The sequence below is a fragment of the Acinetobacter sp. CIP-A165 genome (assembly GCF_000367985.1).
Classification (GTDB): domain Bacteria; phylum Pseudomonadota; class Gammaproteobacteria; order Pseudomonadales; family Moraxellaceae; genus Acinetobacter.
In genome coordinates, this window is sequence record NZ_KB849200.1 from 70,853 (window position 1) to 161,938 (window position 91,086).

Annotated in this window: 73 protein-coding genes, 2 tRNA genes and 4 pseudogenes; 47 read left to right on the top strand and 32 right to left on the bottom strand. The window is 37.6% G+C overall.

Annotated elements, in window-relative coordinates; genetic code table 11:
* The first annotated feature begins 107 nt into the window (after window positions 1-107).
* The 9 genes from F991_RS17930 to F991_RS00335 all read left to right on the top strand — a co-directional run bounded on the left by F991_RS17930 (window position 108) and on the right by F991_RS00335 (window position 7,167).
* Complete coding sequence (locus tag F991_RS17930; RefSeq protein ID WP_416201908.1) at window positions 108-299, top strand: hypothetical protein; 192 nt, start codon at window positions 108-110, stop codon at window positions 297-299.
* Between the two features lie 514 nt (window positions 300-813).
* On the top strand, window positions 814-957 hold the full coding sequence (locus F991_RS16900) for a zinc ribbon-containing protein (RefSeq protein ID WP_004667998.1): 144 nt from the start codon (window positions 814-816) through the stop codon (window positions 955-957).
* A gap of 124 nt (window positions 958-1,081) precedes the next feature.
* Window positions 1,082-1,657: a DUF4126 domain-containing protein gene (locus F991_RS00305; protein WP_004668000.1), complete on the top strand. Its 576-nt coding sequence runs from the start codon at window positions 1,082-1,084 to the stop codon at window positions 1,655-1,657.
* A 148-nt stretch (window positions 1,658-1,805) separates the two neighbouring features.
* A complete protein-coding gene (locus tag F991_RS00310; RefSeq protein ID WP_004668002.1) occupies window positions 1,806-2,762 on the top strand; it encodes a carbon-nitrogen hydrolase family protein in 957 nt (318 codons plus the stop codon).
* A 170-nt stretch (window positions 2,763-2,932) separates the two neighbouring features.
* Window positions 2,933-3,820 carry a DMT family transporter gene (locus F991_RS00315; protein ID WP_004668004.1) on the top strand — a complete coding sequence of 296 codons (888 nt, stop codon included), beginning with the start codon at window positions 2,933-2,935 and terminating at the stop codon, window positions 3,818-3,820.
* A gap of 752 nt (window positions 3,821-4,572) precedes the next feature.
* Window positions 4,573-5,364, top strand: a complete 792-nt coding sequence (locus F991_RS00320) for a 4-hydroxy-tetrahydrodipicolinate reductase (protein ID WP_004668005.1) — start codon at window positions 4,573-4,575, stop codon at window positions 5,362-5,364.
* Window positions 5,365-5,496: 132 nt separating this feature from the next.
* Window positions 5,497-6,162, top strand: coding sequence for a pseudouridine synthase (locus F991_RS00325; protein WP_004668007.1), 666 nt, complete (start codon window positions 5,497-5,499; stop codon window positions 6,160-6,162).
* Between the two features lie 24 nt (window positions 6,163-6,186).
* On the top strand, window positions 6,187-6,672 hold the full coding sequence (locus F991_RS00330) for a GNAT family N-acetyltransferase (RefSeq protein ID WP_004668008.1): 486 nt from the start codon (window positions 6,187-6,189) through the stop codon (window positions 6,670-6,672).
* Window positions 6,673-6,798: 126 nt separating this feature from the next.
* Window positions 6,799-7,167, top strand: coding sequence for a ribonuclease E inhibitor RraB (locus F991_RS00335; RefSeq protein WP_004668009.1), 369 nt, complete (start codon window positions 6,799-6,801; stop codon window positions 7,165-7,167).
* Window positions 7,168-7,218: 51 nt separating this feature from the next.
* Here F991_RS00335 and F991_RS00340 read toward each other — a convergent pair whose 3' ends face one another.
* On the bottom strand, window positions 7,219-9,309 hold the full coding sequence (locus F991_RS00340; protein WP_004668010.1) for a TonB-dependent siderophore receptor: 2,091 nt from the start codon (window positions 9,307-9,309) through the stop codon (window positions 7,219-7,221).
* Between the two features lie 79 nt (window positions 9,310-9,388).
* Between F991_RS00340 and F991_RS00345 the strand changes: the two genes are divergently transcribed.
* Window positions 9,389-10,537, top strand: a complete 1,149-nt coding sequence (locus F991_RS00345) for an acetyltransferase domain-containing protein (protein WP_004668011.1) — start codon at window positions 9,389-9,391, stop codon at window positions 10,535-10,537.
* Between the two features lie 79 nt (window positions 10,538-10,616).
* Here the strand turns inward: F991_RS00345 and F991_RS00350 are convergent, their stop codons facing one another.
* A complete protein-coding gene (locus tag F991_RS00350) occupies window positions 10,617-11,087 on the bottom strand; it encodes an Lrp/AsnC ligand binding domain-containing protein (RefSeq protein WP_004668012.1) in 471 nt (156 codons plus the stop codon).
* A gap of 137 nt (window positions 11,088-11,224) precedes the next feature.
* On the opposite strand from F991_RS00350, the gene F991_RS00355 reads away from it, so the two are divergent.
* From F991_RS00355 to F991_RS00370, 4 genes are all read left to right on the top strand, one after another.
* Entirely contained in the window at window positions 11,225-12,481 is a 1,257-nt protein-coding gene (locus F991_RS00355; protein ID WP_004668013.1) for a D-amino acid dehydrogenase, read from the top strand.
* A 24-nt stretch (window positions 12,482-12,505) separates the two neighbouring features.
* Window positions 12,506-13,633 carry an alanine racemase gene (alr, locus tag F991_RS00360; RefSeq protein ID WP_004668014.1) on the top strand — a complete coding sequence of 376 codons (1,128 nt, stop codon included), beginning with the start codon at window positions 12,506-12,508 and terminating at the stop codon, window positions 13,631-13,633.
* Window positions 13,620-13,979 (top strand): RidA family protein, encoded by a 360-nt coding sequence (locus F991_RS00365; RefSeq protein ID WP_004668015.1) that lies wholly within the window; start codon window positions 13,620-13,622, stop codon window positions 13,977-13,979. The genes alr and F991_RS00365 overlap by 14 nt, the downstream gene beginning before the upstream one ends.
* 190 nt (window positions 13,980-14,169) lie before the next feature.
* Window positions 14,170-15,603, top strand: a complete 1,434-nt coding sequence (locus tag F991_RS00370) for an amino acid permease (protein ID WP_004668016.1) — start codon at window positions 14,170-14,172, stop codon at window positions 15,601-15,603.
* A gap of 73 nt (window positions 15,604-15,676) precedes the next feature.
* Here the strand turns inward: F991_RS00370 and F991_RS00375 are convergent, their stop codons facing one another.
* Window positions 15,677-16,558, bottom strand: a complete 882-nt coding sequence (locus F991_RS00375) for a LysR family transcriptional regulator (RefSeq protein WP_004668017.1) — start codon at window positions 16,556-16,558, stop codon at window positions 15,677-15,679.
* A 166-nt stretch (window positions 16,559-16,724) separates the two neighbouring features.
* Here F991_RS00375 and F991_RS00380 point away from each other — a divergent pair, with 166 nt between their 5' ends.
* The 8 genes from F991_RS00380 (at window position 16,725) to F991_RS00415 (ending at window position 25,986) form a co-directional block, all read left to right on the top strand.
* Complete coding sequence (locus F991_RS00380) at window positions 16,725-18,242, top strand: CoA-acylating methylmalonate-semialdehyde dehydrogenase (protein ID WP_004668018.1); 1,518 nt, start codon at window positions 16,725-16,727, stop codon at window positions 18,240-18,242.
* Window positions 18,243-18,253: 11 nt separating this feature from the next.
* Complete coding sequence (gene mmsB / locus F991_RS00385) at window positions 18,254-19,144, top strand: 3-hydroxyisobutyrate dehydrogenase (RefSeq protein ID WP_004668020.1); 891 nt, start codon at window positions 18,254-18,256, stop codon at window positions 19,142-19,144.
* A 95-nt stretch (window positions 19,145-19,239) separates the two neighbouring features.
* On the top strand, window positions 19,240-20,889 hold the full coding sequence (locus F991_RS00390) for an AMP-binding protein (protein ID WP_004668022.1): 1,650 nt from the start codon (window positions 19,240-19,242) through the stop codon (window positions 20,887-20,889).
* A gap of 11 nt (window positions 20,890-20,900) precedes the next feature.
* On the top strand, window positions 20,901-22,028 hold the full coding sequence (locus tag F991_RS00395) for an acyl-CoA dehydrogenase family protein (protein ID WP_004668024.1): 1,128 nt from the start codon (window positions 20,901-20,903) through the stop codon (window positions 22,026-22,028).
* Window positions 22,029-22,049: 21 nt separating this feature from the next.
* On the top strand, window positions 22,050-22,823 hold the full coding sequence (locus F991_RS00400) for an enoyl-CoA hydratase (protein WP_004668025.1): 774 nt from the start codon (window positions 22,050-22,052) through the stop codon (window positions 22,821-22,823).
* A gap of 12 nt (window positions 22,824-22,835) precedes the next feature.
* A complete protein-coding gene (locus F991_RS00405) occupies window positions 22,836-23,861 on the top strand; it encodes an enoyl-CoA hydratase/isomerase family protein (protein ID WP_004668026.1) in 1,026 nt (341 codons plus the stop codon).
* Window positions 23,862-23,983: 122 nt separating this feature from the next.
* Window positions 23,984-25,345 (top strand): MFS transporter, encoded by a 1,362-nt coding sequence (locus F991_RS00410; RefSeq protein ID WP_004668027.1) that lies wholly within the window; start codon window positions 23,984-23,986, stop codon window positions 25,343-25,345.
* A gap of 182 nt (window positions 25,346-25,527) precedes the next feature.
* Window positions 25,528-25,986 carry a GNAT family N-acetyltransferase gene (locus F991_RS00415; RefSeq protein ID WP_004668028.1) on the top strand — a complete coding sequence of 153 codons (459 nt, stop codon included), beginning with the start codon at window positions 25,528-25,530 and terminating at the stop codon, window positions 25,984-25,986.
* A 331-nt stretch (window positions 25,987-26,317) separates the two neighbouring features.
* Here the strand turns inward: F991_RS00415 and F991_RS16905 are convergent.
* Window positions 26,318-26,546: pseudogene (locus tag F991_RS16905) on the bottom strand (VF530 family DNA-binding protein).
* Between the two features lie 91 nt (window positions 26,547-26,637).
* Between F991_RS16905 and F991_RS17770 the strand changes: the two are divergent.
* Window positions 26,638-26,760: pseudogene (locus F991_RS17770) on the top strand (helix-turn-helix domain-containing protein); the annotation flags it as partial.
* A gap of 99 nt (window positions 26,761-26,859) precedes the next feature.
* Here the strand turns inward: F991_RS17770 and F991_RS00425 are convergent.
* The 4 genes from F991_RS00425 to F991_RS00445 form a co-directional block, all read right to left on the bottom strand.
* Window positions 26,860-27,408 carry a macro domain-containing protein gene (locus F991_RS00425; RefSeq protein ID WP_034595341.1) on the bottom strand — a complete coding sequence of 183 codons (549 nt, stop codon included), beginning with the start codon at window positions 27,406-27,408 and terminating at the stop codon, window positions 26,860-26,862.
* A gap of 125 nt (window positions 27,409-27,533) precedes the next feature.
* Complete coding sequence (locus tag F991_RS00430) at window positions 27,534-28,121, bottom strand: hypothetical protein (protein ID WP_004668031.1); 588 nt, start codon at window positions 28,119-28,121, stop codon at window positions 27,534-27,536.
* 358 nt (window positions 28,122-28,479) lie between these two features.
* A complete protein-coding gene (locus F991_RS00435) occupies window positions 28,480-28,704 on the bottom strand; it encodes an antitoxin (RefSeq protein ID WP_004668032.1) in 225 nt (74 codons plus the stop codon).
* Window positions 28,705-29,328: 624 nt separating this feature from the next.
* Window positions 29,329-31,614, bottom strand: a complete 2,286-nt coding sequence (locus tag F991_RS00445; RefSeq protein ID WP_004668035.1) for a dynamin family protein — start codon at window positions 31,612-31,614, stop codon at window positions 29,329-29,331.
* A gap of 153 nt (window positions 31,615-31,767) precedes the next feature.
* On the opposite strand from F991_RS00445, the gene F991_RS00450 reads away from it, so the two are divergent.
* On the top strand, window positions 31,768-32,718 hold the full coding sequence (locus F991_RS00450) for a hypothetical protein (RefSeq protein ID WP_004668038.1): 951 nt from the start codon (window positions 31,768-31,770) through the stop codon (window positions 32,716-32,718).
* A 23-nt stretch (window positions 32,719-32,741) separates the two neighbouring features.
* A complete protein-coding gene (locus F991_RS00455) occupies window positions 32,742-36,194 on the top strand; it encodes a dynamin family protein (protein ID WP_004668040.1) in 3,453 nt (1,150 codons plus the stop codon).
* A 91-nt stretch (window positions 36,195-36,285) separates the two neighbouring features.
* On the opposite strand, the gene F991_RS00460 is transcribed toward F991_RS00455, so the two are convergent.
* Window positions 36,286-40,290: a dynamin family protein gene (locus tag F991_RS00460; RefSeq protein ID WP_004668041.1), complete on the bottom strand. Its 4,005-nt coding sequence runs from the start codon at window positions 40,288-40,290 to the stop codon at window positions 36,286-36,288.
* Between the two features lie 211 nt (window positions 40,291-40,501).
* Between F991_RS00460 and F991_RS00465 the strand changes: the two genes are divergently transcribed.
* Together F991_RS00465 and F991_RS17775 are read left to right on the top strand one after the other, a co-directional pair.
* Entirely contained in the window at window positions 40,502-40,690 is a 189-nt protein-coding gene (locus F991_RS00465) for an ATP-binding protein (protein ID WP_034595319.1), read from the top strand.
* A 176-nt stretch (window positions 40,691-40,866) separates the two neighbouring features.
* A complete protein-coding gene (locus F991_RS17775) occupies window positions 40,867-41,649 on the top strand; it encodes a hypothetical protein (protein ID WP_228127760.1) in 783 nt (260 codons plus the stop codon).
* A 22-nt stretch (window positions 41,650-41,671) separates the two neighbouring features.
* Here the strand turns inward: F991_RS17775 and F991_RS17365 are convergent, their stop codons facing one another.
* The 4 genes from F991_RS17365 to F991_RS00485 form a co-directional block, all read right to left on the bottom strand.
* On the bottom strand, window positions 41,672-41,809 hold the full coding sequence (locus F991_RS17365) for a hypothetical protein (protein WP_155757134.1): 138 nt from the start codon (window positions 41,807-41,809) through the stop codon (window positions 41,672-41,674).
* Window positions 41,810-42,064: 255 nt separating this feature from the next.
* The gene (locus F991_RS00475) at window positions 42,065-45,238 is read right to left on the bottom strand and encodes a site-specific integrase (RefSeq protein ID WP_004668043.1); all 3,174 of its coding nucleotides are present in this window, start codon (window positions 45,236-45,238) and stop codon (window positions 42,065-42,067) included.
* Complete coding sequence (locus tag F991_RS00480; protein ID WP_004668044.1) at window positions 45,222-47,498, bottom strand: hypothetical protein; 2,277 nt, start codon at window positions 47,496-47,498, stop codon at window positions 45,222-45,224. The genes F991_RS00475 and F991_RS00480 overlap by 17 nt, the downstream gene beginning before the upstream one ends.
* On the bottom strand, window positions 47,498-48,172 hold the full coding sequence (locus tag F991_RS00485; protein WP_004668045.1) for a hypothetical protein: 675 nt from the start codon (window positions 48,170-48,172) through the stop codon (window positions 47,498-47,500). The genes F991_RS00480 and F991_RS00485 overlap by 1 nt, the downstream gene beginning before the upstream one ends.
* 297 nt (window positions 48,173-48,469) lie before the next feature.
* Here F991_RS00485 and F991_RS17370 point away from each other — a divergent pair, with 297 nt between their 5' ends.
* Entirely contained in the window at window positions 48,470-48,637 is a 168-nt protein-coding gene (locus tag F991_RS17370; RefSeq protein WP_005200775.1) for a class I SAM-dependent methyltransferase, read from the top strand.
* Here the strand turns inward: F991_RS17370 and F991_RS17375 are convergent.
* Window positions 48,605-48,799 (bottom strand): annotated as a pseudogene (locus tag F991_RS17375) (helix-turn-helix domain-containing protein); the annotation flags it as partial. The gene F991_RS17370 and the pseudogene F991_RS17375 overlap by 33 nt on opposite strands.
* Window positions 48,800-49,003: 204 nt before the next feature.
* Here F991_RS17375 and F991_RS00495 point away from each other — a divergent pair.
* The 4 genes from F991_RS00495 (at window position 49,004) to F991_RS00510 (ending at window position 54,431) form a co-directional block, all read left to right on the top strand.
* On the top strand, window positions 49,004-49,240 hold the full coding sequence (locus tag F991_RS00495) for a hypothetical protein (protein ID WP_004668047.1): 237 nt from the start codon (window positions 49,004-49,006) through the stop codon (window positions 49,238-49,240).
* A gap of 96 nt (window positions 49,241-49,336) precedes the next feature.
* Complete coding sequence (locus F991_RS00500; RefSeq protein WP_004668050.1) at window positions 49,337-50,629, top strand: type II toxin-antitoxin system HipA family toxin; 1,293 nt, start codon at window positions 49,337-49,339, stop codon at window positions 50,627-50,629.
* Entirely contained in the window at window positions 50,622-50,900 is a 279-nt protein-coding gene (locus tag F991_RS00505) for a helix-turn-helix domain-containing protein (RefSeq protein ID WP_004668051.1), read from the top strand. Before F991_RS00500 ends, F991_RS00505 begins: the two co-directional genes overlap by 8 nt.
* Before the next feature lie 183 nt (window positions 50,901-51,083).
* Window positions 51,084-54,431, top strand: coding sequence for a DEAD/DEAH box helicase (locus tag F991_RS00510; protein ID WP_004668052.1), 3,348 nt, complete (start codon window positions 51,084-51,086; stop codon window positions 54,429-54,431).
* Between the two features lie 28 nt (window positions 54,432-54,459).
* Here F991_RS00510 and F991_RS16920 read toward each other — a convergent pair.
* Window positions 54,460-54,633, bottom strand: a pseudogene (locus tag F991_RS16920) (transcriptional regulator); the annotation flags it as partial.
* 86 nt (window positions 54,634-54,719) lie between these two features.
* Here F991_RS16920 and F991_RS00515 point away from each other — a divergent pair.
* The 4 genes from F991_RS00515 (at window position 54,720) to F991_RS00530 (ending at window position 60,512) form a co-directional block, all read left to right on the top strand.
* On the top strand, window positions 54,720-54,983 hold the full coding sequence (locus F991_RS00515) for a hypothetical protein (protein ID WP_004668053.1): 264 nt from the start codon (window positions 54,720-54,722) through the stop codon (window positions 54,981-54,983).
* Window positions 54,984-55,308: 325 nt separating this feature from the next.
* Complete coding sequence (locus F991_RS00520) at window positions 55,309-56,193, top strand: DUF4007 family protein (RefSeq protein ID WP_004668054.1); 885 nt, start codon at window positions 55,309-55,311, stop codon at window positions 56,191-56,193.
* Window position 56,194: 1 nt separating this feature from the next.
* Window positions 56,195-59,650, top strand: coding sequence for a hypothetical protein (locus F991_RS00525; RefSeq protein ID WP_004668056.1), 3,456 nt, complete (start codon window positions 56,195-56,197; stop codon window positions 59,648-59,650).
* Window positions 59,643-60,512, top strand: coding sequence for a phosphoadenosine phosphosulfate reductase family protein (locus F991_RS00530; protein ID WP_004668057.1), 870 nt, complete (start codon window positions 59,643-59,645; stop codon window positions 60,510-60,512). Before F991_RS00525 ends, F991_RS00530 begins: the two co-directional genes overlap by 8 nt.
* A gap of 92 nt (window positions 60,513-60,604) precedes the next feature.
* Here the strand turns inward: F991_RS00530 and F991_RS00535 are convergent, their stop codons facing one another.
* From F991_RS00535 to F991_RS00555, 5 genes are all read right to left on the bottom strand, one after another.
* A complete protein-coding gene (locus F991_RS00535; RefSeq protein ID WP_004668058.1) occupies window positions 60,605-65,068 on the bottom strand; it encodes a hypothetical protein in 4,464 nt (1,487 codons plus the stop codon).
* Window positions 65,069-65,070: 2 nt separating this feature from the next.
* Complete coding sequence (locus tag F991_RS00540) at window positions 65,071-65,943, bottom strand: hypothetical protein (protein ID WP_004668059.1); 873 nt, start codon at window positions 65,941-65,943, stop codon at window positions 65,071-65,073.
* The gene (locus F991_RS00545) at window positions 65,940-71,045 is read right to left on the bottom strand and encodes an ATP-binding protein (RefSeq protein WP_228127761.1); all 5,106 of its coding nucleotides are present in this window, start codon (window positions 71,043-71,045) and stop codon (window positions 65,940-65,942) included. The genes F991_RS00540 and F991_RS00545 overlap by 4 nt, the downstream gene beginning before the upstream one ends.
* A 119-nt stretch (window positions 71,046-71,164) precedes the next feature.
* Window positions 71,165-72,736 carry a hypothetical protein gene (locus F991_RS00550; RefSeq protein WP_004668062.1) on the bottom strand — a complete coding sequence of 524 codons (1,572 nt, stop codon included), beginning with the start codon at window positions 72,734-72,736 and terminating at the stop codon, window positions 71,165-71,167.
* Window positions 72,737-72,740: 4 nt separating this feature from the next.
* Window positions 72,741-73,268: a hypothetical protein gene (locus F991_RS00555; protein ID WP_004668063.1), complete on the bottom strand. Its 528-nt coding sequence runs from the start codon at window positions 73,266-73,268 to the stop codon at window positions 72,741-72,743.
* A 77-nt stretch (window positions 73,269-73,345) separates the two neighbouring features.
* Between F991_RS00555 and F991_RS00560 the strand changes: the two genes are divergently transcribed.
* Window positions 73,346-74,314 (top strand): IS30 family transposase, encoded by a 969-nt coding sequence (locus F991_RS00560; RefSeq protein WP_081398964.1) that lies wholly within the window; start codon window positions 73,346-73,348, stop codon window positions 74,312-74,314.
* Here F991_RS00560 and F991_RS00565 read toward each other — a convergent pair.
* From F991_RS00565 to F991_RS00605, 8 genes are all read right to left on the bottom strand, one after another.
* Entirely contained in the window at window positions 74,305-75,546 is a 1,242-nt protein-coding gene (locus F991_RS00565) for a hypothetical protein (RefSeq protein ID WP_155757135.1), read from the bottom strand. The genes F991_RS00560 and F991_RS00565 overlap by 10 nt on opposite strands.
* Window positions 75,547-75,573: 27 nt before the next feature.
* Window positions 75,574-76,674 (bottom strand): cysteine desulfurase family protein, encoded by a 1,101-nt coding sequence (locus F991_RS00570; RefSeq protein WP_004668067.1) that lies wholly within the window; start codon window positions 76,672-76,674, stop codon window positions 75,574-75,576.
* Between the two features lie 87 nt (window positions 76,675-76,761).
* Window positions 76,762-77,575 (bottom strand): IS5 family transposase gene (locus F991_RS16925; protein ID WP_100223924.1). Its coding sequence is split into 2 segments (ribosomal slippage): window positions 76,762-77,187 and window positions 77,189-77,575, totalling 813 coding nucleotides; the frame shifts between segments, so codons are not numbered across the junction.
* A gap of 295 nt (window positions 77,576-77,870) precedes the next feature.
* Complete coding sequence (locus F991_RS00585; protein ID WP_004668072.1) at window positions 77,871-78,617, bottom strand: ATP-binding protein; 747 nt, start codon at window positions 78,615-78,617, stop codon at window positions 77,871-77,873.
* Window positions 78,618-78,627: 10 nt separating this feature from the next.
* Complete coding sequence (locus F991_RS00590) at window positions 78,628-79,176, bottom strand: DUF1376 domain-containing protein (protein ID WP_004668073.1); 549 nt, start codon at window positions 79,174-79,176, stop codon at window positions 78,628-78,630.
* Between the two features lie 68 nt (window positions 79,177-79,244).
* Window positions 79,245-79,493: a hypothetical protein gene (locus F991_RS00595; protein ID WP_004668074.1), complete on the bottom strand. Its 249-nt coding sequence runs from the start codon at window positions 79,491-79,493 to the stop codon at window positions 79,245-79,247.
* Window positions 79,483-80,667 (bottom strand): Arm DNA-binding domain-containing protein, encoded by a 1,185-nt coding sequence (locus tag F991_RS00600; protein WP_004668075.1) that lies wholly within the window; start codon window positions 80,665-80,667, stop codon window positions 79,483-79,485. Before F991_RS00600 ends, F991_RS00595 begins: the two co-directional genes overlap by 11 nt.
* 14 nt (window positions 80,668-80,681) lie before the next feature.
* Window positions 80,682-80,897: a hypothetical protein gene (locus tag F991_RS00605; RefSeq protein ID WP_001054887.1), complete on the bottom strand. Its 216-nt coding sequence runs from the start codon at window positions 80,895-80,897 to the stop codon at window positions 80,682-80,684.
* Between the two features lie 110 nt (window positions 80,898-81,007).
* On the opposite strand from F991_RS00605, the gene F991_RS00610 reads away from it, so the two are divergent.
* Window positions 81,008-81,226 (top strand): helix-turn-helix domain-containing protein, encoded by a 219-nt coding sequence (locus F991_RS00610; RefSeq protein ID WP_004668076.1) that lies wholly within the window; start codon window positions 81,008-81,010, stop codon window positions 81,224-81,226.
* A gap of 392 nt (window positions 81,227-81,618) precedes the next feature.
* Here F991_RS00610 and F991_RS00615 read toward each other — a convergent pair.
* Window positions 81,619-81,694: transfer RNA gene (locus F991_RS00615), tRNA-Gly, on the bottom strand.
* A gap of 41 nt (window positions 81,695-81,735) precedes the next feature.
* Window positions 81,736-81,808: transfer RNA gene (locus F991_RS00620), tRNA-Gly, on the bottom strand.
* Between the two features lie 189 nt (window positions 81,809-81,997).
* Here F991_RS00620 and F991_RS00625 point away from each other — a divergent pair.
* The 5 genes from F991_RS00625 to F991_RS00645 all read left to right on the top strand — a co-directional run bounded on the left by F991_RS00625 (window position 81,998) and on the right by F991_RS00645 (window position 84,834).
* On the top strand, window positions 81,998-82,306 hold the full coding sequence (locus tag F991_RS00625; RefSeq protein ID WP_004668077.1) for a BolA family protein: 309 nt from the start codon (window positions 81,998-82,000) through the stop codon (window positions 82,304-82,306).
* A gap of 9 nt (window positions 82,307-82,315) precedes the next feature.
* Complete coding sequence (locus tag F991_RS00630; RefSeq protein WP_004668078.1) at window positions 82,316-82,708, top strand: SirB2 family protein; 393 nt, start codon at window positions 82,316-82,318, stop codon at window positions 82,706-82,708.
* Between the two features lie 82 nt (window positions 82,709-82,790).
* Window positions 82,791-83,633 carry a ParA family protein gene (locus tag F991_RS00635; protein WP_004668079.1) on the top strand — a complete coding sequence of 281 codons (843 nt, stop codon included), beginning with the start codon at window positions 82,791-82,793 and terminating at the stop codon, window positions 83,631-83,633.
* 9 nt (window positions 83,634-83,642) lie between these two features.
* A complete protein-coding gene (locus F991_RS00640; protein ID WP_004668081.1) occupies window positions 83,643-84,035 on the top strand; it encodes a hypothetical protein in 393 nt (130 codons plus the stop codon).
* A 208-nt stretch (window positions 84,036-84,243) separates the two neighbouring features.
* Complete coding sequence (locus F991_RS00645) at window positions 84,244-84,834, top strand: LysE family translocator (RefSeq protein ID WP_004668082.1); 591 nt, start codon at window positions 84,244-84,246, stop codon at window positions 84,832-84,834.
* Window positions 84,835-84,856: 22 nt separating this feature from the next.
* On the opposite strand, the gene F991_RS00650 is transcribed toward F991_RS00645, so the two are convergent.
* Window positions 84,857-85,492: a DedA family protein gene (locus tag F991_RS00650; RefSeq protein WP_004668083.1), complete on the bottom strand. Its 636-nt coding sequence runs from the start codon at window positions 85,490-85,492 to the stop codon at window positions 84,857-84,859.
* A gap of 233 nt (window positions 85,493-85,725) precedes the next feature.
* On the opposite strand from F991_RS00650, the gene F991_RS00655 reads away from it, so the two are divergent.
* Both F991_RS00655 and F991_RS00660 read left to right on the top strand, forming a co-directional pair.
* Window positions 85,726-86,148, top strand: a complete 423-nt coding sequence (locus F991_RS00655; RefSeq protein ID WP_004668084.1) for a DoxX family protein — start codon at window positions 85,726-85,728, stop codon at window positions 86,146-86,148.
* Between the two features lie 131 nt (window positions 86,149-86,279).
* Entirely contained in the window at window positions 86,280-86,648 is a 369-nt protein-coding gene (locus tag F991_RS00660; protein WP_004668085.1) for a NirD/YgiW/YdeI family stress tolerance protein, read from the top strand.
* Window positions 86,649-86,698: 50 nt separating this feature from the next.
* On the opposite strand, the gene F991_RS00665 is transcribed toward F991_RS00660, so the two are convergent.
* Entirely contained in the window at window positions 86,699-87,925 is a 1,227-nt protein-coding gene (locus F991_RS00665; protein ID WP_171063381.1) for a DUF445 family protein, read from the bottom strand.
* 459 nt (window positions 87,926-88,384) lie between these two features.
* Between F991_RS00665 and guaA the strand changes: the two genes are divergently transcribed.
* Together guaA and F991_RS00675 are read left to right on the top strand one after the other, a co-directional pair.
* A complete protein-coding gene (gene guaA / locus F991_RS00670) occupies window positions 88,385-89,953 on the top strand; it encodes a glutamine-hydrolyzing GMP synthase (protein ID WP_034594860.1) in 1,569 nt (522 codons plus the stop codon).
* A 289-nt stretch (window positions 89,954-90,242) separates the two neighbouring features.
* Entirely contained in the window at window positions 90,243-90,830 is a 588-nt protein-coding gene (locus F991_RS00675; protein WP_004668089.1) for a hypothetical protein, read from the top strand.
* Window positions 90,831-91,086 lie beyond the last annotated feature (256 nt).

The window sequence follows — 91,086 nt, forward strand, 5'->3', positions numbered from 1 at the left end:
CATCCAAGGATTATCTCTTGAATTAAATAATTTTGCTGATTAATTTAAGATCAAATAAATTGTACGTTTTTTGATTTATGACGGAAGTCTAGTCTAATAGTATTTCAATTGAACAAATTATTGAAAGACGTGATTTATATCAAAAGGAATTGTTTGAAATTTATAAAGGAACACCGAGGACATTTAATAAAGCGTATAGTAAAGCGACAAAAGCTCTGAAGGAGTGTGAGGAGTTAACTTTTTCTGATTCTGAAATTGATATTTTACTTCCAAAATCTTTAAGGAAAATTAATAAATAATATAACTTAGTTCAGTAATCTTTGAAAATGATATATTTAAAATTACACTAAATTAAGTTTTAAAAATTCTATAAGCAAAGAAAGACTTCTTAAAGTTGAAGAAAAAATATTCTAAACGCAATTATTAAATTAGAAATGCTTTCAAAGGGATATTTATACCTAAAAATTTAAACAACAAACGACGCTGTGTATTGAGTATAAAAAAAGCCCGACATCCTGTCGGGCTTTTTCGTATTGGGTTGCTAGATATGACTCCTGTCGTATCTCACGATCCTGATGCATGAACCTATTATTGTTGTTTTATGTTCCGGAACATCCTGTTCCTGTATGACTTCATCTTATGGAAAAAGAAGAAGGCCTCCAATCCGCAAAATCCTTAGAAATTAGCAGGCAAAAAAATACAAATTTCATTCTTAACCTTTCCGCCACAACTACTCGTCAAAAAGGTCAATAAATAATCAATACTATCAAGTTATAGTATATGTACCATTTCTAAAATCTATGGAGAACAAAGATGGTGACTGCTGGCGAAAGACCCGGAACTGGTTTCTATTTTTGTGTCCAATGCGGACATCGCGCTTATTTAGAAATTGGTACTGATCGTTTACCTCCGTGTACCAAATGCCTTGGCAATCAATTTAACAGTAAGATTGCTTAAGCCGCAAACACCAAACAGTTATCCACTGTTTGAATAAAAGCCCTGTCACTTGATGGGGCTTTTTGTTACCTTAAAAACATGAAACAACAAGACCGATCATCGGCATCAAACAAGGAAAACCAATATGGAAACAATATTAGCTTTATGTATTGGCGTAGGCTTAAGTGCAGCCTGTGGTTTTCGAGTATTTGTTCCTTTATTGGTCATGAGTATAGCCACTCTAATGGGATGGTATGAACCCGCTAAAGGTTTTGAATGGTTGGCGATGCCCACCGTTTGCGCGGCGCTCGGTTTTGCGACGATCTGTGAAGTCGCGGCATACTATGTGCCATGGGTCGATAATTTATTGGATACGGTCGCAACGCCTGCGGCAGTGATTGCTGGAACGCTGACCACGATGGCAGTAATTAGTGGAGAAATGTCTCAGTTTGCAACTTGGGCAGCCGCGATTATTGTTGGTGGTGGAACAGCAGGTGCAGTTCAGTTAAATACCGTCGCTTTGCGTGGAATATCTACAGCCACTACCGGTGGTTTAGGAAATTTTATGATTGCAACTGGGGAATTGATTGGCTCAATTTTATTGTCAGTTTTGGCTTTTGTGATGCCTGTGGCGATTACGGTATTGGTGATTATTTTTGTTGTGGTGGCTGTACGTTGGGTGCGAGCAAACAAGCGAAAAAATATAAGCCCTTCATTGTAAGTTTATATATGGTGCGATGAATCTAGAGTTTATGGTCATTGCTGGAGTATTAGATAAATAAGCCGAAAATGTATCGAGCAGTGCCACAGTTTTTTTAAGATTTAATGCTAATCTTTTGAGAATAAAATTTCGACAAAAAAGGGTTCTCATGAAAATTGTGGCGATTCAACCTGCATTATTAGTTGGACAAGTCGAAGCAAATTTAAAAAAGCTTGAACAACTGATTTTAGCGGCATATCAGGAGCATCAACCTGATGTGATCGTGCTGCCTGAGTCCATGACTTCCCCAAATGTTTATTCACCACCGGCATTGCAGACACCACAACCATTACAAGGCGAACCGTTACAACTGTTAATTCGATTAGCAACGCAGCTCAATGTCGTTATCACCGGCGGATTTGTTGCAATTCGGGATGGGCACGCCTATGGCACTTATATCTTGGTCGAGGCGAATGGTGACTATCATCTGCATGACAAAGATATCCCAACGGCATGGGAGCAAAACTTTTATCGTGGTGGTGTCGATGATGGCGTAGTCGATTCAACCACCTTGAAATGCAAAGTTGCTTTAGTGTCAGGGTGGGAGTGGGCACGTTATGGTACTGCGAAACGCATCCGAGATCAGCGCGCACAATTGATTTTAGGCGGCATGTGTTGGTACTCCATGCCGATCAATTGGTATGGGGTGTTAGGTAAGTGGATGCGACACGAACATCAAATCTATAAACAACAAAGTGAAGCTTTGCCTGCCCAAATGGCACGTTTGACAGGCATACCTGTGGTGCATGCCGCACATGTGGGTGAGGTAATGAGTGATATGCCACTGTTACCGCATGTGAAATGGTTGACTGAAATGGTGGGTGAGACTCAAATCTGCGATGCATCGGGCAAGGTGTTGGCACGGATGAGTTTGGAAGATGGCGAGGGCTATATTGCCGCCGAAGTTGAAATCGCTGAGCCGCAGCCTTTGGATCAAGTGCAGCCGCGTTACTGGATTCCAGATATGACCGTAACTTCAAAATTGGCGTGGCATCTAGGCAATCTTCATGGTGGCTTAATGTATCGACTCCGTCATCGTCTTAAAAAGTTTCCATGGCAAAACTAAGCATCAGCCCGCTATTTTTGATTATTAGTAACGCTGTACTTTCGGTGATCTTTCACTTAAAAACAAGCAATTAAAACCGTATCAATCAAGGTGATTTTTCTAAACTAACGCTCGAAAAATCACAGTGAAGCGAGTAAATTACACGCATATTTGATTTTGCGCTCAAGCTTATGGCAATCACTTGGATCTTGTTCACCCTTATGGCTGCATTTATGCAGGCTTGGCGCAATGCATTTCAAAAACAGCTCAGCACCACTGTTGATGTGTATGGAACAACATTAGCGCGGTTCGTATTTGCTCCGATTTTTGCCTTTAGTTATCTGGCTTTTCTCTATTTTCACCAACCTGTTACTGCTGACGTGCATTTTTCCAATAAATTTTGGTTCTATGTAGTGATTGCAGGGATCAGTCAGATTTATGCCACAGCATTGATGGTCAAATTGTTTCAACAAAAAAACTATGCGATTGGGGTTGGACTGGCCAAAAGTGAAGCGATCTTGGCAGCCTTAGTCGGGGTATTGTTCTTACAGGAACATTTAAGCGTTTGGGGCTGGATTGGTGTTTCAATCGGTGCTGTAGCGGTTTTTCTCCTGAGTAAAGGTCATCAGCAGGCCCAATTATCACTCAAAACCTTGTTAATTGGGTTAGGCAGTGGTTTATGCTTTGCGATTACGTCATTGTTGGTGCGCGAAGCCAGTTTAGAACTGAGCATGTTGCCATTTCTACATCGTGCAGCTTGGGTGCTGTGCAGTCTAATCAGTTTTCAATGCATCATTATGCTGTTGTATTTAGGGTTATTTAGTCGAAAAACCTTGTATAGCATGTGGCAACGACTCGGGCTCACATTTAAGGTCAGTGTCTGTAGCTTCCTTGCTTCATTGGGCTGGTTCAGTGCTATGAGTATGCAGACGGTGGCGATTGTTAAAACGCTGGGACAGGTTGAGATTCTATTTAGCTTATTGATTTCAGTATTTTTCTTTAAAGAGAAACTGGCCAGAACAGATCATCTTGGTTTGTGGCTGGTGATCGTTGCTGCGATTATGGTGATTTGGGCGTAGTGGCGGTTTATCTTGGAAACATACCATTTCTCTAAGTCTTTTTTGATTCAAATTTCTATTAAATGTGGTTTATAGAGAATTTTAACTGTATTTAAAACTCAATAATGGTAAATAATTCTGATTTTAAAAATAAAGATGCAAAATTATTTCAAAACTGGCAAAAAATGACATTTTTTAGGAAAACAATCCCACACCGATCCCCCTAAACTATATCGCAAGGGTGTGAAAGGGATCGAAAAGAGTAGCATGCACCGAAGCTTATAAAGCAAGTGTGTACTTACCCAAAAGGTCTTGATTCGGCTTAGGACGCTATAAATCAAAAGTTTATAGGCAAAGGTTATGACTTACAAAGTCATAGGTGTTGAAGTAAACAACATGTTTTCCCTTAATACCCTTAAAAATTCTGCGAAACAACAATAAATAAGAAAAAAAACCATCTCACTTTTCCTCGCTGCAAAGCTCCTCCATCCTCTTCAATGATCGTATTTAAGTGATTGATTGTCAATAATTTGTCGCTGACTAAACATCATGTGACATTTTAATAAGTTAAATATTTTCAATTATTTAGCTCTCATTGTCTTTGCTTGCATGAAAGTACATTGATTGACAGGCTTATGTTGAGTTGTTAGTTTGGGCCTAACTTTGGCAGGCTGGAGATTTTTTACACTATTTATTTATGAGATGGTTTGCATCTGATAGATCTTTATAGGGGGATAGTTGGAAGCCCCTAAGTGCAGAAAAGGACAATTAAAATGAAAGTGGGTATCATGGGCTTTGGTAAAACAGGCCGTGCAGTTGCATCCGTATTATTAGAGTCAAAAAAGACCAGTTTACAATGGGTTATTCGTCAGTCTAAACAGCTTGAGCACCGATCTGTTCCTGAGTTTTTGGGGGTTGAGGCAGATGATCCAGGCATTATCCATTCAAAAGATGAGTATTCTATCGTTGAACTTCTCGATCGCTATCCAGTCGATGTGATTGTCGATTTTTCCTCAGAACAAGGCTTAGATTATTACGCTGAAGAAGCGGCAAAAAGAGGCATTACCATTGTCAGTGCCGTGTCCCAGTATCCCGATGCTCGCATCAATCAGCTCCATCAATTGGCTGAAAGCACCTGTGTCTTACATTCCCCAAATATCACCATCGGGATCAACTTCCTGATTCTTGCCGCCAAGATTTTAAAAAATATCGCCCCTTATACCGATATTGATGTCATTGAAGAACACTTTAAAGCCAAATCTGAGGTGTCAGGCACAGCCAAAGTGATTACACGTGAGTTAGGGCTGTCTGAAGACACGATTAAATCAGTACGGGCTGGCGGGATTGTGGGGGTGCATGAAATCTTATTTGGTTTTCCATTTCAAACCGTTCGACTCAAACATGAGTCAATTACCCGTGAAGCTTTTGGCAATGGCATCTTATTTGCGATCGAAAACCTAAAAGATAAGCCTAAAGGTTTTTATAGTATGGAAGCGCTGTTATTGCCATTTTTTAAATTGGATGAGTCCGATAGCAGTATGCACATACAGCCAACGCGTTCTTGAGCAGAGGATTAGCTGAGCTTGTTTCACGTGGAACACCTGCTATTATCATTGTGACCCCGCCAAAATGCTTTTGCCGAATGATGGGAATTTCTTTATGATTTGCGCTGATATTTGTTAGCCAATTGCGCCCTTATGCCTCTAAATGACAACTTTGTTTATATGCCACCGCAAGATCCGTTAGAAATCTTGTATGAAGATGAAGACTTGGTGGTGGTGAATAAACCTGCGGGGCTATTGTCGGTGATGGGGCGTTTACCTGAACATCAAGATAGTGCCTATTTGCGTGTTTTGGAAAAATATCCGACCGCCAAAGTCACCCATCGTCTGGATATGGCGACCTCTGGTTTGTTGATGTTTGCCAAGCATCGTGATGCCGAAGTTGCAGTCAGTAAAATGTTTCAGGCGCGTAGTGTGAAAAAACACTATGTGGCTTTGGTGCAGGGGCAGATTCAGGCTGAAGGCAGTGTCGAGGTTCCATTGATTACCGATTGGGAAAATCGTCCACGTCAGATGGTGCATTTTGAAATAGGGAAGGCTGCCAAAACCTTATTTCAATCGTTGCACTATGATGCAGAAACGGATCAAAGCCGTGTGCGTTTAGAGCCTGTGACAGGACGTTCGCATCAACTTCGGGTCCATATGATGCATATTGGGCATCCGATTATGGGGGATAAACTCTATCATCCTGAACCTGCCAAGTTTCATTTAAAACGGATGGCCTTACATGCCGCTCATTTGGCTTTTCGACATCCCTTAAATATGCAAAATATTGAGATTCATGCTGAGGTAAAGTTTTAATCATCATCAGCAAGAGGTAGAACCATGTATCCAGTTCAACATACATCATGGGTCGCATTATCCGCACAACAACAAGCCCAATTAAAGTTGTTGTTATTGGAAGCTGATCCCGATTGGGTGCAAATCTCGACTTATCTAGAACAAGCAAATATCTTTGTAATTGTTGATGAGCAGGGTCATATCATTGCGCAACTGTGTCTAACTCAAAATGACCATGAGGCGGAGATTCGAAATCTCGCAGTAGATCAACGGATGCAAGGGCAGGGTTTGGCGAAGGCTTTAATTCAATCTGCGATTGAATATGTCGCGCAATTGGCAGTGCAAACTTTATGGGTGAAAACGGGGAGTTCGAGTCTAAATCAACTCGGGCTGTATCAGAAATGCGGTTTTCGCATGTCGCGTATCGAGCGTGATGCCTTTAAAAACTATCCTGAACCTATTTTTGAAAATGGCATTCGGTGTCTTGATCAAGTGGTGCTTTCAATCGAATTTAATCACCTTGCGCGATAATTCACAGCGATGATTTGGTTCAAGTTCTGGCTACAATAATTATATTAATGCGTCTAAAAACTGACATAAAAATGGTTTAATCTATAGCCAAACGATCAAGTCAAATACATAACAAAGGATATTCTTATGACACGCGACCCTGAACAATTTCCTGATGACGACAACGGCAATGTGCTGTGGCAAATGTTTGAAGATGGCAACGACCTGAGCGAACCCCATGAGGTGGAGTTTTCGATTGTGTTTGAGAAACAAGAGCAAATTGAAAAATGTGCTTTGCATCTTTTACACCAAGAGCAAAAAATCTCAATGTTTCAAGAAGAATTGCACTCAGACGGTTCGGATATGTGGGTGCTGAATATTCATGTCAATATGATGCTTGAACATGAAGATATTGTAGATTTGGAAGAGTGGATGACTCGTATCGCTCAAGAGTTTGAGGGTGAGTACGATGGTTGGGGCTGTATGAGTTACATCTATGATGAAGAAGATGAATAATCATGGATAAAATATGACTCAGCTCGCTTGATACGGGCTGAGTCATATTGATTAGAATTTGAATTGAGCTGACACGGAGGCATTCAAAGGTTCACCCGGCTGAACCCATAAATCACTATAACTCGAAACATAATAGGTCTTATCAAATAGATTATTCAGGTTGAATTGATAGCGTAAGCGATCAGACGGTGCGTAATAGGCATTTAAATTAACCAATGTGTAGCTTGGCAGATTAAAACCATTATCAAGATTATGACCACTACGCTCACCGACATAAGTGAGGTTGGCACCTACACCTGCTGTTATCGCATCTTGTTGTAAAAGTTCATAATTGGTACTGATAGAGCCTTGGTGTTTAGGCACATTGCTGAGGCGTGCTCCTTTTGCTAAGTCTTGGTCTTTTTCGATCTTGGCATCGGTATAGCTATAGTTGGCATTGAGTGACCAGCGATCCGTGAATTGACTGTTGAGATCCAATTCAATACCTTGGCTGCTGACTTCACCCGCAGCGGTTTGAAAACTATTGTCGATCGGATCTGTGGTTAGTACGTTCTGCTTTTGCATTTTGAATAATGCGAGTCTGAGCAGACTGCGATCATTGAGCTGATATTTGCTTCCAACTTCATAACTTTGACCTTTTTCAGGAGCAAAGTTTTCACCATTGCGATCCATCCCACTGTTCATCGCAAATGAGCGCCCATAATTACTATAAAACGACCATTGATCCGATGCTTTGAAATTGACACCGACGCGTGGACTGGCTTGGTTAAGACTTTGCTTGTGCTGTGTTTGCCCCAGATGATTTTCAAAGTTTTGTTCGACTCGATCAAAGCGAGTCCCAACTAAGACGCTCCATTGATCATTAAAGAACATCTGATCTTGTAGGTTGAGCGCAAAATAACGTTGTCGCTCATCGGTATCAGTAAATGGCGCTAAGCTTGGTGAGTACTGTCCATAATTTGGCTGATAAATATCAATGGTATTGGGGTACTCAGAACTATGATTGCGACGTAATTGATATTGACGATAGTCCAATTGTCCTAATTCTGTTGAAACAACGACTTCATGACGTGCCCATGTGCTGTCTAATTTTCCCAGCAGTTCGGTTTGTGCCAGTACATCTTCGCTTTGATAATCACGATAACGACGTTGGCGTTCCAATGTTCGAGCATCGGCTTGCATACGCCGAGGTTCAGTTGAGAAACCAACCATTTGCGCATCTTTATAACTGAGTGCACTGTTGAGTTTCCATGCATCATTAAATTCATGGCTTAAACGCAATTGGTAAAAATGGTCTTTGACGCGCATATCGCCATCACTGGGTTCACCAGTGAAGGTTTTCGGATTCATCACAAATTGTTTCTGAACTGTGCTGATGCCACGGTCAAAGGTGCCCAAATGTTGGGTAAATTCACTGTCAAAATCGAGTTGGGTTTGGTCTGAAATTTTCCAAGTCAGTTGTGGTGAAAAGAACCAACGTTCGCTACTGACATGATCACGGAAGCTTTGATTGTCTTCATGAGCAACAGCAAAACGATAAGCCAGCGCATCATTGATCGGGGCAGTGTGTTCGAGGCTGATGCGGTATTGCTCTTGGCTATTGGCACGAAGATTAATTTCACTTTCGCTTTGCCACTGTGGTTTTTTACTATTGATATTGAGTAGCCCGCCTGTTTCTCCACGCCCATACAGTGCAGCCATCGGTCCTTTTAGAAAATCCAGTGATTCGATATTGACCATATCTTTGGGTGCGCTGACCCCACGATTCACGCTTAAACCATTACGAATGGTTGCAGCACCGAGATTGGGATCGCTACTAAAACCACGAAAGGAATAATTATCCCAAAATCCACCGCCATAGTTATTTTGATGAAACACACCACTGACCAAGGTTAAGGCATCGTCAATGCGTTGCACATCTTGTTGCTCGATCACTTGTTGAGAAATGAATGACCGGTTAAAGGGGATATCGAGGACATCGTGGGAGAATTTGCTTGCGCTACTGTTTTGCTGGATATCCTGTTGAGATGTATCCGCTTGAATACGGATGGTTTCAAGTACCGTGGTCGGGTCATCTGCCCATGTTGTTGTAGAGAAAAGACCAAGCCCCAAGCAAGACCAAAATCCAAGTGTGCGTTGCATAAATCATCAACCAAAGAAAGACAAAAGGAGTATTTTGTAATAGTATAACATTACATTAATTTTTAAATCTTTTTTTGTTATGTCCTTAGTGAAAACGAGCCAACGGTTACAGTCGATTGACGCATTACGAGGTTTGGTCATTCTGATCATGTTGCTCGATCATGTCAGAGAAACTTTCTATCTGCATAAACAAGTACCAGATCCAATGGATGTATCTGCGACTGAACCCGCTTTATTTGGCAGTCGTGTATTGGCACATCTTTGTGCGCCTATTTTTGTATTGTTAACGGGTATTTCAGCTTTTCTGTTTTATTCAAAAACACAAAATTTGCAACAAACACGGGCTTTTTTATTAAAGCGTGGTCTGTTTTTAATTGCACTTGAGTTGACGTTGGTCAATTTTGCTTGGACCGCGACCTTCCCGCCAGATGTGATTTATTTGCAAGTGATTTGGGCAATTGGGGTCAGTATGGTGGTGTTAGCGGCGTGTATTCGTTTGCCTTTACCTGTGATGGTCCTGAGCGGCCTGACTATTATTTTTGGGCATAATCTTTTAGACAGCGTGCATTTCTCCGAAGGAACTGCAATACAGACATTGTGGCTGGTTTTGCATGAGCGTGGCTGGATCGAGTTTGCAGGAATCAAATTACGTACTTCATATCCTATTTTACCGTGGATTGGCGTGATTTTATTGGGCTATGCCTTGGGACATTTCTTTAGTCAAAAATACACCGCTAAACAAAGAAATCAGTATTTATTGGGCATCGGCTTGATCAGTCTCGGATTGTTTATTTTACTGCGTTTGATCAATGTCTATGGTGATCAGCCTTGGCAGCATTTTGATAGTTTACAACTCAGTATCATGAGCTTTTTTAATCTGACAAAATATCCACCCTCATTACTTTTCCTTTTGTGGAATGTCGGTGTGGGGCTGATCCTTTTGGTGGTATTTGATCGTTGGCAACAACGACAATGGTTTAAACCGTTGGTGGTGTTTGGTTCAGTGCCGATGTTCTTTTATTTACTGCATTTGTATGTGTTGAAGTTGCTCTATGTGCTTGCGGTAAGTATTTGGGGTGTCAATCAAGGCGCTTATCTTTCGGTTGCGCATGTATGGATGCTGTGGCTGATTTCGATTGGGTTGTCTTTTGCGCTTTATCCTGTGGTGAAGTGGTTTTCAACATTCAAACATCAAAATAAACACATCGCGATTTTAAAATATTTTTAATCGTGAAATATCTGTATCTCTAAAGCGTGTCCGAGCCAGACGCGCTTTAGTTTAGGGCTGTCGTAAACGACTGTGAACGTCAGCTCCTACTCATATCTAAATATAAAGACTCTTTTACTTCCTCCATCACCACATAGCTATGTGAAGATGCAGATGCGGGTAGTTTTTTCAATAAGTCACCCAATAAGCGTCGATAAGCACTCATTTCTTTGAGTCGTGCTTTGACTAGATAGTCAAACTCACCTGAAATCAAATGACATTCTAATACTTCAGGAATATCGACCAGATCTCTCGCGACTTGATCGAATACATCACCTGATTTGGCAGACAGCTTAATTTCTAAAAATACCAATAAGCTGCGATCCACATATGCAGGGTTGAGCCGAGCGTAATAGCCCATGATCACACCTTCACGCTCCAATCGTTTCACACGTTCTGAGCAGGGTGTGGTCGATAAATTGACACGTGAGGCCAGCTCACTAATTGCAATACGACCTTCACGCTGCAAAATCTCTAAAATCAGGCGATCAATACGATCTAATGTACGCATAGATTATTTCCTTTTATTTTAATTTTTTCATGACAAATCGATTAAATTACCTAGATTATAAGTCTAAAAACAGTCAAAAAAACTATTGATACGAAAATATACTAGTTAAATAAACTAGTGGGCGAGAGGGACCTATTATGCGCGTTATCGTTTTAGGAAGTGGTGTTATTGGTGTGGCAAGTGCTTACTACCTTGCGCAACAAGGTGCTCAAGTGACTGTACTTGATCGTCAGTCTGGTCCTGCCCAAGAAACGAGTTTTGGTAATGCAGGGCAAATCTCGCCGGGCTACTCAACACCGTGGGCTGCACCCGGTATTCCGTTTAAAGCAGTGAAGTGGATGTTCCAACATCATGCACCTCTTGCAATAAGTGTGGACGGTAGTATGTGGCAGCTACAGTGGATGGCACAAATGCTAAAAAACTGTAATCCACAAAGTTATGCGGTCAACAAAGAACGCATGATGCGTGTGGCTGAATATAGCCGTGACTGTTTACGTGACCTCAGAGCGCAAACTGGTATTCATTATGAAAATCGTTCTAAGGGCACGCTACAAGTGTTTCGCAATGACGCACAACTTGAAGCGGTACAACGTGATATTCAAGTGTTAAAAGAATGTGGTGTGGACTTCAATTTGCTCAATGCTGCACAACTGGGCAGTGTCGAACCGGCATTAGCGCATAGCGATAAACTGGTGGGTGGTTTGCATTTGCCGAATGATGAAACAGGCGATTGTTACCTCTTTACCAATGCTTTGGCAAAAATCGCCCAAGACTTAGGTGTCGAATTCAAATTTGATCAAAATGTGGAAAAACTGATTGTTGAAGGCGATCAGATCAAAGGCGTGATGGTCAATGGTGCAATCCTGACCGCAGACCGATTTGTGCTGGCCTTTGGCAGTTATTCACGTGATTTCCTGAAACCACTTGAACTGAATTTACCTGTTTATCCAGTGAAAGGTTATTCACTCACCGTGCCGATTGTTGATCCTAGCCTTGCGCCACAATCAACTGTATTGGATGAAACCTATAAAGTTGCGCTGACGCGATTTGATCAACGGATTCGTGTCGGTGGTATGGCTGAGTTAAGCGGTTTTAATCTGGGCTTGAATGAAGACCGCCGTGGCACTTTAGAAATGGTGACACGAGATCTATTCCCCGGTGGAGATTTGGAGCAGGCATCATTCTGGACGGGTTTACGTCCGATGACCCCAGACAGTACTCCGATCATTGGTGCAACAAAATATAACAACCTATTTTTGAATACAGGACATGGCACGCTAGGTTGGACCATGGCTTGTGGTTCGGGCAAGTTGATCAGTGATTTGGTTATGAATCATCGTACCGAGATTAGTACCGATGGTTTGTCGATTCAGCGTTATTCACACGCGGCATAAGTTGAGTTTACAAGGAAGTTAATCATGCCTCGTCCAATAACTGCGGTGATTCACAGTCAAGCATTACGCCAAAATCTTGAGCGTGTTCGGCAATCTGTGCCGAATAGCAAGGTCTTTGCTGTGGTGAAAGCCAATGCTTACGGACATGGAATCGAACGTGTCTACGATGCTTTTAAAACAGCGGATGGCTTCGCCTTACTCGATATTGATGAAGCCAAACGTTTACGCGCATTGGGGTGGTCAGGACCGATTCTGTTGCTTGAAGGCATTTTTTCACCCCAAGACTTGTTTGACTGCGCGCAATATCAACTCAGTTTCACCATTCATAATGAACAACAAGTAGAATGGTTACAACAACATATCTATCCTGCCCAGTTCGATATTTTCCTAAAAATGAACAGTGGGATGAACCGTTTAGGCTTCAAGCCACAACAATATCGTCAAGTTTGGCGACATCTTCAGCGTCTGAGTAATGTCGCAAAAGTCACCCATATGATGCATTTTTCTGATGCGGATGGAGAGCGATTCGGTCAAGTCGGGGTGGATTATCAACTGACCGAATTCGAGAGCAATATTCAAGATATGCCCGGTGAAAGATCGATCAGCAATAGTGCCGCCATCCTCAGATACGCCACTCAACTGCAATCTGATTATGTCCGTGCTGGCATTATGCTCTACGGCAGTTCGCCTGATTATCCAAAACACACGATTCAAGATTGGGGACTCGCCCCAAGCATGAGTCTACGCAGTGAAATTATTGCAATACAACAATTAAATGCCCATCAAAGCGTCGGTTATGGCTCAAGTTTTGTTGCAGAACAGCCGATGAGCATAGGCATCGTCGCCTGTGGTTATGCCGATGGTTATCAACGTATTTCGCCGACAGGCACACCGATTTTAGTGGATGGTATTCGTACCCACACCATTGGTCGAGTCAGCATGGATATGTTGGCTGTCGATTTAACGCCCATCCCAAATGCTGTGATTGGCAGTGAAGTTGTGCTTTGGGGGACCTCAAAAACAGGAAGTATTTTACCCATTGATGATGTTGCAGCAGCCTCAGGCACCGTCGGTTATGAACTGATGTGTGGGGTGACCGCACGTGTCAAATTTATCAATCAAGACGAAGGAAATCATCATGTCACATTCTGATATTCAGAAAATCAACTCGACCGAAGTCATGAGTGCCGTCACTGTTTTTAACAAGGTGGTATATTTATCAGGACAAGTGCCTAAAAATCCAGACCTCGATATTGAAGGACAAACGCGAGACATTCTGGCGACGATTGAGCAGCTCTTGGCTTCGGCAAATACCGATAAATCACGCTTATTGTCGGTTCAACTGTTTTTAAAAGATCTCTCAGATTTTCCAACGGTCAATGCGATCTATGTGGATTGGTTAAAAGGTTGTGTCACACCGTCGCGTGCCACGATTCAAGCCGATTTGGTCAATCCGAACTGGCTGATTGAAATTGCAGTGATTGCAGCACAAAAATAAAGCAAACAGCGATCGTTTTGCTTAAATAATATTAAAAAAGATGAAAAGTAACGTATTTATTGTAGATAAAACAGCAGCAGATGCGTATTTTCTTGCAATGAATATGCGCCAGCCATTTTAACAGAGCGTGAATCAACGCAACAAAATAAAAAGGCTGGCTCATACAGGAATAAGAAAAAGGGAACTTTTTATGACGGTTACGCAACAGCATTCAGAAGATCAACACGCACCAAACGATTTACAACGCAAGCTTTCCAATCGTCATTTACAAATGATTGCCATTGGTGGTGCGATCGGCACTGGACTATTTATGGGTTCAGGCAAAACCATTTCTCTGGCAGGTCCCTCGATTCTCTTTATTTACATCATCATCGGGACCATGTTCTTTTTTTTGATGCGGGGACTTGGTGAGTTATTGCTTGCCAATTTACAGTATAAATCTTTCGTAGATATGGCACATGATCTGATTGGACCATGGGCAGGGTATTACATCGGTTGGACCTATTGGCTCGGTTGGGTGCTGGTTGGGATTGCAGATCTAGCTGCGGTGATCAATTATCTGGGTTTCTGGCTACCAGATGGGGTGTCATTTACGCCAATGGGTCAGGCCTTGATTAGTGCAGGTTGTGTGCTGTTTGTACTAGGTCTTAACTTGCTGACCGTACGCTTATTTGGTGAGATCGAGTTTTGGTTTGCCTTGATTAAGATCCTCGCGATTATTGGCTTGATTGGTGTCGGCGGTTATATGATTTTTAGTCATTTCCAAGCGCCTGAAGGTGCTGTGGCATCGTTAAGCAATGTCTGGTCACATGGTGGCATGTTCCCCAAAGGTTTGGATGGCTTTTTAGCGGGTTTCCAAATTGCAGTTTTTGCCTTTGTTGGGGTGGAACTGGTTGGTACCACTGCGGCTGAAACCAAAGATCCGCATAAGAATCTCCCGAAAGCCATTAATGCGATTCCGATTCGGATCATCTTGTTCTATGTCTTGGCATTGTTGGTGGTGATGGCGGTCACGCCGTGGGACAGTATCCGTGCGGATAAAAGCCCATTCGTGGAGTTATTTATGAATGCAGGGATTGTCACCTCTGCGATTATTATGAATTTAGTGGTGCTCTCGTCAGTGATGTCATCCATGAATAGTGGCGTGTTCTCGACCAGTCGGATGTTGTTTGGTTTATCTAAAGATGGTCAAGCGCCTGCGGCATTAGGGCGATTGTCGAAAAAAGCCGTACCTGCCAATGGCTTATTTTTCTCTTGTGTTTTTATCATGGGCGGTGCGGTGCTACAGTACTTTGTGCCGAATACGCTGGAAGCCTTTACTTTGGCGAGCGCACTGTGTGTGATTTTATTTATCAGTGTTTGGAGCCTGATTATGGTGTGCTATATCCGCTACCGTAAATTACGCCCTGAGTTACACTTGCAATCGAATTTTAAAATGCCGGGTGGGGTTTGGATGTCTTATCTGGTGATTGTATTCTTGCTGTTTGCCTTGGTGATTTTGGCACTTGAACCAGATACTTTAAAAGCACTCTATGTCAGTCCAGTTTGGTTGCTGATTTTAGCTGTGACCTACCAGTTCGTGTACAAACCACGGATGCGAAAACTGCAACGAGAGTTGGCATAATTTAGGTATCAAACGATACCTAAAAGAGCTGATCCTAAAGGATTGGCTCTTTTTTTATCTGCCATTTAAATCGTTAATCAATGAGCAAATGCTGATATTGATCAGCTTGTTTACGCAAATAATCCCAAACCAGTTTAATTCGTGGTTCATGCTGTAAATCAACAAAAGTCAGCATCCAAAAGGTATGGTTAAAGCGAACCTGTTGCTCTAAAACTTCTTCAAGCTCAGCTTTGTCGTCTGCCAAAAATTTGGGTAAAATCGCCAACCCTGCACCTGCACTCACCGCAATTTGTTGCGCCAAAATACTGCTACTGCGAAAGTTCGCATTCAGTTTTAGGGGTAAGCGTTCTAGGCAATACAATTCCGGGCTATACACCAGATCATCAATGTAGTTTACAAAACGATGTTGGGTTAAATCTTCCAGCCGACGAATCGGTGGGTTTTGCGATAGATAATTTTTGCTGCCATAAATTTTTAAACAGTAATCTGATAAGCGCGTGATGATATAAGGGCCAGAGGTCGGGCGCTCAATCGATACCACGATATCGGCTTCACGATGTGAAAGCTTAATCATTTTCGGTACAGGAATGAGGTCAATGGTCAGCAGTGGATATCGAATCGAAAATTCTGCCAATAAACGTGCAAGGAATGCCGTACCAAAGCCTTCAGGTGTGCCAATTCGCACACGACCTTGCAGCGGTTGATGTGGTTTTTCGATTTGTAAGAAGGCTTGTTCCATTTGTTCAACCTGCGGAACAAGCGCCAAACCCTCAAAGGTCAATTCATAGCCAGTGGCTTCACGTTTAAAGAGTGTGGTGCCTAAAGCCTGTTCCAAAGCCTGAATACGCCGTGCCACGGTACTGTGTTCGACACCAATAATACGTGCAGCACTGGTCAAGGTCTTGGTTCGTGCCAGAACCAGAAAAAATTGCAGATGATCCCAATCCACTTTCATTGTTATTGTATCCCTTGTGCATATTTGCACACCAATCGTGCATTAATTTGCGTTGGTGGTCAAAGATTTGTTTGCTAGTCTCAACCAATGGTTAAAAAAAGAAAATACGACGAATCGTTATTTTCGAACATCTGAACACAATAAAAATAGTGCCTATGGAGAGGTTATGAATACAATCCAAAAAATCGAATTGGAAACTGCTAAATTACTCATTAACGGACAATTCATCGAATCTGAAACACAGCAATGGCAAGACATCGTCAATCCTGCAACTCAGGAAGTGATTGGTCGTGTGCCTTTTGCGACGATTCAGGAAGTGGATGCTGCCATTCAAGCTGCACAAGATGCTTTTGCGACTTGGCGTCAAACCCCGATTCAGGCACGTATGCGTATCATGCTCAAGTTGCAAGATTTGATTCGTGCCAACATGAAAGAAATTGCACAGGTGCTTACCGCTGAACAGGGTAAAACTTTAGCAGATGCCGAAGGTGATATTCAACGTGGTTTAGAAGTGGTTGAGCATGCCTGTTCTGTCGGTACACTGCAAATGGGTGAGTACATCGAAGGTGTGGCACGTGGGGTTGATACTTATACCTTGCAACAACCGTTAGGGGTTTGTGCAGGTATTACCCCATTTAACTTCCCAGCCATGATTCCATTGTGGATGTTCCCAATGGCAATCGTCTGTGGCAATACCTTTGTATTGAAACCATCTGAACAAGATCCTTTAAGCACCATGATGTTGGTTGAACTTGCGATTCAGGCAGGTGTGCCAGCAGGTGTACTGAATGTGGTACATGGCGGCAAAGAAGTGGTGGATCGTCTCTGCACGCATCATCATATTAAAGCGATTTCATTTGTCGGTTCAACTGCGGTGGGGACCCATGTCTATAACCTCGCAGGACAACATGGCAAACGTGTGCAATCGATGATGGGTGCGAAAAACCATGTGGTGGTGATGCCAGATGCGAACAAAGAACAAACCCTCAATGCCTTGGTTGGTGCGGCTTTCGGTGCAGCCGGACAGCGTTGTATGGCGTTGTCTGTTGCCGTGATGGTCGGTGAGAGTAAGCAATGGGTTCAAGAGCTAGTTGAAAAAGCCAAAACTTTAACTGTGAATGCGGGGCATGAGCTGAATACAGATATCGGACCTGTGATTTCTCAACGCGCCAAAGCACGCGTGATTGACTTGATTAATAGCGGTGTCGAGCAAGGCGCAGCGCTGTTGCTTGATGGCCGTGATGTGCAAGTTAAAGGTTATGAATCAGGTAACTTTGTTGGTGCGACCATTTTTAATGGCGTGACCACTGATATGCGCATTTATAAAGAAGAAATCTTTGGACCAGTGCTCGCAATTATTGCTGTAGACACTTTGGAGCAAGCGATTGAGCTGATCAATGCCAATCCATTTGGCAACGGTGTCGGTTTATTTACTCAAAGCGGTGCGATAGCCCGCACTTTCCAAAACTTAATTGATATTGGTCAAGTTGGGATCAATATTCCAATTCCTGTACCTGTGCCATTCTTTAGCTTCACAGGTTCGCGTGGTTCAAAACTGGGCGATTTGGGACCATACGGCAAGCAGGCCGTGCAGTTCTATACCCAAACCAAAACCATTACCAGTCGTTGGTTTGAAGACAGCCACGAAGTGGGCAGTGTAAACACCACCATTAGTTTACGTTAAGGGGATCACGGATGAATATCGCCTTTATCGGTCTCGGAAATATGGGCGGCAGAATGGCCCATAACCTGCTTAAAGCAGGACTTACAGTCTATGGTTATGATCTCAGTGACGTGGCAAATCAGCACTTCGCTGAGGCAGGTGGTGTGGTCTGTGACAGTCCACAAGCAGCAGCGCAACAAGCGGATGTGGTGATCACCATGTTACCAGCAGCTAAGCATGTCAAAGAGGTTTATCTCGGTGAAGATGGTGTGTTGGAGGTCTTGAAAGCAGGTGCTTTGTGTATAGACAGCAGTACCATTGACCCACAAACCATTAAAGACATCGCTGCGCTTGCGCAAAGTAAAAATATTCACATCTGTGATGCACCTGTTTCAGGGGGCACCATTGGCGCGCAAGCGGGTACCTTAACGTTTATGGTGGGTGCCAATGATCAGACCTTTGAGGAAGTTAAACCTGTACTCAGTCACATGGGCAAAAATGTCATTCATTGTGGCGATGTTGGCGCAGGACAAATTGCCAAGATTTGCAATAACTTAATTCTCGGGATCTCGATGGCTGCTGTGGCAGAGGGCATGGCATTGGGTGCGAAACTGGGGATTGATCCACAAGCATTAGCAGGTGTGGTCAATACTTCAAGTGGTCGTTGCTGGAGTTCAGAGGTCTGTAACCCGTGGCCACACATCAATGAGAATGCACCCGCCTCTCGTGGTTATCAAGATGGTTTCGCGACACAGCTGATGCTGAAAGATTTAGGTCTCGCAGTCGAAGCGGCAGGGCAGGTTAAACAGCCGATTTTGTTGGGCGGCATGGTGCAACAGCTATATCAGCAAATGTGTATGCGTGGTAATGCTCACCTTGATTTCTCTAGCATTATCCAGCAGTACCTTCCAGAAGAAGTCTAAGTACCAAGCATTATTGTAGGCACGAAGCCATAGGATGGCTTTGAATCATGAAACTCTGTCGTGAATAACTACAAATCCAGACTGAGGGAATAGAGATGTTAAATTATAAAGATGTGGCACAAGCTTTTGATTTAGAAAGCACAGCTCAACACATGCTGTCAGGTTCATTAGATGCACTGAATGCGTGTTATGAGTGTTGTGACCGACATGTAGACGGTGAAAAAGTGGCCTTGTATTGGCAAGGCAAAGATGGGCGCAAGGAGCAATACACCTTTGCTCAATTACAACAGTGGTCCAGTCAATTTGCCAACTTTTTAAAATCACAAGGCGTACAGGCGGGCGATCGTATTTCGGGATTATTGCCAAGAACGCCTGAACTGATCGTGACGATTTTAGCCGCATGGCGAATTGGAGCCGTATATCAACCACTGTTTACGGCTTTTGGGCCGAAAGCCATTGAACATCGTATTCAGCTTGCACAAAGTAAGTTGGTGGTGACCGATGTGGGCAACCGTAGCAAGCTGGATGAGATTGAGCAATGTCCTGCGATTGTGACGGTTGCTGATGCTGACGGCACAGCACTTACAGTGGGTGATTTTAACTTTTGGAATGAGCTGAATCAGCACTCTGATCAATGTGAATTGGTCATGCGCAATATCCAAGACCCGTTCTTACTCATGTTTACTTCAGGCACAACTGGACCTGCCAAGCCACTCGAAGTACCACTAAAAGCCTTAATTGCTTTTGGACGATATATGCAAGATGCGATTGGCTTAACTGAAGACGATGCCTTTTGGAATATTGCCGATCCGGGTTGGGCTTATGGTTTGTATTACGCGATTACTGGGCCGTTATTCTTGGGTCATGCCACTTTGTTTTATGAAGGCGCTTTTAGCACCGACAGTCTGTGTCAAATCGTCAAAGATTATCAGATCACCAACTTAGCAGGTGCACCAACGGCCTATCGTATGATGATGGCTGCTGATCCAGCACAAATGGCAGTGTTAAAAGGTCAATTCCGTGTGGTCAGTAGTGCAGGTGAGCCGCTCAATCCAGAAGTGATTCGATGGTTTAAACAGGTACTTGATGCACCGATTTATGATCATTATGGGCAAACTGAAGTGGGTATGGTGGTGTGTAACCATCACGGTCTAAGTCATGTAATTCGTGCAGGTGCGGCAGGTTTCCCAAGTCCGGGTTATCGCGTTGCGGTGGTCAATGAACAAGGCGAAGAACTCCCACCAGACACCGCTGGAATATTAGCAGTGGATATCAGCCAATCACCGATGATGTGGTTTGGTGGCTACAAGGAAAGTCGTAAATCGCCTTTTGTCGGTCATTACTATTTGACGGGTGATACTGCTGAATTACATGCCGATGGGAGCATGAGTTTTGTTGGGCGAAGTGATGATGTGATCACCACATCAGGCTATCGAATTGGACCCTTTGATGTCGAAAGTGCGTTGCTCGAACATGATGCTGTGATCGAAGCCGCCGTGGTTGGTGTACCTGATCCAGATCGGACTGAATTGGTCAAAGCCTTTGTGATTTTAGCGGCAGGCGTTCAGCCTTCAAGTGTGCTGATTGAAGAATTGAGCCAATTTGTTAAAAAACGTCTTTCTGCGCATGCCTATCCACGTCTGGTTGAGTTTGTAACTGAGTTACCGAAAACACCAAGTGGCAAAATTCAACGTTTTTTATTACGTAATCAGGAAATTGCGAAACAACAAGCGAAAGCAGGTTAAAGGACGAAAATATGCAATTGACCGAAGAACAATTACTCATTCGTGACATGGCGAAAAGCTTCGCCCAAGAACAAATCAGACCGTATGCCAGTGATTGGGATCGAGACGGCACCTTTCCCAAAACAGCTTTGGCGCAAATGGGGCAGCTCGGCTTTATGGGCATGTTAGTACCAGAGCAATGGGGTGGTTCAGATACTGGCAATCTCGCCTATGTACTGGCACTGGAAGAAGTCGCAGCAGCAGATGGTGCGACCTCGACCATTATGAGCGTGCATAACTCGGTGGGTTGTGTGCCGATTTTAAAATTTGGCAATGACGAGCAAAAACAACGTTTTTTGAAGCCCTTAGCACAAGGTGAAATGATCGGTGCATTTGCTCTAACTGAACCACATACTGGTTCGGATGCTGCTGCGCTTAAAACCCGCGCGGTCAAAGATGGCGATGATTACATCCTCAATGGTGCGAAACAGTTTATTACCTCGGGTCATAATGCTGGGGTGATTATTGTGTTTGCGGTTACTGATCCGAGTGCAGGCAAAAAAGGGATCAGTGCCTTTTTAGTACCGCGCGATACGCCAGGTTATGAAGTTATTCGTGTCGAAGAGAAATTAGGTTTACATGCTTCGGATACCTGTCAGATCGCCCTGACTGATGTTCGTGTGCACAAAAGTTTGATGCTGGGCAAAGAAGGTGAAGGTCTAAAAATTGCACTCGCGAACTTGGAAGGTGGTCGTATTGGTATTGCTGCACAAGCGGTGGGTTTAGCACGAGCGGCACTAGAAGAAGCAACGCGTTATGCCAAAGAACGTCTGACTTTTGGCAAACCGATTTTTGAGCATCAAGCGATTGCCTTTCGCTTGGCCAGCATGGCCACCGAAATCGAGGCAGCACGACAGTTGGTGCACTATGCCGCACGTCTGAAAGAAGCAGGCCAACCCTGTTTGAATGAAGCATCCATGGCGAAACTGTTTGCCTCGGAAATGACGGAGCGCGTTTGCTCAAATGCGCTACAAGTCTTTGGTGGCTATGGCTATCTCAAAGATTTTCCGATTGAGCGTATCTATCGTGATGCACGAATTTGTCAGATTTATGAAGGCACCAGCGACATTCAGCGTTTAGTGATCGCACGTAGCCTATAAAACTCAAACAAGGAATGAATGATGCAGTGGCAAACTATTTTATTGGAAAAGCGTAATGGTGTCGGGTTAATTACCCTCAATCGTCCCAAAGCGTTGAATGCGCTAAACAGTAAATTGATCAGTGAAGTGAATCAAGCCCTCGATCAACTGGAAAAAGATCGTGAGATTGGGTGTATCGTGTTAGCGGGCTCTGAAAAAGCCTTTGCAGCAGGTGCGGATATTAAGGAAATGGCAGAGCTGAACTTTCCTGATATTTATTTTGATGACTTTTTCCACCTTGCTGATCGTATCGCACAGCGCCGTAAGCCTTTGATTGCTGCGGTGAGTGGCTATGCTTTGGGTGGTGGTTGTGAATTGGCACTGATGTGTGACTTTATCTACTGCGCTGACAATGCCAAGTTTGGTTTACCTGAAGTGACTTTGGGCGTGATTCCAGGGATCGGTGGTACACAACGTTTAACCCATGCGATTGGTAAAGCCAAAGCCATGGAAATGTGTTTGACTGCACGACAAATGGGGGCAGTTGAAGCTGAGCTAAGTGGTTTAGTTGCACGTGTATTCAACAAAGACGACCTACTCGAACAAACCCTACAAGCTGCTGAACAAATTGCGGCACGATCACTTACCGCCAATATGATGTTGAAAGAAACCATTAATCGTGCTTTCGAAGTCAATTTGACCGAGGGTTTACGTTTTGAACGACGCATGTTCCATTCTATTTTTGCCACTGTGGATCAAAAAGAAGGCATGCAGGCGTTTGTAGAAAAACGGCAAGCTAATTTTAAAAATCAATAAGAGATCAACAAAATGAACAAAGAAAATCACTTAATGATTGAGCAACAAGGTGGTCTTGGCATGATCAGCTTGGATCGAGTGACCCATCTGAATGCTTTGTCGCTAGAGATGATTGAAGGCATCCGTAGCCAGCTCGAACTTTGGCGAGATGATGATTCTATCCAAGCGGTTTTGATCAAATCGAATAGCCCAAAAGCTTTTTGTGCAGGTGGTGATATTCGCTATCTGTATGACAGCTATAAACAGGGAACAACCGATCATCAAGGTTATTTTAGTGCTGAATATAAAATGCTCACCACCATACGTGAATATGAAAAACCGGTCATGGTGTTGTTGGATGGTTATGTGCTGGGTGGTGGTTTTGGTCTCGCACAAGCCTGTCACATTATTGTGAGTAGCGAAAAATCTCGTTTCGCGATGCCTGAAACTGTGATTGGTTTTTTCCCAGATGTTGGGGCAACGCATTTCCTGTCCAGACTGGATGATATTGGCGTGTATATGGCGATCACGGGCGAGCAAATCAGCAGCAGTGATGCCCTTTATCTTGATTTGATTGACTATCACGTACCGAGCGAGAAGTTACAAGCGCTACAAGATGCACTGATCGATGCGTCAGATTTGAGTAAAGAATATATAGAACAAATTGTCAGCCGTTTTATTACGCGTCCTGTTGAAAGTGAATTAAAGCAATTGGCGGCAGCGATTCGTAAACATTTTGGTTTTCAACATTTGGATGAGATTGAGCAGAGCCTTGCGAATGAACAAGACGAGCAGCTACAACCGTGGGCAAACAAAATGCTCCATCTTCTGCAACAACGTTCTTTTGTCGCCAAACAAACCAGTTTAAAACTGCAACATTTAGGGCGTGGTCTTTCATTAGAGCAATGTATGCAACTTGAGCGTGATTTGCAGGATATTTGGTTTGAGCATGGTGACTTTATTGAAGGGGTACGTGCGCTGATTGTTGATAAAGACAAACAACCTCAATGGAAGAAAGCCAACACTGAACTGGAGCAAATTTTAGAAAAACTTGGCTAAACACATTATAAAAAAAATAAAAAAGTGCACAGAAAGACAGCGGGATTTGAAATGCTTATGGTCAGGGTTGCCCATAAGCATCAAAACGCAAAAACAAGAAGATCCAAGAAAGGAAAATTGTGATGCAAACAGCAAATGGAAACGGTTCAGCCCCTAAAAAGTCGTCACATCGATTGGCTGGGATTTCTAGCATGGTCGGTACCACCATTGAGTGGTATGACTTTTTTATTTATGGCGCGGCAGCAGCGCTGATTTTTAATAAGTTATTTTTTCCAAATCTTGATCCACTGACAGGTGTGTTGGCAGCATTTGGTACTTATGCCGTTGGTTTCATTGGACGACCGTTAGGTGGTTTAGTGTTCGGACATTTTGGTGACAAGATCGGTCGTAAATCCATGTTGTTACTGACCTTGATGCTCATGGGTATTCCAACGATTCTGATCGGGCTGTTACCGACTTATGAAACAATAGGTTATTGGGCTGCGGTCTGCTTGGTGATCTTACGCTTTGTTCAAGGTATGGCGATGGGTGGCGAGTGGGGCGGTGCAGTGCTCATGGCAGTTGAACATGCACCTGAAGGCAAAAAGGGTTTTTGGGGCAGTTTGCCTCAAGCCAGTACCGGTGGTGGTTTGATGCTGGCCTCGATTGCACTTGGGCTTGTGTCCTTGCTTCCTGAACCAGCATTGTTTAGTTGGGGATGGCGTATTCCTTTCCTAGCGAGCATTGTTTTACTCGGTGTGGGGTGGTATATCCGTGTCAAAGTGCCTGAATCACCTGATTTTGAAAAAGTAAAACAGCAAGCCGAACAAGTCAAAGTCCCTGCATTACAAGTGTTTAAGCGTCATCCTAAACAACTCATTACCATTATCGTGGCGCGTGCCGCTGAAAACGCATGGTTTTATATTGCCTCCACTTTTACTTTGGCCTACACCACTGCACAATTGGGGATTCCACGACAAGATATTTTATTTGCCACCATCTGTGGTGCAGCGGTGATTTTGTTTATGACACCGCTGTGTGGACACTTGTCAGATAAAGTTGGTCAGCGCAATATGTTTATGTTTGGCTTATGTGTGTTGGCACTGTTTAGCTATCCATTCTTTAGTATGTTAAACACCAAAGATCCTGTATTGGTCTGGACTGCGATTGTTTTGGCAATCGGTGTGGTTTTCCCGATTATGTACGCACCACAAGCACAACTATTTGCACGTCAGTTCCCTGCTGAAATTCGTTACAGTGGTATCTCGATCTCAGTGCAATTAGCAGGCGTATTGGGTGGGGGAATCGCACCATTAATCGCCACTAAATTATTGAGCGTCGGAGGTGGGAATCCTTATCTGATTATGATTTATATTGGCTCGATGGCGCTGGTGGCGATTGTCGCCACTACCTTTATGCCACGAGATCGAGTTTATCGAGCGGATGGTGCGTATATGCAATCAGAAGATTTAGATTTGAAAACCAAAATCACTGAACAATCATAGCGAATAGATGTATAGACAGAAAAAAGCCCTAATCTTTCGACTAGGGCTTTTCTTGAATCTGGAGCGGGAAAGAAGACTCGAACACCCAATCTAACTTTAGCTATAGTCACGGACATAAATTATGCTAGATGATAATCTATAGAACTACCATTTATTGCTAATCGTTGTTTTGAGGTTTGAATATGATTGAAATTGCTCAACAGCAAGATGCAAAAGTAATCTTAAATGTTATCAAAAAAAGTATAGTGTCTTGCTCTCTAGATCATCAAGGTAATCAAAATGTTATTGATGAATGGTTATCAAATAAAACTGAAGAAAATATTATTCACTGGATAAACAACTCTTATTCGTATGTGTATAAAAAGGACAATAAGATTGTAGGTTTTATTTTGATGTCTAAAGGTGGAGTCATCCTTCTAAATTATGTTTTGCCTGATTATCAAGGCGATGGCATCGGAAGTGCAATGATTGATTTCATCATTTCTCTTTCTCACCAACTCGATAAAATTACGCTTGAATCAACACTCACTGCGAAAAAATTTTATGAGCGTAAAAACTTTATTATTTTGGACGAGATCTACGAATACGAAAAGTTAGTCGGCTTTAAAATGCAATTAAGGCTAGCTGGCAATCTTGCTTAAAAGATAAGAAAAAAGCCCTAATCTTTCGACTAGGGCTTTTTTTGAATCTGGAGCGGGAAAGGAGACTCGAACTCCCGACCCCAACCTTGGCAAGAGTCACCGACATAAAATACACTAAATAACATAATTTGTATTTTAATAAACCCTATATATAACAGTTATATAGGGTTTTTATTTTGTGTGGTGTAATTTAAGGTAGGGTAGGGTACTTTGATTTTTGGTCACTAATTGCAATATAGTAATCAACAATAATAACCAACATAGAAATGCTTAATCTAAAGGTATTTTACTGACTGGTATAATTTTATGATGAGAGAGGGGGTGCCTGGGTCTACGGTTTCTGTTTTGCCTTTTGGCGTAAGACGTACAAATATAAGCTTTCTACTTTTTCACGTGCTTATGGTGTGGTACGCAAGAATCGTAATGATGATTTAAAACTTGGGTCTATGCCAAAAGCATCTAATTTCAATTTTACGATTCAAGCCTTCAAAGCCACTATAGTAATCTAGCAACTCATCCAAAATATCAGCAAGCTTTTTGCCGTGTAAGGGGTCTTTGATGTTTTCATATTGGATCAATCTATTTGGTAAGGAAAGTGGTGGCAGTCCAAGAATAGACGAAATTTGTCTAGGAGAGTGGTGGCAGTCCACTGATCAGGCCAAAGCGTTACAACAAGCCTGGAAAGAAGGGAAGTATTCATCCAAAGCTGATCTGGCAAAAGCGTTTGGTATCAGCCGGCAGGCTGTTTACCGATATTTAAAATTCATAGACTAAATTATTAGAACTAGCGTTAATGAGCTTTGGTCATTAGCCAATTAAAATGAAAGCAGATAGTATTGAATGCGGTAAAAACTCTAAAGTTGCCTTGATTGTTTAAAGCAAAATATCGATATGGGGATCTTCTAGTTGCAGCAGTATATTCCTGTACGTTTCATAATGTTCTCTTTCCTTAGAAACGAAGAAAACATGTTCTACTGTTCTATATGTCATCAAGGTTGATAAAACAGTTCCTATCGCAATTTCAGCAGCAAGTTGCGGTGGAAAAGAATAAATTCCTGTGGAAATGTTTGGAAAAGAAACGGTTTTTGCTGTGATTTTTTCAGCTCTAAGTAGTGCATTACTATAGGTATCGCAGAGCAATTGAGGTTCATCCTTAGTTCCGTCTAACCATCGAGGACCTACTGCATGAATGACAAATTTTGCTGGTAGATCGCCAGCAATAGTCACCTCTGCAGAACCAGTTTTGCACCCACCTTTTGCTTTGTTAAGCTCGATACAGGCATTTTTCATCAAAACGCCTGCTTTTTTATGAATGACATAGTCAAGCCCACCACCACCTAGCAGAGATTTATTGGCAGAATTAACCAAAGCATCTACCGGTAGAGTGGTGATGTCGCCATGCAAAAGGCTGACTTTTTTCATTTTCATAGTATTAACGGTCAGAATCTTTAAAGGTTAAAAAATGTCCTTTTTAATATAGATAGAAGCATATCTATTTTTCAGTTTAGGTCATTTAATACAGTATTATTTAAAAAAATTTCAATTACTTATACATTTATTAATGTTTTTACTTCCTGACCATTATCATTAAATAAAACAATTCCAATAGCTTTCAATCGATCTAATGGATCATCTACTCCTAAATGCCATCCTGTAGGCATGGCACATTTTAGACCTGTTTCTTTCCCGTCAAGTCGTTTAGCTTCATCTTGAGTAATATAAGCGATCCCCAGATGACTTTGTAGAAGACTACTTAGTTCCTGATCTGTATGGTTATCTTCTTCTATCAACCTCCATAATTCATACATTAAGTAGTTCATGGGAACGATATGTTCTTTTCTCCGAGCCAAGTTCATGTCATTGAATAGCGCCTGGGATTTTCCTTTATAAATCAGCTTATCTTCAGGATGTAACAAACGCTCAATAAATCTGGAGTGATATCCCCAGGGCATCTTTACCTTATCTTGAAAAGAGACAACATTCCTTAAGTGCTGAATGATCACATAGCTTGTTCTTTTAATATGTTCATCAATTACGATTTTATGATCAATTGTGTTTTGCTGTGTTTCAGGAACGAGGTTAGCTTGGTCATGTAATTCTTCAAAGAATAAATCACCTGAATTTAGTTCAGACATTTTTATATCCTGTTCTTAAAGTAAAAACAGGATAACAAGAAGAATAGTTTTAATCAAATAAATATATAAATATCAATAACTTATATTGGTAAAACAAGAAATAAATCTATCAACGGCTCGAAGAGGCTCGACCGTACTGGTTTTTTACAAAAAATTACATATTGGCTTGAAATCAGATTGTTTTCATAAGGTAGTGGACACTGCAGCCCCGTTCTTCATGCTGTGTATGATGTGGTTATCAATCTTAAATAAATTTATATTTTGTAGTGATGATCTGTTCTCATGCCTGAGCTGAATAGTTATTAATTTCTGATAATTATTGGACTAACTAAAAGATATCTACAAAACTGGTAGCTATTCAGTCCTCACGCAATTGCTCACCTTGATCAGCACGTTCCAGTTGAAATCCTACTTCAAACTCGTTAATTGCCTCGAACATAATGTCCCAGGGATTATCGATAGGTAGTAACAAGACACCACGACCAAAATGTTTAATAGCAACTTCGTTGCCATTAAAGCGAAATGCTTTGGGCAATCTAACAGCCTGACTTCGACCTGCTTGAAAAACTTTAGTAATTTCCATTTTTATTCTCCCAGCATGATATGCACCGTTGGTATATATCATGCCATTACTGTCCAAGTAGTTATTGATGCCACAACAATAATTCATACAAAAAGCTCAATCTGGTGTAATTGGGCTTTTTGTTATATAATTATACAATTGATTTTTAATGAAAAAAATTACGCATAACGTGTATTATGTTGATTTTAGCGAAATTAAATAAGCTAATAGATTTAGAGACGTTAAATGACGCTGACCCAAAGGTTCCTAGACCAGATCCTACTTAATATAGATAAACATCAGGCAGCTCTCATAAAAAATGAAAGTAAAAAACTGGTACATCTAGGTAATACCGATTTTAATGACTTGAATCAAAATCAAAAGAATCTTGTATTAAAAACAATAGATAAGTTTTTGAATAATAATTAAAAATTATTGAATAGTGACTTGGATAATTTTTTTAATAAAGATGCAAATTTTAGTAACTTTTTTACAGTAATCCGTCTCCCTAGAGATATTGAATTTTCTTTATTTTGGGATCATATTGCATATTCTCATTAATTTGAACAGGCATTCTTATATACACTTGAACACCTGTTCTTACTTTACTTGGACGCTGATTAAGTTTAGATATAAATTCAAGAATTACGAAGTAATATTTAAAGAAGATAGTGTTAGTCTAAACTGATGTAGATTCTCTAAAGTATTTTCTTTCTGTTCAATCTGTTCAATCAAACCTTGCAAATTATTTTGAATTTCACCAATAATTTTATTGACCAAGATTTGTTGCATACTCTCAAAATACTGCTCAAGGTCATGTTCAGCCTGTTTGGTTAATTGCACAACATGTTCAGAAAGCGTAGCGATTGCTTGGTGATGTGCCTGCTTTAACTGCTGAATTTCACTATTGGTTACCTTTCCTAAACCAAATTTATCCACAATACGATCAACAACTTGGCTTATATCAAGATTAAGCCTTGGGGGTTCATAACTTTCTAAACACTGGCTAACTTGGAGTTTAAAAAAATCCACATCAAAATCAGGGTCACTGGTGTCAAATAGGTTGATTGCAGCCATCACGATATTTTTTCTAAGTTTAGGCATATCAATAATGCTATTTAAGCTACGTTGTAATTGCCCTACAGCTGTACGTCCAAAAGTTTCAATCTGTTCAATACTATCCTGAACCTGAGCATAAGGTGTAACAATGACTTTCTCTCGTGTTCCAATCCCACCTACGCCAAAGAATCTAGCCACTCCAGACCAAAAACCACTTTTTTCGTATTGTTCATATTCAATTTTTCTCTCTTCCGAGATACTGATAGATAGAAAAGCTTGACGCTCTGATTGTAGTTGTAGGGATAATCCTCGCACTTGATGATTAACTGCTTTAGATTCTTGATGAATAGCATACTCAAGTTTAGAACGCCCATTTTTCATATTTTTTTCAATAAGTTGCTTTTGAGCATTTAATTGTTCAATACTTTGATTGTCTAATAAGTCAATTTTGTCATCAACTAACTTTAATACCTCTTGCTGAATCGCTTGAGTACGTTGTTGCACACCTTCTAATAATAAGGCTACTTTCGCTTGAGTTAGTTCCTGTTTACGTTCTTTTTGCTGTTCAATAACCTGACGTAATTCAATGATATTTGAAAACTGCTTAAGCTGTTCTACATTAAAATTAAAACTAGTATCAAAACACAGCGCATCATACTGTTCCTGCAATTCACTCGATAAATTTGGTAGATCTTCAGCAATTCGCCACGTTAAAGCAGAAATTAAATGGGGTTTTGTACTTTGAATGACCGTTAATAGAGATTTAGAAGCTTCATCTAGATCAGGATTGTTTAAATGTTGCTTGATTTGGGTTTCAGTCATTTGTTGAATTTTTTTATCAAGTAACTGCATCATTGCTGAAATAGTGGCTTGGGGGCGGACTTCAACAGGATATCGTTGAGCTAATAATTTTGCATCAGTCAAAATTTGTCTATCCATACGAAAGACTAAGTCACGCTGCGAACCCACTAAAAATACTGCTTTACTGTCGATACCCGATGCTGTTAATTGTTCTCGTAATAATCTTAAATCTGAAACTGTTAAAAATTGACTGACAATTGACAATAAAAACACGACATCACATTGACCTAAAAATGTTCTGGTCTGTTGTCCACGAGAAATAACAGGGTCATTAAATCCTGGGGTGTCATAAATCTCTATACCATGCAAACGTTCATCATTGATGTAAATAGAGAACATTTTAGTAATCGCTGTAAATTTACCTTGACTACCAACATAATTTTTTAACTCATTTGCTAATTCGACTAATGACGTAGCCTCGATCCGCTTTTTTGTACCTAAATATTGTTGTAAATTGAGTTGATGAGCCATATCAACTAGCTCACGACAAGAGCGAAATTCTTCGCTAATTTGGCTTTGAATAATGGCAGGGTCAATATTTTTAGGTTTGTTTGGTACTATTTTCTTCATATTACCAAACAGACTTTTAGGCATACTTTCTTGTTCTTCTTGGGATAATTGCTGTTCAATTGCCCGATATTGAATATGATATTCTTCAGCAGCTTGATTAATACTATCCCAATCATTAACACTATAAAACTCGATTTCAGCATATGGCTTTTCAGCATAACCAATACGAGTTAAAGCTGCAGTCATCGGAGTCGCAGCTTTAGGTAGGACATCGATTGGAAATAATAAAGCATTTAAGAATGAGGATTTTCCTGCTTTCATCTGTCCGACAATTGCGATACGTAAATTTCGACCTTCTTCCTGAGCAGCTAACAAATTTATATCTAGCATCTTCGCCATATTAGACAATTCTGAAAAATATTTTTGACTATCTGAAGCAAAGAGTAACGATTGATGATTTTGAATAAGAGTTAGTAATGGTTTAATTGTAGGTGATTGCATTGTCTTGTCCTATGTTCCACTTAAACCCTTATAAGGTTTATATAAACCATTCTCATATGATGGTTATTGGTTTAACAGTTATGTTAATATGCCACAATTTCAAGAATATTGCTTTTTCTTTATAAAAATAAGCAGTTTATGGGTAGATATTTCATGACATTTGATTTTGATTTTTCTGAGATTGAAAACTCCGCACAGCAAAAACCTTTAAATTCGGATGATCAGGCGATTTTAGGACTAATAAAAAGTTTATTAAGACGCAGTGATAATGAAAATGGTTTCTTTCTAGAAGAATTATCACAACAACTTGAAAGAGAATTTCTACCATGGTTAGCAATGTTTTGCGAAAAAACCATGATTCAAGCAGAATATCAACAGTTACAAAATCTTATGATGTCTTATCAATGGAATATCCGTCATCCTGATTTCTCTAAGTGTAACACTCTAAGTTTAGATGCATTGCTTCAACATGAAATAGAACAACTTTTGAATAATGTAAAAATAGATACTGATTTATCTGAATGGCAAACCTTAATACAACTTTGCACAAAAATCCCTTATGTTATTGGTTATCGAAAGCAATTTAGCTTAGTGGTTGTAAATAACTTCCATACCCATATTCCTTTACAGGTTGAGGACCTAACCAGTCTTGAAAAAATGTTAATTGGAGAAAAGAATATCAAGGTTGATTTAGCTAGTTTAATCACTCTAGAAATCGGCTTACCAACATGGATATGGAAAAATGTGGTTTTATTGCAGCAAAGCACTAGCTCGCCATCAAATTTATCTTATTCCCAGTTAGAACAACAATTACAGCAGGCTGATACACAAATTGCACTACAACATCCTAATGATCAACTCAAACAATTGTTCAAGCGTACTCAATCCCACGGACAAGAACATCTTGATGAAATGAAACAGCAGCTGTCATTACTCACACAAACTTTACTTGATGATGATAAATTTAATGCGTCTGAACTCAAGATGATTGCAGAATTGCAAGCAAATAGCCGTAAAGAAACCACCCTATTAAAAAATAAAATTAAGCAATTTGAACAGTTTACTCAAAATTTTGAAAGCACTTTAAACGCTGTATCCGTATAAAATTGGAAGTTTAGGAATTTACAATGCAACACCACACCTTAGAAACCATTTATACGTTATTATCGGCATCGACTACACCTAAACAAAATATTAGAGTAGAGATTAAAAAATTATTGCCATTAATTGCTCAACTCGACCCTATAAATTACCTTGATTATTATCAAGAAATAATGCTCTTAATACAGCAGATTGAACAAGAAACACAACAAAAACAAATTGCAGAGAAAACTATTATTGGTGTAGGTGGTGGTTTTAGTGCTGGAAAATCTAGATTTATTAATAGCTTGCTTGCAATTGAAGCTCTACCCGAAGCTTTGGAGCCATGTACAGCAGTTGCAACTTATCTGAGTGCTAGCCAGCAAGAGCAGACGCATGCCCTTAATTTATTGAATCACCATATCAGTTTGAAATCTGAACAACTAGGGCAGTTACGCCATTTTGTCGGGGATAATAGTACGCAAAATGACATTCAACTCGGTGAATTGATTCAATATGTTCATTTGGGGATTCCACAACTAAAATGGGAACATATCGCTTTTTTGGATACTCCTGGCTATAGCAAGGCAGATGCAGAACATCATCATCATAGTGATGAGAAATTGGCAATCAATCAGTTAAGTAAAGCAGATTATCTTATATGGTTGGTCAATGCTAAGAATGGTACGATTCGTGATGAAGATTTACAGTTCTTGCAAAAAATCACACCAAAAGAACCTATTTTTGTTGTACTTACCCAGTCGGATTTGGTCAATCGCAGTGATATTGAACCGATATTAAAAAGTGTTAGAAAAAATTTAAAAAGTAGAAATATTAAAATTGCGGGGCTTATGGCATGGGCTGCACCGATAATGCAGTTAAATGGAAGACGACTTGCAGGTGAGGATATTTTGCAATGGCTAGATAAAATTAATCAACCTGTACAACAACATGCAATTGAAAAATTAGATACCTTAATTCAAAATATTTTTTCTATTGGAATAAATCAAACCAAACAGTTACAGATAGAAATCGACATTTTAAACACAATTAGAAATAAACAAAAAGATGCAACAAAAACGAAGATTTTGATTCAATCAAAGGAACTGAATAAAAAAAATCAAATAGAGTCAAACAGTGCATTAGCGCTTGAAATGGCTAAAATATATGAACACCTATTTGAAAATTTACTTGGTGCTAGTAAATTTCATGTGATGATAATAGATTATCTATTAAGATTTTTAGATTCTTCAAACGATGATGGAAATATAAAATATTTTTTAAAGGAGCCTACATTAGGTTCGGCTTCTTTAAAGTGGTTATATACTAAATCTTTGTCAGACATTACGTCTGTGAAAACTGAATTTGAGCGACTGGTTAATCGTTCAGAACATAAGGAATTACAGTATAAATATGCAATCCTTTTAGAAAAACAGCAAAATATTGAATCTGCAATTGAATATATGTTTTTTTCAGCAAAACAAAATTTCAGTTTAGCTTATGACTGGTTAATTAATTATGCTGAAAAACTCAATATTGAAGCGCAATTTAAAATTACAGAATTATTCAAAATTGGGGTGGCAAAAGATACAAGTAATGTATTTAACTATTCTTATAATGCTATCCGATATAACAATGATCTGAGATTCCTAAAATTTTTACAATCACAGGCTATTGATGAAAAAAATGAAGATGCCCAATATTTATTAGCAATTTGTTATACTTTTGGTTATGGCACAAGTATTGATTATGAAAAGGCTTATAAACTTTATTGCAATACTAATATAGGGAACTCTATTTATAATAAAACAGTTATTGATTATTTTAATCAGGGCATACATAAGAAAAATGCTATTCAATTTATTAAAAAAAACAAAATAAAAAATAACATTAATGAGTTGAGAAAAATATTATGGTTTAGAACCTTTATAGATCCTATTCTACTTGATTATAGACAAAATGATGCGAAATTTAAATTAAAGTATTTTAATATAATTATTGGATTTATATTCATAATTTTAACTGCATATATTTTTATATTAACTTTTTCGAATCAAAAAGTTCAATATAATCTTGGTAGATACACTACTTTCCATGAGTATTGGTATGAAAAATCAGCATCACAAGGCAATATTGATGCAATGTTGGCTTTGGGGAAATATTATGAATTAAAAGCAGATAGCTTATCTATGGATAAAGCAATATATTGGTATAAAAAATTAGTTGACATGGATAATTCTGAAGCAATGTTTGCTTTAGCAAAAATATATGAAGATAAAAATGATAACAATCTGCTTGAAAAAGCTATTAATTTATATATCAAATTAGCTAATCAAGATAATAAAGAAGCTATTAAAGCATTAATTTTTATTGATAAGAAAAAAGGTCAATTTAAAAATGTAATTTTCTGGTATCAAAAGTTAGTTCGGGATGAGAAAAATAATGAAATTTATGAAAACATAAAAAAATATAAAAATGATTTTGAAAATAAAGTTTTATGGTTAATTAAAGCTGAAGAAAAAGGAGATATTTTTGCACAAATTACTTTAGCTTCTTATTATGAAATAAGAGGAAATGAGAAAAAAGCTTTTGATTTATATAAAAAACCAGTAACTGAACAGCATGCTCAATATATTATTGATATAGCAAAGTCGTATTATGCGTTAAAAGATATGAATAATTCGCTTCTTTGGTATAAGAAATCAGCTCATCTAGGGAATGTTGATTCTATAAACTTCTTAGTACGTTTCTATGAAAAAGAAAAAGAGCTCCAAAAAATGCTGTATTGGCTCAAAGTATTGGCAGATTTAGGCTATGTTGATGCTATTGAACAATTAGCACAGTTTTATACAATTAATAAAAATTATGATCAGGCAATCTTATGGTATAAAAAAGCATTTGAACTAGGCGAGGAATATCAATACTCTATTAATATTGGTGATTCTTATTACTCCAAAAATGATATTGATGAAGCAGAATATTGGTATCAGCAAGCTGCTAATTATGGTGTTGATAATGCGGAAGAAAAACTACTCTTGATAGAGGAAGCGCATCAAAAAATTTACGAACAGGAAGCTTTGCTAGAGAGAAAAGAGCAGGGAAAAATTGAGCGGACTGGTTTATGGAAAGACCCTTCAACAAATAAAACTTGGATGCGCTGTAGCCTAGGACAAATATGGACAGGAAATGATTGTGAAAATAATTCAAAACAGCACTATACTTGGGAAGAGGCCAAATCTGCTATTAATGAGTTAAATGAACAAGAATATGGTGGTTATAAGAATTGGAGGCTACCTTATCTTGTGGAATTAGAAACATTACAAAACAATGAAATAACTCAATTAATTTATCCGTCGAATTATATAAGTCGTTTTTGGTCTATTGATTCTAAGAATAGTTCTTATGCATTTACATCTGTCTATTCTGGAGGTCGTTTTTTTTCTGATGCATCATATAAAGGTGATCATAACAATTATGTACGTGCTGTCCGGAATCATTAAAAATAATATATTTGTTCTATATATGTAAAATGCATTAGAGGTTGCTTCAATCTGGCAATCTTTAATGCATTTAGCACCTGCAATTATATTATCAGTGGATAAACAACTTATTTAATTGCTCACACACCTCAGTAATTCGTTGCTGTAATGATTGACGAGCAATAGTATCTGTTTCGAGTTGTTGTTCAATTTTAATGATATTGTCTGACTCTGTCTGTAACCGTTCTTGAATTGTTTGATGAATTTTCTCAAGATGACTCTCTGCGATCTCTCGTAACTGTATAGCCACTTGTTGATTTAGATTATTTAGCACATTGACAATAACATTATCGATCTCAAAACGTAATTGCTCTTGCTTACGTTTTTCTGCAAAGAACATACCACCAAAAATACCAGGAATGATTAAGAAAGGTAGTGTCAATCCTAATGCCATAGACGCAACGATACCAGTTGCACCACCGACAACCATTGCTGTGTTAGCATTACTCTCATCCGTTGCATGTATATTCGGTAAATAAGATACAAGTGAAGTATTCTGATTAATTGGAATAATCGCATTGAGTTTTTTTGCAGAGCGCTCTATTACCGGGTATAAAGATTGCTCGGTCGCCAGTTGGAAGGTATTTTGTACATCTGCCTGAATTAAAGCTTGTAACTTGCTTTCTCCACTTTTTGCAACACTATAATAGTATGGCTTACGTGCATTCAACATAGTATCTATAGTGCTGATCACCTCGGTACGGATATAACTTTCAACTAAACGTAATAACACGACTTTTTCTCGTTCATATTCTTCTCTCACTCGTTGTTGTGAGTCATGTATAGCTTGTTTTTGTTGGTATAAAGTTTCTCTTGATGAGTCTGTAGCTAATTGTTGTTCCAGATTTTGTTTTGCTAAAAAAATTAAACTTTGAACTTGATATTTTAAACTCTGCTCAAACAGTTCTTCTTTTTGCTCCTCAATATGATTAAGTAGATCAGCTACTCCTTTCAAATCGTTTTCATGAGCAGAACATCCACGAACTAATGAATATTCTTCATCAATCGCTGACTGTTGTGCAATCGCTTTTCTAACTGCCAAGCGTTCCTGACTAGCGATTAAATCTTCCTGACAAACAAGTAAAGAAACCGGTTTACCCATCGTATACTGGCGTAATACGAATTGGCGTTCAGCTTCGCCCAAATGAGTACGAGCAACACATAGAATAAAACTGCTATTGGCTGTGCCTGAGTAACGAATTAAAGCTTCTTCATGTGAGCCAACATTTGATTCAAGCCCAGGAGTGTCCACAATAACTAAATCTGGATGTCTAGCTAAGGAAGCATTATGTAAATGAATTTCGACCCATAAAATATTTTGTTGTTCTAATGTGCCGTTACATAGCAACTGCTGATAAATATCTAGGGTGTATTCTTCTCGGTGAGTATTGTTTATATTGTCTTGCTCGGTGACCACAACTACCTTTTGTTGATCATATTCACTATAGTGAAACTCTGTCGGATACGAAGTGCATGCCCCTAAATCAGTAAGCTGGATATTCTGCTCTAGCCATGTATTGAGCAAAGTAGATTTTCCGACACTAAATTTTCCAATCAAAGGTACAGATAATTTAAAGGTTAAAATATTAGCTTTCACCTGATTGATTTGTGGTTGTAAAGCTGATGATAAGATGCGCTCATCTATTAACTGTTGCAACTGTCCCAAAGCAGCTAACCAATTCTGTTTTTGTTTATCGATTGAGGTTAGTCTATAGGGGGTAATCCCTGCTGTTTTTAAATGCCATAATATAAGTAAAGCTAGATCCCATGCAGAACTTTGCTTACCTGTCGTAAAGAGGGTGAGATTGTCTAAGTTAGCAATTTGCTCAAGACTAAAATCATGAATACTGTTGGAATATAATTCATCAAATAATAAAACTGAGGGCTGTTGTGCCGTTGCAAAAGAATCTTTCTGATTGATTTTTTTTAATTGGTGGAACAATCTATTTTTTAAGTTCGATTGCATATAGGCATCTTGTATAAAGTGTTGAGGGTCGATATTTTCCAAACCGACCTGATTTAAAAAAGCCTGTAAAAATTCTAAATCTTTCCATACCCAAACACCTTCGGTTTTATGAATAAATTCATTGATTGCAGTACATAAACGCAAGGATTCAGGCATTTGTTTATAGCTTAGTCCCTGAATTTTTTGGATATGAGAAAGCTGCAACCAATCTTGTAATTTTTCATGTTTTTCTAGGCGTTCAATGCGAGCTTCATGTTGGATAATACGCTGTCTAAGTGAGGTATAAGCCAAAGACATTGATTGAAAAACTTGTTCAAGGTCATTTAAACGAGTTTGTTCTTGCCGTAGTAGCTTGTCCGTAATCCCATGTAATTGGGATTGAATAAATGCTATAAATTCAACTGATAGGCGTTGTTCACTTTGCAAACCTTTTAACATGCGTAAAGCAGCAAGTTGAGCAGTAAATAATGTTCTAATCGGTTCATTGGCTTGGTATTCAAGAACATCCTGTGAAAATACTTTTAATTTTAATTTATCCAAAAATGATAAAGGAACGACCTTTCGATTGTCATACTGCAATAATTGCATCGCATCTAAAGCAGCATTTTCAATTATGTGTCGATTATTTTGGTTCTCAATCAAAAAGCGTTCGATACAATCTTGTAATTCAGGGTGACTTTTTGCCTGTTCAGCAATCAATAGATTTTGTGCCTGTAAATAATCCAGTGCCAATGGTTCATGATTTGTAGCAACGATTTTTATTTCTTGGGTGAAATCATCATTTTGAATAGTGTGATTAAAATCATGAATATCATGATTTAATTGTTGTTGATGATTCATATTTTTCCCTTGTTGTTCTTGCTGATGTGTAATTGCAAGTTGATGTCCTGAATAAGCAATTTGCCATTGCTGTGCGGTGATTTGTGCTGTTTCATTTACGCTACGCATCCAGCCATTTACAATATCTTTTAAACCATGCTCAAATTGCTGACGCTCTCTAACATTACTTACTAGCCATTGTGCCAAAATAGGGACTAAAACGCCTACTGTTCCTGCAACTGATACCGCAGCCACCGTAACTAAAGTCAAAATCCCACGATTTAAACCCGCTTGTTTAATTGCGGACATCATGGTTTCACGATTAATGTCACCATTTTGATAACGCTGATAAATTTGTTTCACATCCCATGCAAAGGTTACGATATAAGCTGATAAACCTGCATCCATATGAGTCACAAAAGTTAACCCACCTGCGGTGACGGCTTTTCCTGCCCCTTGTTGAATATGTGTTAATGTTTGATTACTTTTTAAGTCTTTAAGTAAAGTTACACCTGCATGATTCAGCGGTAATTCACCAGAACCTACTTGTTTTAAAGTACGAGTAATCGCTGGAGCAAGCTCAAACACACTGACAAAAGCAGTTGCCATCAAGGCATTTTCTGTAAAATCTATGACATGGTCTGTAGTAGAACTTTGTTGAGCGTATTCTGGCATCACGCCATGACGAAACTCGCTTGTTCCTTGTTGTGCTTCACCATAGCTTAAAGGGGTTGAACTAATACCATTTACATCTGTAATACGATCAGTAAAGCTAATTTGATGTAAAGCATTAACTTGCTCAATTTGACCACTAGCTTGGGCTTGTGCAATCTGATGTTGGTGTAGTTGTTGAACTTGTGCTAATTGGTCACTAGGGACAATGATTGTCTGTTCTGAATACTTTGCAATTATTTCCCCATTATCATAAATAAGTTCTGAACCTGCGGCATAGCTTTGCTCAGGAGTAGAAAAGTATTTAGGGTTATATGCTATATTTGAGGTCGTTAGAATATCTACTGAACCAAATTCACGACTATTAACCAAGTCTGCAACATCATTACCTGATTGATTCGCTTGATTAATATTATAACTCGCTGCATGGTGGGTTTCAGCAAAGTAACCTGCACCTCCAAATGTATTACCACTTATTTGTGCTTGGTTATCTGAAAAATTTACAAAAGCAGAGTGCTGTGCATCTCTTAGATTTTGGTCTTCTAAAGTTTGATTTGCCATTAAGTAGGATGCTGCGAAATCAGTACTCTTTTGTTCCATAAGACAATTCTATTTTTACTGGTTAATGAAATTAATTTTAGTATAGCTATCAATATTATAATATCTGACTTCTACCACGATGTAATATCTTTCAAAACTTTTTTGGTTAATCAGCTGTTTGAATGAATTAGAGCTGCTTATTTGAATGAAATACAATGATGCAATCTCAATCAAACTGCATTGGATGCTTAGTTTGATACTCTGAATCAGTGTGATAGATAAACACAGCGATAATGGTTCACTTCTGATCACAAGCCAATATGAAACGAATATATGGCTAAATCATTTTGAAGACCAAACGGTTGGGGAGGCATTGTTAGATCGTATTGTTCATCGATCCCATGTTTTTAATCTAGAAGGTGAATCTATGCGTAAAAAGAGAGGTAAAGAAGTAGGCTAGTTTTTGATTCTTGTCCAAGTAAGGCGACACTTTAATTCCTGAATAAGTTTATTAAAGTGTCCAACTTGAATGAGAATGGGTGTTCAAGTAGTTGTTGATTTTGCAATCATATCCAATTAGTTGATGCTCTTAATAATGATTTGAATCAGCAGAACTTTAATAAATTGAAAATGTTTTTGGCTAATTTTGGATTTTTAAAAATTCAAGATCAAACTTTAGACGATTTTTGGAACGAAGCTATTAGCCATAATAATTCAGAGATTCTTTCACAAAGTATGTTTGGTTTAAGCCTTTACTCCCTTCTTTCTCATTTAGATATATTGACTCACCGTTCTCTTTTTAATGATATTGAACCAATATGTTTAGGCTGGTTCTTCCAAAAAAAACTGAACCCAAAAACCTTTCAGTGGAAGGATGGTAAGTTTACTAAAATTAGTAAACATAAGGCTATATGGACTAATCCCAGTCGTAGCTTATTGACTCTAATGGCAACATTTGCTGCTTTAAAGCTAGATGATGAAAAGCCCTCTACTTACCATGGTTTAAACTTTTCAAACTATTTATTGAATTACACTGATAAAAAAGAAAACTTTATCAAAAAGGCCAATGAAGGCTTTCCTATTAGCTATACAGACTTCCATTGGCTACTTTCAGACACAGTTGATCGTAATCATATTCAAACTACTAATTGCAAAAGGACTACCCGAGAAACAATAAATATTTTGCTAAATATAGAAACTGAGTATAAGGCCAATAACACTTTATTCTTACTGTGGATTATCTATAGATTTTTCCAAAATGATTATGAGTCTAGACCTCAAGATACCGCCTATATGCATGCGATTTACTATGAGTTTTGGGAGTTTTTTTCTAATTTTTATAAAAATAAAATTTCTAATGCCTTACTAAACCAATGGCCGACTGATTTACAAAAACTTGCTCAACCACCTAGTGGCTGAGCAAGTCTTGAGTAATTAAAAATTACTTACCTTTCGGTGGATTATTACCACGACCACCACCAGATGGATTACCTGTTGTACTTGGTCCATTTACTAGCTTACCCATAGTTTTTTCCTTTGATTTGATCAACTTAGTGATATAAATATATCTAGAATTCAAAGTTAACTATTCCCTAAAAAACATCTTTTTTAGGTTAAAAAAGAATCAAAATATAAAATTTCTGAATTTCTTAGATTAGCTATCTAACATAATGGGCATTATTCGGAATTAATTTTGTTAGAAACCATTTAAAGTGTCTGTATTCTCACCAATTAAAATGTCTGGTCTATGATGCACATCAATATTATGGACTAGATATGAATCGAGAGGCTGATCACTATGTCTGACAAGGAAATACAATGTCTTGCAGTTCACTTAAGGCTCCCATTTTTGTGGATTAAGTTCAAGAGCTTGTGGTCGGCCAATACAGGCTAGATGCAGACAAAATTTAAATGCAGCAAGAGCATGACCATCTTTTACTGAGTAGAGTTGTAGACGAGGAAATTCCTCTTGAGTTGATGGATGTTTATCTGTTGATGCTTTTGCTAATTTGAAAAGTTGAGGCTGTTGTTTAGCATCTAACTTTGTTTGCAAATCTTGTCCAAATAAGTGCCAAAATTTGGCAGGAAATAAAGCCTTAACCTGGGAGTAAAAATGTTCGAGTTGATCGATATCCTTCCAGCGATAATGGATACCTGTGTGTGATGCGGTCACTCGATTCAAAAATACATTCAGGACGCATGCAATTTGTGTTGGTTTTTTACGAGCTATTTTCTGTAAATGTTCAAAAAAATAAGTCACCGCATGAAGCTCTTCAGCGGTATCAAGCATCGCTGGCTTTAAGTGGGTTGAGCTCTCAATACTAAATAAACGCGAATTCCCTTTTTTTGATTTAATATTTGCTAAATTTAGGGCATTTTCATACCAATAATTGACGAGCTCTTCTGGTAAGCACATACGTTGAGCTGCACTTTTAGGATCGTTAGTAGTCTCCAATATATTGAGCGTTTCATAGAAGCGTTGAAGTGAAATTTTAGAATCTTCTGTACCAACAAAGAAAGCAAAAAAGTCATGGGGTTGATTTGTTTGTACTGACAGTTCGTTAAGAATGTCAGTAGCATTACTCTGGAGCCAGTTTGTTTGATCGTTCAATAATATAGTCGCTAGAACTGCTTGGTTTTTTTCAAAATTAAAGTCTTTTTCATCCTTTGTTATTTTCAAATTTTTAAACGTTGCATTGTAGCCCATGATTTTTTTAGCCAGTTCATTTGGCATATCTGGATGATGTTTCAGTAGTTTTTGACCAGCAATGAGATAACTTAAGTGAATATAACTTTTGAAAGTTTCAACGGGTTCTATATGCCCTAAAAGATGGGCGATAACAAACCAATGGTTCTGTCCATGTTGATTTTGAAGAAGTTCAGCTCGAATTTTTTCATATTCGTTTTCACTATAGTCAGTCAGCTCTTGCACAAGTGGTGCATATTCACAGTTCAGTAAAAGCGATAAATGATTCGCTGCCGTGTGACGAAAAGAGTGAAAGGAGTAATGATGCCCTTTAAAGACCTGATTCAATATCAGTTTTAGGGGCACAGTAACAGTGTGTTTATTCAGTTTTTTATTTTCATTCAAGTTGCTGAATAAATATAAACTTTTCTTATTCTCTAAACGTTTTTCAACAACAAAATCGCTAAAAAATTGGTACTCATCATCTTTAAGCAAAGCGTAGGCAGGCACAATCCGTTCAGCACTATCTGTTTTGAGCAGATGTTGATTCCCTTGTTTTTTTGAACCATAAGGTCGAATCCAGATAGAAAGTTGATCGAAACCCTCGATATCTTTTACACGTAAACCGAGTATTTCATTGATACGCATACCGGTGCGGTATCCTAAAATATAAGTGATTTTTAATAATTTATAGTGATTGTCTGAGATGGATTGGTCATGTAAGAGCTGCTTTAACTTCTTTAATATTACTTGGAAGGCTGTGTGACCAATAATGCGTGCACGAGGTCTACTTTGTGATGCAATAAATTCGAGTTCGAAATCTTCTGCTTGAAAAACAATTTGTTGAAAGGTGTGAAAGCGTTTCAACATACGAATAGTTTGGTCTTTAGATTTTTTAAACTCAGGTTGATCTGCTTCATCAGCAAGTCGTGTATTGCTAATGATTTGTTGATAGATTTTGTTCAGCAGATCATTAATGTCATCGTCGGTATCGAAGTATTGTAAGGCATGAGTTAAAAACGGTTCTGCGATCCGGGTATAGTATGTATAGATTGAACTATCTGCGAGTTTTTGATTGTCTTGAAATGACTTAGTGTACTGAGTTGTATCAAAATCAAAGGTGGCTGATAATTTTTTTATTTGCTCTGAACCTGGTCGATAGAGACTGATGAGCCATAAGATAATGCGCTTAGAAAACTCATTAAACTGCTCTTGGTGACACAGGCAAAAATCAATAATGAGTTCAGCAATGGGTTGCTCTGTTGATGATGTGCGAATAATTTTCAGTAAGTTTTTATGAATAAATATCACATTTTCTACCGCTTCAGAGGTATTTAGATCAGGTAAGGGCTTGGTTGCAGAAGAGGCATTTCTCTCTATTTCATCAACTAACTGAGTTTTAAATTTTGGGAGAGCAAAGTTTTCAAACTCATGTTCAGATAAACCACAAGTGAGTGTTTTTTCTAACAAGCATTGTGATAATGCTGGGTCAACATCTGAATTTTTCAGTTGTAGCCAGTTGAAATTGGAGTAGTCACGTAGAAATTTAAAAGTCTTGCTTGTGTATGGATGTTTAATTTTTTGAAAAATGAGACGAAGGTAAGCACCCACGTCAAGACTGATGTCACGAATTTGTCTTGTATTGAAATGAATGAGCCAAAGGCGTGTTAGTTGATCTGGAACAAAATTACGCGATTTGCGTATCGTTTTTTCATCAATAAATAAATCACCATAGCTTTGAGAAAGTGGCTCTAAAAAGATGATATTAAAATCGCAAATTTTTTGGATTTTTGCCAGGTTTTTTAAATGTTCGAGCAAAGCATTTAATGAAGATGTTTGATTTAATCCACCGTATAACATTGAGCAAAGCAGAATATTCCCAATAATTTCATCATCAGAAAAAGCGGAACTATCTTGAGCAAGAATCCAATAATCCCAAAGTTTTTCTATAATGATGTCAATTTCATGACCGGCCTGGATCCAATCTGGGGTGAAAATTGGTTCATCGCGTTTCATCTCAAAGGTGAGGTACGGTAATGGGAAGTCTAGGTTATTGTTCTTATTGAGATATTTGATATATGTTCGGAAGAATTCATGTGCATATTTTTTCCAAGCCAAATTTGGTGCTTTACGTTTAATAAACTCATAAATCGCGGGATAAGCTTGAATTAAGTCTTCAGTTGAAAATTTTTGTTCATCAAAGTATTGTCGGAGCTCTTGTTCTGCATCAGCTCGTAGGGTCTTTTCTAATTCATTACGTTGAAGTTGACGTCTATCTTCAGCATAGCGTTTTTTTTGGATTTTTTTATTGAATGATGACATGTACTTCAATCCCGCTAATTTTAAATTGATCTTTCATTTGCTCTAAAACATCTGCAATTTTAGAAAATTGAGAGAGCGATAAACTGGAAAATGGATGTGCTGCTTCTTGTTGCATGAGTTCATGTCCAAAGAGAGCTAAAATCTCAGGTTCGGTAATTTTATGAGTTAAAAAAGCACGTGCTGTGTGGCGGTGCCAGTTTGCATGATCAAGGCATAATTCAGGATGAAAATTTTTGACTATAGAAGGGCTTAGTGATATCCACTCGTTATTTTTGATAATGCCAAGTAAGGGCAATTGACTTGTTTTGATTTGTTGTAAGAGATCAGCTAAGTGTGAGTGGCTCATTATGATTTGAATCGAAAAATATTCTAAAAAATTAAGGAATTTTTTTATCTCTTCAACTAAAAATGGGCAAAGTGGAATGAGGCGTCCGAATCCATTGCGGCCGCCTACTTCTTTGTCAGAAACCATCAAAATTTGGCGTTTTAAATTAAAGTTTTTAAGAAATCCAGGGAATTCAGCAACGGGGCGTGCTGCTGTAAAAAGAAGGAGGATATGCCATAGCCAGATGTTGTAATGATTAAAGATTGAAATTAGGTCATCTTGGGCTTGTGAAAAAATATTAAATTTCAATACAGCAAAAATCTCTGTAATTACCTGTGGCTTGGGAGCTTTACGACTACCAAAATAAAGTGTTGAATCAGATGGTGAAGTGGTAACACCACTTTCATATTTACGCACTATATCCGCACAGAGTGATTTTAAAATATCGAGATATTGTGCGTGTAAACGCGGGATATGCTGATGACAATAAGAAATAGACGATGACTGATTTGCATCAATCCCTGTAACTAGGTCTGCAAGTTGTTTATTACCTGTTTTTTCAAGAACCGTGTGATGCAGTAGAGAACTCACCTTTACGACAGACAGTTTTGGAATCAATAATTCTTGTCTTAATTTGCGTAAATATTGCTGTATATCATCGAAACTAACCGAATTCATTTTGCGGAGATCCTCAATGAATAGATTAGGGATTGGAATGTCTAAATAGATCGTCTGATTGAGCAAGTTGTCTGAATACTCAAAATCGCGGTTCTCAAATACATTAAATTTACTGCTTAAGAAGAACTGATCATTTTTATGGATCAATTTTTGGCGGTTATTTAAGTTTATAGCTCGCTTGCTTTGTATATATAGCCACTCATTCACACTGTTGCCTGTTAAAAATGCGAGCATCAGGATCAAAGCACTTTTATTTTGATGTTCAGAGTAGTCCACATGAAGTCTTTTCAGTAGATGATTCACGCTAGATGGATTCGGGAAAAAACTACTCGACGTGAGTAAATGTTCTTTGCGTTGAATATGTTTTGCAACAAGCCGTAGAACATAGTTTTGACTCGTTTCTGAATGTGCTGCGAGTGGTGTGACGTGAGTTGGATTGACAACAATTTGCCTATTAATCGGCTCATCAATTAACGTTTCTATATTCAGTGCTTTAGATTTAGCACCTTTTTTGATTTCGATACTTTCTTCAATGAATTGTTCTTCATCAAGAAACTGATGTTGAAGCTGTGTATCAATACTTGTACGTGCAATCTTCGCTTTGTTTTTTAAAACGTAGTTAAAAGTAATGCGAATATCATTGAGTAGATTGCGATCAAACTCAGGCAATTCATCCGTATCTAATGTGATCAGATGTTGAATAAATTGTTCTAAGCTCAGCGTTGGATCTTTAAGATAGACATTCCAGAGGCGTTTATACTCTTCTGTATTATGATATTTTTTTTCAGTATCTAAATTTTTATTTGCAGTTCTAAAACGCTGAAATAAGCGCTTTACTGTATTGAAGTGTTCCGCGTGTGCTTGTTTAAAAAGATCTGGCTTGAGCTCAGGAAGAGCAATTAAATAAATTGCTGCTTTTAAAACTAGAATATTCCAATTTTGTGCATGAGTCTGCGACTCAGATAATTGCGAAATTGAATTGATATATGAAGTGATCGGTAGATCGCTGATCTTAACTTTTTTAGTAAAAGAGATTACTGATGGTTTAGGTAGATTTGACTGAAATTCTACATCGACGTTAAAGCAATCGAGATTGAGACCATCTAGAAAGTTGTCAGCCTGTTGCAAAGACAATAGTTTAATTACATAGTTGATGTGTTGTGCACGTTCAAATTTCTCATTACCAAACAGTTTTTCAAGCATTTTTTGCAGTGAAATAACTGGCAAATCAATATGTTCGTTTAGATCGTTCGACACTATGATCTCCAAATTTTTTCTGTACTTAGGCAGCTATCAGGGCGATCGATAAGTTCTTTTACACAACTGCTGTGTAGTGATAATTCATTAAAAATCTGTGTGCGTTCTTGCTTGATATTTTTCATCCGCTGATTGAGTTGGTTTCGAGAGCATGAAAGCAAGTGTGCAAGTAGCTCTAGACTCATTTGATGGTGTGGCTTCAAAGATGAGTCTTTGTTAAGAGTTAATAGTGTTTGACGCGAAAGATGCATATTAATTAAGTGCAATGTTTTCTTTGGATCCAAAGACTTAATATCGAATTTTGAATTTTTGATGAATTGAATAAATTCACGACTGCATAACTCCATCAGAAATACTAATTCCTCATCTGAAAAAGTTGGTTTTTGATGAATAATTAAAGAGACTTCTTTAGCATCTTGTTTTACATAGCTTAGATATAAGTGAATATTGTTAAAGATGGTGTAGCCATCAAAATTTGCAGTTTTCCACACGTGAAGTTCTTTTAGACGATTAGAAATATCTAAATCTGCAGCGAGATTTTTAAACATATGTAAGTAACATAGGTTTAAACCAAAAGCATATGGATGAATGATGATTCTGCTTTTTTTGAAATTTTTTAGAGTACTTATCTGTGTTGCTGGAAACTTTAAAAGTAGTTCAGATGTCAAATCCATGTGTGCTATTGAATAAAAATAATACAGTAATATTTACGTATATTTGGAGTGTTTGAATATGGCAGGAGGCATCATTTTTTTCTTGTTTTTAAAGTTTTTTTATTATTGAAAGTTTCAAATTTTCCTCCTCAATTTGATACTCACTATTAGTTAGCTATATTTGTGAGTTGGCAAAAAATATCAAGTTTCTATTATGATGTTCACATAGCAGATTAGACTGAATAGGGTAGGGATGAGTACAGCTGATTATTACAATAACAATGCTCAAATTTTTTTGATAGTACATACCGAGTTGACATGCAGAGTTTGTACGAACCATTTTTTAAGTATTTCCCTACACAAGTAAAGATTTTGGACTTGGACTTGGGCTGTGGGTCGGGTGATGACACTTTGGATTTCAAAAGTAGAGGGTATCAAGTTGATGCAATAGATGATTCGGCTGAGCTGGTAGTTAATGCGTACTAAATTTTCAAATGAAACATTTCGACCAGCTTCCAGATTAGATACTGTATTCACACCAATACCAGCAACGTCTGCTTGAGTTATTTCTAGATAAAGTCGTTCTTTACGAAGCCTCTCACATAATAACGCAACAACTTCTTCAGGTTTTCTGAGTTTTAAATCCATAATATTGTGTCTTATATTTAGTTATGGCTATTAAGCCACAAAATAATGGAGTTATGAGCTGTGCCAGTTGATCGGTAATGAGGTACTTTATTGGCTGATTAGATCCTATTAGATTAAAGAAATCTCATTAGACATTTCCAATCTAATAGAATCTATTGCAATGAACCAAGCGTTGCTGCGTAATTGAGATGACTACCATCTCCAATGACCCTTGGCATTCTATGTACAGAACTGGCTAAACAAATTTTAGGTATGTTTGAGACTGGGCTAGCTAGCTCTCTTACTTTTTTCCTCACGCCCGATGGGAAAAATGGAATTTTTATAAAAGATATTACGCCCCTAGCTGAACAGTTTGGATGGCGCATTTTTTATTTCAGTTTTTTAGATGCGGGTTTTTGTGTTGTTTTCCCAAGTAGAGATTTTATGTTAAATAAAAAATAAATTTTGAAAACTCACTTGGACAAAAAATAATACTTTACTACTATAATAGGTATATAATAGGTAAAACTGGCTATACTTTACTATTTAAATAGAATTATGAATGATTTTTGCTCTGTCCAAATATTTCTGAATAATCAATGGATCGATTGTGCCACTATTGAAGTAATAGGTGAAAAAGCTAAAGGTTGGAAAGCTAGCTGCGGAACATATTATTCAATGGATTATGCAATTGAACATATGGGGTTACGAGATGGTCATGCTGTTTCAAACCATTATCCGATTAATTTAGAAAGCAATATTGAGCCTACGTGGCCAGCTTTTCTAGTTGATCTATTACCTCAAGGATATGGTCGAAAAGAACTATTAAAAAAACTTGGCCGCCCTGAGTATGAAGAAGAGTCAGCAGATTGGCCATTGCTTAAAGTAGGAGCGAGCAACCCTATTGGTAACTTAAGAATAAAAGAAGCTCATGAATGGCTTTTAACTCAATATTCAGATCAGTTAGTACAAGGATTTTCAATACAGGAAATTATCGAACGTAGTGAAGAGTTTCTTGAGTCATTATCATCTTTTGGACTATTTATCTCTGGATCATCTGGCGTTCAAGGCGAGTGGCCAAAACTATTACTAACACAAGGTCATGATGAGTTATTTTATCTTGATCATACGTTACCTGATGAAATGGCTAAACAGCACTGGTTGGTTAAATTTAGCCGAGGAACGGATCAACGTCTAAACAAAATTTTGAATCAAGAACCCTTATATATGCAAGTAGCAGCATATTTAGGATTACGAGTATTTAGACCTTTAGAGTTACATGGAAGAACTTTATTTATTCCACGTTTTGATCGGCAAGTGGTGAATAACCGTGTTGAAAGAATAGCCCAAGAAAGTTTAGCTTCTTTTAGTGGAAAAGCGGGCTTCGGAGTAAAAATGTCTCATAACGAAGTCTGCAAAATTATAATGAATTGCTGTACGGATCCAGAAACAGAAATTCTTGAATATGTAAAAAGAGATTTAGCGAATATCGCTTTAGGAAATAAAGATAATCATACCCGTAATACAGCATTTCAAAGGTTTAACAATGGCGATATTCGATTAACGCCTTTATTTGATTTTGCCCCTATGTGGTTACATCCTGATGGAATCGCGAGATCTACTCGATGGGAAAAAGACGATAACAACTGGGCTTCAATTGCTCATCAGATTGTAGAATGCAGTTCTTTAACCATAGAACAAATAAAATCTTTATTTTTTGAACAATTATCTTTGTACCAGGGGCTTTTAACCCAGATGAAATCTATCGGGATAGATGATGAAATTCTAGAAAATTGTGCATATCGCATTGAAGGTATTTGCGCACAATTAAAGGAGATTTGTCATGGATAAACGTTTTATTCCACTCTCTCAAATAGAGCAAATTAGAAAAAGACAATATGTCTTAGAAATGATTCAGCTTAATCCAGACTGGCCGATACATGTCATTGCAAAATTCATTAGAACAGAGCTGCATCTGACATTACATGAAATGTCCAAGATCACTAAAATTTCGCTTCAAACTTTACAGAAGCTCGAGCGATCAGATGCAAATCCAACCTTAGAAACAATGCTAAAACTTTTAACCCCATTTGGTTTAAAATTAACTGTCGTGAATAAATGAGAACTTTCAATCAGGATATTTTCGACCTTAATGATCTGTTTAACTTCTCTGATTTGATTGTCTTTACTCACAATATTCCTATTGAGTGAGTCGAATCTGTGCTCAGGTTGAGCAGTTCGGCTACTATTCTGAAATGACAGCTTTGTCCGTTATAATTGTATAAACATTTAGTGTCTGGTAATCATGTCCTCATTGATCAATTTTCTATCTCGCTTTAGTACCGCAACTATTCAGCGCAGTCTGAGCTATGCTAAACACATTGATAGGGAAACGATTGAGTTCTTTGAGGAAAGCGGCGATGTCACGATGTATGCCCAAATTGAAGGGACGGATTATTACGATACTGCAATTACCTATAATCTTAAAAAAGACCGTTTAATCGATGACGACTGCACTTGTCCGGTTGGATATAACTGTAAACATGCTGCTGCTTTAGCACGGTTATTCTTTCAAGAATATCGCCAAGAATTTCAGCAGCGTTCTGCTGAGTCTCAATCCCCACAGGGAATCGCAAACCGCCAACAGGGGTATGATCAGGCGCAACGCTGGTTGAATGATTTTAAACGGTATTTACAACAGACTGAACCTGAGCAATCTGCCAAAACAAACACGTGTTTAATTTACCTATTAAATCAGTCTGTCAGCTCAAAAAAATTGACCCTTGTGGTGCAGAAGGCCAGACGCAATAAAAATGGCTCGATTGCCGGTGAAAGTGATTATACGCAATATGAAAATATCACCAGAAAGCATCTGACTTTACCTGAACAAAAACGACAATTATTTAATCAGGTTTATTATTACGCCAAAATAAACAGCGATGAACGCTTTTATCAGAGCAATCTTGATATCTCCGGGATTTTATTGGAGCAATTCAAAAGTTTTATTCAAAGTGGCGATGTTTATTGGCAAAAAAAGAGCCATGCTGCACTTCAATGGTCAGAACAAGGGTATAGCATCGAACTGATCTGGCAACAAGGTCTAAACAAACAGACAGAGCATCTAAACATTGAATTGGTCAATGGCGATATTCGACTCGATTTAAAATCAAATTCACATATTCAAATTCTCGCTAGCCAGCCACCGTGTTATGTCGATATTCGACAGAACACGGTAGGTCAATTATATGGCGAATATACGGCAAATCTTCTGTACCATTTTTTGCAGATGCCTGATCTTCCATCTACGCTATTGTCTGAGTTTGAACAGATGACTCATCAATATTCAGACATGCAGAATCTGCCTCAGTCCGAGTCTATTCAGAGTGTTGAGGTCCTTGCCGGTAGCCCCCAGCCAATTTTACGCTTCGGTGTTTTAGATAAATTTGATTGGAAATTGGAGGAGTCTGTTTGTGCTGAAATTGAATTCTCCTATGCAGGCGGGCGAATAAAAGCGGGTACATCAGGTGACAGTTTTATCGGTGAGCAGCATGGCAAAATGGTGCGACAGCTTCGGGATTTTGTTCAGGAACAACAGGCAATCCAGCGTTTACAGCTGTTGGTCAAATCACTGGAGTGGGTGAAAGATCTGAGCAATGACCAGCAATTAAAACTGGATAAACAACGTCTCGACTCTATGGTCTGGGCTTTCTATGGAGACTGGATCAGGCAACTCATGCCCATCAATCAAATTGAATTGATGGGGTGGCAGATAGAGCATCTGGAACACAGCCCATTTAAGCTGCAATATGTAGAAAATTTAAATATTTCCATCACTGAATCTGAAAGTCAGCAGGACTGGTTCAATATCGGGGCGACCGTTCAGGACAGTGCAGGCAATTGCTATGACCTGCTCGATGCCATTGCCGTTTTGGTACAACAGCAGCCTGATTTACTTGATCCGCGGACTTTTAGTTATCTGAATGACAGTCAAATTTTTACCCTGAAAACTGCAGTTGATCAACCCGATTTGGCTCTATCCGCCAGGGACATTAAGCCGGTATTGTTGCATCTGCGGAGCATTTTACAGCAAGAAGAGCGCAGTATCGATCGCTATGATGCGAGTCAGTTACTGGAGGTACAGCATCATCTTGGGATGGCATGGCAGGTCAGTGACCGGCTGCAGCAATTTGCACAGAAATTCAAACAAGGCTATCAGCAACAACTGCCGACACCAAAAGGTTTTCAGGGGGAATTGCGTCCATACCAGCAGCAGGGCTTAGGCTGGTTACAGTTTTTAAGGGAAACCCAGCATGGCGGGATTCTTGCAGATGATATGGGCCTGGGCAAAACAGCACAAACTTTAGCGCATTTGCTCATGGAAAAGCAGGCTGGACATTTGCAGGACAGCCCCGCCTTAATTGTTGCACCTACATCGCTGATGCATAACTGGCTCAAAGAAGCGGAAAAATTTACCCCTGAGCTCAAGGTGCTGCTGCTACAAGGGCCGGACCGCCATCAGTATTTTGAACAGATTCCGCAATATGACATTGTTTTAACCACCTATCCGCTCCTGGCGAGAGATGAAGAACAACTGAAGCAATATGAATATCATCAACTCATTTTGGATGAAGCACAGAATATCAAAAATCCGCGTGCCAAAGCTGCACAGGTAGTACGGCAATTAAAAGCGCGACATCGTCTGTGTCTAACCGGTACCCCGATGGAAAATCATTTGGGTGAGCTGTGGGCACTATTTTATTTTCTGATGCCAGGATTTTTATATTCACAAGAAATCTTTAATAAAAAATACCGCTATCCGATTGAAAAACGCGGTGATCAGGAGTTAAGGCAAAAGCTGGTGAACCGGATTAAGCCCTTCATTTTACGTCGCTTGAAAACTGACGTCGCCAAAGAATTGCCTGAAAAAACCACGATTGAAGTCAATATTGACATGAATGAACAGCAATCCAAGCTATACGAGGCTGTTCGCGCCACGATGCAGGAAAACATTCAGAAAATTGTGGCAGAAAAAGGCTTTAAACGTAGTCAAATTCAAATTTTAGATGCCTTGTTGAAACTACGTCAGGTGTGCTGCCATCCTAGTTTGCTGAAACTGGATTCGGTTAAAACCGGGCAGGCACATTCTGCCAAACTTGAACAGTTGATGGATATGGTCGTCCCGATGGTGGAAGAGGGACGAAAAGTTCTCATCTTTTCTCAGTTTACTTCAATGTTGGAATTGATTGAGCAGCGACTCAATCACTCGGAAATTGGCTATGTCAAACTGACTGGAAAGACCAAAAAACGAGATGAAGTCATTACTACATTTCAGTCTGGACAAGTGTCTGTGTTTTTAATCAGCCTTAAAGCTGGAGGCGTAGGCTTGAATTTGACAGCAGCGGATACGGTCATTCACTATGATCCATGGTGGAACCCTGCTGCTGAAGATCAGGCTTCAGATCGTGCATGGAGGATTGGACAGGACAAGCCGGTATTTGTGTACAAGCTGATTACCAATCAAAGTATAGAAGAAAAAATTATTGCCTTGCAGCAAAATAAAGCAGAACTGGCACAGTCTATTCTAAGCGCCGATCATGAGGGCGAAGCGAAACTTACGGAAAATGATGTGATGAAATTATTTGAGAAATTTTAGTATTTTATTTTTGGCTAGTCTTTTTGTCGAGACTGTAAATTAAATAAACTTTATCATCAGGAATGAGCATCAATTGAGCATTTAATTCTGCCGCAATAATTTCTAAGATCTCTAATCGTGGATTGCCCTGACTTTACAGTTTTTGGTACTGCTGCCTTGAAATGCCAGTGCGGGATTGCATATCAACTTGCTTTAAGCTCAATTTTTAATGGTAATTAAAGCCAAACAGGAATAAGTTTTTAGTAAACATGTAGATGAGTTTAACTTGATTGATACAAGGAGCTGCATATGGAAATCAAACAACTGAAACAGGAGGAAGTCGTTACAGATGTTCTATGTGATGTATGTAATCAATTAACGCAACTGGAGTTTGGAACTTTATCAGCGAATTGGGGGTATGGCTCCACGCATGATGGGGAAAGATATGAGTTGCAGTTATGTGAGAAATGTTTCTTTTATACCCTAGCGACGTTAAAAAAAGAGAGAGTAGATGAGTTTATGTTTGATGAAAATTTTGACCCAGCGACATTGGATGGGTTTGGATTGAAGTAAGTTTAATAATATTAATACGATCTAGCGATTAAATTTTTTAATGAGCAGTGGGGATGGTGGATTTATTTTATAAATGTTTTCAATATATTAAGATGTTTTGGTCGTGAGTAAAGTGTAAGTGGCCTACTGTAGACTTTCATACTTTTTTTACTTGTGTGAGAGCGTATGTATAAATATCTTGGATTAATATATTCATACTTAAATGTACTGCTTAGGAAGACAGGTTGTGTCGTATCAATGGAGTTATTCCTTGAATAAAATTATAATGATGTATAAGCTACTGGAGACAATCTTCCAGTAAATCTGTTTTTAAGACGACTAGACTATGAGTTTTACACTACGCTTTTCAGGTCATGAGACTTTTGCATTAAGATATGGATGGCTTAATAAGTCGTATAATTCATTAGATTATAAAGAAAAAAATGAAGAAAATTTGGTTGTCGACCTAGGTGTAGGTAAAAATATGGTCAATAGTATTAAATATTGGACCGAAATTTCAGGTTTACAACCGCTTAAAGTTAGTGATCAAAAAAAAAGGTACATTTCGGACATTACAAAAGTTATTAAGTTATATGATTCTTATTTAGAGAAACCGGTATCAAACTGGCTTTTGCATTATTATATTCAAAAAAATTATTCAGAATTGACGTTTGCTCGATGGTATTTCAATTTTTCAAATAAGCAGTTTTTTGATAAAAATGATTTAATTTTAGATTTAATGGATTGGTTAAACACAGAGAATTTAAAAATCCCTGCGCTTGCAACTTTACAGAAAGATTTTGATTGTTTTGCACTCTGTTATGGGAAAAAACTAAGCAAAACCTTTAAAGGAGAAGATAGTTTTATCTCTCCTTTAAATGAGTTAGGTTTACTGTATCACTTGGAAGCTAATAAATTTAAGTCTGATTTTACTGAACAAAAAAGTTTAAAACCTGAAGTATTTTTATACTGTCTAGTGGATTTTTGGCAAACATTTTTTAAGAATACTTCGACGATTAGTGTCGATAGTATTTTAACTATGCCCGGAAGCCCTGGACGTTTATTTAGAATCAATAATATCGGTATCGATTTTTATTTAAATCAATGTTCATTACTTGATGAAAGATTTTTTTGGTCGGACACATTAGGTATTAGAAGCCTAGCATGCAAAGATATTCAAGCTTTTGATTTAGATAATTTATTAGAAAAAATTTATAGTGAGAGTGAGTAAGATGTCAACGACTAATTTGAATCAATACTACCAAATTAATGTGAATCATCTACTTTCTACGCGTTTAGATACAGATATTTCAAAAGAATTTTTTGATAAAATTATTTTCCATGGCACAGCATACAATGCTTTGGCTACTGTAGTGGATTCAAAATCTTCTACATTTACGATTACAGGTAGTTACGGTACAGGAAAATCAACCTTAGCTGCAATTTTGACTGGTTTTGTACATTCTGATCAAAATGTTCGTGATGCAGTCAATAAAATGATTGCCGATCCCATATTGTCAGCAAAATTAGAAACTGTATTTAAAACTGAAAATATTGAAAAAAAACCGTGGATTATAATCAAAGCGGTGGCAGGTATTATCTCACCAATTGAGTTATTTTATCGTTCAGTAGTTGATGCTGTACAGGTTGCAGGATTATTAAAATATTTTAAACAGTCTATGTTATTAGAACAGTATCCTGAAACTGAAGCACAACTTTTAGATTGGATTATTCAAGTATTTTCAGAGTTACAAGGTAAAATCTCGGGAACATTATTCATCTTAGATGAAATGGGTAAACTGCTAGAAACTTTGGCAAGAGGTTCTGGCAATTTACATTTTTTTCAGGATCTTTCGGAAAAAATTAATCGTTTATCTCAACCTGAATGCCCTTTTATTTTTATTGGTATTTTGCATCAATCATTTGCTGATTATGCAAAAGGCCTAAGTCATCAAATTGCTTTAGAGTGGGCAAAAATCCAAGGTAGATATGTCGATATTTCTTATCGCATATCCTTAGATGAATCAATTGCTTTAGTTTCGAAAACTCTAAAAAGAACAGATGCTAAAATACCTCAATCAGTAGATAAAAATGATCATGATTTAATTGATCAAATTCAAAAATTTATTGGTTCACGTCTCTTAGAAAATAGCCCAAAAGTAAAACAATATTTTTATAATGCATTGCCTTTGCATCCACTTACAACTGTTTTGCTTGGAGCTGTTTCAAAAAGTAGCTTTAGCCAAAATGAACGCAGTATTTTTAGCTTTTTACTTTCAGCAGAACCATATAGTTTAAGAAAGTTTTTAGATGCTAATACAGTATTGGAACAAAAGTATTCTATCGTAGATTTATGGGACTATCTAAGTCATAACTTACAACATCAAATTTTAAGTTCTAAAGAAGGACATGCTTGGAGTCTTGTTGAGCAAGCTTTGACTTTAGTGAGTCAAAAAACGAGTAAAGAAAATTTTTCTATTGCTAAGAATCAATTATATTCAAATTTAATTAAAGCAATTGCGATGTTGAATATTTTTGGTAAGTCCCTAGGCGTATATCCAACACGTGATTTGCTGAATTTTAGTTTTTATGCGAGTAAAAAAGAAACTAAAGCCATCACGGAATGTTTAACTCAACTAACAGAATGGAAAATTCTGAGTTTCTGGAATAGCACACAATCCTATGAGGTTGTGACGACATCAGATTTAAATGTGCAGCAGTTAATTCAGGACAAGCTAGAAACCTTAAATCCAAAACAAAATTATTTGCAATATACAGGTTATAAAGCAAATGTTGTTTTAGCGAAACGTCATTATCAGGAAAGAGGGATAATGCGTTGGATGGGGCAATATCTTATTTATAATGTGAATGAACTAAAACAATTTTCAGAGTTAGAACATCAAAGTAATCAGTCATACAGGGACTTTGTATTGATTGCTGAAAGCTCACTAACAGATAGGCAATTGATGAAGTTGTCTCAAACTCATTCAAACTTAGTGATCGCGAGTTTAAATAACTATAATGAGATTGAAAATTGGGCGAAAGAACTTTTTGTATTACAGCAAATTGTAAAAGAACAGCCTAAATTATTGATTGATCAGGTTGCGAAGAAAGAATATCAGCATCGTTGTGATTATATTTATCAACAATTAACCTTTTTGTTTAACCATGCTTTTGAGTCTGCTACGTGGTTCTACCAAGGTGAAAAACAAGCCCAAAAGCAACTTTCAGTGATTGCTTCTGAACTTGCTGACAAAATTTTTGATCAATGTCCAAAGATGTTTAATGAACTTGTGGTAAGAAATGAAATTTCAAGTTCCGCAGCTTCTGGGCGAAGAAAGCTTTTAGAAAAAATGCTTCATAGTCCAGAAATGGAAAACCTGGGTATTGAGAAATTTCCTGCTGAGAAAGCGATTTATTTATCTTGTTTGAAGCGGTTAGGTCTTCATCAGCTGAATAGTGAAACACAGGAATGGGCTTTTGTAATTCCGACGCCACATGAGGCGAAAGACTCAAATTCGCATATTCTGTTGGAAAACGGTTTTAAGGTTATTAAAGAAAATAAAGGTTTAATTACCCTTGCAGACTTTTATGAGAAAGCAAAATGGACGGTTGCACCTTTTGGTTTACCACAGGGTATTTTGCCTATATTTGCACTCGCTTTATTGCAAGCTAAGAAAGAAACTCTTGCATTTTATGATCAAGATGTAACGAATGAGTTCCGTTTTATTAGTGATATTGATGAGGAATTTATCAATAAGTTGATCAAACGTCCTCATGAAATCGCAGTAAAATATGTAAAAGGTCAGGTTGAGAAACAACAGTTTATTAATCTTTTAGCAAATAGTATTGAAGCAAATTATGGAAAACCCATAGAGGCTTCAGCATTACAAGTAGCTCGTTTCATTGTTTCTGCACTAATGAAAAAGTCAAAATGGATTAAGCATTCACGTAATGCCAATTTTTTTAGTGAAAAAACACAAAAATTGCGCGCTGCTATTTTAATGGCAGATGATCCTTTTAAGTTGTTATTTGAGGATTTATATGACTTATTAGATGCTGAACATGCAAAAAATGATTCTATTCAATCAGATATGAGCAACTTGTTTTTAGAATTAGATCAAGCAAAATCGCATTTATTACAAACATTTGAAGCTGAGTTAATCCATGAATTAGGAAATTTGACGCCTGAACTACTTGCCCAAGCAGAGATTATTAGTCATTCTGCTGCGGATTGGCAGTTACAAAAATTTGCCTTTCATTTAATGAAGAGTAATGACGCATCTAAGCAATGGCTCAGTAATATCATTACATTATTATCTCAAATACCTGAGCGAGATTGGACAGATGATAGTCTTAAGAAGGCATCTCAAAATATTCCAAATTACACACAGCGATTTAAACAACTCTGCTTTTTTGTCAAAAATGGTCATCCTCAGTTAAATACGTTGGATGAGCAAAAACATTTAGCCATTATTGTAAATACGCCTCAAGGCTTTGAGGAATATAATCGAGATGTACGGATTACATCCGAAACAGAGGAAAAAGTATCGTCTGCGATAGGTTCATTTAAAGAATATCTAGATAGTCGTGATTTAAATAAAGATACTAAAGCGATTCTTTTATATGAATTATTAAAAGAGTATCTAGATTTAGCACATTCTGAGAAAGGAGGCGAACATGTCTGACAGAAAAGTAAAGCATGTCCTTGGTCTTTCGGGTGGAAAAGATAGTGCAGCTCTCGCGGTATATATGAGAGATCACTATCCTGAACTAGATATCGAATATTTCTTTACGGACACAGGAAAAGAACTTCCTGAGGTCATGGAATATCTTAATCAGTTAGAGTCTTATTTAGGTAAGCCAATTTTGCGTTTAGGTTCTGATAAAGATTTTGATTATTGGTTAAAAGAATACAATCATTTCCTACCTTCAGGACATCAACGTTGGTGTACGGTACAGATGAAATTGGTTCCATTTGAGCAGTGGGTTAAACCATTTTTAGATGATGGCTATGAAATTATTAGCTATGTTGGTATTCGTGCAGATGAACCTTGGCGTGAAGGATATGTTCCTACCCAAAAATATTTGACGACTAAGATGCCATTTGCTGAAGATGGTTTAGTGAAGCAAGATATTATTGCTCTCTTAGAAAGTACAGGTTTAGGATTACCAAAATATTATGAGTGGCGTTCGCGCAGTGGGTGCACATTTTGTTTCTATCAACGGAAAATTGAATGGGTACGTTTAAAAGAGCGCCATCCTGAAAAATTTGAAGAAGCAAAAGCGTATGAGAAGCAGTTTGAAGATGACAAATCAGCGAATGGTGAAACCTATTATTGGATGGGAAAAGACACACCATTAAGTACCCTTGAAGATCCTGAACGTATTGCTCAAATTAAAGCAGACCATGAAAAAAAGATGGAAAAGTTTAAGAAAAAACGCCGTCGTAATATATTGCATGATGATCAGTTAATCGAAATGGTCGATTTGGATGCCGTATATGATGATATTGAAGGTGGTGGGGCATGTGTAACATGTTATAAATAGGCTAGTACTAAATAAAAATCTCAGTCTCATATTGATTTAGATAGAAATAATATAAAGCCCGTACTCAGTATCTAGCTGAGTACGGGCTTTATTTAATTTAACATTTTTAGTAGTTTTTGTTTTAAGTCTGGACTTAGGGTATTAATCCGTTCAGCTAAATCTTCTAATGAAATAAGATCTAAAGCAGAAGCTATTTGTTTTTGCAATGTGATGATCTTTTGTTCTTGTTCATCTAATAATGGCAAAATTATGTGGGGAACATTTTTGAGTTTAGTACGTAATTGCATTAACCCTGTTTGATTTTGAGATGTTGACATAAATTCACTTTCAAGATTCACAAACCAACGTTGGAACATCTGCATATGACATTGATTAAATTGATGACGAATTTCATCCTTTAAAGAGTGCAAAAGAATTATTTGATCTTCATCAAAAATTTCTGGTGCCACTTCAACTTTATCAACGAGTTTCCGCAGAATAGAAATATCCTGCTGTGTGAAAGAAAGTTCATTTTGTGTTTGTGTTTGTGTTAACCAATGTTCAGCTGTTGATCGTGCCTTTTTAACATAGCCATCACGAATAGGTTTAAAAATTTCCTCAATAAAATCCCACTCTGCATCAATCTGTTGTTCACTCAAATAAGCCATCATAGCTTCCTGATCTTTAACTATCGTTTGATTTAAAAAAGCGAACATTTTTTGACTCGGTAAACCTTGTGTAATCCAAGATTGGGTACGATCAAAAGCGAATTGAAGCTGTTTCTGGATTTTTAAAATTTCCTCATATTCCTCTGTCGATACAAAGAATTTTAATAATTCTTCAGCATCCAATAAGCGAATTTTGAGGTCATTTAATTCATTAAAACCACCATACAAATTTGCAAATTGTTGACTGACATCAGTAATTCTTTGTCTAAAATCATTTTGTACAGTCCGAATTCCATTTTGTTTTTCAACAAGGGTTTGTACTGAATCAAAAATAGAGGGTTTATTGTCAATATCAATTAAAAGACGATCACCTTCTTTAATTAATGTTTCAAGCTCTTTCTTTTTCATTGTTTTATTTGGTGAAGTATGAATATAGCTCTCAATATCTTGCAAGAGATACTTAAAACGTTCTTTTTCTTCAATTCTTTGAATCAGTTGAGCTGTTTTATCTTGTACTTTATTTGCCTCTTGTTGCATTTGTAAGGTGATAAAAGCACGTTGATATTGTTCCGATTTTTCACGGAAGTTAATAATTTCATGATGTGAGGTTAGAACAAGATTATCAAAAAAACGATTAAATTTGACTGATAATGTGTTTTTGCCTTGTGAAATGTATTCAACTAAAGAGGTCGATTTTGTTGGTAATTCAATATGACTTTTTTTGAGATCAAGGTCTTTGGCAAATTTAATTAAAGCTGAAGTTGCTTGTAATAATTTGCTATAGTCTCGGATATCTGAGCTTTCAAGACCTCTTAGCATTTGGGTAAAAGTAGCATCAAATCTATCCTGTTGTTTCTTATGCTCTTCATAGGTTGTTTTGAATTTATCGAATAACAAATTATATTGAATTTCTAAATCTAACGGAATCGGGTCTACTTTCTTTTTATTTTCAATAGATTGAAAGATATCAATCATTTTCTTAGGATTTGACTCTTGGCTCCACTGCTTGAATAGTAGAATCCATTCATCACGTGTACTCATTTCCATTTTTTGTAATTGAGTATGTGCCAAAATATCTAAATTGAGTAAAGTCCCTGTTTTTTTATTCAGAACTAAGTTCAGCCATTCAGCAAGATTCTTTGGCTTACCTTGATGAAGGATTCTATATTGTGGTGTTTCTTGCGCAAGGTAGATACCTAGAATGAGCGCAAATGAACAGTCATTTAAACCATAACTTGGCATCACGAGTTTTTGATACAGCGTTTTTAAATCTAAGTCAGGTTTAATCGCAAATGTTGTTTCTATAAAGTTATATAAACTTTTAACATTTTGTTGTTGGGGGAGCGCAAATTTCCCCGTCATGGTATCTACGGCTTGCCAATTTTTTTTAAACAAGGTGTCAAAACGGTTCTGTAAAGGTGTCTTTTGCCCTTGTAACCATGCAATAGAGAATTGGCGATTCACCATAATACTAAAGAGTGCTGCAATATCCGAAGGTGCTGTTGCAGTATTTAAACGGAAGCCATCAAAAACAAAAGGAATGGTATTTTTATAGTTATGTTCAAACAATGCTGTTGCAACATTTTTGAGTAAGCCTAGAGGTAAATCTGGATAGTAAGGTGAGAAAAATTCCTTTTGTTTCATTAGTTTTGATGAAGTATTTTTTAATACAGTGAGCACATCATCTTTTTCTTCTTGTATAAAGCGCATAAATTGCTGTTGATCAGCAGGAGACATTATTTCAAAAGATTTCAGGCGTGCTAAAGCAGTACGGAGTTCATCATTTTGATCATTGAGATAGCAAAATAAGAAAGGTAATTTGTTTAATTTATATTTTGCTAAAACTGTTTCTAGCATTTGTTGAATTTTGGTTTGATATAGCTCTAAATCTTGCTGACTATTGAGATAGATATAGATAACACGACCTTTTGCATCTTTATAGGTCATATTATTTTGCCAATCTTGAATCAGAATTTCTAAATTCTCACATGAAATTTGTTCGGCAACATAGCTTTTGGGTTGGAATACCCAATCAGGAGTTGAAATATTACGTTTTTGTGCAAAGTCACATTCAATTTGACCTAAGCCAATATCATAAGATTTGCTAATAAATAGCTCACCAATATCCTGTTGTGTGAATTGAGCAGCTGTTTTTTTCATCCATGCAGTGAAACTCGCTCGACTTGCTCCATCTGTTAAGAGCTCATATCGCCCTAAGTCTGAATTCCACTCAGTTGCACCCAACTCAGACAAGCTCATGATTTGCTCTTGAAGTTGAATTGCATCAAAATTAGTCAATTCTTGTAGAATTTCATTGGCTTGAGATTGATTGAGTTGACGTAATTTTAGGGTTTCTAAAATCGCAATAGCAGTTAAGGTTTTTGGGTTATTGGTTTGAAAACCACTATGAAATTTTTGTAAGAGCGTTTGCAATGTTTCAATGACATTTGCACCTGTATCACGTTCAGCTGCAAGCATTTCATCGAGTAAATAATCATGTACAAGGTCAGCAGCCGAAACTTGGAAAAGTTGAGGTTGGCTGAAGACATCTAATTGTGCAGATTTTTGTAGTAAATCTCGGATAAACGTCAGTGCTGATCGTGATTGTACAGTATGCTCTTGGCGTGTGAGTAACCATGTTGCAAATGGATGTAATGGCCAACAACCTTTTGCAATAACTTGATTAAATAAATTTTCATCGTGCCAGACAGGGTATAGTTTAGTTTTAGGTAAATACTGTGCAAGACGTAACCAAGATTGATGGAAGTTATCTTCACTTGGATATTGTTGAAATAAGCGAGTTAATTCTTGCGTATCTTTTTGAATAAGATTGGCAAAAATAGTTTCTAAATTTGAAGAAAGATGTACTTTATTGGCAGTATCAAAGCGTGTGATATAGCGTTGTAATTGTCTAGAATCTTTAGCATTAAAGCGTTTTAGATACGTTTTTAAATCGTACTGAATAAAACCAATAAATCTTATCTTATTAGCATTATCTTGAATACCTTGGAAAATTTGCTGTAGCGATGAATCACCAGCAAGGTCAGGGCGATCCGCAGCATATTCAAGATAACGACCAAATTCATCAAAGAGTAAAATAATATTTTCAAAGGGTTTATCTGTACCGCAATAGGTATCACATAAGGTTTGTAGTAGGTCTTGTGCAGATTCTTGACCATCTACAGGGATTGCACTGCCCGTAACATCCAAGAAAATTTGATCAACAGCAGCGTAAACATCTTCATTATTTTCAGTGAGTAATTGAAAAATTTGTGCTTGATCAAATTGTGCTAATTTTTTTTGAAATTCTACAGCATAAATTTGATAACTTCGTTCAACAAAACGTTGTGCTTTATTAAAACGTGGTGATAAATCTCGTACAGCTTGAGCATCAACCGCATGCATATCAAGTTGCTTAAGTACCACTTTGTTAAGCTGATTGCCTAAATGGAAATTACCCATGCCATCTAAGGCAATAATTAGGCTCGGTTTTGTAAAGGTTTCAAAACAGGACTTTGCACGTTGTCCGAGAGTAGCATCTACACGCTCTATATGCGTTAAGATTGTTTGTGCTAAAGGTGTATTAGGTTTAGATAATAATGTCGCTAATGTAACAGCTAAATGTGATTTACCCGCACCATAACCTGCAGTTGCTAACCAATAGGGATTATCTTCTCGCCCTTGTTTTGCAAGTGAAAGACTTTCAAGGAGTTCAACAACTAGTGAAGCTGTATCTTTAAGTAAATGTTGGTCTTGTTCATTGACTGCACCATGGTAATGGGGGCCATGAAAAATAAATGATTCTGCTGCAATATTGGCTTGATCTATACGATTTTGAAACCAACCAAGTTGTACTGCACCCTCGAAAAAACTTTGTTGATTAAACTGTACTAATTCTTGTAATTTCATGATTACACAAGCTCACTAAAAAATTCTGTTAAAACACGATCAGTAGAAACCAATTTAAGGATGAGAGCATTTCCTGTTAGGCGATCGATTTGTATAAACCCTTTTTCTGCCATCCAATCTAATAAACGGTTAAAGTGTTTATTGGACCAATTCATTAATAAATTCCAACGGGTTTGTGTCAAAAAATCATCAAAACTAATTTGTGTCTGTGATGAAAATAGTCGATCCCATTCAAGAAATAAAAATGAACTGTAAGCAGGGAAAAATTTATATTCTAAAGGTGCTGTTAAGCGTTTAATCACAAGTTGTGTTTGAGCTTGCTCAACCTGAAATACGGGGATTTTATAAAAAGGAGCATCTACATTGTTTTGATCATAGCTTGTAAGAATGAGGCGTAGAAGCTTATTCAGATATTTTTGGTCACCACGTTTATCTTTTATATATTGTTCAAGTTGATCTAAATAAAATGTATCGGAAATTTGATATTTACTAGAAATACAGACATCAAACCAAGCTGAATTTAGACCTTCTCGCGGTTGTTGTGGGTCAACACGATTCATCATTAAATGCATCATGAATAAACTTACATCTTCATTTAACATGCTATCTTCTTGCAAAATAGTTTTAGCTAAAGGTGTAAGTTCTAAAGCCCAAATACTTTGTGTTTTTTCAGCTGAAAGTAAACCACTGCTAAAACCATAGGCGATAGTGGGTTCAACTTTTCCTGAACTAGCGCCTGTAGGAATACCTGTTAACTCTGAAATTTCATGTATCGTGCCATGTAAAATATGACATTCATTAGTTTTAATGAGTAATTCAGCAAGTAGTAGAGGCTCTAATTTAAATGTTTGTGGAAAGTTGTAAGTGAGGTTCATATGTTAAAACCTCGTTGCTCAAGTGCGGTGATGTTAGTAAGAATAATTTTTTCTGTTAAGTGACCATGTTGATCTTCGACATAACCTAAATAATAGCATTGTCCTTTATTTAGCTTATTTAATCTGTCACGCCAATCATTTGCATTATAATCAGAGCTGACTTGACTAAGAAGTTTGGCAAAACTATCGACTTCCGTAGTTGCAGGTTTAAAGAATAATTTAGTCGATGCTTGGAAGAGACGATCTTTCTGCTCTTTATCAAAGTTACTGATTGTTTGCGTGGCTAAAATTAAGCTAATACCAAATTTACGCCCTTCACGGAGCATTTTATCAATAGGTGAATCTGGTGCATGATCTAAGTTTTGCATTTCATCCAGCACAATAGTCATAGGCTTATCTTTGCTACCATGTTTTTGTACATAAGCCCAAATATCCCAGAGAATAAATTCAGTAATAATTCTTTGTAAGTCACGAGGTATGTTAGTGAGCTGAATGACTTGCACAGGGAACTCATTGCGGAGTTTATCTTCATATAAATTTTCGGATGCTTCTGTATCAAAACAATTCACTTTGACAAGTGTTCTGATTTTATTCGCGACACTTTCACCACGAGCACTATCAGCTTCTAAATCTTCTAAGAAATCCGTTAAGTGATATTGAGGATTTTTTTCTAAACCTTGCTCTAATACTTTATCAATAATGGCTTGTTGCTGACTTCCAAAATCTTTGTAGACAGAGCAGAGAATATTTTTTACCCGTGTCGCAACATTAAAAGCCTTTTCTTGTACCTCTACTCCTGGAGCGATTTCATTGCTATAGGTTTTAAATGGATTGATCGGTAATGGATTGACAACCACATAATAGTCTTTAGGTGTACATACTTTTTGATAGACTTTTTCTGTGTGATGCGTCAAGAATCCATCTGTGTAATCTACAATAAAGGATGATAAACCCGCCCGAGCAAGCTCAGATAAAATACATTGAATGGCATAGGTTTTGCCTGAACCTGAAGAGCCAAAAATCAGCATATGACGGTTATTTAATTGTTTATGATGAAATGGCCAATTCACAGTAGTCAACATTTTCCCCGTTGTACCAAAACTAATATCTTGTTTGACAAGTGGAAGGGGAGAGCATTCTTCAGTCACTTCATTTGTAGCAATGTTGACCATTAATGAAATTTTTGTCGAAGTATCAGAATGATCTATTGTTTGAAAATCAGTTAAGTCTAAATGAGAGCTTGATGTTCGATCTTGTGTATTATCTTGACTGAAATCTGAAATATCTTCTTGTTCTAAAAGATCTGTATTTTCAGTTACTGTTGGTTGTTGAGTGTCATCTATATAAGTGAATTCTAAATCTATACCATCAAGTAAAGCCTGCTCAAAGCTTAAGGCAGAATATTGACGAACAAGATATTTTTTTTCATTTCCATGCAGTGAATCATGGGTAAAGAAAAGCTCTTTAGATTTAGATAGGTTTAGTTTGGTCTCTGTATCGCAAATTACAATTTCAGAAGACCAATGAATTTGGTAATCACCTTCAGACAGCTTTTCAAGCGCAATATTAAGATCATTTAAACAGACTTGCGCACGGTCAAGCTGAGAACGTAATACAATTGCACGATAGAGTTGACCCCACCAATAGCGACAATCATAACGATTTTTTTGTGTTTCATGAATAGGCGTGAAAAGGTACTTTAAATGTAATAGTCCTGCTTCTATTTGCGCTTCAGCTTTAGTTAATAAAGTTTCTATTCCAGCGCCTACTTTTGCTTCAATAATTTTTGCATGAATGATGGGTTGATTATTTTCATCCATTTGTAATGAAACTTTGAGTAAATCTGGGCGATACTCTTGATCTTTAAACCAATGAGGGAAGGCATCTAAAGGAATCCATTGCTCAAGTATAGATGAATCTATACACGGTGTTGTTTGCATTGTTAAAGCATAGCCGTATAGATTACGAATAATTTCTGATTCACCTAAAATGGCTTTGATTGAAGCTACACCAGATAAGCCTTCATTTAATGCTGTAATTTTTTCAACGAGAGGTTTTAAGTTGCTTTCACGTAAAAAAGGCATGTTTGCAGAGAGATGACTACGAATTTGTGTTTTTAATAGGTCATGCGCTTTTTGGTCTGCAGAAACAGTAACATTAAGTTCACCATATGCACCATAGCCTGAACTAAAGCTGATAACTTTATGAGTATATTCGGTTTGATGTAACTTCAGTAAGTGATGATCAAAATACTGATCAATATTTACCACCCATTGTGCCATTTGGTGTAATTGTTCAATAAGCTGTTTTGAATTTTCATCATACTGAGTTTCAGAAATAACAAAAAATTGTTCTGAATCTTTACGATCGGTGACTTCTAGGCGTGCAGTTAAATCACTGTGTTTAGATTGAACTTGAATACGTCGATTACTTAAGAGTAATTGACGACGATCAGCCGTTTGTAGATAAGTTGGTTTCGGATAGTAAATAATTGGATAAATATTTAAACGATTTGCTGATGCGTCAAACTCATAGATTGGCGCTGCTTCAGTTTTACCAATTGCTTGAGCTTGCAGAAAATCAAAGTTAAATGCGAGATCATAGCTTGTCCAAGGATATAATTGTTTGCTTGCGTCAACCAATAATCTTTGCTGAATATTTGTACGTTTTGATACAAAATGATTAATTCGTAAATCTAATTTTTTATCTAGTTTGCTAAACTGATCAAGCAAATGACTATGCCAGATTTGCAAGGTGTTCACTGCATTTAAGTGAGATAAACCAACGGTATAAATGGTTAAATGTACAGTATAGTAAGGTGAGGATGTTATATTTTTCAAAATCTCTTGGCTTAAATACTGTTGTAAGCCAGAGAGTAGCGTTGATAACTTAGAAACATTGATGGCTAAAATTCTCAAGCCATTACAAACATGATGATTCGCTAAGGCGTAATCAGTCAAGACATTATAAATAATGTCTTGTTCAGGTACTTTCTTAACGATTTCTTTAACATCATCATCTTCGTCAATATCATCATCTTGTAATAATGCCTGAATAGATAAGTCCAATTCACCTGTAGGTTCACTACCAATAAAATGAAGCCATGAGAAAGATTTAATTTGGGTGCTGATGCCTTGCTTTTGTTTTAAAGCCAATAATGGTGCTTGAATTTCAGCAAGATTACAAATGCGATCATAGGTCAAGGCATTCGGTAGATCTTCAGATTCTTGATGAGTAAGTTCAATAGCTTCATTAATAAATCTTGTTTGCGCTTGAATAAGTTCAAACACACTTGGATGAAATGCTGACAGTAAAATTTGATTGATATTATGAAGGTCAAGGCGTTCAGATTGCTCTACAAAGCAGAATGCATAATAGACACGCTCAATCATTTCTTTTGCTTCAAAAGTTGCTAAAGATTTAAGTCGTTCACAAAGTTGCGTATAGGCTGTAATCAGTAAATGCGCTTTGGTCTGTGCGAAATAACGACCATGATCTAAATAGTTCTGAATAAATTGGATATATGTTGCTTTTAATTCAATGCAAAGATGCTGTATATCAGAATGGTTTTCTAGAGAAAAGTCATGGAATACATCATATATAGTCATGTTATTTAAGCCTAAACTTAATAAACGACATGCTTCTTGCTCATCAGTTGCATAGTAAATAGCTTTGAAAATTTGTTCAGGTAAAGTAAAAACAGGCAAAGTGTAGTCAGAGTAAGCGAGAAGATGACGATGTAAAATATTGGCTAAACTGACATGAATACGTTCGACTTGATACTCAGAAAAAGCCCATTTAAAGGCATATTCTTCTTCTTTTTCACCCGAGATAGTGATTTTAAATAAAACAACTGGATTGGTTGTTTTAAAAGAATATTCAACTGTGTCTTGTGCATCGGGTGTTAATAAAGGTGAAAAATGTAGTTCGACTTCATTAAAGCCTAAATCAAGATGATTGATTTGCTCTTCAATACCACCTAATGCACCGTGTAATAGTACACGTGCAAGTGCTTTATGAGAAAGATTCTGTGCTGAATTATTATGATCTGATAAATCATGTTGGAAGTTTTTAACCGCAATATTGACCCGCGTAACTTCTGAAAAATCATAGTTTTTTTGGTATTGCTGTAATGCAAAATGTAAGCCTTTTTGAATAGCTTCAAGACTATGACCACGGTAAAGCGGAATACTTTGTTTAGGTTCTGACGTTTTTTCCTCCTTTAGCCCCAATGCTTTTACTAGAGGTAGGAGATCAATTTGTTTTAAGTAGTGCTTTGCTTCTGGATGAGCATTAAAAATAAATAATTCTACATTTTTCAAATAAGTATGTATTTCAGTATGATGAATACCATCAATATCTTTAACTTCAAAAGGATCTTGATTTAAATGCGTATAGATTTTTTGATAATCTTTCTTTTTACGTGCTTTCGCTTTATAGCGAGCATGACTAATAAATTCATAGGCATTTTTTAGATATTGTAAGCCTTTTTTGTTTTGAAAGGTTTTGAGATCATTTTCGATATTTAAATAGGGAATCCCAATGTTTGGAAGTACTTTGAAAAAATGTGAAAAAATATCTTTGAATTCGGAATTATCCCCTATGCTTGAGAAGCATTGTATCAATAATTGACTACGTTGATTTAAAGTTAAAGGGATCAATTGATTGATGTGTTGAATAGTTGAATTAAACTGCTGAAGTTGTGTATCAGAAATATAAACATCTAAGTCTTCAAAGGCGGCAGTTAACCAAGTTTGATATTGTTTATCTAAAGACAACCAAATTTTTTCATCATCGCAGATAAAGAAATCAGAAAGCCCACCTTTATCAGTTGTATGATCTAGACCAACTAAAAGTATAAGTAGTTGATCAACATGTTCATCATTCAACGTACGATTACGATACCAAGTCAGTTTATCTTCATGATCTAACCAGCCCTTTTCTTGTAAATCAGAAAAAGCTTGTTGATCTAAAGGATTTAAGCTTTGATTTTCCCAATAATGAATGAGTCCATGGGCAACTTTAAAATAGCTCTTAAACTGATCATGTAAAGGAAATACCTGACTTAAATGTGAAAAAATCGTAAAAACCTGATGAGGCATCAAGCTCTGTGTAACAATCCTCAATTCATTGGTTTTAAGAAAATTTTCTTGAATAGTATTAACTAAAAAGTTTTTATAACTCTCTAAAAAAAAGTCGGTTTTCATCTTTATTCTCAAATTTAAGGGTTTTTTACAATAGAAACAGAGTCTGATAACTCGATCAGTAAACCTGATTGTTTTAAGCTTTCCTCAAACCAGTTCAATTTAATATCAGTTGTAGGATCACTTAACTGTTCATATTGCCATTGCAAAGCTTCTTGTAATTGCTCACCAAAAAATGAGATTGCAAAATGAGTTTGAATTCTGGCTAAAAACTCAGTCATCTGAATGCGTTTTCCAGCAGGAATTAAAGTGTAAACAAAGAGGCGAATCATATTCGCATTCAAGACAAAACGTTGATGTCCACCTGTAATAGGAATCACCAGACCAATGGTTTTAGCCATTTTTTTAAAGACATCAAAACTATGTTTGTCAATATTGGTATATTCACTTTCTTGGACACCATGTTTTTTGCCTTCTGCGCGCAAAATTCGATAAATAATTTCTTCACTTTTTTGATAAGAATTTTCTGCATATTTGCGAATAGGATCGGATGTTATTGCTGTCGGTGAGCAAGCGACCCAAGCATAATGACCATGAAAGTTTTTTGTTTCATGGGCTGTTGTATCAAGTTGTCTTGAGCGTGCCATAATAGAACGTAGAACTTGCATCACACAAAGTAGTTGTAATAATTCAATTTTTTCTAGTTTACTAATATTAGATTTCAATAATGACAATAATTCGTTTGCAAATAAAAATGCTTCAAACACATAGCTCTTGGGTATGGTTGCTAATTTTGCATGCGATAATTTTGCTTTTGGAAGGTCGAAATCTTCTAGAGCATCTTCAATAAAATCACAAATTTTTTCAATTGATTGTGTCTCACTTCTGAATAATTTATTGAGCTCATTTTCAAGTTGTTGTTGTAGGCTCTCTAAATTAAATTCAAGATGTTTATACTGGTCTGTAGATGCCATTTTTTGAATGAAATCTGTATTTTCAGTGATATTTGAGAAGAGATAACCTAATTGTAAAAATAAAACCTCACCACCACGAGCCATGAAATTATGATCGCTGAGTGAGAATTTTACAGTACTCTCTTCCCAATCATTAAAGTTTTCAGTCGTATGAGACCAAGTAATTTCACGACCTAATAGCATAGGTGTGATCGGCAGGAAATTGTAAGTTGACCACGTTCGATTTTTTGCAACACCTACAAAACCATAAAGTAAAGCTTGCAAAGTTTGTACAAGTTGATTTTTTTCTGTCGCAGAAATAGAAGGGCTCATTCTATTCTTTAATTGTTCAATCGCATTTAAAAACTCAATTTGATGTACAGGATGACGAGTTTCTAATTTTGATTGACTAAAAAAACTAAAAAATTTTAATGCTAATCGTGTAGATGGGCAATAATGAGTTGTTTGATCATTCACTTGAAAACTATTTTCACCAAAAGTATTTTTATTTTCATCTGCTTTTGCTGAGTTAAAAACTAATAAAAATTCTGATAAATATTCTGTTGGTGTTTGATCTGCATAAAATCGGCGTCCAAAAATATCTAAGGCAATATTAGGTTTTTTGTCAGTATTAGAGGGATTTTGATTGGGGGTATTTTTCTTAGGAAAATAACTATATGTATTTAAAGTGCTCAACGAATTAATCCTCTAAAGTTAAAGTTTTATTTTGTTTTAAGTCTAATTCAATTTTAATAATATTCTCTTGAATATCACCATTAGATAAAGTACGTACTAGCGTAATTTCATCTTCATGATCAATTTCTGAATACTCGATAAGACTTAATTTAAATCGTTCTAATTGAGTTTTATAAATAGGTGTAAGAGACTCTGTGATATCACCTTTAATAATATTTTGAATATAGTCAAGTAAAGGTAAGCTTAACTCTAAGCGGACTTCATTTTCCTTTTTGAGAGTTAAATAGGGTTGTTGTTTATTATTACAGTAATTAACAATAAATTCTTTTTCCATAAAGCTACAAATTTTAATTTGTGCGATTTGAAATATAGAACTATCTGATCGTTTTAATGTAATGTTTAAATATTTATCTTCACTTATACCGCTGAAAAATAAATTAAGAGCTTGCAAACTCATTTTTTTAATTTGACGAGCATCCTCGGCCATAAATTTTTGAGGGCAGAGTAAAACTTGAAGTGCGACATAAACCACCTAATTAATTTAAAGGGTTTATGGAGTATATAAAATTGTCATACCATCATCTTAACTTTGAAGATCGTACTGCATTAATGCTTGAGTCAAGAAAAGAAGGCTTTTCAGCCAGAAAATTTGCTGAACTCATTAAAAGACATCCTAGTACGATCTATCGTGAGCTTAAAAGAAATAGCATCAATGACGTTTATCAAGCTCAATATGCTTCTGATAACACCTTCGCTAGACGTAGACGTGGTCACAGAAAACTCAAAATCGATTCAATCCTCTGGAAATTTATTGTTGAAGCGATCCGTTGTTTATGGTCTCCTCAGCAAATAGCAAAGCGTTTAAAGACATTTCCTGATTTGGATCAAACAATGAATGTAAGCCATACAACGATTTATTCAACGATACGAGCATTACCAAAGGGTGAGTTGAAAAAAGACTTATTATCCTGTCTGCGTCATGAAAATAAAAAGCGAAAAGCTAACGGTGAACCTAAAAAAGATTCTATATTACAGGATATTAAAACTATTCATGAGCGCCCAGCCGAAGTTCAAGAAAGAAAAATACCGGGTCATTGGGAAGCTGATTTAATTAAAGGTAAAGACAATAAAAGTTCGATAGCAACACTTATTGAACGAAATACACGGCTCTGTATCTTGGCAACATTACCTGATGCAAAGGCAGAATCAGTGCGCAAGGCTTTAACTGAAGCTCTGAAATATTTACCTGCAGAACTGCGTAAAACGTTGACCTATGACCGTGGACGCGAGATGGCAGAACATAAAATACTTGAAGAAGATTTAGGCATAGATGTATATTTCTGTGACCCACATTCACCCTGGCAAAAAGGCACATGCGAAAATATGAATGGTTTAATTAGGCAATATTTACCTAAAGGGATTGATTTAAATCAGGCAGATCAGCATTATTTAAATCAAGTTGCCATGTCACTGAATACTCGTCCTAGAAAAGCGTTAGATTGGCTTACACCATTAGAGAAATTTGCTCAGCTTGTTGATTATCATAAGACTTTTCAAACTGTCGCACCTCATGTTTGAATTCGCCGAGTATCTAAACGCCACTCACTATATTTTTCAATATTAGGGGATCCTAGAAATTGTGCTTGAGCATTGGTATATGTGGTTGGATATAAATTATAGATAAATATTAAACGTCTTAAAGCAGGTTTAAAAAGATGTATATCACTATCTTGATCTTTTTGAATATAGTTTTTGATTATGCTGTGCAAGGATGGGGTTATACCTTCGAAATTTTTAAGATCAGCCATAAGTTTTTCGATTTCTAAACTGCGATAACCTGCGAAGTTTAATGTATGAAGTAAATGAATCGCAGGAAGTTTAAATGCATTCTCCCATGGAAGATGGTTTTGATATCCAAAAAATAAGTCACTGAAAATAATAGGATGTATAGGGGAGTCTTCAAGTTGAAAACCACCTGTCAATGATGCGCAGAAATGAGCAAGCATTTGTCTAAGGGTTAAACGTTTTTCATAATTGAGTAAATATAAATAAAGTAAACGTATACTATGGATGACATTTTCTATGTTATTTTTGATAGAAAGGTAGTTTTGAATAATGGGATGTTGAGGGTGGCTTTCAACTAATTCATGCCATGAGCTATGTTGAATAATTTTTTTAAATATTGATAGTGCAACCTCAATATTGTCTAATTTAGCTATATTGATAATGAAAAGCTTTTTATTGTGAATGTTGAGGCTTAAATTTAAATGGTCTAAACTTTCTAATTGATCAGAAATATAGATTTCTTTATCTAATAAACTAAAAATTTCAGATTCAATATCTTGTGTTAAGTCAATAGATTTTAGATATTCAGTAATAGAAGTAAGTAAAGGTCCTGTATTGCTTACAATCAACCAATTGTCTGTTTCATTAAATGCTTGAGAGAGCCATTTTATCCGTTCGGATAGACTTAACTCACTCATATCTTTTAAGATGTTTAAATTATATTTTTCTGAATATTCATGTTTTTGAAAAGTATGCTGCTGAAATTTTTCATCTAAACGTTTAATTAAATCAAATGCAATGGTTGATTTACCATCACCAGCATGTCCAGTAATAATAATGATGTTATTTTTATCTTTTGTAAGCAGATTATAGATATGTTGAACAATAGGAAATTCTGAGTAAATTTCATTAAAATATATCGTATTTATTTGTGATTCTGCTAAAGCATTTGCTCCAGCTGGCGTTAAATTATGTAAGGAATTTAAATAGCTTATAAAGTCAAGAGTCATTTTTTCTTGTCCCAAAAAATTATTTCAAAGTAAAAGGTATAATTAATGTATTAAGTGTCTCAAAAGTTTATCAATATCTTCTTTTGAAGTCGTGAAACCTAAACTAACTCGTATTGTAGATAGTCCTTCTTCTGTAGAGAGTCCTATTTCTTTCAGGACATAAGAAACTTCTACATTGAGTGATGAACAGGCTGATCCATTTGAGCAAAGAATTTTTGAGTTAGCGATAAATAATTGACTTTCTAAATGTGGTACCGTGAAGTTAATGATATGTGGAATTGCATTTTCGACAGGCGTATTTAATTTCCATCCTAAATTTAAAATTTTTCCTTTTAAATAATTTGATAAGTCCTCAAAATATCCTTGATGTTGAGATAACATCTCGTCAGTTGCCGCTGTGGCAAAAGCAAGAATTAAGGGGGTTGCAAGAGTGCCTCCACGTAATCCAAATTCTTGACCTGCACCATGAATAATAGGGTGGAGTTTAGTTTCGCGTATATCTCTGATATATAAAGCCCCAATACCTTTAGGACCATAAATTTTATGTGCAGAAAGTGAAAGAAAATCAATATTTAATTCATCTACATCAATTTTTACTTTTAGATATGATTGCGCGGCATCAACATGAAATTTGATATTTTTTTTGAAGCAAGCATCGCCAATTTCTTTGATAGGTTGAATAGATCCTAGTTCATTATTTACATGCATAATGCTGACAAGTGCTGTATCTTCACGCATATGTGAAATAATATCTTGTGCTTTTACAATCCCATTTGCTTGTGGTGCAACATAAGTAATTTCATAATCAAATTCTTTTTTTAAAAAATTACAAATAGATAAGACACACTTATGTTCGATAGTGCTTGTTATAATATGCTTACCTGCTTTTGTGTTAGCAAGTAGATAACCTTTGATTGCTAAATTATTTGATTCGGATGCTCCACTCGTAAAAACGATTTCACTTTTATATGCTCCAATCGACTCCGCAATTTTTTCACGGGCAATTTCTATTTTATCAGAAGAAGATCGGCCCATTTGATGAGCTGAAGAAGGATTTGAGTAATCTTCCTGAAAAGAACGAAATAATTCGGTTTTAACAGAAGGGAGTAAAGGGGTCGAAGCAGCAAAGTCTAAATAAACCATCTTCTACTTAAATCTACGATTATATTTTGATGATACATCTGGAAGTGTTAGTTTTCAAAAAAATAATCACTAGATCTCTTGCGAAAGTTAATTTAAGAGCATCCAATTCACCATTCCAGCAATTAAATTCATTCTTAGACCAAATCGTTTCCGTCTATTTCTATAGCGTTCTGTTAATATCCGAAAATGTTTAAGTTTGCCGTTGATATGTTCAATGGCTGTCCTACGCCGACTGATTTCTTGGTTGATCTGTTTTGCTATTTTGGGTAATGATAAATTCTTAGGTTTCTTGATTGGAATGAGTAACTTACTCTTAATCTGATGAAATCCTTTATAGGCTAAATCTGCCATAATACAAGGATAAATGATCATCTCCTTAAAATACTTACGCGCAATCGTCAGATCATGTTTTCTGCCACTTTCGACCTGTATACTTACAATTTGCTTTAGTCTTGGGTTAAAAATGACCTGTGTTTTTAGCGTATGTTTCTTCTTTTTACCACTATAGAATTTTCTTTGTTTTTTTGGGATGCTCAATCTGTGACTCAGTGACATCAACGATCACATAATCCCCCTCACTAAACTTTTGATTCCTTTTAGGCAATGCGAAAATCCGTGATTGAATCAGAGCATTTTCAACTTTATGAATAGTACGATTCACATTGCTTTCAGCTAGGTTATAGTCAGCGGATAACTCAATTTGAGTTCTATAACAGCGTAAGTAATTTAAAGTTAACAACAATTGATCCTCTAAACACAACGAATGAGGTCTTCCAGATTTTTTCTTGGCAAGTTCAGCGTGTTGTAACACCGATACCATTTTTAAGAATAATGGACGAGGAACTCCAACGAGTCGTTTAAATTCCCCATCATTAAATCGAGTTAAATTTTCATATTTCATGGGGCTAGTATAAACAATTTTTTACTTTCGCAAGAGATCTACTATATACGTCAAATTATGTCGTTGAATCGCTTGTGCTTTATTTTAATAGTTTAGCCATTAGGTAGTAATTATATTAATAAAGGCAATTCTTAATGGACTTTGTGAGCTTCAACTTAAAAATGAAAGGATTTCATCCCTTCTTCTGGAAATATTTTGTCTATATTTTACATAATAAAGGTCATTATTCTGGGAACCTCAGTAACTAAAAAGCCAACTATCTCAGTAAGATAATTGGCTTGAGTAAAGGGTTCTCTTATCCGGTTATTCGTTGATCATCCCAATAACACGGCACTACAATTAAATTGTTTTCATGTAACCGCGACCATAACCGAACTCCTAAATCCCGCTGCATATTCTGTAATGTGAAATTGGAAATCAGTAGTGTGGATTTCATGTTGTCATAACGACTATATAAAACCTTATGTACCATTTCCAGACGTTTCTCATGCCGGTCATGCAGGCCATATTCATCAATCACCAATAAATCAAAACTGGAAAAATGGTCGATTAATTCTTTTTCAGAGCGTGAAGTATCTGACCAGGTGTCCATCATTTTTTGAGCAATTTCTGCACTGGTATAGTAGCGTGCAGATTTCGTACTGTTATGCATAATGTTGCGAATGATTGATGCACTCAGATGGGTTTTTCCTGTACCCGGTGTGCCGATGAGCAGCAGGTTTGGATGATGGTCGGAAATAATCTGTTGTGCAAAGGCCTGACATAGCTTGATGGCATTGTCTTGTGCAGGACATGCAATCACATAATTCTTGAAGCCACAGTCTAGGTAGCGTTTATTGAGTCCTGAGTTCTTGATTTTCTGCTGCAGTAAGCGCTGCTGCAATTCATCTTCATAGGCTGCATGTGAATGACGAACGGTTTCTTTTGCACACAATTTACAGAGTCTGTGACCGGCAATTTCCATCAGGGGTGTATGATGGGTAGGACAAAACGTTTCCGTTGCTTCAGCGTGAATCTGGAGCGTTTTAAGCATGGTATTCATGGTCGTTCTCCTAAATCCATTTTGAATTTTCTAAAAAATTCTCATTTTTTTCTTCAAAATTTGAAGATGAAGATGAAGATGAAGATGAAGATGAAGATGAAGATGAAGGGCATTGCTTGAGCTTGGTCGGAGCAATGCTCGGGGTATCCTCAGAGGATGCTTGAGCATTTTTTTGCACTTGCTTGTTAGATGCTTGAGCATTACTTGCGGATTTATTCCAGCGTGCTTGTGCTGCATTTTTAGCTTTATCAGATTTCATCTGCTGATTTTGTAAAGCCTGGCTTTTTAAACTGGTTAAAAAATTTGAATGAATCTGTTCAGATTTGATTTCAAACAATTCCAATGACATCAGCGTATTCAACAAAGTTTTAGCCTTGGTCTGCTGCGGTAATTTCGTGATGCTGCAGACCGTCGCTAGATCATGAGGAATAGCACCATTTTTCCAGAAATCCATCATTAACAGCAGTGCTGCACCAATTTGTTCTGCAGTCATTCGTGCGAATTTTGCCTGTAAATCGCCAATATAGAGTGGCATCCAAATTGAAATATCTTTATGCATATTTTCACCTTTTTATAGGTATAGAAGGGCTAAGGTCATCAATTAGATGACCTTATATATTTGTTTGATTAGGGAACTAGGCTCATTAACCGGATGCGGGCCTGGCGGGCTAAATCATCGTAATGGGCTTGCCCATCATCCAGCAGTCGTTGTAGCCAAAGCCTTAAAGCCTGGTGATCATCGAAGCATTTATTGATTTCCAGCAAAAAGGCCAGATTGTGCAGTTTAGGAATGTGTAACTCATGAATGAGTTCACGCGCGACCATATCTGCTTCTGGGCTAACGACTACGCCGCCAAAGAAAGCTTTACTGTTCATGGGCAAGCTCCTCTGTATTCAGTCTCTCCAGCATGGCTTCAAAAGCACTACCATCGCGACGCGTAACATTCGGAATGTAGCGGCTATAGACCCGGAACAGCATTTCAGTGGTTGAATGTCCCAGCTGGCGTGCGATCCATTCCGGGTTCTCGCCTGCAGATAACCATAATGTTGCAGCGGTATGGCGTGTTTGATAAGCACGACGAGGCTTTAATCCTAGTAACCGCAAGATCGGATGCCAGACACGTTTATTCACCAAACGGTAATCGAGAGGTCCACCGTCACGATTACAGAATACAAACTCTGATTTACCATTATTTAAGCTTTTCTGTTGCAGAAAGGCTTGATAAACCCGGTCACTCATCTGGATTGTGCGGTCAGAACCATAGGTTTTGGTTCCACCCAGCTCCCCATTCACCAAGGCTTCACGAATATGGATTTCCCGACGTTGCAAGTCCACATTTTTCCATTGCAATCCATCGATCTCACTGGTGCGGATACCCGTGAAAAATCGAATAGTGTAATAAGGTTTAAAATCATCACGAACTGTGGCCAAAATTGCATGTACTTCCTTTAATGAAAAAGGCGTGACTTCAATTTTTCCTTGCTTTAAGTTCTTGATATTCTTGTAAGGGCTGTCGAAATCATATCGTTCTGCAGCACTATCGAGTATCATACGAAGTGCTATCATAATCTGGTTGATTCTTGATGGTGAAAGGCATTCTTGGTTTTTCCCGTGAGTCACTTTGGCGAGGGATGAACGGAATCCAAGAATGTCTGACTTTTTAATAGTAATAACCGGAATTGTGCCAAAAAAAGGGATTAAGTACTTTTTGATCACAATTTGAATTTTTCCCTTGTAGCTTGTACGCCACTCTATTTCTTTATCAGTGAACCAAATTTCACAGAACTTAGAAAATAGAGGTGTTTTTGAGCTGATTTCATTTACTCTGTTTTCTGCGTTTTTGATTTCTTTCAAACGAGAACTTTTTGGAAAGTATTTAGCATAGTCAAAAATGCCCAATAAGATTTCTGCCTCCATTCGTTCAATCGCTTTTTCAAGCTTTTTGCGATTTTGAGCATTGTCTTCAAGAGCTGTTGTTTCACGGCAACGGATGTTTAAGTATCGAAAATCGACACATAATTTACCGTATCTAGTACGAATAGCAGCCATAATAATGTTCCCCCTTACTGAAGTTGTAGGCTGTGTAGCGAGCCTAAAGTGGTTTTAGTCATATCTTCTTCAATGCGTTCCCATACATATAAAATTTTGCGACCACCAAAAGGGCGAATGTAATGAATACCTTCAATCAAAACGCTATCCTTTAACTGATTACGGATGGTACGTTCGTTATAATGGATTCGTTCAGCCAATTCTTTTGTAGTAATATAAGTAAGATTCATATTTGTATCCTTTTATGAAGTATCACAATGATGTTATTTAAGATCACAATGCGATAATAAATGCATTTAATACATCATGCAAGTACTTTATTACACAATGGTGGTAATTAATGATAGTTTGTAACTTGCCAGTTCTTTTGGCAGAACGAAGAATGAAAGTAGCAGATGTTGCTAGAGAGACAGGGATGAGTAAGACCACACTACATAAGTTATATAATGGTCAATCAACTCGAATAGATTTTGAAACCATAGAAAAGTTATGCGTATTACTGAATGTTGAAGTGGGGGATTTATTAAAAATTAAGCAAAATGATGAACAAGATTTTTAAGAAAAATAAAGTCTGAATTATAATTATATAGGTTAAATATTTGTTTTATTTAATATTTTTTGGTGACCAAATTTGGTCACCTTGGGAATATATGAAGTTAAAAATACTAAAATAGAGAAAAAGAAGGGAGTTCAGTTTTCTTGAAGTTTACTATCCTGATTATTGATAATGAAACTAATAAAATAAATATCAAAATAATGAATCTATAGATCTGTATATTATGGGCTAGGGCACGTTTTGGTCACTTTTGGTCACGCAGTCAACTTATGAAAACATTTATCTAAAATATTTAGTACTTTTATAAAGCTAGAAATTTTAATTTTTATGAGAAAATAATCTTAAAAATCAACAAGAAAAAAGCCCTCATCTTTCGATGAGAGCTTTTTTAAATTTGGAGCGGGAAAAGAGACTCGAACTCTCGACCCCAACCTTGGCAAGGTTATGCTCTACCAACTGAGCTATTCCCGCTTATTGAGCAGTTTTTTCTAAAACTTACACTAAAAAATTTGAGCGGGAAAGGAGACTCGAACTCCCGACCCCAACCTTGGCAAGGTTATGCTCTACCAACTGAGCTATTCCCGCATGCCGTGTATAATACATTATGCAAAAATAGGGTCAATAATTTTATGCAAAGAAAATGATTAATTGCATAAAATAAAAGCACTTCTATGCTTTTAAAAGGCAAAAAGCGAAATTTTGTATAAGCATTTTACTCAAGGTGCGCTCATGTATACTAGTGGACTATCTGAATCTGATCATACCGAGTGACTGATGAAATTAGAACAACAGTTGATTGAACGTTTACAAACCCTCGCTCCGAGCCACCTTGAAGTGATCAATGAGTCGGCAGGACATGGTGGTTATTTTCCTGGGAAAGAATCACACTTTAAAGTGATCGTGGTCAGTGATGCGTTCCAAGGCTTACGTTTGGTACAACGCCACCAAAAAATTTATGCAGTTGCCGCTGAGCTGATGAGTCCAGGACAGATTCATGCTTTAGCTATTCACGCCTATGTGCCAAGTGAGTGGCAAGGTCAAGCGCCCGCAAGCCCTGAATGTGCACATGCACCAAAACCTTAAGGATAGATTATGGATGCACATTTAATCACCAAGATTATTCATATGTCAGCAGTCAGTCTGTTGATTTTGGTCTTTGTCGCACGTGCTGCGACATTATTCGTGGGGACACAACAGCAACAACCGAACCCTAAAGTGCGTAAAGGTTTTGTGGGTTTACAACACTTGTCACTGACGCTGATCATCATTACTGGTGCAATATTACTGGTGATGAATAACTTTGAAGTACAGCCTTGGTTCTATGCCAAAGTGATTCTATTTTTTGTACTTTGGTCGTCTATGCTTAAAACGTATCGAGAGGATAGCAGCATTTTATTGGTGCAGCGTCGCGTTGGTGTTTTGATCGGTGCAGTTGCATTGGTGGGGATTCTTGGCTTGGTGATGATGAAGCCCGTTTTTGGGTAATTGTCTGACATTGTTTTAGTAATTGTTGGGGCACTAGGTTAAACTGTGTGCAATTTGCAAAAAAATCGTGTGGAGGGAAATCATGTTAACTCGTGTGGTATTTAACCAAAAAGGTGGTGTGGGGAAATCAAGTATCACTGTAAATTTAGCCGCGATTAGCGCTAAACAAGGATTTAGAACCTTGGTGATTGATCTAGATCCACAAGCAAATTCAAGCCAATACCTTTTAGGTGAAGATGCGACATATTCTGCGGACAAAGCCGCATTAGAGCCAAACATTGAAAATTTCTTTGACGATATTTTAGCGGCAACACAGCAAAAGGGCTTGATCGGCAATGCGATCGGCTCAATTCTTAAAGCGCCGCGCAGCAAAGGTTTGGACAGTTATGTTCATCGCACATCTTTTGAAAATTTGGATGTGATTCCTGCCAGCCCAAGTTTAGGTACGCTCGAGCATGCCTTAGAAAGCAAGCACAAAATTTATAAGTTACGTGATTCGATTCAGGTACTAAGTTCGCGCTATGACCGTATTTATATTGATACGCCACCTGCATTTAATTTCTTTACATTATCCGCGCTGATTTCGGCACAACGTGTGTTGATTCCATTTGATTGTGATGTATTTTCAAAACGTGCGTTACAAACTTTGATTGAAAATGTGCTCGAAACCCAAGATGATCATAATGATCGCTTGGAGATTGAAGGAATCGTGGTTAATCAATTCCAGTCTCAGGCAAAATTACCGCGCGAAGTGGTTCAACAGTTAAAAGATGAAGGTTTACCCGTTTTAGCAAGCATGTTGCCCCCATCTGTATTGATGAAAGAATCACATCAAAAGAATCTACCCTTGATTCATTTGGCATCTGAACATAAGTTGACGCTTGCTTATGTCACCTTGTTCAATGAGATTGAATCAAAGCAATAAGAGAACGTTATGAAACGCTTATATTGGATGCCTGTTTTGGCAGCGAGTATGCTATTGGGTGCTTGTGCATCAACGGTTAAACCCGCTTATGTCTCGCCAACACAATACCAAGCTTTAAACTGTCAACAACTACAAGCGGAATACAACCGTATTCAGCATTATATTGACAATGGTGTACAAACGCCGAAACGAACTGGTGTCGGAGTTGGCGTGGGACTTGGTGGTGGCTGGGGAGGCAAAAGCGGTTGGGGCTTTGGTCCATCAGTTTCTGTGAATATGGGCCAGTCGATGAATACCAAAAATACTGAGCTCGCAAAAGTTTTAGGTCAGCAAGACGCAATTGTGCAAGCAGCACAGTTTAAAGGCTGTCCAATTATTGTGAAACCACGACCGAAATCATAGTTTTTAGCGATTATTGCCGTAGTTCGCTACGGCAATAAAAACTAAATCTTAGCAAAATGTTTCAAGTAAAAATTATAAAAATCAATAATTTGTATTTATTTCCCGTGCTATTGTCTTCATCTTGTCTATTCAGGCAGTCGCTTAAAACTTGTCTATTCCCCCTAAATTCGTTTAAGGTGGCGACCACGAACAGTCATTCGGTATATATATGATAGAGAGTTGGTTTTTTGTTTTGGCAATGTTGGCGGTGTTACTTATTCCCGGTCCAACCAATGCTATGCTTGCCAGTGCAACACACCAACAAGGTGTACCTAAAACACTCGCGTTTATCCCTATAGAATGGTTAGGCTATATATATGGTGTGAGTTTATGGGCATTGTTTATCCATCTTTTTGAACCTATTTGGCCCGCGCTGGGGGTGATTCTCCATGTTGGTGGTTTACTCTACGTGCTTTGGATGGCATTCCATCTTTGGAAAAGCTCTCATCTACAAAAACATTCTCAACATCATCAACATATACGCAAGACACAGTTATTTATATCGACCTTAAAAAACCCAAAAACTGTGCTGTTGGCAGCAGGAATTTTTCCGCTTGAGACATGGAATTCGGTCCAAAATGCGGCTTTAGTATTTACGATTTTTACGTTGATATTGATTCCAGTTTCTATTTTCTGGATGGTCTTTGGACGTGCTTTGTTGGCGGGAAGTTTGGCTGGAATTAAAGCCGACCATTTATATAAAGGATCGGCGATGTTATTGCTGATTTGTATGCTACCGATGGTATTTCGTTTCTTTTAAACTCAAGTAGTAGCAGAGCTGGCTAGGCTTTGCGACGATTCATTCTTTGACGAATAAAACCGATAATACCCGGTAAAATACTGAGAATAATGATGCCGAAAATCAAAAAGGTGAAATTGTCTTTCACAATTGGCATGTTACCAAATAGATAACCCAATGTAATAAATGAGGAAATCCAGCAGAAAGCACCTATGACGTTGTAGGTGAGGAAGTATTTATAGTTCATGCTACCCGCACCAGCAACAAAGGGTGCAAAGGTACGTGCGAATGGAATAAATCGGGCAAATATAATGGTTTTTCCGCCGTGACGTTCAAAAAACTGCTGCGTTTTAAACAAATGCTGTTTATTGATAAAACGCGAATTAGTTTCAAATACACGCGGGCCGATATAGTGACCAATATGATAATTGACGGTATCGCCTAATACAGCCGCAATAAACAGCAACACACCTAATACCCATGGATCCATGACACCTGTTGAAGCGGCAAGTGCACCGGCTGCAAAAAGTAAACTATCACCCGGTAGAAATGGCATAACCACAAAGCCAGTTTCGACAAAAATAATCAGAAACAAAATGGCATAGATCCATACGCCATAATTGGTGATAAACTCTAAAAGGTGTTCGTCAACGTGCAGAATAAAATCAATGAGTTCCATGAAAATGTTAACACTATAAATTTGAGCTAAATCCTAACAGCGCGTGTGTGGAATGTCAGTATAAAAAGCAAATTAATTGGTAACTTTACTTGAGCTAACACTTAAACGGCTAGAGGAAGAGAAAAAGCCACTTTGTTTCAAATACGGAACGATGCGTGAACAAATATAGTGTTTATTGCAAAATAAAAGATACATAAACTGTTCCTATCTTAAAAAATCACGTGGAATAAAGCATGTTAAATCCGAATGTTGTTGTAAAAAATATCGTAACGCAGTCTGGTGTAGAAAATACCGTGGCGCTGATTGCTCGTATCTTGATGGCTTATATATTTATCATTGCTGGCTGGGGTAAACTTACCGCCTATGGCGCTACCGCAGGCTATATGGAAGCCATGGGTGTGCCTGCTGCATTGTTGCCACTGACTATTTTGGTTGAATTTGGTGGTGGTTTAGCACTGTTATTTGGTTTCCAAGCACGTTTTGCCGCATTTGGCCTAGCGATCTTTAGTATTTTGACTGCATTTCTTTTTCATGCTGCCGATGATCAAGCACAACAAATTAACTTTATGAAGAACTTAGCGATGTCAGGCGGTCTATTTTATCTGATGCTGCATGGCGCAGGTCGTTTTAGTCTTGATCATGCCATTGAAAAATAATCATCGATGCAAATAACCTTCACTTAAACCAGTGAGGGTTATTTTTTTACCTATAAATTTTACCGATGATTACAAACAAAAGTCGAAATATCTGCTTAGATCATAAGATGTTAAACACAGCGGGATTTGAAATGAAAAGAATGATGGTGAGTTGTGGGCTTTTGATTGTACTGGGATTATCTTTGAGTGCTTGGGCAGGTAAAGATGATCATGTGTTGGTACAAGAAGCCGCTAAGAATGTCGTGACAGTGAGTCAGGCAGCAAAAATGGCAGATGAAACAGGCGTTACTTTGACGGGTCAAATTACCAAGCATCTCAAAAGTGATCACTATGAGTTCAAAGATGCCAGTGGTACGATTGGTGTTGAAATTGATGATGATATTTGGCGTCAAGCAGGATTAAAGGTCGGTGACCATGTACGACTCGTGGGTGAGGTGGATACTCATCGGTATAAGCCGACTGATATTGAAGTGATTAGCATTGAGAAACATCAGCACTGATTAAAAATAAAAAAAGGAAGCGAGCGCTTCCTTTTTTGATTGGGAAAAATTTAGAGCATAAAGAGAATTTGCATCTCGCCCACCATAAAACCAAGTACCGCACCCACGATGATCAATGACCATTCATCTTCTTTAAATGCGGGGCGTAGCATACCTTCAAATTCTTCAGGACTGAGTCGTTGCATGCGTTTGACCAGCGTATTGCGGACATCCATTGCATCTTCAGCATAAGATTCTACATAACGCATTGTTTCTGGTAGTTGTTGCAAAATACGTTCAGTTACTTCTGTTTTGATATTTTGATACTTCTCACCGCCAATCGCATAGACCACGAGAGGGCGAACCACGCCTGCTTGTAAGTCAATTTCTTGTTTGACATGTCGACTGACCAGATCAATGACTTTATCTGAGTTTGTACCAGAAAAAAGCTCTTCCATCATGTTGCGAGAAGTGAGTAACTGCTTTGAAATTAAAGCGGCGTAATCGGCTGCGACTTCATTTTGGCGCTTAATGAAAAGCCCTTGGAATGTAAAACCCATAACTTTTTTCGGGTGCAGTGGTCTAAACATCATTTGTAAAGCAATCCAGTCACTGAAAAAGCCGACAAAACCACCAAACAAAGGGAGCATCCATGGATACTGACCTTGGGTCACTACCCAGCATACCATCTGAATTACACCAATCCCGAAACCAAAAATAAAGCCGACATTACTAAAGAATTTGAACTCTTGTTTGCCGACTTTTTTAAAGATTTCGTTGAGTAAGCGTTTATCTTTAAGCAGGTTGTTGACCACCATGTGCTTAATATCGAAGTACTTAGTGACATCTTTTTGTACTTCGCCCATGATATGTTCAACAATTTCAGGCGCTTTGGCTTGAACTCGCTTAATCAATCTCTGACGTGCAAACTCTGGCATACCTTCCCATAAACCAGGTTGATACTGTTGAGCTACTTCACGGGTAATGTCTTCTGCGGCCGCCATTAATGGTTTTTCAATTTCTTGGGCGATACGCTTTGGGTCGAGTCTGGCAAAAATTTCTTCAGGTTTAATTAGCTTCGAGGTCATCAGCTCTACGGCTGTGGTTGCCATCTTTTCTGCTTTACGGGGTACAATTCCTTGCCATCCCAGCGGTAAGCCAAATAATCTAAGCCCTTTAAATTCAAGTGGCCCGAACATCATTTGAACCGCAATGACTTTGGTTATATAACCAATAAAGCCACTAATAAACGGGATGGAAATATATAACCAGAAATTCTGTTGAAAATCCGCAATCATTTCTTGAAACATTATTTTATTGGTCCTTCAAGTCCTAATTGTTGCTCGTGATCGGGCAAGCCATAGATAAAGAGTTAAATATTTGAGGATAGATGTTGATGATTCGCCTATACATGTATGTATTAGGCTTTGAGTCCCCTTTTGTTAGTTTTCCTTTTTCAAGGACATCGAAATCGCAAAAAAATAAGGAAACGATGGCGTCGATTGAATACCTTTCCATGGTAATGCAAATTTTCGCTTCATCATATTAGCACCAATTTTTGCTTTGTGTTGAGCAGAATTGGCAAGAATTGTTGATTTAGCTCTCTTTTTCGATGTTGTGCAGCAAAAATTTAATTTAAATATTAGCGGCCGTTGATGAGTAGCGCTAAAAAATAAGATAGGTGATGAATTGCGGTGCGCCAAAGCATGAAAAATGTTAGAATAGGGCGCTTATTTCATTTGCTTTTATGTTTAGCTATGACGACCAATACTCAAATTACTGAAGATCGTATCCTTATCTTGGATTTCGGCTCTCAATATAGCCAGCTGATTGCACGACGTGTGCGTGAAGCAGGTGTCTACTCTGAAATGTATGCCTTCGATATGTCTGAAGAAGACATTCGTGCATTCAATCCAAACGGGATTATTTTATCAGGTGGCCCTGAAAGCGTACATCAAGAAGGTAGTCCACGTGCACCTCAAGTTGTATTTGAGCTGGGTGTGCCAGTTTTGGGTATTTGCTATGGTTTGCAAACCATGTCTGAACAACTGGGCGGAAAAGTAGAAGCCGGTACAGTTCATGAGTTTGGCTATGCTGAAGTTGATATTGTGGTACGTGATCAGTTAATTGGTCATTTGCAAGATCGTGAAAACCAACTGCATGTATGGATGAGCCATGGCGATAAAGTCGGTGCGATTCCTGAAGGTTTCCAAGTTACAGCGAGTACGCCGAGCTGTCCATTTGCCGCAGTGAGTGATGAAACACGCCGTTTCTATGGTGTGCAGTTCCACCCTGAAGTCACGCATACTGCTAAAGGTGCTGAGTTACTTTCTAACTTTGTGCACAAGATTTGTGGTTGCCGTGGTTTGTGGACACCTGAACACATCATTGATTTGCGTATCGAACAACTACGCCAACAAATTGGTAATGAAAAAGTTCTGTTAGGTTTATCTGGTGGTGTCGATTCATCTGTCGTGGCTGCATTGTTGCACAAAGCGATTGGCGATCAGTTAACTTGCGTATTTGTAGACAATGGTCTGCTTCGTTTAAACGAAGGTGATCAAGTGATGCAAATGTTCGCAGAAAACATGGGGATTCGAGTCATTCGTGCCGATGCGGAACAGCGTTTCTTATCTGCATTGGCTGGTGAAGTTGATCCTGAGAAAAAACGTAAAATCATTGGTCGTGAATTTATTGCCGTCTTCGCTGAAGAAGCGCGTAAATTGGATGGCGTGAAATTCTTGGCGCAAGGTACGATTTACCCAGACGTCATTGAATCCGCAGCAAGCAAACAAGGTAAAGCACACGTCATTAAATCTCACCACAATGTGGGTGGTTTACCTGATGATTTAGAGTTTGAATTGGTTGAGCCATTACGTGACTTGTTCAAAGATGAAGTACGTAAATTGGGAACCACCATTGGTTTGCCACACAGCATGATTTATCGTCATCCATTCCCAGGTCCAGGTTTGGGCGTGCGTATCTTGGGTGAGGTGAAAAAAGAATATGCAGATATTCTGCGCCTTGCCGATGACATCTTTATGCAAGAGCTTCGTGCAAGTGGTTGGTATGACAAAACTGCTCAAGCATTCGCGGTATTCCAACCTGTAAAATCAGTAGGTGTGGTGGGTGATGGTCGTCGTTATGCATGGGTGATTGCACTTCGTGCGGTTGAAACCGTTGACTTTATGACGGCGCGTTTTGCTCATTTACCGTATGACTTGGTTGATAAAATCTCAACACGTATCATGAACGAAATCAAAGATGTTTCACGTGTTGTGTACGACGTGTCATCTAAGCCACCAGCAACGATTGAATGGGAGTAAATTTGGGCTTTCTAAAAGCGATAGCTTTTAGCCAAATTTACGCTATGAATGAACTTAAAGCACTGCTTTAAGTGAAGTGCAAGATGCCTGCGGCAGTACGAGATTTCAAGAAGCGAAGCTTCTTGTCTGAATTACGCCAAGCGCTCTGCGCTTGGTAGTAGGGATTGCTAAAGCTCGTTAAGAAAAGCCGACTTAGAAAAGTCGGCTTTTCTGCTTTTTAGATTAAACTTTTTAAGTATTTAATTTCTAAATAAGATTTTGATGCATTTTTTATGAGAGATATAATGCTATGAGTATAAAAAATAAACCTTGGGTTGAGGATTCTGATCCATTAAAGCCTTATTATGGAAAGCTGACTAATAAGGAATATATCAACATTTCTAAGATATTTAATCTATGGATTAATAATCATAACTATATCGATCCATCAATTATCGCCGAAAATAAAAAAGTAAATCTATTAGATTACTACAACAGATATGATGAAGAATGCGGACAAAGCTTATATAAGATGTTATGTGAAGTTTTAAAATATACCGATGGGTATCTTTATTGGCTACCTATAGACAATGCAGAAAACCATAGTACCTTTGAGGAATATTTTCCAGCAATGATTGCCAAAACTCCTATAGATATTAGATATCTAGACTATACCTCAAGGTCTTTCTTGCAAATACAAAATGGTGGATATGCTATTATTGAAAGTAACTTAAATTTTATAGCTTTAATTCTTGACGGTAATTATATGCAGGTAGCATTAGATACTAAATTGATGAATGGTCGATTTCAAAAATATCTTGATAATTGGCATCAAATCAGAAAAAATCTTGATGAAATTACTGCAAAATGTCTTTCGAAGGCTTATTTCATACAATAGAAAAGAAAATATGTAAGAGCATCAAGTTAATTTATACACTTTAAAAAATAAATTCCTCTTCTTATTACCTTTAAATAGACCCTTGATCACAAATCTAAGCGGCTCTATCTTTACACAACTTATTGTTAATAATAATAAATTTACAAAGATGAATTTTACTCTGATGTGGTTCTAGGATTTTAGACCACGCCTATAAGTGATAATCTACTCCCCAATAAGCATGGGAAATGCTTGTTTTTGGAGTCAACCATGACAC

Coding starts and splice junctions, on each gene's coding strand:
- F991_RS16900 (WP_004667998.1), top strand. CDS start 814: ATGGTGACTGCTGGCGAAAGACCCGGAACTGGTTTCTATTTTTGTGTC.
- F991_RS00305 (WP_004668000.1), top strand. CDS start 1,082: ATGGAAACAATATTAGCTTTATGTATTGGCGTAGGCTTAAGTGCAGCC.
- F991_RS00310 (WP_004668002.1), top strand. CDS start 1,806: ATGAAAATTGTGGCGATTCAACCTGCATTATTAGTTGGACAAGTCGAA.
- F991_RS00315 (WP_004668004.1), top strand. CDS start 2,933: ATGGCAATCACTTGGATCTTGTTCACCCTTATGGCTGCATTTATGCAG.
- F991_RS00320 (WP_004668005.1), top strand. CDS start 4,573: ATGAAAGTGGGTATCATGGGCTTTGGTAAAACAGGCCGTGCAGTTGCA.
- F991_RS00325 (WP_004668007.1), top strand. CDS start 5,497: ATGCCTCTAAATGACAACTTTGTTTATATGCCACCGCAAGATCCGTTA.
- F991_RS00330 (WP_004668008.1), top strand. CDS start 6,187: ATGTATCCAGTTCAACATACATCATGGGTCGCATTATCCGCACAACAA.
- F991_RS00335 (WP_004668009.1), top strand. CDS start 6,799: ATGACACGCGACCCTGAACAATTTCCTGATGACGACAACGGCAATGTG.
- F991_RS00340 (WP_004668010.1), bottom strand. CDS start 9,309: ATGCAACGCACACTTGGATTTTGGTCTTGCTTGGGGCTTGGTCTTTTC.
- F991_RS00345 (WP_004668011.1), top strand. CDS start 9,389: ATGTCCTTAGTGAAAACGAGCCAACGGTTACAGTCGATTGACGCATTA.
- F991_RS00350 (WP_004668012.1), bottom strand. CDS start 11,087: ATGCGTACATTAGATCGTATTGATCGCCTGATTTTAGAGATTTTGCAG.
- F991_RS00355 (WP_004668013.1), top strand. CDS start 11,225: ATGCGCGTTATCGTTTTAGGAAGTGGTGTTATTGGTGTGGCAAGTGCT.
- alr (WP_004668014.1), top strand. CDS start 12,506: ATGCCTCGTCCAATAACTGCGGTGATTCACAGTCAAGCATTACGCCAA.
- F991_RS00365 (WP_004668015.1), top strand. CDS start 13,620: ATGTCACATTCTGATATTCAGAAAATCAACTCGACCGAAGTCATGAGT.
- F991_RS00370 (WP_004668016.1), top strand. CDS start 14,170: ATGACGGTTACGCAACAGCATTCAGAAGATCAACACGCACCAAACGAT.
- F991_RS00375 (WP_004668017.1), bottom strand. CDS start 16,558: ATGAAAGTGGATTGGGATCATCTGCAATTTTTTCTGGTTCTGGCACGA.
- F991_RS00380 (WP_004668018.1), top strand. CDS start 16,725: ATGAATACAATCCAAAAAATCGAATTGGAAACTGCTAAATTACTCATT.
- mmsB (WP_004668020.1), top strand. CDS start 18,254: ATGAATATCGCCTTTATCGGTCTCGGAAATATGGGCGGCAGAATGGCC.
- F991_RS00390 (WP_004668022.1), top strand. CDS start 19,240: ATGTTAAATTATAAAGATGTGGCACAAGCTTTTGATTTAGAAAGCACA.
- F991_RS00395 (WP_004668024.1), top strand. CDS start 20,901: ATGCAATTGACCGAAGAACAATTACTCATTCGTGACATGGCGAAAAGC.
- F991_RS00400 (WP_004668025.1), top strand. CDS start 22,050: ATGCAGTGGCAAACTATTTTATTGGAAAAGCGTAATGGTGTCGGGTTA.
- F991_RS00405 (WP_004668026.1), top strand. CDS start 22,836: ATGAACAAAGAAAATCACTTAATGATTGAGCAACAAGGTGGTCTTGGC.
- F991_RS00410 (WP_004668027.1), top strand. CDS start 23,984: ATGCAAACAGCAAATGGAAACGGTTCAGCCCCTAAAAAGTCGTCACAT.
- F991_RS00415 (WP_004668028.1), top strand. CDS start 25,528: ATGATTGAAATTGCTCAACAGCAAGATGCAAAAGTAATCTTAAATGTT.
- F991_RS00425 (WP_034595341.1), bottom strand. CDS start 27,408: ATGAAAAAAGTCAGCCTTTTGCATGGCGACATCACCACTCTACCGGTA.
- F991_RS00430 (WP_004668031.1), bottom strand. CDS start 28,121: ATGTCTGAACTAAATTCAGGTGATTTATTCTTTGAAGAATTACATGAC.
- F991_RS00435 (WP_004668032.1), bottom strand. CDS start 28,704: ATGGAAATTACTAAAGTTTTTCAAGCAGGTCGAAGTCAGGCTGTTAGA.
- F991_RS00445 (WP_004668035.1), bottom strand. CDS start 31,614: ATGCAATCACCTACAATTAAACCATTACTAACTCTTATTCAAAATCAT.
- F991_RS00450 (WP_004668038.1), top strand. CDS start 31,768: ATGACATTTGATTTTGATTTTTCTGAGATTGAAAACTCCGCACAGCAA.
- F991_RS00455 (WP_004668040.1), top strand. CDS start 32,742: ATGCAACACCACACCTTAGAAACCATTTATACGTTATTATCGGCATCG.
- F991_RS00460 (WP_004668041.1), bottom strand. CDS start 40,290: ATGGAACAAAAGAGTACTGATTTCGCAGCATCCTACTTAATGGCAAAT.
- F991_RS00475 (WP_004668043.1), bottom strand. CDS start 45,238: ATGTCATCATTCAATAAAAAAATCCAAAAAAAACGCTATGCTGAAGAT.
- F991_RS00485 (WP_004668045.1), bottom strand. CDS start 48,172: ATGGATTTGACATCTGAACTACTTTTAAAGTTTCCAGCAACACAGATA.
- F991_RS17370 (WP_005200775.1), top strand. CDS start 48,470: ATGCAGAGTTTGTACGAACCATTTTTTAAGTATTTCCCTACACAAGTA.
- F991_RS00495 (WP_004668047.1), top strand. CDS start 49,004: ATGACCCTTGGCATTCTATGTACAGAACTGGCTAAACAAATTTTAGGT.
- F991_RS00500 (WP_004668050.1), top strand. CDS start 49,337: ATGAATGATTTTTGCTCTGTCCAAATATTTCTGAATAATCAATGGATC.
- F991_RS00505 (WP_004668051.1), top strand. CDS start 50,622: ATGGATAAACGTTTTATTCCACTCTCTCAAATAGAGCAAATTAGAAAA.
- F991_RS00510 (WP_004668052.1), top strand. CDS start 51,084: ATGTCCTCATTGATCAATTTTCTATCTCGCTTTAGTACCGCAACTATT.
- F991_RS00515 (WP_004668053.1), top strand. CDS start 54,720: ATGGAAATCAAACAACTGAAACAGGAGGAAGTCGTTACAGATGTTCTA.
- F991_RS00520 (WP_004668054.1), top strand. CDS start 55,309: ATGAGTTTTACACTACGCTTTTCAGGTCATGAGACTTTTGCATTAAGA.
- F991_RS00525 (WP_004668056.1), top strand. CDS start 56,195: ATGTCAACGACTAATTTGAATCAATACTACCAAATTAATGTGAATCAT.
- F991_RS00530 (WP_004668057.1), top strand. CDS start 59,643: ATGTCTGACAGAAAAGTAAAGCATGTCCTTGGTCTTTCGGGTGGAAAA.
- F991_RS00535 (WP_004668058.1), bottom strand. CDS start 65,068: ATGAAATTACAAGAATTAGTACAGTTTAATCAACAAAGTTTTTTCGAG.
- F991_RS00540 (WP_004668059.1), bottom strand. CDS start 65,943: ATGAACCTCACTTACAACTTTCCACAAACATTTAAATTAGAGCCTCTA.
- F991_RS00545 (WP_228127761.1), bottom strand. CDS start 71,045: ATGCCTCATCAGGTTTTTACGATTTTTTCACATTTAAGTCAGGTATTT.
- F991_RS00560 (WP_081398964.1), top strand. CDS start 73,346: ATGCTTGAGTCAAGAAAAGAAGGCTTTTCAGCCAGAAAATTTGCTGAA.
- F991_RS00570 (WP_004668067.1), bottom strand. CDS start 76,674: ATGGTTTATTTAGACTTTGCTGCTTCGACCCCTTTACTCCCTTCTGTT.
- F991_RS00585 (WP_004668072.1), bottom strand. CDS start 78,617: ATGAATACCATGCTTAAAACGCTCCAGATTCACGCTGAAGCAACGGAA.
- F991_RS00590 (WP_004668073.1), bottom strand. CDS start 79,176: ATGCATAAAGATATTTCAATTTGGATGCCACTCTATATTGGCGATTTA.
- F991_RS00595 (WP_004668074.1), bottom strand. CDS start 79,493: ATGAACAGTAAAGCTTTCTTTGGCGGCGTAGTCGTTAGCCCAGAAGCA.
- F991_RS00600 (WP_004668075.1), bottom strand. CDS start 80,667: ATGGCTGCTATTCGTACTAGATACGGTAAATTATGTGTCGATTTTCGA.
- F991_RS00605 (WP_001054887.1), bottom strand. CDS start 80,897: ATGAATCTTACTTATATTACTACAAAAGAATTGGCTGAACGAATCCAT.
- F991_RS00610 (WP_004668076.1), top strand. CDS start 81,008: ATGATAGTTTGTAACTTGCCAGTTCTTTTGGCAGAACGAAGAATGAAA.
- F991_RS00625 (WP_004668077.1), top strand. CDS start 81,998: ATGAAATTAGAACAACAGTTGATTGAACGTTTACAAACCCTCGCTCCG.
- F991_RS00630 (WP_004668078.1), top strand. CDS start 82,316: ATGGATGCACATTTAATCACCAAGATTATTCATATGTCAGCAGTCAGT.
- F991_RS00635 (WP_004668079.1), top strand. CDS start 82,791: ATGTTAACTCGTGTGGTATTTAACCAAAAAGGTGGTGTGGGGAAATCA.
- F991_RS00640 (WP_004668081.1), top strand. CDS start 83,643: ATGAAACGCTTATATTGGATGCCTGTTTTGGCAGCGAGTATGCTATTG.
- F991_RS00645 (WP_004668082.1), top strand. CDS start 84,244: ATGATAGAGAGTTGGTTTTTTGTTTTGGCAATGTTGGCGGTGTTACTT.
- F991_RS00650 (WP_004668083.1), bottom strand. CDS start 85,492: ATGGAACTCATTGATTTTATTCTGCACGTTGACGAACACCTTTTAGAG.
- F991_RS00655 (WP_004668084.1), top strand. CDS start 85,726: ATGTTAAATCCGAATGTTGTTGTAAAAAATATCGTAACGCAGTCTGGT.
- F991_RS00660 (WP_004668085.1), top strand. CDS start 86,280: ATGAAAAGAATGATGGTGAGTTGTGGGCTTTTGATTGTACTGGGATTA.
- F991_RS00665 (WP_171063381.1), bottom strand. CDS start 87,925: ATGATTGCGGATTTTCAACAGAATTTCTGGTTATATATTTCCATCCCG.
- guaA (WP_034594860.1), top strand. CDS start 88,385: ATGACGACCAATACTCAAATTACTGAAGATCGTATCCTTATCTTGGAT.
- F991_RS00675 (WP_004668089.1), top strand. CDS start 90,243: ATGAGTATAAAAAATAAACCTTGGGTTGAGGATTCTGATCCATTAAAG.